Genomic DNA, 114,457 nt, shown 5'->3' with positions numbered 1-114,457 from the left:
AGCCGGAACGGCTCGTCGTGGGCTGCTGCACCAGCAAGACCCCAGGTGACCAGTGCGGCTGCTGCAGTCCAGAGCACACCAAGTCCGAGCAATGTCTCCATGTCACGACCTCCTGTCTCCAACGCTAGACAGGTACCCACAGTGGCCGAGACCACACATCGGTCGGATCGAGCTGGTCCGAACGGATCAGGTCGGCGGCCCGGCGACGGGACGTCGTCCCGCCGCTCCGGGCATCAGTCCCGACCGTAGATGTCGCGGGTGTAGACCTTGCCGGCCACGTCGTCGAGGACGTCGGTGTGGCGGTTCGCGATGATCACGTCGGCGCGCTTCTTGAACTCGTCCAGGTCGCGCACCACCTCGGAGTTGAAGAAGGTGTCCTCCTCCAGCTCCGGCTCGTAGACGATGACCGGGACGCCCTTGGCCTTGATCCGCTTCATCACGCCCTGGATCGAGGACATCCTGAAGTTGTCGGAGCCCGACTTCATCGTGAGCCGGTAGACGCCGACCACGCGCGGGCGGCGGTAGAGGATGTCGGCCGCGATGAAGTCCTTGCGGGTCGTGTTGGCATCGACGATGGCGCTGATCAGGTTCTGCGGGACGTGGCGGTAGTTGGCCTGCAGCTGCTTGGTGTCCTTGGGCAGGCAGTAGCCGCCGTACCCGAAGGACGGGTTGTTGTAGTGCGTACCGATCCGCGGGTCGAGCCCGACGCCCTCGATGATCTCCGGCGCCGACAGGTCGTGCATGGCAGCGTAGGTGTCGAGCTCGTTGAAGTACGCGACGCGTAGCGCGAGGTAGGTGTTGGCGAACAGCTTGATCGCCTCGGCCTCCGTGGCGCCGGTGAAGCGGATCGGGATGTCGGTGGCGAGGGCACCCTCGCGGAGGAGATCGGCGAACTGGCGGCCGGCGGCGGTGTCGGACCCGACGATGATCCGCGACGGGTGCAGGTTGTCGTGCAGGGCCCGGCCCTCCCGGAGGAACTCGGGACTGAAGATGATCGAGGAGCCGAGGTGGCGCTCACGCAGCTTGGCGGTGAACCCGACCGGCACCGTCGACTTGATCACCACCGTGGTCGACGGGTTGTGCGCGAGGGCCTCGGCCGTGACGAGCTCCACCGAGGAGGTGTCGAAGTAGTTGCTGACCGGGTCGTAGTCGGTCGGGGTCGCGACCACCACGAAGGACGCGTCGGCGTAGGCCTTCTCCTTCTCCAGGGTGGCCGTCAGGTTGAGGGGGCGCGAGGAGAGGTAGTCCTCGAGCTCGACATCGATGATCGGCGACTCGCGCCGGTTGATCGCATCGACGCGGTCGGCGTCCACGTCGAGCGCCCAGACCTCGTTGTTCTGGGCGAGGATGACAGCGTTCGACAGTCCGACGTAGCCGGTTCCCACCACAGCGATCTTCACGGTGTGACCCTACGGCCGGATCCGGTCCGACGTCCTGATCTTCGGCCGGGTCCACTGGATGTACGCGACAAGTTCATCCCTCCCACAGCGTCGCGATGGGCAGGCTCCACAGACGAGGCCCGTAGACGTGACCCGTCGCGGCCGTGTTGAGCACGATCCCGCCCCGGAAGCGGCCGCCCGCCCGAGTCCGGAGCGCGCGCAGGCCGTCGAACTGGTGCGGTCGCAGGCTGGCCGCGGTGCGGACCTCGATGCCGTACAACGTGTCGTCCGGGAGCTCGACGACCAGGTCGACGGCGAGCCCGTTGCGCTCGCGCAGGTGGCTGATCCGGTAGCCCGCGGCACTTTCCGCCTGCTGGCGGAGCAGCTCGGCCGCGACGAGGTTGCGCAACAGCGGCGACAGCAGTCGACGACCGCTGAACGCGACCAGGTCCGGCGCGGGGCAGCCCGCGAGGTGGCGCGCCACGGCGACGTCGGTGAAGACGACCCGGGGCCTCCCGATCGCTCGCCTCGCCACCGGGGAACGACACCCCGGCACGAGGGCCACGACGCCCAGCTGGACCAGCAGGTCGACGTACGGCGGCAGGGTGGTCGGGGGGACGCCGGCCGCTGCGCCCAGCCGGACCCGGTTGAACTCGGCACCGGGGGGATCGGCAAGTGCCCTCGCCAGCGCCCGGACCCGCACCGGGTCCAGCCGGCCGAACGACCGGGAGCGGCCGCCGAGCAGGTCGTCCAGCTCCTGTGGGACGCCCGGGCGCACCATCAGCTCGACGTAGTCGGCGATCTCCCGACCGGTCCGCTCGTCGCCGGGCACCATAGCCCGCGACCCGAGCCGGGTGATCAGGTCGAGGGGCATCCGGCCACTCTAGGCGACGAACTCGTCGATTTGTCTGTAGGGCTCGCTGGAATGTCCCGGTGCAAGGCGCGGCATGGCACGATGCCCGGGTGACACAGACCCAGAGCGACTACCGCCTGAGCCAGCTGGACCAGCTGGAGGCGGAGTCCATCCACATTTTCCGCGAGGTCGCGGCCGAGTTCGAGAAGCCGGTCCTGATGTTCTCGGGCGGCAAGGACTCCATCGTCATGCTCCGCCTGGCGGAGAAGGCGTTCTACCCCGCGAAGATCCCGTTCTCGATCCTGCAGGTCGACACCGGCCTCGACTTCCCCGAGGTCATGGAGACGCGCGACCGCTGGGTCGCCCGCCTCGGTGTCAACCTCGTGGTCGCGAGCATCGACGACGCGATCAAGAACGGGATCATCCCGGACGCCGCGAAGATCAGCCGCAACCGCCTGCAGATCCCGACGCTGCTCAACGCGATCGAGGAGAACGGCTTCACCGCCGCCTTCGGTGGCGGTCGCCGCGACGAGGAGAAGGCCCGAGCCAAGGAGCGCGTCTACTCCCACCGTGACGAGTTCGGCCAGTGGGACCCCAAGAACCAGCGCCCCGAGCTCTGGAGCCTCTACAACGGCCGCCTGCACGAGGGCGAGCACATGCGGATCTTCCCGATCTCGAACTGGACCGAGCTGGACGTCTGGGACTACATCGGCCGCGAGGGCATCGAGATCCCCGACATCTACTTCAGCCACCAGCGACGCGTCTTCGAGCGCGACGGGATGCTGATGAGCGAGACCCCGCTCAACCCGCTGCGCGACGGGGAGGTCGTGTCCGAACGGACCGTCCGCTTCCGCACCTGCGGTGACATCACCCTCACCGGCTGCGTGGAGAGCACCGCGTCCACGATCGACGAGATCATCGACGAGGTGGCCGTCGCCCGCAAGACCGAGCGCGGCGCCACCCGCGGTGACGACAGGTTCTCCGAGGCTGCCATGGAGGACCGCAAGAAGGAGGGCTACTTCTGATGGCCACCACTGACATGGATCTGCTCCGCTTCGCCACCGCCGGCTCCGTCGACGACGGCAAGTCGACCCTCATCGGTCGCCTGCTGCTCGACTCGAAGGCGATCTTCGAGGACCAGCTCGAGGCCGTCGAGGCCACCAGCGTCTCGAAGGGCTACGACTACACCGACCTGGCCCTGCTGACCGACGGTCTGCGCTCCGAGCGCGAGCAGGGCATCACGATCGACGTGGCGTACCGGTACTTCGCGACCCCGAGCCGCAAGTTCATCATCGCCGACACCCCGGGCCACGTGCAGTACACCCGCAACATGGTCACCGGCGCCTCGACCGCCGACCTCGGCCTGGTCCTGGTCGACGCCCGCCAGGGCCTCACCGAGCAGTCGCGCCGCCACGCGGTGATCCTGTCCCTGCTCCGGGTCCCGCACCTCGTCCTCGCCGTCAACAAGATGGACCTGGTCGACTTCGACCAGGAGGTCTTCGACAAGATCCACCGCGAGTTCACGCAGTTCGCCACCAAGCTGAACGTCCCGGACCTCGAGGTCATCCCGATCTCGGCGCTCCAGGGCGACAACGTGGTCAACCGCTCCGAGCACATGCCGTGGTACTCCGGCCCGACGCTGATGCACCACCTCGAGCACGTCCACGTCGCCTCCGACCGCGACCTGATCGATGCCCGCTTCCCGGTGCAGTTCGTCGTACGCCCCAAGTCCGACGAGTTCCACGACTACCGCGGGTACGCCGGCCAGGTCGCCGGCGGCATCCTCAAGCCCGGTGACGAGATCGTCGTCCTCCCGTCCGGGATGACCTCGAAGATCTCGAAGATCGACCTGTTCGACAAGGAGATCACCGAGGCCTTCCCGCCGATGAGCGTGACGGTCCACCTCGAGGACGACGTCGACGTCTCCCGCGGCGACATGATCGCCCGGGTCAACAACGCGCCGACCCCGAGCCAGGACATCGACGCGATGGTCTGCTGGATGACCAACACGCCGCTGCAGCCCCGGCAGAAGCTGGCGATCAAGCACACGACCCGCACGGGTCGCGCGCTGGTCAAGGACATCGCCTACCGCCTGGACGTGAACACGCTGCACCGCGACCAGGAGACCAAGGAGCTCGGCGTCAACGAGATCGGTCGGGTCACGCTGCGCACGACCGTCCCGCTGCTCGTGGACCCGTACTCCAAGAACCGGACCACCGGCTCGTTCATCCTGATCGACGAGGCGACCGGCGTGACCGTCGGCGCGGGCATGATCAACGGCTGACGCAGTCACCACCAGCCACGGGCGTCCTCCTCCGGGAGGGCGCCCGTGCTGCGTTCGGGGCCGGTCAGTCGAGCGCGAAGTGCGCCATTCTCTCCGCCGAAGTGCGTGGTTTTCTCCATCGAGGTGCGCGAGGTTTCGTCGCGGACGGGAACGTCAGGACACCTCGGTGGAGAAACCGGCGCACTTCGCGGGAGAAAACCACGCACTTCGCGGGGGACGGGATCAGCGCTGGGGGCGGAAGTGCAGTCCCACCTCGGGATCCACGAGGACCTCCTGGGCGGCAGGGATCCCGTCGACCACGAGCGGGGCGGCGACGTCGGTGTTGCGCTTCAGCACGGCCAGCGCGATCGGGCCGAGCTCGTGGTGGCGGGCCGAGGAGCCGACGAAGCCGACGGCGCGGCCACCGCCGTCGGGCAGCACCTCGGTGCCCGGCGCGGGCAGCCTGTTCTCGGATCCGTCCAGGTGCAGCAGGGTGAGTCGGCGCGGCGGACGTCCCAGGTTGTGCACGCGCGCGACGGTCTCCTGGCCGCGGTAGCACCCCTTGTCCATGTGGACGGCGCCCGCCCAGGCCGGCGCCTGGTCGATGGCCAGCCAGCCGACCTCGTTGGGGATGGTGCGGTCGTCGGTGTCGAGGCCCAGGCGCGGCTCGCCGCGTTCGATCCGCAGCGCCTCGAACGCCCACAGGCCGGCGGCCGGACCGGCAGCCTCGGCGTACGCCGTCAGCTGGTCCCGGGGCACGAGGTCGTACCTCGTCGGGCGCCAGGCAACCGCGAGGTCGGCGGTCACGTCGGTGATCTCGACGCGCATCATGAACTTCATCCGCTCGAGGAACCCGATCAGCGCGGCGGCGCGGCCGGGCTCGGTGTGGGCGGTGAACGCCTCGCCGTCGTCGACGCCGGTGAAGGCGTGCTCGACGTGTCCCTGCGGGCTCAGGATGAGCGCGGTGATCCAGCGGCCCGGCTCGAGGCCCTCGAAGAACTGGGTGGTCAGCGAGTGCAGCCACGACAGCCGGTCGGGGCCGGCGACGCGGAGCACGTCACGGTGGGAGAGGTCGACGAAGCCCTCGCCGGAGACGAGGGCGTACTGCTCACCGAACAGGCTGCCGTAGTGCGCGGCGACACCGGCGTCGATGCCGTCGCCTCCCACGGCGCCGGGCAGGGAGAGGAGCGGACTGGCAGGTGTGGCGGTCATGTGAGGTCCCGGTAGTGCTCGAGGAGGCGGGTGAGGGTTCCGAGCGCGGTCTGCATCTCCTCGATGTGGGCCGGGTCGAGGGTGCGGAGCATCTCCTTGATCTCCGTGCTCGAGACCCCCGAGGTACGAGGCAGGTAGCGCACTTCACAAACGTCGGCGAGGTCGTCGAACTTCCCGGTCCAGTCGTCGCCCATCACGAAGAGGTCGACGCCGTGCTCGACGATGTCGGCCCGCTTCTGCTCCCAGGACCCCTCGGGCACGACCAGGTCGACCCCGCGGATCGCCGCGACGATGGCCGCCCGGTCGTCGTACGACACGACGGACCGCTTGCCCTTGCCAGCGTTGAACTCGTCGGTGGAGACGCCCACGACCAGCCGGTCGCCCATCGCGGCGAGGCGCTCGATCAATCGGAGGTGACCGATGTGGAAGAGGTCGAAGGTGCCATAGGTCAGCACGGTGCGGCCCTGGGTCATCAGGACACTCCTTCGCAGTTGGCGCAGCGTCCGAAGACGGTGAGGTGGCCGAGGTCGGGGACGAAACCCTTCGCCCCCAGCACCTCGATGAACGGAGCCGCCTCGGCGGCAGCGACCGAGGTCACTGCGTGACAGGCGCGGCAGACGAGGTGGAAGTGCTCGTGGCCGCGCACCGAGTGGTACGTCGGGGCCCGGTCGGTGAGATGGGCATGCCGGACCAGGCCGAGCTCCTCCAGCACCTCGAGCGTGCGGTAGACCGTCGAGGCGTTGACGGTGCTGGCCGTCTCCTGCACCTTCGCCAGGACCTCGTCCGGCGTCGCGTGGCCGAGGCTGTCGACCGCCGCGAGGATCAGCTCGCGCTGCGGCGTGAGCCGGTAGCCCTTCTCCCGCAGGGCCGATCGCCAGTCGACGGCCTCGACCTCAGGGCCGTGGTCATGGTGGTGGCCATGGCCGTGGTCAGGGCCGTGGTCAGGGCCGTGGTGGTCGCCGGCAGGGGCACGGTCAGGCACGCTTGAGCCTCGCCCACAGGTGCGGTTGCAGGGCCTGGCCGGTCGCCGCCATGTCGAAGGCGTAGAGGAGGTCGCCCTCGACGTTGCCGTAGAGGCGCTTGCCGGCGGCGTACTCCTTGGCGGTCTCGGTGCGGGCGACGGCGTCGGTCGTCCACTCGAACTTCCCGCTGGCCGCCTCGCCGTGCCAGATCTCGGCGATCCCGGTGTTGTGGGTCAGCAGGATCTCGAACCTGCCGTCGCCGACCGCCCGGATGAAACCGGTCTCGATGGCGGCGTCGCGCACCTTCTCGCCCTCGTCGTCGATGATCCAGGCCCGTGCCATGTAGTGGAAGAACGGACGCCCGTCGTGGGTGAAGATCAGCTCCTGCCCGAACTGGAAGGGCTCGATCGTCGGGTAGTCACCGTGCCCGTTGCCGCGCCACGTGCCGAGCATCCAGGCGATCGGACCACAGTTGGGGTGCAGGTTGTCGGGGAGTTCGAAGGCCACGACCGATCATCCTAGTTCGGTGCGTAGGCTGCGGCACATGTCGCGTGCGCTGGTCGTGAAGATCACCTGCGGGCTCGACGAGCCCGAACGGTGCAACCAGGGCTTCACGGTGGCCGCCACGGCGGCTGCGTCGGGGGTCCAGGTGTCGCTCTGGCTGACCGGTGAGGCTGCCTGGCTGGCTGTTCCCGGGCGGGCAGAGGCGCTCGACCTCCCGCTCGCCACGCCGTTGACGGACCTGCTGGACACCGTGCTCGCCGCCGGCAGCGTCACGGTCTGCGCCCAGTGCGCGGCACGACGCTCACTGACCACCGAGGACCTGCTTCCCGGCGTACGGATCGCCGGCGCACCCGCGTTCGTCGAGGAAGTCGTCGCCGACGGGGTCCAGGCGCTCGTCTACTGACGCCCGGCATCTGGATCAGAAACTCCACCATCGTGGCCGCCGCAGAATAGGGTGTCCTCACGCTGCCACGCACCCCCTTCCTATGCCGTGGCGGCCGGAGGAATCGCTGTCGATGTCTGTCCTTGCATGCCCTGCCTGCGGTTCGCAGCAACTGAAGAACTACCGACCCTCGCGCAAGAGCGGGCGACGTAACTTCAAGTGCCGCTCCTGCGGACTGGTCGGTTGGTCGGATCGTGCCGACCTCGTCCTCCCCGACACCGTGAGCCTCGACGACATCAGTGTCGAGCAACGCGCTGCCTGGGTCGCCAGCAAGCGCGACACCGGCGCCGTCAAGGCGCAGGCGGAGGTCCTCGACCGTCTCGGCGCGCGGCTCAAGGGTTCGGCCGGTCGCCACCTGTACGACATCGGCACCGGCGACGCCCAGTTCCTCACCGTGGCCAGCGACCGTGGCTACGAGGTCCGCGGCAACGACCTGATCGAGGCCAACGTCCACCTCGCGGCCGCCAACGGTGTGACCGTCGACCTCGGCGACCTGTCCGTGCTCTCCGTGCCGCAGCACGACGCCGTCACCATGTGGTGCGTCCTGGCGCACGTCGAGGACACCGCCGGGATGATCAAGAGCTCGTTCGACCTGCTCAAGCCCGGTGGCACGCTGTTCCTCCAGACGCCGCGGCGGACCCGCATCGACACCGCCGCGATGGCCATGACGGCTGCCACCCGGGGCCGGATGTCGCGGTGGATCGACCGCCGGATCGCGCCGCACCACTGGCAGCTGCACACCGCGGAGAGCATCACCGCCGCCCTGAGCGCCGCCGGCTTCGTCGACGTCGAGGTCATCCCGGTGGTGCGGTACTCCCTGAAGTCGGGCACCTACCTCCAGTCGATGGGCGTGCCGGCCGGAGCCGCCCGCGCCGTCGGCGGCACCGTCGACCGCTTCATCGACCGCGGCTGGGCGCCCCGCATCGTGCTCGAGGCCTACGCCAGCAAGCCGGGCTCCCTCGCCTCGGCCGGCGCCGGTCCCGCGACGGACGGCGCCACCGCGGCCGGCTGATCGCATGCGCGCCGTCCTGCAGCGGGTGAGCTCGGCCTCGGTCGTCGTGGACGGCGCCGTCGTCGGCGCCATCGCCGCACCGGGCCTGCTGGTCTATCTCGGCGTCACCCACGACGACGGACCCACCGAGGTGGCGTGGATGGCCCGAAAGATCCGGGACCTGCGCATCCTCGACGGCGAACGCTCGCTCGCCGAGATCGACGGGCCCGCCCTGGTCGTCTCGCAGTTCACGCTCTACGGCGAGGCCCAGAAGGGGCGCCGCCCGACGTGGAGCGCGGCCGCACCGGGACCCGTGAGCGAACCGTTGTACGACGCCGTGTGCGATGCCCTCGCGCAGGCGGGCACCCACGTCGAGCGTGGCGTGTTCGGCGCCGACATGGCGGTCGCCTCGGTCAACGACGGCCCGTTCACCGTGCTGCTCGAGACGCCGTAGCGCCGAGCCGCCCTCGGCTCAGGCGGTGCGTCGGGTGAGCCGCAGGCCGAGCAGGTACATCTCGCAGCCCAGGCAGAACGCGAAGACCGCATTGAGGAAGGCCGCGACGACGGCGAAGCCGGCGAAGACCTGGCCGAGCACGACCGCGCCGGTCGCGAAGCCGATCGTGGCGACCACGGCGAAGACGAGGCCGACCGCCTGGGCGAAGCGCGGCGGCGTCGGGTCCTCGAGGTCGGCGGGCGGCGTGAGCCGCGGACGGATCACCGAGCGGAACAACAGACCGGTGGGCGTCCACTGGACTCCGAGGCCGGCTCCCACGGCGAAGAACAGGGCCTGCACGCCGGTGAGCACGGCGGCTGCCTCCGGGGAGGGACCGGACAGGAGGAGCGCGAGGACGAAGATCGCCAGGGTCACCGACGCGGTGAAGCGCGGGCCCCGCGGGTCGATCCCGGTCACGGCGGGTCGGTTCACTGCGGTGTCGGTCATGTCGTCTCCTGGGAGCTGGAGGGGAGCGCCGCGAGGACCTGCTCGCGGCGGGGAGCGCCGGCGGCGCGGGTGAGCTCGTTGCCGATGCCGTCGAGGATCAGCGTGGTCGGCGTACGACGGATGTCGAGCTCGCGCACCAGCGAGAGGTGTTCCTCGGCGTCGATCTCGACGTGGGCGACCCCGTCGGTCCGGGTCGCCACGTCGTCGAGCAGCACGCGGGTGGTGCGGCACGGCGCGCAGAACGCACTGGAGAACTGCACGAAGGTCGCCCGCTCGCCGAGTGCGGCACCGGGGACGGCTGAGGCGATGGCGTCCCAGACCGCCAGGTCAGCAGCGCGGTCGGCAGGATCCTCGGCGGTCGGGGTCGGCGCGAGGTCCACCTCTCGCATCGTCGGGGAGAAACGGCCGTCGACGCGCTGGCGGTACAGACCGAAGGCGAGCGCCGCCACCAGCGCAACACCCAGGATCACCAGACCCGTCATGACTCGTCCTCTCGTCCGTCCTGCAGTCCAACGCAAGCGGCGGCTCCCGGATTCCGGAAGCCGCCACTCGCGTTCGAGGCTTTCGCCCCCACCGTGAAAGGTCAGATCGAGATCAGGACCTCGGCGACCGAGCCGGTCTGCGCCTGGACGGCGCGGTCGACCGGGTCGGCCTTGGGTGCGAGGGTGCGCAGGGTCCACTGGCCGTCACCGGCGAAGAACCGGAAGTGACCGGTGGCCGAGGTGGGCACCTCAGCGGTGAACTCGCCGCCCTTGTCGAGCAGACGGACGTACGCACCGGAGACCGGCGTCGCGTCGTCGCCGGAGCCACGCACGACCTGGCCCTGGATGACGGCTTCCTTGGCGACGTTGACTCCTTCGAGGGAGAGACCGCCGACGGTGGCGCCGCACATCAGGCGTCACCGGGCTCGTCGCCGAGGGCCACCGGAACGCCCACGAGGGAGCCGTACTCGGTCCAGGAGCCGTCGTAGTTCTTGACGTTCTTCTTGCCGAGGAGCTCCTGGAGCACGAACCAGGTGAGCGAGGAGCGCTCACCGATGCGGCACAGGGCGATGGTGTCCTTGGTCTCGTCGAAGCCGACCTCGGCGTACAGCGCCTCCAGGTCGGCGTCGGACTTGAAGGTGCCGTCGTCGTTGGCGTTCTTGCTCCAGGGCACGTTGACCGAGGTCGGGACGTGGCCGGCGCGCTGGGCCTGTTCCTGCGGGAGGTGGGCCGGGGCGAGGAGGCGACCGGCGTACTCGTCGGGGCTGCGGACGTCGACCAGGTTCTGGGTGCCGATCGCGGCAACGACCTCGTCGCGGAACGCTCGGATGGCGGTGTCCTGCTCCTGGGCCACGTAGGTGGTCGCGGCGCGGGTCGGCAGCTCGTCGGTCAGCTCACGGCTGTCGAGCTCCCACTTCTTGCGGCCGCCGTCGAGCAGGGTGACGTCCTGGTGGCCGTAGAGCTTGAAGTACCAGAAGGCGTAGGCGGCGAACCAGTTGTTGTTGCCGCCGTAGAGCACGACCTTGTCGTCGTTGCTCACGCCGCGCTCGGACAGGAGCGCCTCGAACTGCGCCTTGTTGACGAAGTCGCGACGAACCGGGTCCTGCAGGTCCGTGGTCCAGTCGAGCTTGATGGCGCCCTTGATGTGGCCCTTGTCGTAGGCCGTGGTGTCCTCGTCGACCTCGATGAGGACGACGTTCGGGGTGTCCAGGTTGTCCTCGGCCCACTGGGCGGAGACGAGCGAGTTCTCGCGGCTCATGATGATTCCTTCGATGGTGGTTGCGTTGCGGCAGGAACGACGGTGCTGATGACGGCACACGCACGCACAGGACTGCGCCTGGCGCAGGAGCGCCTGGGAGGCGACGGGAGATCGGCAGAAGGCCGGTTGATCAAGAACCCGTCAGCAGGGTCGACACAGCGCCGAGCTGACGCGGCAGTTGTCCACCGCGCGCCGCTTGGTCAGCAGCAGAGTCGTCGACATGTGACCAGAGTAGGTGGCCTCCATCGGATCCCCGAAATCGAGATCTCATTCATTGAGACGCCTGCCCGAATAATGAGACACGCCGACCGGCGGGACCACCACGGTCCCGCCGGTCGACGTGTCAGGGCGTCGTCAGCGACGGCGCTTGCGGAAGGTGAAGGCTGCCGTGTCGGCCGTGAAGGCGGCGTCCCCGGCGTAGGTCGCCCGGACCTTGTGGGTCCCGGCGCGCAGCGTCCTCGTGGTCGAACAGGTCGCGCGACCCGACCGGATGGGGGCCACGCACAGGGTGCGACCCCCACTGGTGAAGACCACCGTGCCCCTCGCCCTGGTCGACAGCGTCGCGCGCAGGACCGCTGCCCGGCGAGCCGGCACGGTCGTGGACGCGGCCCACGCCTTCAGCCTCGGGTCGGTCTTGGCCTTGGGCCGCACGGTCAGCACGAACGTCTTCTGCGACGGCTGGTGCCCAGCGTCGCCGTCGTACGACGCCGTGACGACGTAGGAGCCCGGCGGCGGCAGGGTCCGCACCGAACAGGTGGCGCTGCCCCTGGCCACGCTCGCCTCGCACAGGACCTCCTCACCGCTGAGGAAACGGACCTTGCCCCCCGCGGCCGCCGGCGTGACCCCGGCGCGGAGCTTGAGCGTCGACCCGAACTGCGCCGTCGTGCTCGCGACCTGGACCGTGGTGGTGGCCCGGCTGTCGACGGGCTCGACGACGGTGACCACCCGGGGCGACACGACCTGGTTGCCGTTGGTGTCGGCGACGACGTAGGTGAGGGCGTAGCTGCCCGGCACCTCGACGTCGACCTGGCCGATCACCTCGATCCGCGCGCTGACGTCACCATCGGTGTTGTCCGTCGCCGTCACGCCGGCCAGTGGGTCGAAGCCCTCCCCCACCGTGATCCGGGTACTGGCGGGGAAGTCGATCGTCGGCGCCGTGCGGTCGGTCCCTGCGGCACTCGTCCGGAACACCGTGCCGAACTGGCGCACCGCGCCGATCCGCTCGCCACCCGTGGTGCGGCTCTCCGCAGTCCACGCGTAGACCTCGCCCTCGGCGAGACCTGCCCACTCGACCGTCGCGGGCCACCCGGAGCGTGCGGTCTCCTCGCCGATCACCGTGGTGGTCGGCGTGACGACGGTCAGCCCGTCGGTCGCGAACGACGTGGTGCGGGTGGTCAGGTCGACCGGCAGCACCAGGTTGTCCTCGGCGCCGTTGTAGCGCTTGCGGTCGTCGTACTCGGTCGCACCGAAGTCGTCGAAGTGCGGCGAGTAGGTGTCGATGCTGACCTCGGACCGCTCGACGTCGAACTGCAGGAGACGCAGCCAGCTGGCGCCGAACTGGAGCAGGTCGGTGCCCTTGTGGTCCACGACCCCGTCACCGTTCAGGTCGATGTTGCCGGCGCCGTCCACCTTGTCGGGCCACAGCTCGGAGGCCGGGACCTTGTAGAACTGGTAGTCGGCGAGCAGCTCGACGACGTTGTGGTGCACGGTCGCGCCGACACCGGTCTTGAGGTTGGTCCCCACACCGTGCTCGTGGCCCGCGAGGACCAGGAACACGTTGGGGTTGGCCTCGACCACCTCGTCGTAGAGCTTCGAGCCGTCGCCGGAGAACGTCGCGCCACGACCGTCCGCCGCACTCGACGGCGCGATGTAGGCGTGGGTCAGCAGGATGCCGTTGCGGTCGGGGTGGCGTTCGAAGACCTCGCTCGCCCAGTCCGCCTCGGCCTGGGTGACGCCGTACGACAGTCCGACCGCGATGAAGTCGAGCCCCCCTGCGGAGAACAGGACGTAGTTGTTCTGGTTGTCCTGACCGCGGGTGGTCGTCGCACCTTGGGCGTCGCTCGTCTCGTCCCAGGCGTGGTACGACGCACCGGCCGGCCACGACGCCGCGGCGTCGTAGTACCGCTCGGGGCCGTAGTACTGGTTGAACCGTGACGTCGGACCGGTCTCCTGACCGAGCTGGTTGTCGTGATTGCCCGCGATCACCTGGTTCACGATGCCCGCGTCGTCGAGCGTGGCCTGGGCGTTCGAGGTGAACTCGAACTCCCGGGTCACCTGGGCGTCCAGGCCCGGGTAGAGAAGGCCGCCGACCCCGTTGGTCGCGAGCGGGTTGTAGTAGTCGTTCTCGATGATGTCGCCGGTGTGACCTGCGTAGGCGATCTTGCGCGGGCCCGCCTGCTCGGCGATCCAGCGGGTGCTGGCGTTGTACGCCGCCGCCCAGATCGCGCGCTCCTCCTCGGCCATCACGTCGCTCGGCTCGGCAACGCCGTCCCAGTCGTCGTAGGTGCCGCCGGCAGCGCCCTCCGCGAGGTACTGCGTGTCGGTGAAGTGGGCGAGCGCGAAGTCGTAGTCGGCCGGGTCCTCGAAGCGGTCCTTGTCCGCGGCCGCCGACGCATCGCGCGGCGCGAGGTCGTCGGCGAACGGGTCGGTGCCCAGCACCAGCAGGTGCACGGTGCCGTCGTCGACCATCGGGGTGCGGACGGTCCCGTTCAGCACGGTCGCGCCCTCACGGACACCGCGTGCCGTGGCGAGCTCGACCCACTGCGACGTCGCAGTGCTCCATGCCCGCAGGCTGACCGACCGCTCGGGGTCGACGGTTCCCTTCCAGACGACCTGCTGGCCCTGGACGGCGGCGCCGACCTCGACGTCGAAGCGCTGGAACGGGAGGTCGCCGCTGGACGGGCTCCGCGTGGACGCCTCGTCGTCCGGGGTCTGGGGCCCCTCGAGGGTCTCCCCGTCGGCGTACTCGAACTCGAGGGAGGTGGGCGGAGCCGTCACCACACCCTGCACGCCTCCGTCGGCGATGTTCGCCGTGGCCTCGCGGAAGGTGGTGGTCACGTCGCTGCCGTCGGGGCTGGTGGCGATGGCGGAGAGCTGGACGACGCCCTTGCCCTCGCCCTGGTCGGTTCCCCCGCCGGTCGGGATCGCGTCCGAGGTGAAGGCGATCTCGAAGGAGATCTCCTTGCCGAACACGTCCGTGGCGGTCGCGGTCACCAGGTGGTCACCGGCGGCGAGTCCGGGGCCGACGAGCTGGCCGGGCGCGACGGGTTCGCCGTCGAGCCGGTAGGTCCAGCCGGTGGCGTTGTCCTCGTTGGCGACGACGACCTCGAGCTCGACCGGCTCGGAGAGGTGGGCGCCGGGTGCGGGGACCGACGAGGTCAACGACACCCCGGCGTCCGGGTGCTCGCCGAGGGCGTTGATGTCGAGGGCGCGCACCTCGTCCGCCGTGAGCGCACGGCTGTAGAGGCGGGCGTTCGCCAGCTTGGCCGCGGTGTAGAACTGCGCTCCCGCGTTGGGCGAGGAGTCGGCTCCGAGCGTCCAGGCGCGAGCGGTGGACGACGGCAGGGTCAGGGCGCCGGTCGCGGGCGTCGTCGCGGTGAGCTCACCGTTGACGTAGAGCTTGATGTTCGTGCCGTCCCAGGTGCCGACGACGTGGTACCACCGGTTGGCGACGATCTCCGAGCGGGCGGTCTTGTAACCGCCGCCGATGTGCGCCATGAGGCCGAACTTGTCCTCGTTGATGTAGATCGAGTAACCACCGCCCTCCTTGCCGGAGCAGACATCCGCCTCGGCACTCGGCGGGATCTGACCGAGGTAGCGGAAGGTGCACTCGATGGTCACCGCGCTGGAGATCTGGCCCCAGTGCGGCGTGAGCGGGTACCCGTAGGCGTCATTGCCGTCGAAGGTCACGACATCGCGGTCGAGCGCGTTGTCGCGCGCGATCGTCGGGCTGCCGAAGGTCTTCACGTCGAGGCCCCGGACGTGGTCGACCGGGGTGCCGTCGGCGAAGTCCACGTCGAGGACGTCTGCCGCGGGCACCGGAAGAGAGGTGTCCCACCTCGCTGCGAGCGCCTGGGCCTCCTCGCCGGTGACCGCGCGGCTGAAGACGGATGAGTGCGCGAACGTCGTCGGCGGGGCCATCTGGCCCACTCCCGTCGGGCTGGCGTCAGCACCGACGACGAAGCGCCGCGACGTGGCGGCCGGGAGCTGGAGGGCGCCCGAGGCTGCGGTGGTCTGGGCCAGGGCGCCGTTGACGTAGAGCCGCACCTGGCTGCCGTCCCAGGTGGCCACGACGTGGTACCACCGGTTGCCGTCGATCGGGGTCAGGGCGCTCTTGTAGCCACCACCGATGTGCGCCATGAAGCCGAGGTTGGCGCCGTTGACGTAGACCGAGATGCCACCGGCCTCCTTGTCGGAGCACAGGTCCTTCTCCCCCACGACCGGCATCGCGGTGTCGATGCGGAAGACGCACTCGACGCTGAGCCCGGAGGTGAGCTTGCTCCACTGGTCCTCGAACGGGAACGCGACGGCGTCGTCGACACCGTCGACGCTCATCGTCGGCCCCTGGTCGGCATCGGTGCCGTAGGCCGGCGCACCGTAGGTGGTCGGCGCGAGCGACTGCGCCGCGTCGACGGGCTGGCCGCCGGCGAAGTCGACGTCGAGGACGTCCGCGGCAGGAGCGCTGGCCGCGGGTGCGGCAGCCACGGGCCCGATCGTCAGCGGTACGTCGGGAAGAGTTGCCTGGGCGGGCGCGGCCATCAGGCCGCTCGCGGCCACGGTGAGGCCGAGCGCCGAGAAGGCGAGGCTACGGAGCCTGCGCCGGGTCGGTCGTGCGGGCACGACGTTCTCCTTCGGTGGTGGTGGTGGGGGGAGGTGGGGTCGTTCGGCGTCGACGACGGGCCAGGAACACACCCGCGACGACGAGAAGGAGGACGGCGGCCAGGACGCCGCCGATCTGGAGGGCGGCGCTCTCGCCCGCGCCGAGGGAGTCCCCGGTGGCGGCGCTGCCCGAGGTGCTGGGGGCCGCGGAGGCAGCTGAGCCGGGCGGTCCGGTGACGGGCAGGGCCCAGTCGTGGGCCGGGTCGTCGGCGGAGTAGACGGCGTGCTGGCCGCCGGGGCCGGTCGCCAGGGTCCGGTACGCCGGGTGGAGGTCTGTCAGCGTCGTCACCTCGATCGCCGCGGAGGCGACCGGAGCAGGACACGTGAACACCAGCTCGGCGCCCTCGGCGACCAGGTCCCCGACCTCCGCGACCGTGCCCCGGCACTGGTCCCCAGTGACCTCGACCTGCAGGTGGTCGAGCGCGTAGTCCGCCAGCGCGGTCGAGCCCGCGACGAGGGCGGCGTCCCCGGCGTCGTACGAGATGGCGCCGTCGAGCATCACCCGGTCCTCGGGCAACACCCCGAGGTGGATGCCGAGCAGCGTGAGGTCGTCGGCCGCACCGACCTTCCAGGTCAGGTGGACGAGGGCGGGGCCCGTGGGGTCCGTGGCGACCTCGACCGTCTGGGGGTCGCCGAACGGATGGGCCGCGATCATGCCGGCCCCACCAGCTGGCCGACGGCCATCGAGGTGAGCACGCACCCGATCACGGTGATGCTGGTCGCGGCCAGTACCGGCGCCACGCGGGTCGCGACGGAGAGCAGCGCTCGTGACTCCGCGGCGCGCACGACCAGACCGCGCCCGGCAAGGGCCAGCAGTCCCACCGCGAAGAGCACCGCGGCCAGGCCGACACCGAAGGTCATCACGAGCAGCAGCGCGAAACCGGACCGCCCGGTGAACAGCCCCGTGACGAGCACGAGGAAGGCCGCAGGCGAGGGGGTGAGCCCGCCCGACATCCCCAGCAGGACCAGCCCGGGGCGACTCGGCCGGTGACCGTGGCCATGGCCATGGCCGTGGCCATGACCGTGCCCGTGCCCGTGACCATGGCCATGCCCGTCACGGCCGGTGAGGTGGCGTCGGAAGAGCCACACGCCGATCGCGACGACCATCAGTCCGCCGACGAGCTGCAGCCCGCTGGTCAGGCTCTCCAGACGGACCAGGTCGGAGAGGGAGAAGAACGTCCACGCGACGGCGACCACCAGGACCGACACGGTGTGCATCGCCGCCACCGACAACCCCAGCCAGGCGGCATCGCGGACCGATCCGTCGGATCCCACCAGGTACGCCGCGGCCAGCGACTTCCCATGGCCGGGTCCGACCGCGTGCGCCGCGCCGGCGACGAACGCCAGGGCAAAGGCGGCAGGGACGAAACCGGGTGACTGGACGACACCGACCAGACGATCACCGAGCGAGGTCGCTCCGAGCACGCCTGCAGCCAGTGCCGCCGTGGAAGTGGCGGGCACGAACAACAACCCTCACGACACCGATCGACGTGACCACCGCCGATCGGCGGCCACCCGGCGACCGGCAGGTGAAGAAACGGACAACCCCGCCGGGTCACCTGATCCGGCAGGCGGTCCCGATCGTGGCGTTGGGGCTGCCCGCGAAGGCTCCCGGCGTCACCGAGAGCTTGGTGTCGCCCTCCTGCCCGGGTCCGCTGCGCATCACGAACTCGATCCGGTGCCGTGCCTGGGGCTCCAGCTCGATGCCCACCCGCGCGAGCTGTCGACCCGCCAGCGCCTCGATGACCGGGCGCGCGACGCGCTGGCCGTCGATGGAGAGCTCGACGATCTCGCCGGCGACCGGCGAGGTGACGTAGACGACGAGCAACTGGTCCCCCGGCTCGACGCGGAGACCCGGATAGCCCTTGCCGGTGATGGCGGGCGGCAGCGATCTCGCGTCACGCGGGGTGTCGCTGTGGAACTCGATGGACCCCGCCAGCTCCTGGCGGTCCTCCAGGCACGAGCGCGCGAAGACCTTGGCCGAGTACCGCAGGTAGTACTGCATCTTGGTCGGCCCGCCGTCGTTGATGTAGATGCCGACCTGCGGGTCGTTGCTCGCCTCGTCCGAGAACTCGCCCGCGATCTGGGTGCCGGCGATCTCCTCCTGGTTCTCGGGCTCGAAGCTGTGCATCCGGATCCGGCCCTCGGCCACCCCGGCGACCAGGCCGCGGATCGACTCGGCCGTGTCACCACGGCCGCCGGAGAAGGCGTTGAAGACAGCCTTGGCGACGGCTTGCTGGTAGTCGCTGTGGATCTCACGGTCGTCGGTGAGACGGTAGATCTCGTTCTCCACGGCCTGCACCACGGTGCCGGTGTTGACCGGCACGTAGCCGGGCACGTCGACCGGGCCGGTCCCCCGCATCAGATAGGACACCGCGACCGGATCGATGAAGAACATCCCGTCCAGCCGGCCGCCGATGGCCCGCTCCCAGCGCGCACGGATGATCTCGGCCGAGCGCTCGAAGTCCGGGGTCAGGGTGGCGTCGACGGCTGCGAGTCCGAGGATCCGCCCGAAGATCCGGTTCTCCTCGTCCGTCAGGGTGACCACGGGGTCGGTGTTCTTGGCGATGTCGGACATGTCGGTCTGCTCGACGATGTCGATCTTGCCGTCCTTCATCCGGACCAGGGACAGGGCTCCCGGGAGCCCGCCACCGCTGCGCAGCTCGGCATTGTTCTGCAGCACCATCAGGAAGTAGCGGGGACGGTCGGTGCCCATCATCCGGGGGATGATCCGGGCCGCACGGTACGTCGAGGAGAGCGTCGAGCGGGACTCGGTGACCAGCTTGCTGAGCTGGTCGTACTGACGGTGGACCGGACCGACGAAGCTGCTCGAGTCGACGTCCTCCAGGGCCGTCGCGGCGGCCTCGAAGGCCCTCTCGCTCTGGCGCGCGGGCTCGACCATGGCCTCGATCCGGTCAACCGGGAAGGCCCCGTCGACCGGCTGGAAGGACTCAGCCGTGACCATGTCGGCGGCGTCGATGATCGGCGGCAGCCCGTCGCGGCCGATGTCGGCGAGCACCGCGGACACGGCGGCGACCCCCTCGGCGTCGTCACCGAGGATCGGCACCGCCTCGAGCACCGACCAGGTGAGGCCGGAGGTCCGCGACTCGGCCGACTCCGCGGCCTCCTGGTAGTTCGCCATCGCGTCGCGGGCGCCGTCGGCGTCCGCACGGATCAGCGCGGCGCGCATCACTGCGGCCTGCTCGCGCAGGTCGGAGAGGTCGCGGGTGGTCGACCACAGCACGAAGGCCGACCAGACGACCCACAGGAGCGCCAGGCAACCGATGCCGCCGAGCACCACCAGCCGGGGCCGTTCGCGCCACAGTCGCTTGATCCTGCGAACCAGCCGGCGGCGCGGGGTGGAACGACGGCGGCGCCGCGCCGGGGTCTCCACCTCCGGCGTGGCCTCAGGCATCTGTGCCCCGAGCGATCCGGCGACACGCCCTGACCACCGCATACTTCGTGCTGTTGACTAGGATCACCTCACTTGTCCGTGGCACACGGTACCGACAGCAAGGGTTGGGTCTTGGACTTCAAGCAGTTTCTCGTCGTTCTGCGGCGTCGTTGGGTGAGCGTCCTGCTCCTCATCGCGCTCGCACTCGGCGTCGCCGCGGGCATCACCTTCACCCGGACGCCCATGTACGAGTCGAAGTCCCAGGTCTTCCTGAGCATCGACGTCCGCAACACCACCGATGCCTACGCCGCCTCGCTGTTCGCCTCCAACCGGGCCGCCTCCTACGCCAAGCTCGCCAAGAGCACGGCGCTGAGCGAGCGGGTGATCGAGCAGCTCAACCTCGACATGACCCCGGAGAAGCTGGCCGACCGCATCGATGCCGAGGTCGTCGAGCTGACCTCGCTGATCGAGATCAAGGTCAAGGACGAGAACGCCCGGGACGCGCAGAAGATCGGCGACGTCGTGACCGAGGAGTTCACGAAGTTCGTCCCCGGCCTCGAGACCGCCGGTGGCCAGTCCGAGTCCCAGATCAACGCGCAGATCACCGACGAGGCGTCCTACGAGCCCGACCAGGTCAGCCCGACCGTGCTGCTGAACATGATCGTCGCCGCGCTGATCGGCCTCGTCCTCGGCATCGGCCTGGCCGTGGCGCGCGAGCTCCTCGACCGCACGATCCGCACCGCGGACCACGTGGCCGAGCTCACCGACTCCCCGGTGCTCGCGAGCATCGGCTTCGACAACGACATCCGCTCGGCGCCACTGCTGACCGACCTCGGAGGGTTCGCCGCCCGCACCGAGGCGTTCCGGTTGCTGCGGACCAACCTCCAGTTCATCGACCTCGACCACCAGCCGCGCTGCCTGGTCATCACCAGCGCCGTCCCGGGCGAGGGCAAGACGATGACCTCGACCAACCTCGCGGTCGCGCTGGCCCAGACCGGCCGCAACACTCTGATCATCGACGCCGACCTCCGTCGGCCCCGGGTCGCGACGACACTCGGCCTCGACCCGGCGATCGGCCTGACCACCGCGCTGGTGGGCAAGACCGAGATCCACGACGCGATCCAGGTCCACGAGGCGAGCGGCCTGCACGTCCTCGCCAGCGGCGCGAAGCCGCCGAACCCGACCGAGATCCTGCAGTCGAAGATCACTCAGGACCTCATCCGGCGGCTGCGCTCGTCGTACGACATGGTCATCATCGACGCCCCGCCGCTGCTGCCCGTCGCCGACGCGTCGGTGCTGGCGAAGCTGGCCGACGGCGTGATCATCGTGGCCCGCCACGGCAAGACCACCAAGGACCAGGTCAACGAGGCGATCAACCGCCTCAACCAGGTCGGCGCCCGCCTGTACGGCGTCGTGGTCAACATGGTCGCCAAGCGCGCCATCGGCTCGTACTACTACTACTACTACGAGGAGTCGGGCCCCTCCGGCCGCGGCTCCGGCAAGTCCTCCTCGGGCAAGAGCGGACGTCGCCGGGCCTGAGACCCGGGCCTCCGGGCGGGTGAACCCGGGGCAGAAACGGCACTGTTACGCAGTGTCTTCCGGACTCTGCAAAAACAGTGGGGAACGACTGCTATCTTCGCCCGGTGACGACGATCGACGCAGACCTGCGAGAGCTCTACCTGGACCTGATGAAGCGCACCCTGACCGGTGCGCTGATGGAGGACAACGACTCCATCCTCGGGGGTGTCCGGACCCAGGGATCACCGTCCCGCAAGAAGCAGGCCGCCAACGCGGTCGGCAGCCTGGCCCAGAAGTACGGCTTCGAGATCTCCTACAAGAAGCCCTACGACCCGGCCCTGCGCGAGACCGGCAGCGACTGGCCGTCCCGCTCGGAGTCGATGATCGGTCTCAAGCGGATGCAGAACATCCAGGACTCGATCGCGGCGATCATCGAGGACGACGTCCCCGGCGACTTCATCGAGACCGGCGTGTGGCGCGGCGGCGCGTGCATCTTCATGCGCGCCAACCTGCGGGCCTGGGGCGACACCAAGCGCACCGTGTGGCTTGCTGACTCCTTCCAGGGACTGCCTGCCCCCAACGTCAAGGACTTCCCGGCCGACCAGGGCGACACCTTCTACCTGCAGACCGGCCTCTCCGTCGGCGAGGCCGCGGTCCGCCACAACTTCGAGCGCTACAACCTGCTCGACGACCAGGTGAAGTTCCTCGTCGGCTGGTTCAAGGACACCCTGCCGACCGCTCCGGCCGAGCAGTACGCTCTGATCCGCCTCGACGGCGACCTCTACGAGTCGACCATCCAGGCCCTCGACGCGCTGTACCCGAAGCTCTCCTCCGGCGGGTTCTGCATCATCGACGACTACGGCACCCTTCCCGACCAGGCCGGCCGCGCGGTGCACGACTACCGCAAGCAGCACGGCATCACCGAAGAGATCATCGACATCGACGGCAACGGCGCCTACTGGCGCAAGTCCTGACCGAAGGGATCGACGTGCCTGCCCTCCGCAGCACCTCCCACCTCTCCAAGCGAATCCGGCAGACGCCGGGCCTGTTCCGCAACTTCCCGACGGTCTTCTGGGACCTCGGGACGCAGCGGACCCGCTTCGCCCGCGACGAGATGACCCTGCGCCTGCGCAACGGGGTCCAGGTCACCATCCCCAACGCCGATGGTGCCCGCTACCCGATCTACGAGATCTTCGCCGACGACGCCTACGGCATGGCTGAGCTCACGACCGGGATCGACGGCGACGCCGCCGTGCTCGACATCGGTGGCCAGGTGGGCTGTTTCGCACTCGCTGCAGCCGGGGCCCTCCCCCGCGCCGCCGTGCACGTCTACGAGGCATCGCCGACCAGTGCGTCGTACGCCCAGCGCAACGTCGACGACAACGGTCTCAGCGACCGCGTCACCGTCCACGCTGCCGCACTCGCGGGCGAGGCCGGGGAGTTCTCCCTCATCGACAACGGCAACGCCAGCGTGCTCAACGGCATCACGGCGCCCGGTGGCCGCGAGGTCGTCGTGCCCGCGGTCGCCTTCGACGAGGCGGTGGCCCGGGTCCGGGCGACCGGTCGTGAGGTGCAGATCGTGAAGATGGACGTCGAGGGCGCGGAGTACGACGTCGTCCTGGCGAGCTCGCCGGACTCCTGGTCGGACGTGCGGACCGTCGCACTGGAGTACCACCCCGTCGCCGGTCACGACCTCGACGAGCTGATGGCCTTCCTCTCGCCGCTGGGCTTCGAGGTCTACCACCAGGAGGACGGCTCCGAGCCGGGCCTCGGGATGGTCTGGCTGCGACGGGCATGACCGGACCACGGCAGAGGAGTCCGCGATGAGTCGACTCCCCAGCCAGCTCCAGCCGTTGTGGCCGTTGGTCAAGCGCGGCCACCGCACCGGCGCGCTCGCGATCGGCGCGCTCACGCGACCCACGACCGCGCGCCTGCGCGACGGTGTCCGCACCGGACGTACGACGTCGCGCGAGACGGTGGCCGCTGATCCGTCGACCGCGACGATCCACCCGGTGCGACCGGCACTCACGCTGGACCGGCCGCTGGCGGCGGGCGCCCCGGCCGGTCTGAGGTTCCTGTCCGAGCGCCGCCGGGCGGTCATTCCCGAGACCTACGTCCTGGAGCTCGTCGGAGGTCGGCTGATCAGCCGGCACGGCGCGGTCGTCACGGCCGACGGCATCCTCGACCACGAGACCAGCCACTACTTCGGCATCGAGTCCTGGCGCGAGCACCCGGTGTTCTGGAACCCCTGGCCCTCGCGGCCCGAGGTCGTCGACGGCACCGTCGCCGTTCTCTCGGCGCGCGGCACCGGCCACAACTTCTACCACTTCGTGACCGACGAGCTCCCCCGCATCGGACTGCTGCGCGAGGCCTTCGGCGAGGTCGCGCCCGACGCGTGGGTGCTCGACCGGCACACGGGCTACCAGAAGCAGCTGCTGTCGATGCTGGGCGTCGAGCCCGAGCGCGTCATCACCCCGGCTCCCGGTCTGCACCTGCAGGCCAAGCGACTGCTCGTCCCCTCCCTGCCCAACGCGGTGATGGACGCCCCGCCGGAGTCCCAGCGGTGGCTGCGCAAGCACCTCCCTCCGGTGACCACCACCGGACTGCCCGAGAAGATCTACGTCACCCGGGGCACCACGCCGAACACCCGCCGCATGGTCGAGGAGGAGGCGGTGTGGGGAATGCTCGAGAAGCGCGGCTTCGCCCGCGTCGATCCCGGATCGCTCTCGGTCCAGGAGCAGATCGACCACTTCGCTGCGGCCCGGGTGATCGTGGCGCCGCACGGCGCAGCCCTGACCAACCTGGCCTTCTGCCGCGACGGCGTGCGGCTCCTCGAGCTGTTCGCCCCCGGTTACACGGTGCACTGCTACTGGGCGATGACCTCCAACATCACCGACTCGCGGTACCGCTACCTGGTCGCCCCCACGCCCGTTCGCACTGGCGACAACGAGCTGATGCAGGACATCGAGCTCGGCGCCACCGCGGTCAGCGACGCACTCGACGCGCTGCTCGCGGACTGACGCGGCGATCGCGACGATGACCTCGACCGCGCCATGACACCGAACGGACCGACGGTCCTGGTCACCGGTGCCGCCGGACAGGACGGCATCTACCTCGCCCGGCAGCTGCTCGCCGAGGGGTGTCGCGTGGTGGGGACGGTCTCCCCCGGTCGCAGCCGCGATCGACGCGTCCTCGTCCACCTCTCCGGGGTGGAGATCGTCGAGCACGACCTCGCCGACGCCGACGGCACCCGGGAGATCGTGCTCGCCCGACGCCCCCGGGAGATCTACAACCTCGCCGCCCAGAGCTCGGTCGCTCAGAGCTGGCAGGATCCCGAACGGACCGAGGCGGTCAACGCCGGAGCCGTGCACCGCCTGCTCGACGCTGCGACGGAGCTGACCCGGCAGGGCACGCCCGTCCGCTTCTTCCAGGCCTCCTCGGCCGAGGTCGGCGGCGCCGCCGGGGACAGCCCCTACGCGCAGTCCAAGGCCCGGGCCGAGGCCGCCGTCCACGCTGCCCGGGAGGACGGCATGCACGCCGTGTGTGCCCGGCTGCACGGCCACGAGAGCCCGATCCGCCCCCTGCGGTTCGTGACCCGCAAGATCACCCGTGGCGCCGCGGAGATCGCCCTCGGACGCCGCGAGACGCTCACCCTCGGCAATCTCGACGTCCACCGGGACTGGGGCTTCGCCGGGGAGTACGTCGACGCGTTCATCCGGCTGCTCCGGCACGACCGACCTGTCGACGTACCCCTCGGAACGGGACGCAGCCACAGCCTGGCCGAGCTGGTCGAGACCGCCTTCGACGCGGCCGGCGTCGCGGACCCGTGGTCACGGATCGAGCGGGATCCCGCCCTCCTTCGCCCGTCGGACTCGCCGTTGCTGCTCGCCGACCCGGAGCCGGCCGCGACGTTGATCGGGTGGCGGGCCACGACGTCCTTCGCCGACCTGATCGCCCGGATGGTCGAGGTCGACCTGCGCCGGTTGACCAGTGGCGTCGAGGAGTCCGTCGACCACCTCTGAACCGGCGTGGATCAGTCGGTGACCGCGGGGGGCGCGCCGATGCCCCAGTCGCCGGGGCGCGACATCATCAGGTAGGACTCGTCGAGCTGGCGCCACGGCTCGGCCGGGTTGCCGCGGTAGAGCATGTAGGGCTGGTCGAGGTCGCGCGGGACGACCGAGTTCGCGGACACGACGACCGCCGGGGCCAGGGTGACGCCGACCATGATCGTCGAGCCGTTGAGGACGAGTGCGTGGTGCTCGAAGCGCACCGGCGCCACCCGCCAGTTGTTGGCCTTGATGTCGATGCTGTGGGTCAGCACCACGCACCCGAAGCCGCCGAGCACCGCGTGGTGCTCGAGCTCGAAGGTGTCGGAGCAGTCGATCTCGTGCCCGACGGTGATCCCGGCGTAGTCGTGCAGGATCAGCGCGGAGCGGCGATCGGGGTGGTCGGGGTAGATCGGGAAGCCGGCCGGGAAGCCGCCGATGGTGTTGCGCCCGCCGATCGAGGCGGCCTCGCCGAGGACCAGCTCCTCCAGACCGCGGATGATGTTGCGCGGCCCGATCGAGGAGCGCGGCCCCATCCGGACGTGCTTCACCACGATCAGGCTCCGCCCCAGCCGCGCCGTCGGATGGATGTCCCAGCCGAGCACCCGGCGGGCCAGGACCATCCGGAGCCCGGAGGGGAGCCACGGCAGGAGGTGGCACACCAGTTTTCGCATCGTCACCCCAGAGATTCGGATCAAGCGATTCAGGATCCTAACGATCCTCGCCCTCCAGGAGTGACGCTGCCCAGCACCCGGAGCGACCTGCTCGCGCTGATTTGCCCCGTGACGGCGCAATGCCTGTGAAGATGGCGGCCGTGATCAAGATTCTGACCAACGCCCGGGCGTTGGTCCGCAACATCGTGTGGCTGGTACGCCCCCGACTCCCCTGGCCGATCGCCCGCCGGGTGCTGGCACGCCGTACCCGCTCCGCCCTGGAGTCGCCCTACCGTCAGGCAGTCGCCAAGGAACAGATGGCCGACCTGCTCGCCGACGTGGCGAGCGCTGACGAGATCGAGGCAGCCGCCCGCCGCTACATCGAGTTCTCCCTGCTCGAGGAGGAGCTGCGCTGGCACCCGCGTCGGTCGACCGACCTCCGGGTCGAGGGAGGCGAGCACCTGCTCGCGGCGCTCGCCGAGGGCCGCGGCGCGCTCCTCCACTTCGCCCACCACGGCCGCTACAGCGGCATGTTCGCCGCGGTCCGTCGGGCGACCGGCGTGAAGATCGGTGTCCTGGTGCGGCCCGGCGCGCTGGGCTGGAACGTCTCCCCGACGATCCGGCAGCACATGCTCGTGGCCCGTCGCGGCGGCTCCCTCATCTACGCCGGGAGCACGGAGGGTGGCAGCCTCACCGAACGCCTCGCCCGCGGCGAGGTCGTGGCAATGGCCTCCGATGCCCCCGGCAGCAGCACGGTCGACTTCGCCGGTCACACCGTGACGTGCTCCTCGGGTGCCGTGTGGACCGCCCGGGAGGCGAACACGCCCATCCTCGTCGTGGACACCCACCAGGACGGCAAGGACTCCGTCATCCGCATCTCGGCCCCCGTCCTCCCGGCCGACCACGAGGACCCGAAGGCGCTCCTGCAGCTCCTGGTGAGCCGGCACGAGGAGGCGATCCTGGCGTGGCCCGAGGCGACCTTCGCACCCACCCTGGCCTGGCCGCGGACCGAGCCGCGCTCGACCGTCCTCGACGTCTCTGCCGTGATCCCCAAGCCCTTCGTGAAGTCACTCGTCCACAACATCAAGTGGCTCGTGCACCCCCGTCTCCCCTGGCCGATCGCGCACCGCGCCCTGACCAAGCGGATCGACCAGGCCCTGGCGGCCGGGACGTACGACGCGATGGCGAGCGAACAGATGAGCCACCTCCTGGACAAGGTCGCCACCCCGGAGGAGATCGAGCAGGCCCGGGACCGCTACACCGAGTTCATGCTGAAGGAGGCCGAGCTCCGCTGGCACCCGCGCCGCGCGACCGACCAGCGGGTCGAGGGCATCGAGCACCTCCGCGCGGCCCAGGACCTCGGCCGCGGCGTCGTGGTGAGCTTCGTGCACCACGGCTACTACGCCGGGATGTTCGGCGCGATCAGGCGGGCCGGGATCAGGCACACCCTGATCGTCCGCGCGGGTGCGCTGGGCTGGAACGCCGGCCCCGGCCAGCGTCAGGACATCCGCGTGATGAAGCGGGGCGCCCGCCTGGTCGACGTCCGGGTGGGCACGGCCGGCATCGTCGAGCGGCTGGGCCGCGGCGAGGTGGTGATGATGGCCCTCGACGTCCCGGGGTCCAGTGTCGTCACCTTCGCCGGACGGGAGGTGCGGTGCACGTCGGGGACGGTGCACGCCGCACGCCCGGGCAACACACCGGTCGTGCTGGCCACCTGGAGCCACGGGGAGGACGGAGCCGTCGTACGGCTGGGTCCCGCCCTGTTCCCCGACGACTTCGAGACCCCCAAGGACATGCTCCAGCACCTCGTCGGCAAGCACGAGGAGGCCGTCCTCGGCTGGCCCGAGGCGGTCCTGATGCCGACCTACAACTGGGTCCACGCGTAACCACCCCGTCCGGCGCGGTCGCCTTCTCGCATCGCGACGCCCTGCTACCTCTAGGCTCACGACCCATGAAACGCGCACTGATCACGGGCATCACGGGACAGGACGGCTCCTACCTCGCCGAGCTTCTCCTGGACAAGGGCTACGAGGTCCACGGCCTGGTCCGTCGCGCGTCGACGCTCAACCGGAGCCGGATCGACCACCTGCACGGGACCGCCGACCTGCACCTGCACTACGGCGACCTGACCGACGGCGTGAGCCTCAGCAACCAGATCCGCGACATCGCTCCTCACGAGGTCTACAACCTCGGCGCGCAGAGCCACGTGAAGGTGTCCTTCGAGCTCCCGGAGTACACCGCCTCGACGGACGCCGTCGGGACCCTGCGCCTGCTGGAGGCGATCCGCGCGGCCCGCATCGAGTGCCGCTTCTACCAGGCGTCCACCTCGGAGATGTTCGGCGCGACACCCCCACCCCAGAGCGAGACGACGGCCTTCTACCCGCGCTCGCCCTACGGCGCCGCCAAGCTCTACTCGCACTGGGTGACGATCAACTACCGCGAGGCCTACGACCTGTTCGCGGTCTCGGGCATCCTGTTCAACCACGAGTCCCCCCGTCGCGGCGAGAGCTTCGTGACGCGCAAGATCACCCTCGGGGTCGCCTCCATCAAGCTCGGCATCGCCGACCACCTGGACCTCGGCAACCTCGACGCCGTGCGGGACTGGGGCTACGCCCCCGAGTACGTCGAGGGCATGTGGCGGATGCTGCAGCAGGACGAGCCGCAGGACTTCGTCCTGGCCACCGGCATCGGTACGACGGTCCGCGAGTTCTGCCGGGCAGCGTTCGCGCACGCCGGCCTCGACTGGGAGGACCACGTCCGCTACGACAAGTCCTACGAGCGGCCCACCGAGGTCGATGCGCTCGTCGGCGACGCGTCCAAGGCGCGTGAGGTGCTGGGCTGGGAGGCGCGCACCAACGCGACCGACCTGGCGGCGTTGATGGTCGACGCCGACATCGAGCAGCTCAGCCGCCTGGTCAGGAACCGGGCCGACTCCTGACCAGCGTCTCGAGGAAGGCGCCGGTCTGCGCAGCGCAGCGCTGCCAGGTGAACTCCTCGGCATGACGCTGCGCGGCGTCGAGCGCGTCGGGGCCGGCATCCAGCGCACGTCGTACGGCGACCGCGAGCGCCTCGGGCTGCCACGCGTCCATGACGCTGGCGTGTCCCCCGGCCACCTCGAGCATCGCCGGCTCCGGGCCGATGACGACCGGGATCCCCCGGACCATCGCCTCGACGACCGGCAGGCCGAAGCCCTCGAAGTCCGAGGACATCACCACCAGGCCCGCTGAGCCGACCAGCTCCTGGAACTGCTCGTCGGGGAGCCACCCCTCCACCCTGATCAGGTCGGCGACGCCGAGCTCCCGGGCACGCGCCTCCAGGACCTCCCGCTGCCCACCGCCGCCGAGCACGACGAGCTCGGGCAGCTCCCCACCGAGCCGGCGAGCGGCCGCCCAGCCGTCGATGACGAGGTCGGAGTTCTTGTTCGAGTGGTGGGCGAAGGTGACCGCGGGCCCGGTGCGCGGCCGGCCCGGCCAGGCGAGGGCGTGGTCGGCACCGTGGTGGGCCACGACGGACGGGCGACCGGCCAGCCGGGGATGCCGGGTGACCAGGTCGTTGCGGGTCCGCTCGGAGACACTCACGAAGCCGTCGGCCAGCTGGTAGGTCCGGCCGTACGACGCCTTGCGGATCAGCCGCCGTGACCTCGAGAACTGGTGGGGCAGGATCTCGTGGCGCAGGTCGTGCACCACCACACCGAGCGGGACCCCGGTGGCGAGCAGGCTGGTGACCGGATGGGTGGCCAGGACGACGTCGGCCTCGAAGGAGCGCACGAGCGAACGGGTGGCGCGGGTCTGCGCGAGGGGGCGGGCCAGGATGCCCGGTCGGCCGATGTCCAGCTGCACGGTGCGCAGGTCTCCGGTGTACAGGTCGTGGCTGCGATCGGCGAGGACGAGGAGCTCGTCCTCGGGCCGCACCAGCGGCCAGGCGTCGAGGAGATGCTCGACATAGGTCCGAATTCCACCGAATTTCGCCCCAAGGGCCTCAACGAGCACGCGCACGCGCACAGCGTGCCAGACTGCAGCCGTGGACAGCACGGAGAACGTGATCAACGCCCAGAACGAAGGGCATCTCGACAATCACGACTACGAAAAGGGGTCGCCGCACCTGCGGCATGCCCGCCTTCGCGGACAGGTCGAGGACCGCCTCCGCCAGTTGGTTGCGGACGCGATCGCCCGCACCGGTGGTTGCCGGGTCCTGGAGATCGGCGCCGGCCACGGCACCTTCACCCAGGTCCTCGTGGACGCCGGCGCGCAGGTGACCGTCACCGAGGCCAGCCGCGCGAGCGCGGACCACCTCAGCGAGACCTACGCCGACGACGACCGGGTCGAGGTCGTCTTCGACGAGACCGGTGACTCGGTCCTCTCCCGCGAGGAGTCGTGGGACCTCGCCGTCCTGATCAGCGTGGTCCACCACATCCCGGAGTACCTCCCCGCGCTCGAGGCCATCGCCGGACGCCTGGTCGAGGGCGGCGCCCTCTTCACGGTGCAGGACCCGCTGTACTACCCACGCCGCTCGCGCCTCTCGCACGTCGCGAGCCGCGGCACCTACTTCGCGTGGCGGGTCGGCCAGGGCAACCTGGCCCGTGGCCTGGGCAGCCGCTGGCGGCGCCTGCGTGGCGTGTACGACGACACCAACCCCTCGGACCTGATCGAGTACCACGTCGTGCGCCAGGGCTGTGACGAGGTCGCGATCGCCGAGTGCCTCGGCGCGCTCTTCGAGGACGTCGACGTGTTCACCTACTGGTCCACGCAGAGCCCGCTGTTCCAGCGGATGCTGGAGAACACCTCGCTGCGTTCGGACTTCGGCGTCGCAGCGACGCGGCGCCTCCCGGCCTGACGGATCGAGCTGGCCGCCCCGGCCTCAGCCGGCCGGCCCGCTCGGCCGACCCGGCTGGCCGCGACGCTCAGGCAGCTCCGCCTGCGCGGACCACGATCCCGACCGAGGTCAGGGTGTAGGGGCCGACGGCGAAGCGCAGCACCGGCTCCTCCTCCGAATAGGGGGGTACGTCGACGTACGCGTCGAGGATGCCGATCCCGGTGTGGAAGTCGAAGGCTGCCACCTCGTGCCCCTTGGCCTCCATCCGCTCCTTGAACGCGAGCAGGTCGCGGCGTCGGTAGACGACGGTGGGACCGGTCTCGAGGGTGTCGTCGTCGGAGTGGACGTTGAACTCCGTGGTGTGGACGGCGATGCCGCCGGGACGAAGGGTGTCGACGGAGCGCTCCACGAACTCCAGGCCCGCCTCCAGGGAGCCGAGGTGCTCGAAGGCGCACGCGGACCAGCAGAAGTCGTAGCCCTTCAGGTCGCTCGGGATGGCACGCATGTCGGTGGGCCGCCACTCGACGAGGCGACGGAACTCGTCGGGGTCGCACAGGTCGGGGTAGAGCAGGCCCTCGACGTTGGAGGCGTGCTGGTCCGAGCGGACCCAGCCGGTCGCCTCGCGGGACTCCCCGTCGAGGTCGGTGGCAGTGATCTCGGCACCCCGTGCGGCGAAGCCGGCCACGAGGCGCTCGCGCCCGACGCCGAAGCCCAGGCCGCGTCGACCCGGCTCGAGCTTGCCCGTCTCGGCCAGCATCTGGGCGATGTAGGCGAACTCCCAGGTCTTGCGGTGCGCCGTCGGGGGCACGCCGAGTGCCTCACACCAGGCGCCGAACCAGGGCTGCTCCATCTCCGCCTGCGTGCACAGGCGGGACTGGACGGAGTCGGGGAAGCGCGGATCCAGCACGGGGACGTGGTCGTCGACCGCGATGCCCAGCTGCTTCTCGACAGCGGCGAGCCGGAGCGCCAGCATGCGCTGGTTCTCCTTGATCTGCATGATGCCCCGGAACTCCGAGCGCTTCGTGCTCAGGTCCTCGCGCACCTGGTCCGGCAGGCCTTCGTACGCGCGACGAGCCCAGTTCCTGGCGACGTGCTTTGCACCCATGGCGGGTCCCCCTTCGATCACAAGTCCACCTCACATGACGCTGCCTTCGACGCCGAGGTCACATGGCGTAGCCGAGGCGCTCGATCAGGCCCGGTGCGACCCGCTCGATCGCGGCGTAGTGGACGTCCGAGAACACATCCTCGTGCCCTGACTGGTTCACACGGTAGTGGGACTCGCCGTCCTTGCGACGCGCGAGGTCCTTGCTCTGCAGGGTGCCGCGATCGACGTCGCGCAGCACCTGCTCGAGATCGGTGTCGGACAGCGTGACGCCGGTGTGGGCCAGCATCCCGAGCACGACCGGGCGCTGGTCCTTGGCGACGTCCTCGAGCTTGAAACGGGCGACCCGCTCGTCCTCGACGCCCACCCAGGTGTCCATGTCGCGGAAGAGCTGGGCCGCGGAGTCGATGATCGCGAGCAGCCCGTCCTCGTAGGAGGCCGTACGGATCCGCTCGCGCAGCTTCTCGACCTCGGGCAGGTGACCGACGCGGTGAGTCTTCACCGCGGACCAGTACCCCGACACGACCATGTCACGCGGGTCGCGCGAGAGGTAGACCAGACGCAGGGGGTGCGGCTTGGCGAGGGCCTCGAACTCGGGGTAGCTGAGGTAGACCCCGGGCACGAAGGTCCCCGCGGGGAACCCCTTGGCCGGAGGCGCGAGCTGGTAGTCCAGCTGCGGCAGGGTCATCAAACCGGTGTGGGCACGCACCAGCGGGTGGTCGAAGAGTGCCTTGAGCCACTGGCTGCCGGCCTTCTGCGGACCGGCGGCGAGGATGTTGCCGATCTCGGGCACCGCTCCGCGGCGCTCGAGCGAGCGTCCGCGCGCGCGTGCCATGCCGTGGACGGCGTACTTCGTGCCGTTGCGCAACGGCGCCCACTGGAGCCGGGCAGTCGCCCACTCGCGTACTGCACTCATCGTTCGCCGTTCCTGTCGATTCGATTGGCCGGACGTCGTTCAGCCCCACATGCCGCTGCCACGACCCACCACCTTCGAACGCACACCCGAGACGATGGCGGGGAATCGGTCCTTGATGTGCCCGAACTCCTCGGGCAGGGCCATCCGCGCGCTCTTGACGGCGTCGCCGGCCATCTCGCGGCTGACCGTGCTCCAGGCGCGATGCCGCCAGGCGTCGTACGCCTCGGCATGCTCGGGCAGGAACGGTGAGGGCGGCCGGTCGCCGGCCTTGGCCTGGACCCGCCACGCGCGGCGGAGGCGCCGGGTGATCCGGCGTCCACGGGTGTCGTGGTGATAGCGGTACGACGGAGCCGGGGGCAGGGCCTGCTCGTGCCGGATGACGGCGGCGGCGTACTCGCGGCACAGCCCGACGACCTCGGGGGTCTCGGCGGCGGCGTTCTCGCTCTCGAGCTCGCGGCGAGCGGAGAGCTCGTCGGGACGGCTCGTGTCGAAGGCGTGGAAGTGGAACAGGCGGAGCCGTTCGTCGGTGCTCGCGATGAGGAGCCCGTCCTCGTCCAGGCCGATCGGACGCTCGTGGAGGTTCAGCACCCCGACGTTGTAGCCGGCATGACGCAGGCTCCGGGCCTGGAACAGGTCCGCGCCGATGTCCATCCACTTCTGGTCGACGAACAGGCCGCTCAGGTAGTCGAACAGGCAGTCCCACTCCAGCCGCGCCCACCACCAGTCGAGCGCGGGCAGTGCACGGCGGTCGAAGCCGCAGAAGCCGAGGTTGAAGACACCGACGGTCAGCAGGTGTCCCTCGTTGACCGGCGCGTCGGCCGGCAGCGGGTGCAGGAAGTGGGGCGTCAGCACGATGCCGCCCGCACTCGCGCTCAGCTCTCCCGCGAGCTCCTCCATCGGCGAGCTCACCCAGGTGTCCGGGTCGAGGTAGAAGACCTGCTCGGCGTCGGCCAGGAGGCGACGGAACAGGAGCGGCTTGATCGCGGTCGCGAACTCGACGAGGTCGTAGTAGGTCGCCAGGGCCAGCACGTCCTCCCTGGCCAGGCCGAGGAAGTCGGTGCCGATGATCCGCACGCCGGGGAGGTCGGGCAGCTGGTGGTCCGCGCCGTGCTCCGCGTCGATCAGCAGCACGACGAGCTCGGCGTCGTGGTGACGCTGGACGCTCTCCGCGAGAGCGAGGGCCTTGGGGAGGTAGTTCGTGGCCAGGACGGTGCAGTAGGTCGTGGTGGGCATGTGGGGGTCCGTCCTCACCGCTCGGCGGAGGTGGCGCTCGGGGCGCGCGGCCCGAAGCGCTCACGGGCGTAGGCGATGAAGCGGTCGATGTCGTCGCTGACGATGTAGTCGAGGGAGTCGATCACGTCCTCCTTCGACCAGTCCCACCACTTGATCTCCTGGAGCGCCTCGATCTGCTCGGGGGTGGCGCGGTACCTGATGACCCGCGCCGGGTTGCCTCCGACGATGGCGTACGGCGGGACGTCCTTGGTGATGTTGGCGTTCGACCCGATCAGGGCACCGTCGCCGATCGTCACGCCGCTGCGCACGAAGACGCGCTGGTTGATGATCACGTCGTTGCCGATGACGGTGTCGGAGCCCGGCTCCGGGTTGCCGTCCTCACCGGCTCCCGGCAGGCCCCAGTTGATCCGGAAGGGGTACTGCGACACGTGGTTGATCGGGTGCTGGCCGCCCAGCATGATCAGCGCGGTCTCGGAGAGCGAGCAGTACTTCCCGATCGTCAGCTTCGACTCGTCGTGGTCGTAGATGTTGACGATGGGGACGCCGTACGTGTGCTCCCCGACCGTGATCCGTCCGGCCTTCACCAGTCGACGGAATTGGGGCAGGTTGCCGCCGATCAACGAGTCCAGAACTCGACGAATCGTGTACTTCAGCCAGCGGAGGAAGAGAGGCACGTGAACCTTCCAGGTCAGGGGGTCGAGCGGACAGTATCCCGGGAGACATGGGTGCGCAGGGCGGTCCACCAGATCGCTGCGGCCATCGCGTTTCCGGCGGCCACCCCCCAGCAGGCTCCCAGCGCGCCGTCCCAGACGGCGCCGACGATGCCGACGGCGAAGATGAGGACGGTGCTGATCAGGTCGATGCGGACGGTGGTGTTGATCGCCTTGCGTCCCAGGAGGTAGGACCGCGGTCCGACGATCAGCGCCAGGCACAGGATCTGCAGGCAGGCCGGCGCGAGCAGCTCCTTCGCCGCGTCCCAGGTGTCGGACAGGATCGCGCGGCCGACCCAGTCGGGCATCAGCAGGAGGATCGCGATGTTGACCAGGCCGACGACCAGGGCGACCGTCGAGGTACGACGCCGGTGTCGGCGCGCCGTCACCGCCTCCTGCTCGTTGGAGACCTCCGAGACCCCCGCGGCGACGGCGGCGGTCTGGAACGTCATGTAGGGGCGGATCAGGATCAGCACTCCCCGCACGGCACCGAGCGCGCGGGCGCCGGCCATCGCGGCGACGACGACCAGGAAGGCCATCGAGACGCCCTGCAGCGCGGTGAACGACAGCAGGAAGCGCCACGAGTAGGACCACCGCTCCCGCAGCCAGGTCGCTCCACCGCGGGTCGGCGGTCCGTGCTGCGCGAACACGAGCAGCGCGGCGGCCGAGCCGCTCCCGGCCCAGGCCAGCAGGAACCAGGTGAGGGTCGTGCGGTCGGTGACGATCACCGCGACCATCGCTGCGACGAGCAGGACGAGCCACACGGTGTCGAGGGTGAGCGAGCGCACCGGGCGTTGGGTGGCGAAGCCGAGGTAGCGGCCGAGGTCGTGGACGAGGAGGCCGGGCAGCCCGGCGGCGAGGATCAACAGCTCCCGGGCCAGTGGCAGGTCCACCGCGTGAAGGACGGCGGCGATGACGACCAGGACTGCTGACAGTCCGAGGGCGATCATCAGCACCGCGGCGACCGGTTGCCCCGGGCGTTCGCGGGCATCGTCGGGGTGCACCATCACCGGATCGCCGATCAGCGAGCGGGACACGCCCATGGCCGCGGCGACGATGACGAGGAGCAGTCCGAAGTAGCCGAACGCCTCGACCCCGAGCAGGTGGGCGGACAGCAACGCCACGCCGAGGTTCGACAGCCCCGACATGATCTGGTCGAGGGTGATGACACTGAGCCGTCGGCCCGCGCCCTCCGTGCTCACTCGTTCTCCTCTCGGCATCGACACCCCCGGGACATCGCCGACCCGACAACCCGGGATAGTAACGACAGTGGGGAGGCCGAGGTTCCGGCCCTCCGTCACGAAGATCGGTCCGGACGGGATCGTCCGAACTCAGGACCGCGTGACCCTGTTCATGTTGTACTCGTTGGGAGTACGACGTCGGGGGGCGTTGTCTACATTCGAAGCCGTACTTATGAGGAGATGACACGATGAACGCGCCCGTGGACGTCCTGGTCGCCGGTGGCGGCGGATTCATCGGAGGCCACCTGGTCGCCGATCTGCTTGCCCAGGGCAAGACCGTCCGCTCCGTCGACGTCAAGCCGATCGAGGAGTGGTACCAGGTCCACCCGGACGCGCAGAACAGCGTCGCCGACCTCTCCCTCCTGACCGATGCCGAGACCGCCACCGAAGGTGCCCGCGAGGTCTACATGCTCGCCGCCGACATGGGTGGCATGGGCTTCATCGAGAACAACAAGGCCCTGTGCATGCTGACGGTGCTGACCAGCACCCACATGCTCCAGGCGGCGCAGAAGTTCGACGTCGAGCGCTACTTCTACTCCTCGTCCGCCTGTGTGTACGCCGCGGACAAGCAGACCGACCCGTCGGTGACCGCCCTCAAGGAGTCCGACGCCTACCCGGCGATGCCGGAGGACGGCTACGGCTGGGAGAAGCTCTTCAGCGAGCGGATGGCGCGCCACTTCCGCGAGGACTACGACCTCACCACCCGGATGGCCCGCTACCACAACGTCTACGGGCCCGAGGGCACCTGGACGGGCGGTCGCGAGAAGGCTCCCGCTGCGGTGTGCCGCAAGATCGCCGAGGCGGTCATCTCCGGCAAGCACGAGCTCGAGATCTGGGGCGACGGCGAGCAGACCCGCTCCTTCATGTACATCGACGACTGCGTGAAGGGCTCGCAGATGATCCTCGCGAGCGATCACCTCGAGCCGATCAACCTCGGTTCGGCCGAGCTGGTCTCCATCAACCAGCTCTACACGATCGTCGAGGAGATCGCGGGCATCAAGTGCGAGCGGAAGTACGACCTCACCGCTCCGCAGGGCGTGCGCGGTCGCAACTCCGACAACACCGAGATCAACGAGGTCTTCGGCTGGGAGCCGTCGATCACCCTCGCCGACGGCCTGGCCAAGACCTATGCCTGGGTCTTCGACCAGGTCAAGCGTGCCCAGGGCTGAGGACCGCCGAGCAACTGTGCGCATTCTCGTCCACGACTACGCGGGCCACCCGTTCCAGGTCGAGCTGAGCCGCGAGCTGGCCCGGCGCGGCCACGAGGTGACCCATTCCTTCTGCCCCGGCTGGACCTCGGGCAAGGGACAACTGGTCGCCGAGCCCGGCGAGACGCTCGTGTTCGACCCCGTGGGTCCGACCGAGCCGATCGCCAAGGACCGCTTCGCCCGGCGGGTGCTCGTCGAGGCTCGGGTCGGCTGGGAGCTGCTGCGCCAGGTCCGTCGTACCCGTGCCCAGACCGCGATGCTGTCCAACGCACAGATCCCCACCCTGGTGGTGTTCGCGCTGGGCATGGCCCTGCTGCGCCGCCCGTGGGTGCTCTGGCACCAGGACGTCTACGCGATCGCGGTGAAGTCCTTCGCCGGCGACAAGCTCGGCCGCAAGTTCCGCGCCGTGGCCGGCGTCTTCGCCGTCGCCGAGCGATGGGTCTCACGCCGGTCCGCTGCCATCGTGGTCATCGCCCCCTCCTTCGTGCCTGTCCACGAGGAGTGGGGAACCGCCCACAAGACGACGGTGATCCCGAACTGGGCGCCGCTCGACGAGATCCGCCCGGTCGAGCGCAAGAACGACTGGGCCGCCGAGCACGAGCTGGACGACACCTCGACGCTGCTCTACTCGGGCACGCTGGGCCTCAAGCACAACCCGACCCTCCTCGTGGGCCTCGCGCGCCGCGTGATCGACGCCGGCCGGCCGATGCGCCTGGTCGTGGTCAACGAGGGCCCTGCCGTCGAGGTGATCCGCGCCGAGGCGGAGCGGCTCGACGTCCCGGTGACCCTCCTGCCCTTCCAGCCCTACGAGCGGCTCTCGGAGGTGCTCGGCACCGGCGACATCCTCGTGGTGCTCCTCGAGCAGCAGGCCGGTGCCTTCTCGGTGCCGTCCAAGACATTGTCCTACCTCTGCGCAGGACGCCCTGTCCTGGGCATGATGCCGTCGGAGAACCTCGCCTCGGCCCTGGTCAACCGCGCCGGCGGCCTCGTGGTCCCGCCCACCGAGGACTCGCTGGACCAGGCAGCCGCCTGGGCCGCCGAGATGTTGGGCAACGCCGAGACCCGCGACGAGCTCGGCGAGGCCTCCCGTGACCTGGCCGAGGAGGAGTTCGCCCTCACCGGCTGCGCCGACCGCTTCGAGACGATCCTCCGGGCAGCCAGCCGATGACGGCCACCGTCCTGATCGGGCCCCGCACGCGTCTGGGCCGCGAGGTGCTGCGCCGGACCAAGGGCACCGACGTCCTGGCGCTGGCCCGCCACGCCGAGGACGCTGCGCTGGTCAGCGCCCTGCCCGAGCTCGGGGCCGCCGCGGTGGCCGACGGTTCCTCGACGGACCTCCGTGCCTGCGTCGCCGGCCTCGGCACCGGCCCGGTCCGGGTCGTCGTGGCCGCCCTCGGCCCGGTCCACCCCGAGACGCCCCGCGCCGCCGTCGACGCACCGGCGGTGCTGCGTGACCTCGCCTTCGTCGAACAGGTGCTCGACGCGGGCCGACCCGTCCGGGTCGTCCTGGTCTCCACCGTGCTCGCCCTCGCCCCGGGCGAGGACCGTCGCTACTACGGCGGCTGGAAGGCGGTCGTCGAGCAGCAGCTCCAGCAACTCGTCGACGACCGTACGGCGGCGGGCGGCGACGCCTCGCTGTCCGTGGTGTACCCCGGGCGGCTGCTCGACGCGGCCGAGCGGAAGGGCCGCCTGAAGCTCCACACGAGCTATTCGACGCTGGCCCGGATCGTCCTGACGAAGCTCGACGGAGCCCCTTCGGGACGTCCCGTCGGAATCGACAGCAGATTTTGGTTGTTGGTGAACAGTATCTCTTTAGCACTCCGATCGTTGACGCCTTCAACGAGACGATCGATTCCGCCGCCCCCCAGCATTGGCGTGAACGGTCCTGGACATTCCGGGGAAAGTGGGTAGTCAATGCGAACGAAGCGCGCATTCGACCTGTTCGTCGCCATTGCGGCAGGCATCGTGTGGGTACCGGTGCTGCTCGGCTCGGCCCTCATGGTCCTCGTGATGTCCGGCCGGCCGGTGTTCTACCGGTCGAACCGGTGGGTCCGCACGGGCACGATGGTCCGCACCATCAAGTTCCGCACGATGGTGAAGAACGCCGACAAGCTCGTCAACCGGACCACCGTCCCGGTCGAGGGCGTCCGGTTCCTCAACATCCCGCCGGACTCGCCGCTCTACACCCGTCCCGGCCGGATCCTCGAGGCCCTCGGCCTCACCGAGATCCCGCAGCTGATCCACGTGCTGCGCGGCGAGATGAGCATCGTCGGCAACCGGCCGCTGCCCGACAACGTCATGAGCTGCCTGCGCGCCGAGTACTCCTACGCCGACGACCGGTTCCTGACCTCGGCCGGGCTCACCGGTCCGGTCCAGCTCGTCGGGCGTGACTCGCTCTCCGACTCCGAGCGCCTGCGGATCGAGGGCGCGTACTGCCACGCCGTCGTCCACGGCTACCGCCTCCGCCTGGACTTCACGGTCCTGCTGTCCACCGTGCTGATCGTGGCCCACATCAAGGCCCCGCTGGACTACCAGGGCGTCATGGACCTCATCGACCGCCACACGCGGCCGACCCGGGTTCGTCGCACCGGCGGCACGGTGTCGGTCGTCGAGGACGCGCTGACCCAGTCGGACGTCGCCTGACGCATCCGCTCGACGTACGACGACCAATGGCCGCCCCGAGGGGCGGCCGTTGTCGTTGGAGCGTGACCTCCAGGAGGCTCAGCGAGCCAGCCGGTGGCGGAAGTAGTCGATGGTCTCGCGCAGACCGTCCTCCAGGGCGACGGACGGCTCCCAGTCGAGCTCCTTGCGCGCCATGCTGATGTCGGGGCGACGCTGCCGCGGGTCGTCGGAGGGCAGCGGACGGTACTCGATCTTCGAGGTGCCGCCGACCAGCCGGATGACGGCCTCGGCCAGCTCCAGCATGGTGTTCTCGGTCGGGTTGCCGACGTTGACCGGACCGGTGAACTCGGGCGGGCTCTCCATCAGCCGCCACATGCCCTCGATCAGGTCGTCGACGTAGCAGAAGCTGCGGGTCTGCTGGCCGTCGCCGTAGATCGTGATCGGCTCGCCGCGCAGCGCCTGCACGATGAAGTTGCTGACCACGCGACCGTCGTCGGGATCCATCCGCGGACCGTAGGTGTTGAAGATCCGCATGACCTTGATCTCGAGGTCGTGCTGGCGCCAGTAGTCGAAGAAGAGCGTCTCGGCTGCCCGCTTGCCCTCGTCGTAGCAGCTGCGGATGCCGATCGGGTTGACCTTGCCCCAGTACTCCTCCACCTGCGGGTGGACCTCGGGGTCGCCGTACACCTCGCTGGTGCTGGCCTGGAGGATCCGGGCCCGGACCCGCTTGGCGAGCCCGAGCATGTTGATCGCGCCGTGCACGCTCGTCTTGGTCGTCTGGACCGGGTCACGCTGGTAGTGGATCGGCGACGCCGGGCAGGCGAGGTTGTAGATCCGGTCCACCTCGACGTACAGGGGGAACGTCACGTCGTGCCGCATCAGCTCGAAGTGGTGGTTGCCGAGCAGGCCGGCGATGTTGTCCTTGGTGCCCGTGTAGTAGTTGTCGACGCAGAGGACGTCGTGGCCCTCGGCGATCAGCCGGTCGCAGAGGTGGGAGCCGAGGAAACCGGCACCTCCAGTCACCAGAACGCGCATGTCAGGTCCTCGCCGTCGTCGTCGTGAGTGCGGCCGTCTCTTCGGCCGCCGGTTCCTTGTCGTCGTCCTCCGAGAGACTGCCCGCCCAGCAGATCGCAGCCAGGCACATCGGCACCCAGAGCGTGCGGTCGTACAGGCTGGGGATCAGCAGACCCCAGCCGAGGTAGGCCCAGATCGTGTAGCAGAGCCGGCGGTGCGGCGAGTCCCCGAAGAGCGGCCGGGCGAGTGCGAAGAGCACGAGGAGGAAGCCGACGAGACCGAAGATCCCGATCCCGACGGCCACCTCGAGCATGTTGTTGTGGATGTCGAAGAGGTCGATCAGGCCGTCGCCGAAGAACGGACTGGCCCAGAACCGGTCCCAGGCGGTCTCCAGACCGGCGGAACGGGCGGTGTCGGACCCCGACGACGTGCCGCCGCCGAGCAACCGGTCGATCGCTGAGGTGTTACCGGTGATGTCGAGCAGGAAGGGCGCAGCCGCGACCACGAGGGCGCCGCCGAGGGCGTACAGGAAGCCGGTGATCGCTGAACGCTCCACGATCGGGATCATCACGACCATCACCGCGACGACCAGCGTCGCACCACGGCTGCCGCTGAGCAGGACCGAGACCCCGACGACGCCCGCGGCACCCATGGTGATGGTGCGGGCCAGCCAGGTCCGGTGCTCGAAGAAGAGGTAGATCAGCAACGCGATGGCCATGATCCCGGCCTCGGCGAAGTAGTTGGGGTGGTTCGTCATGCCGAAATGACGGCCGCCGGTGATCTTGCCGGTCGCGATCCCGCCCGCCCAGCTGCCCAGGTGGCCGACGACGTAGGTCCAGGCCAGCAGCTGGATCACCCGAGGCGAGGGGCGCCACAGCAGCACCGCGACCGGCAGCGCGGTCATCACGACCAGCCAGAACGCCAGGGCGATGAAGCTCTCGAGCGATCGGTCGGACAGGACGGTGGCGATCATCCCGAAGGAGAACACGACGATGATGCCGATGACGTAGGGCAGCGGGACCCGCAGCTTGCCCTTGAACATGACGGGGAGCAGCAGGGCGAACCCGAGCACCAGGAGACCGTCGGTCGGCGTCACCGGGTCCGCCGCCGGGAGCAGGCCCTTGTACGACGGCGCGGTGGCGAAGGCGCCCATCAGCGTGATGACGCCGACGCGGGTCGCGCCCAGGGTGGCGAGCAGGGTGAGGTAGACCGCCACGCCGACCGCGGCGATCGACTCGATCACGCCTCCGGTCGTGGCCAGCAGCACCAGAGCGGCGGCGAGCAGCATCACGACCAGGGTCACGACCGCCGACGAACCGGGAGGCGCAGCGCCGCCGGTGACCCCTCTCGCGGGGCGCGCGGTGGTTTCGCTCGGCACTGCTCTCCTCTGCACGGACGGCCACAGCCGTCATCGAGGACGGCCCCGACGGAGTCTAGAGGGTCACCACTCCGGGTGTGTTCAACCTCCGGCGAATGGCGGAAGGAACTCGACGGTGTCACCCGGCTCGACCAGCACGGAGCCCGGGTCCGAGGAGGACACCGGGCGGTCGCCGATGACCACCGAGCAGACCTTGATCACGTCGGCGAGGCGGTCGCTCTCGGGGTGGCGCCGGACCAGGTCGGCACGCAGGTCGGCCAGCGTGACCGGCCCCGGGACGTCGACGTCCTCCTCGGCCACTCCGGCCGCAGATCTTGCGGCCGCCCAGTAGTGGACCCGGATGACCTGCATCTCATTCACCACCGGTTTCCTTCCCTGTTGCACCGTTGTTTCGGTATCCTTCCCTACAGGGAAACCGGCCGGGGCCCAGCGTTGCGTTTCGGTCTCGACACGGCGTTCGCCACGCGGCGCCAGTGAGGAGACCACGAGTGAGCACTCTTCTGCTCCTGACCAGCGCACTGCAGCCTTCGGCAGAGGTCCTGCCCGGGCTCGCCCTGCTGGGTCACCACGTCAAGATCCTCCCCGCGGAGGGCAGCGCCCTCCTGGAGGCGCCGGAGTCCGACCTCCTGCTCGTCGACGGTCGTCACGACCTGGCGAGCTCGCGCGACCTGTGCCGCCTGATCCGCACCACCGGGACCGACGTCCCCGTCATCCTCGTCGCCACCGAGGGCGGCCTCGCCGTCGTCAACCACGACTGGGGCATGGACGACGTCGTGCTCCACACGTGCGGCCCGGCCGAGCTCGAGGCGCGGATCAAGCTGGCGATCGGCCGGCTCGCCGCCGCCCGCGACGCAGCCGACCCCGAGGCGCACGTCATCCGCTCGGGCGAGGTCGTCGTCGACGACGCGACCTACACCGCGAAGGTCGGTGGCCGGGTCCTCGACCTCACCTTCAAGGAGTTCGAGCTCCTCAAGTTCCTCGCCCAGCACCCGGGTCGCGTGTTCAGCCGCCAGCAGCTGCTGCAGGAGGTGTGGGGCTACGACTACTTCGGAGGCACCCGCACCGTCGACGTCCACGTGCGCCGCCTGCGCGCCAAGCTCGGTCCCGAGAACGAGACGCTGATCGGAACCGTGCGCAACGTCGGCTACCGGTTCGTGCTGCCGTCCAAGGACGCCGCCGCCGAGGCCGACGCCGCGCGGGTCGGCGAGCGGAGCTCGCTCGACGCCTGAGGTCGCGCGGTCTCCCGGCGCGCGGGCGTCAGCGACCCTCGGTCTGCTCGCCCCGCTCGTCGAAGTGGTCGCTCGGGTGCATCAGGCGCAGGATCTCGGCCTGCAGGTCCGGGCCGAGCTCGCCCCACCCGTCCTTGTAGCCGTAGACGGACGCGAGCGAGCGGGCGTCGTAGTCGCCCCTGAAGATGTCGACGTCGCCGCAGGTGATCAGCGCGGGGTGCGCGACGCCGACCGCGGCGGAGACCCGGGTCAGCTCCTTGCGGAGGGTGCGCAGGTAGACGGCGCAGCGATCCGCCTTGGAGACCGGGTCGAGGCCGTGCACGAGCCAGGGGTTCTGGGTGGCGACGCCGGTCGGGCAGTGGTCGGTGTGGCACTTCTGCGCCTGGATGCACCCGATCGACATCATCACCTCGCGCGCCACGTTGATCATGTCGGCGCCCAGCGCGAACGCGACCACGGCGTTGTCGGGCAGGCCGAGCTTGGCCGAGCCGATGAACGTCACCTGGTCGGTCAGCCCCAGCTCGGCGAACGTGCCGTAGACCCGCGAGAAGCCCATCCGGTACGGCAGCGAGACCGAGTCGGCGAAGATCAACGGCGCCGCACCGGTGCCGCCCTCCCCGCCGTCCAGGGTGATGAAGTCGACGCCCCGCGCCCCCGGTGACATCAACCGGGCCAGCTCCTCCCAGAAGTCCATGGCGCCCACGGCTGACTTGATGCCGACGGGCAGACCGGTCTCCTCGGCCAGCATCTCGACGAAGTCGAGCATCGAGTCCACGTCGTGGAAGGCGGTGTGCCGCGAGGGCGAGGAGCAGTCCTTGCCCTCGGGAATGCCGCGGATCTCGGCGATCTCCCGCGTCACCTTCGGCGCCGGGAGCAGCCCACCCAGGCCCGGCTTGGCTCCCTGGCTGAGCTTGATCTCGAGGGCGCTGACCGGCGCGGAGGCGATCATCTCCTTGAGCCGGGGAAGCGAGAAGTTGCCGTGCTCGTCGCGGCAGCCGAAGTAGGCGGTGCCGATCTGGACGACGAGGTCGGCGCCGTTGCGGTGGTACGGCGAGATCGCACCCTCGCCGGTGTTGTGCAGGCAGCCCGCGGCGGCGGCTCCCTTGTTGATCGCGGTGATTGCGTTCGACGAGAGCGATCCGAAGCTCATCGCCGACACGTTGACGACCGACGCGGGCCGGAACGCCTTGCGCCGTCCGCGCGGCCCGCCGAGGATCTTGGCGCTCGGCAAGGTCCAGTTGTGGTCCTGGTCGCTCGGCAGCGTGTCCGCGAAGGTCCGCTGCTTGATGTAGGCGTGCCCCTGCGTGTGCTCGACGTCCAGGTCGGTCCCGAACCCGAAGTAGCTGTTCTGCTCCTTGCTGGAGGCGTAGATCCAGGTGCGCTGGTCACGGCTGAAGGGCCGCTCCTCGTCGTTGCCGGTGACGATGTACTGGCGCAGCTCGGGTCCGACCCTCTCGAGGAGGTACCTCGCGTGGCCCAGGACCGGGAAGTTCCTCTGGAGCGCGTGCTTCTTCTGGACGAGGTCACGCACGGCGACCGCCCCGAGGGCCGCAGCCGCCCCACCCACCGCGTGGCTGAGTTTCATGAGGCCAGTCCTACAGCGTCGTCGCGTCACGTGTAAACGGCGGGGCGGGGACTCCCGCTGGCCGCAGGGTGGGGGCGATGGCCCGGAGCGCCCGCGATAGCGTCGAGGCGTGTCCACCGCGGAGTTCCTGACCGGCGGCGATGCCCTCGAACGGATCGAGGACGTCGCCCGAGCGGCACGTGAGCACGACGGTGCCGACCCGCTCGACGAGGCCGTCCGGCTACGGCTGCGACACCACGGCCTCGACGACACCGACGCCTGGGTCACGGCGGACGGATTCGCCCTGCGCCGCGGCACCGACCTGGACGTCGTGGTCGCCCCGGCCGCACGGGGACGCGGTCTCGGAGGTCGGCTCGCGGCCCTGGCCGGCGCCGAGGCGGGCGAGCTCGCCGCCTGGTCCCACGGGGACCTCCCCGCGGCCCGGGCCATCGCTGCCCGTCTCGACTTCTCCCGCGCCCGGGAGCTGTGGGTGATGAGGCGCCCGACCGTGCAGCCGCTTCCCGCCACCGAGGTGCCGAACGGCGTACTCCTGCGCGACTTCGGGGAGGGCGACGCGGACGCGCTCCTCGAGGTCAACGCAGCTGCCTTCGCCCACCACCCCGAGCAGGGTGGCCTCGACGCCGTCGGTCTGGCCGAGCGCAGGGCCGAGCCGTGGTTCGACCCGGCGGGTCTGCTGATGGCCGTCGACAGTGACGGGGCACTCCTCGGTTTCCACTGGACCAAGCAGCACGACGCACACACCGGCGAGGTCTACGTGCTCGGCATCAGCCCGGCGGCGCAGGGGCGCGGTCTGGGCAAGGTGCTGACCATCGCCGGTCTCCACCACCTCGCCTCGCGCGGCGTCGCGGAGGTGCTGTTGTACGTCGAGGCCGACAACACCGCGGCGCGTCGGCTGTACGCCGGCCTCGGGTTCGGGCACGCTCCGCAGGACACCCACGTGCAGTACCGGCGTGCGGAGGTTCTGGAACAATCCCCGAAACCCGCCACGCCTGAGTAGATTTAGGTTTCATGAGCTCTGTCACCGACGACGAGCCGGAGTCCGAGGACTCCGGTCTCGACGAGTCGCGTCCTGGACGCGGCAAGGGGCGGAGGGGACGGCTCTGGCGTCGCGGGGACAAGGACCTCCCCGCCGTGGGCGAGCTCGACGCCGACGACGTGCAGGAGCTCCTGCGCCGCAGCCACACCGCCGGCGTCATCGCGACCGAGGAGTCCCACGAGCCGACGGCTGCCGCGACCCATGATCCGGACAGCGAGTCGTTGGCCGAGGACGACCCCGACAACATCGCGGCCCGGGTCGGCCACCGGGCCTCCGGCATCCCCGGTGTCGCCGAATCGCTGATCGACGACGGTGCGGACCTCGCCGAGGAGACGGAGGTCGACCCCGACGCTGCCGAGGAGACCGCTGACGAGTCGGCCGCCGATGAGGCCGTCAGCGAGATCGACAGCGAGGTCGAGGACGCTCCCGAGGACGCTCCCGAGGACTCCTCCGCGCCCGCGAGCGAGGACACCGGCCCCGACATCGAGGACCAGACCGGCCCCGGGGCCCCGGTCGAGGACCGACAGGCAGCGCCCACCCGCGACGAGCCGGCAGCCGACGAGCCGGCAGCCGACGACTGGGCTGCGGTCATCGACCGCGCCGTCGGGCACGACACCGCTCCCTCCGCACTGGCCGCCCGGATGGCCGAGCAACGCCTCCAGCGCGCAGCCGAACCGACCGGCGAGGCCACCGAGCGGCGCATCCCCGAGCCGATCGAGGAGCCGGACCAGGGCCCGATCGAGCCCGGCGACTGGTCCGCGATCATCTCCCGCGCCACCCGCCGTCCCCTGAGCGACCCGCTGAGCGACCCCCTCGGCTCCCCCGCCGGCGACGCCCCGGACGACGAGTCGGACCCGCTGACCTCCCAGACCTGGCTCATCGACGTGCCCGTCGAGACGGCCGACGACGTGACCGGCGTGCCAGCCGATGGGCCAGCTGACGTGGTCGAGGAGCAGTTCGTTCCCGACGAGATCGAGGACGAGACCGAGGACGAGCCGGTCCCGAGCGCGGAGACCGACCACGACGCCGAGCAGACTCCCGAACTCGAGCCTGCCCCGGAGGCGGCCCCGGAGCCCGTGCCGGAGCCTGCCTCCGAGGCCCGGCCCCAGCACCGCGCCACGGACGAGGAGGCCGGCCAGTGGGTGATCGCGGCCGCGGTCGACGGCGGATTCGCCGAACCGTTCCCGGCACCCGCGCCGAAGGGCCTCGCGCGCCTGCGCCGCCGCGGCTCGGCCAGCGCCGCGCCGAAGCCGGACGCCCGGCCGCTGGCTGACTTCGTCGAGCCGCCGCTGCTCGAGGAGCCCATCCCGAACATCGACCGGCCCCACGACGTACCCCGTCGGCCCTCCGAGGTCCTGGCCCATGCGCGGGCCGAGATCGAGGCCGAGCTCGCCCCGATCCTGGAGGCGGAGGCCGAGGCCGCCGCCGAGAGCGACGGCGAGGTTCCGGAGCCGTCCGCCAACGCCGAGGTCGTCGCCGCCCTGGCAGCGCGTCTTCGTCGGGACGCCGAGATGGCCGCCGCCGAGCAGGCCGCCGAGCGCCTCGTCGCCGAGGAGGCCGCCCAGCGGGCCAACGAGGCACGCGCCGAGGCGGACCGCCTGGCCCAGGCGCAGGCCGAGACCGCCGAGATCGCCCACCGCGCCCGCACGGAGGCCGAGGACCTGGCCCGTGCCGAGTTCGAGGCCCGCGAAGCGGCCGAACGGGCTGCCCGCGAGCGCGCCGAGCTGGCGGGCGCCGAGTCGGCTCGCCGCGAGGACGCCGAGCGCCACGCCGTCGAGCAGGCCGAGCACGCCGCTGCCGCGCACGCCGCACGCGAGGCCGCCGAGGAGCGGGCCCGCGAGCAGGCCGACCTGGCGGCTGCTGCCGCCACCGCACGCCACGAGGCCGAAGCCTCCGCCAGCAGCTACGCCGACGCCGCGCGCCAGGCCCACGAGGACCGCGCAGCCGCCGAGAACTACGCCCGGGTGATGGCGGAAGCCGCTGCCACCAGCGCTGCCGAGCACGCCGAGTTCGCCCGGCGGATGCTCGAGGAGCGCGAGGCCGCCGAGCGCACGTCCACCGAGATCGCCCAGGCCCGCGCGCTCGCCGAGGACGCCGCCCGCCAGCAGGCCGCCCTGGCACAGGACGCCCATCGCGCCGCCGAAGCAGCAGAGGAACGCGCTCGACTGCTCGCCGAGCAGGCTGCCGCGAGTGCCGAGGAGCACGGTGCACTGGCCCGCCAGGCCGTGGACGAGCGCGCCGCCGCCGAGCAGGCCGCCGCCGAGCACGCCCGACTCGCCCGCGAGGCCCACGAGGCACGCCAGGCCGCCGAGCACGCCGCCCTGGAGCAGGCCGACCTCGCCCGGATCGCGCTCGAGACCGCAGAAGCCGCCGAGCAGCGTGCCGAGGACGCCGCGTCGCGCGCCGAGGAGCAGGCTGTCGCGCGGGTCGCCGCCGACGAGTCCGCCGCCCAGCAGGCCCACCGTGCCGAGGAGGCGCACGAGGCCCGACGTCTGGCCGAGGTCGCCGCCCGCGAGCAGCTCGAGCTCGCCAGCGAGGCCCAGGCAGCAGCAGCGGCCGCCCACCGCTCCGCCGCAGCACTTGCCGAGGAGAAGAAGGCCGCCACCGAGGCGCTCGCGCTGGCTGCGGAGTTCGCTGCCGAGGCGACCCACGCACGTACCGAGGCCGAGGCCCGCGCCACCAGCGCGCTCGCCGAGCTGGAGAAGGCCGCCGAGACCCACACCGTGGCGCTGGACGCCCTCCACACCGACCTCGTCCAGGCCAGGGAGACCGCGCTCGAGCACGCCCGCGCCCGCGCCGAGGCCGAGGCCGCTGCGACCGAGCAGGCCAGGGCCCGCGCCGACGCCGAGGTCCGGGCAGCCGAGCAGGCCGAGGCCCGCGCCGCTGCGGAGTCCCGGGCAGCCGAGATGGCCCGTGAACGCGAGGACGCCCTCGCCGAGGCCGCCCAGGCCCGCGCCGACGCCGAGCTCCGCGCCGCCGAGCAGACCGTCGCCCGCGTCGCGGCCGAGTCCCGTGCCAGCGAGCTGGCCCGCGAACGCGAGGACGCGCTGGCTGAAGCCGCCGAGGCCCGCGCCGCGGCGGAGCTCACCGCCGCCGAGCAGGCCGAGGCCACGGTGGCCGCCCAGTCACTCGCCGGAGACCTCGCCCGCGAACGCGAGGACGCCCTCGCCCAGGCCGCCCAGGCCCGCGCCGAGGCGGAGACCCGCGCCGCCGAGCTGGCCGAGGCCCGCGCCGCGGCCGAGACCCGCGCCGAGGAGATGGCGCGCGAGCGCGAGGAAGCACTCGCCCAGGCCGCCCGGGCCCGCGCCGACGCCGAGACCCATGCTGCCGAGCTGGCCGAAGCCCGTGCCGCGGCCGAGACCCGCTCCGCAGAGCTGGCCCGCGAGCGCGAGGAAGCACTCGCCGAGGCCGCCCAGGCCCGCGCCGACGCCGAGACCCGCGCTGTCGAGCAGGCCGCCGCCACCGCCGCCGCGGCAGCCGCCGCCGAGGCCCGCGCCGCCGAGATGGCGCGCGAGCGCGAGGAAGCACTCGCCGAAGCCGCCCAGGCCCGCGCCGATGCCGAGGCTCGCGCCGCCGAGCAGGCCGACGCCAGCGCCCTGGCCACCGCCGCGGCGATCGCAACTGCCGAGGCACGTGCCGCCGACCTCGCCCGCGAACGCGAGGACGCGCTCGCCGAGGCCGCCCAGGCCCGCGCCGACGCCGAGACCCGCGCCACCGAGCAGGCCGACGCCAGTGCTGCCGCGACGGCAGCAGCCATCGCCGCCACCGAAGCCGCGGCCGAGGCACGTGCTGCCGAGCTCGCCCGCGAGCGCGAGGAAGCCCTCGCCGAGGCCGCCCGGGCCCGCGCCGACGCCGACGCCCTGGCTGCCGAGCAAGCAGCGGCGACCGCCGCCGCCGAGGAACGTGCCGCCGAGCTGGCCCGCGAGCGCGAGGAAGCCCTCGCCGAGGCCGCCCAGGCCCGCGCCGACGCCGAGGCAGCTGCCGAGGCCGGTCGCGTGCAGGCTCTTCTCGACCAGGCCGCCGCCGACCAGGCCGCCGCCGAACAAGCCGCCGCCGAGCTCGAAGCAGCCCAGCTCGAGGCAGCAGCGGGCGAGGAAGCGCACTACCTCCTCTCGTCCTCCGAGGACGACACTGATGACGCTGCCGAGGAGGAGCCGGTCGCGTCCGTCCCCGACTTCGAGCGTGCCCCGACCCTCGTGGAGCAGTGGCGGGCGACGTCGGCTCCCGTGGAGGACGCGAGCGACCACTCCGCCGACGAGGACGCCGCTGATGTCCCTGTCGCCGCCCCCCGGACGCCGACGACCGCAGCCAGCCTGCTCGAGCAGTGGGGTGCCTCGTCCGACGCGTCGAACGAGGTCGCCTCGGCGTTCGACGATCCGGTCGCGGAACCCGAGCCCGAGGTGGAGCCGGCCGTCGAGCCGGAGATCGAGCCGGCACCGGAGCCCGAGGTGGAGCCCGAGCCCGAGCCCGAGGTCGAGCCCGAGCCCGAGGTCGAGCCCGAGCCCGAGGTCGAGCCCGCACCGGAGCCCGAGGTCGAGCCCGAGCCCGAGCCCGTCCGGTCCGACACCTCGATCGCCGCTGCCGTGGTCGCGGCCGTGTCCGAGCCCAAGCGCGTCCCGTTCCACTCCAAGCGTGGCAACGACAGCCTGGCGCCGATCGCGATCCTGGTGGCGCTGGCCTGTGCCGCCGTGGTGGGCCGGATGGCCTGGAAGGGCACCGTCCAGGACGACATCGGCCTGAGCGCAACGCTCTCCGTCGTCACGGCCTTCCTGCTGATCTATGCGCTGCGGATGAGCAACACGTCCCGCACCGTCGCCATCGACGAGCACGGCATCATGAAGGTCACGGTGGGCGACTTCAACAGCCAGTTCGACCTGACCAGCCCCAACACCAAGATCGAGCAGACCGGGACCCCCGGGCACCGCAACTGGCAGATCAACATCCTGCGCCGGAGCATGTCCCCCGTCGCGATCGACAACCGGATGGTCGACTCCCACACCTTCCTGGAGGCGCTGCGGCAATGGCGACCGGACCTCTAGAGATCGACCCGGCGGTGGCCCTCCGGACCGAGCGCGACGCGCTCGTGCGTCGGTGTGCGGCCGCCGAGGCCCAGGTCGCGGACCTGACCGCCGATCTCGCCGAGGCCCACGCCCGCCTGGCCGCCTACCAGGCGGCCCAGGAAGCGCAGGACGCCGCCGACAGCGGTTCGCTCTCGTTCTTCGACGGAAGCACGACCTCCGTGGACCGGCTCACCGGTGACGGCAGCGACCCACGGGTGCTCTCGATGGTGCTCGGCTCGACCGCGGTGGTGGCCGGGATGGTCACCCTGCTCACCCTCCTGAACGGCAAGCTCGCGAGTCCGTTCGGCCTGATCATGATCGCGCTCACCATCGGCCTCGCATGGGGAGCGGCGAACGCCCGGGTCGTGCCCGTCGAGATCAGCGTCGTTCGCGGGATGGTCTACATCCAGCAGGGCGAGTCGTCCTACCGCTTCGACCTCCGCAAGCCGGAGACCGCCGTGGACCTGGTCGGACGACCCGGTGACGCCAACTGGACGGTCCACTTCGGGCGCCGTGGCCTCGACCCGTTCGTCGTCGACGCATCAATGGTCGATGCGGTGGAGTTCACGCGCCAGCTGCGCGAGCACCGCCCCGATCTCTGATCGACTGGCTGATCGACTGGAGCGAACGCCCCGTCCGGGTCGACCTCAGCCCAGCGCCGCCCGGAGCCGGCCGGCGATCTCCAGCACGGCGGCTCGACTGCTGCGGCCGGCGCCCACGATGTTGAGGAACCCGTGGATCTGGTCGACGTAGCGACGCATCTCGACCTCGTGCCCGGCATCTGCGAGCCGGCGCGCGTAGGCCTCCCCCTCGTCACGGAGCGGGTCGAACCCGGCCGTCACGACGTACGCCGGCGCCAGGCCTGACGGGAGGTCGACGTCGAGCAGGTTGACCCGCTCGTCGGCGCGTGCCTGGGCCGTCGGCAGGTAGATGTCGTTGAACATCTCCATCGACTCGGCCGTGAGGTACAGGCCCTCGCCGAACAGGCGCAGGCTGTCGGTCTGGCGGTCGGGGTCGGTGCACGGGTAGACGAGGAGCTGGAAGGCCAGCGGCACGCCCTCCCGGGCCGACGCGATGGCTGCCCACGCAGCGATGTTGCCTCCGGCCGAGTCGCCTGCGACGCCGATCCGTGCCGGGTCGGCGCCCAGTTCGTCGGCGTGCTCGACGACCCAGCGCACCGCCGCGACGGCGTCGTCGAAGCCCTGGGGGAACGCGGCCTCCGGACCGAGGCCGTAGTCGATGGCGAGGACGGGTACGCCGGAGGTCTCGGCCAGCACCCGGCAGGGGGCGTCGTGGGAGTCGAGATCGCCGTACAGGAACCCGCCACCGTGGAAGAAGACCAGCAGTCCCTGGGCGGACGAGGCCGGGCGCGCGCCGTGGGGCAGGTAGTGCCGGGCCGGCAGACCGGCGACGGTGAGCTCGCGGATGGCGCCGATCGGCTGGTCGCCGCCGACGATGCCGGCGTTGGTCCGCATCGCGGCGCGTCCCCGGTCGAGGTCGTCGGCCCCGAGCTCACCCTTGCGCGCGAGCTTCTGGAGCAACAGCATCAGCTGGAGGTCAGCAGCCAGCGTCTGACCGTCGAGGACGAGGGGCCGCCCACCGAGTCGGCGCTGGACTCGCTCGGGGAGGCCCAGCAGGGTCCGCAACAGGGTGGTCTCGGCCGACGTACGCAGGTTCACGACGGCCAACTTACTGGTGAGTAGGTGACATCGGGTAGGAGCGAGGTCACCTTCCGTTCACCCACAACTGCCACACTCGCGACATGTCCACCGAGCAGCACCCGTCCCTGGTTCAGAACGAGTCCGTCCCCGCTCTCGCGGTGGCGGCGGAGCCCTCCGACGACGGGACCGAGCTGGACCGCTACGCGCCTTCTCCCGAGCTCCTCGCGCACATCGAGTCGTTCGACAACCGCTTCGTGGACCGGGAGCTGTCCTGGCTGCGGTTCAACGAGCGGGTCCTCGAGCTCGCCGAGGACGAGAGCCTCCCGCTGCTCGAGCGCACCCGCTTCCTGGCGATCTTCACCAGCAACCTCGACGAGTTCTTCATGGTCCGGGTGGCCGGCCTCAAGCGCCGGATCGCGACCGGACTGGCTGTTCGGGCGGCGAGCGGACTGATGCCGCTCGAGGTGCTCCGGGCGATCTGGACCCGCGCCGACGAGCTGAGCCAGCGCCACGCCGCCACCTTCCAGATGCAGATCATTCCGGCGCTGCGCGACGAGGGCATCGAGATCGTGCGCTGGGCCGACCTGGAGCGCGACGAGCAGAAGTTCTGCAAGAAGCTCTTCAAGGAGCGGGTCTACCCGGTCCTCACGCCGCTGGCGGTCGACCCGGCCCACCCGTTCCCCTACATCTCGGGCCTCTCGCTCAACCTCGCCGTGCTCATCCGGAACCCGAAGGCCGGCAAGGAGCACTTCGCCCGGGTCAAGGTGCCCTCCAACTTCGAGCGCTTCGTCTCGCTCGGCAACGCCCGCTTCGTCCCGCTCGAGGACGTGATCGGAGCCCACCTCGGTCGCCTCTTCCCCGGGATGGAGGTGCTCGAGGTCCACACCTTCCGCGTGACGCGCAACGAGGACCTGGAGGTCGAGGAGGACGACGCCGAGAACCTCCTCGCCGCCCTCGAGAAGGAGCTGCTGCGCCGCAAGTTCGGCCCGCCCGTGCGCCTGGAGGTCGAGGAGTCCATCTCACCGTCGGTCCTGGAGCTGCTCACCTCCGAGCTGGACGTCCGCGAGGAGGAGGTGTTCCGGCTGCCCGGACCGCTCGACCTCCGCGGCCTCCACTCCATCGCCGACCAGCCGCGCGACGACCTGAAGTACCCCTCCTTCGTGCCAACCACGCACCCGTGGCTGGCGGAGGTTGAGTCAGCGGCACCCGTCGACGTGTTCAAGGCCATCCGCCGTCGCGACGTACTCGTGCACCACCCCTACGACTCGTTCGCGACCTCCGTGCAGCGCTTCATCGAGCAGGCTGCGGCCGACCCGCACGTGCTGGCGATCAAGCAGACGTTGTACCGGACCTCCGGCGACTCCCCCATCATCGACGCCCTGATCGACGCGGCCGAAGCCGGCAAGCAGGTCCTGGTGCTGGTCGAGATCAAGGCGCGTTTCGACGAGCAGGCCAACATCCGCTGGGCACGCAAGCTGGAGCAGGCGGGCTGCCACGTCGTGTACGGCCTGGTCGGCCTCAAGACCCACTGCAAGCTCGCGATGGTGGTGCGTGACGAGCCCGAGGGCATCCGCCGCTACACCCACATCGGGACGGGCAACTACAACCCGAAGACCTCCCGGATGTACGAGGACCTCGGCCTGCTCACGACCGACGTGACCATCGGCGAGGACGTCGCGCACCTGTTCAACAACCTCTCCGGCTGGTCCCGCAAGGCGACCTACGAGCAGCTCCTGGTGGCACCGGACTCGGTGCGCTCAGGCCTGGTCGACCAGATCCACGGCGAGATCGAGCACCACCGTGCGGGCCGGCCCGCCGGCATCAGGATCAAGGCCAACTCCATCGTCGACGAGCCCGTCATCGACGCGCTCTACCTCGCCTCCTGCGAGGGCGTGCCCGTCGAGCTGCTCGTGCGGGGCATCAGTGCCCTGCGCCCGGGCGTCCCGGGGCTCAGCGAGAACGTGAAGGTGCGCTCGGTGCTGGGCCGCTTCCTGGAGCACAGCCGGATCTTCTCCTTCGAGGGTGGCGGTGAGCCGGTCACGTGGATCGGCTCGGCCGACATGATGCACCGCAACCTCGACCGTCGCGTCGAGGTCCTGGTGCGCCTGCCCGACCAGAGCCGGGACGAGGTACGCCGTCTGCTGGACCTCGCCTTCGCCTCGACCACGCAGGCGTGGGAGCTCGGCAGCGATGCGCACTGGACGCGCAATTCCGGCGAGGAACACCTCCAGGAGACCCTCATCGAGCGCCAGCGAAGGCGTCGTCTGAACTCCTGATGTGCCAGGCACCTGGCACCTGACCTGCGACAACGCGTCACGAACCGGATCCGCCACGCGGAGAACGCGGACAGGGATTGCGTTCACCTCCTCGTGACCCCCTAGCATGAGTCCGTTCCTCTCCGCCTCAACGGGAGTCCATGTGGGTCTGCGTCTGCGTCCGGTCGATACCTCTTTCTACGACCTCTTCACCAAGTCGGCCCAGCACCTCGTTGCTGGCGCCGAGCTGTTGGCAGAGATGCTCTCCGATTCCTCGGACAAGGCTGATGTCGCCGAGCGCATGCGCGCGGCGGAACATGCTGCCGACGACACGACCCACGAGATCGTGAAGAAGGTCAACAGCGTCTTCGTCACGCCCTTCGACCGCGAGGACATCTACGCACTGGGCTCCGGCCTGGACGACGTGATGGACATGATGGACGAAGCGGTCGACCTGATCCTGCTGTACGAGGTCAAGACCCTGCCGCCCGAGCTCTCCGAGCAGGTCGAGGTCCTTCAGCGGTGCGCCGAGCTCACTGCGGCAGCGATGCCGCGGCTGCAGTCGATGCAGTCGCTCGACGACTACTGGATCGAGATCAACCGTCTCGAGAACACCGGCGACCGCAACCACCGTCGCACGCTGGCGAAGCTGTTCTCGGGCGAGTTCAAGACCATCGAGGTCCTCAAGCTGAAGGACATCGTGGAGTCCCTCGAAGGGGCCATCGACGCGTTCGAGAAGGTTGCGAACATCGTCGAGCAGATCGCCGTCAAGGAAGGCTGAGGGACCCCGGTCGTGACCCTCACCCTGGCGATCGTGATCGCCGTGGTCGTCATCGCGCTCGCGTTCGACTACACCAACGGCTTCCACGATGCGGCGAACGCGATCGCGACCTCGGTCTCGACCCGCGCGCTGACCCCGCGCATCGCGCTGACCCTCGCCGCCATCATGAACTTCATCGGCGCGCTGCTGGGTCAGGAGGTCGCGAAGACCGTCGCCGACGTCATCAAGATCGAGGACGACTCAGGTCAGCTCCTGGTCGACAACGCCCACGTCGGCCTGGTCATCGTGATGGCCGGCCTGCTCGGCGCGATCATCTGGAACCTCATCACCTGGTACTACGGCCTCCCGTCGTCGTCCTCGCACGCCCTCATCGGCGGCCTGGTCGGTGCCGCGATCGCCGGGGGCGTCTCGGTCAAGTGGGACACCATCGTGCAGAAGGTGCTGATCCCGATGGTGCTCTCGCCGCTGTTCGGCTTCTGCGCCGCCTTCATCGTGATGACCGCGATCCTGTGGATCTTCCGCAAGGCCAACCCGCACAAGGTCAACCGCGGCTTCCGCGGCATGCAGACCATCTCCGCCGCAGCCCTGGCCCTGGGCCACGGCCTGCAGGACGCCCAGAAGACGATGGGCGTGATCCTGCTGGCGCTGGTGATCGCCTACCCGCAGGACTACGACATCGAGACGCTGCCCCTGTGGGTCGTGCTCGCTGCGGCCGGTGCGATCTCGGCCGGCACCTATGCCGGTGGCTGGCGGATCATGCGCACCCTCGGTCGCAAGATCATCCACCTCGACCCGCCCCGTGGCTTCGCTGCCGAGTCGGTCGGCGCCGGTGTGCTCTACACGACGGCCTTCGTCTTCCACGCCCCGATCTCGACGACCCACACCATCACCTCGGCGGTGATGGGCGCGGGTGCCACCAAGCGGCTCTCGGCCGTGCGGTGGGGCATGGCCCGCACGATCCTGGCTGCGTGGATCTCCACGTTCCCCGCGGCTGCGCTCGCTGCCTGGGGTTGCTTCGAGATCCTCAAGCTCATCCTGCTCTGAGCCGTCTCACGCCCCGTCGACGGACAGGCTGTAGCCGCGACCGCGGATCCGGCGTACCACCGCGACGTCCCCCAGCCGTGAGCGCAACCGGGTCACGTGCATCGCGATCGAGTTGCCGCCGGGGCGTCGATCGTGGGTGCCCCACAACGCATCACCCAGATCGTCATCGCTGACCAGGCCGGGCGAGCTCAGCATCAGCGCGCGGAGCAGCTCGAACTCCTTCAGCGGGAGGTCGGAGATCCGTTCGCCGTTGACCCGCACCGTGAACGCGGTCGCGTCGAGCTCGATCGGGCCGACCTCGACCCGGGCGTGCTCGGAGACCGACCGCGGGCCGTGCGACATCACCTCCCAGAGGTTCTGGGCGGCGTACGGGCGCAGCACGACCGCCGAGGCACCGGCCAGCATCAACGAACCGACGCTGCCCAGGGCTGCACTGCTCGCGGCGCCGAGGTCGTTCAGGTCCTCCGCGCCCGCGATGACGTACGGCGTGCCGTGGCGCCTGATCAGCCCCACGAACTCGTCGGCAGGGATGCCCGGGGCTGCCGGCGTCACCAGGACGGCGTGCGGGTCGGTGCGCCCGAACTCGACGAGTCCGTCGAGGGTGGAACCCACCCAGGTCACGTGGACGCCGTGCCCTGCCATTGCCTCTGCGAGCGCGCCCTCGTCCGGTTCCGGGTCGACCACCAGGAGCTGGGCCCCGGTGGTCTCGGCCCAACGATGCAGATAGGCGCGCACGGACTGGCGACGGGCGTCCGAGCGCCCGTCCCACTTGCCCACGTCCTGCTCCGATCGATACGTCTGATCAGCCGAATCGACCGGAGATGTAGGCCTCGGTCGCCGGGTCGTCGGGGTTCGCGAACATCTTCTTCGTCGGGTTGAACTCGACCAGCCGTCCGGGCTCGCCGGTGGCCTTCAGGTTGAAGAAACCGGTGTCGTCGGACACGCGGGCGGCCTGCTGCATGTTGTGGGTGACGATGACGATCGTGTAGTCATTCTTCAGCTCGTGGATCAGGTCCTCGATGGCCGAGGTCGAGATCGGGTCGAGCGCGGAGCACGGCTCGTCCATCAGGAGCACCTGCGGCTCGACGGCGATCGCCCGGGCGATGCAGAGGCGCTGCTGCTGGCCACCGGACAGGCCCATGCCGGGCTTGTTGAGGCGATCCTTGACCTCGTTCCAGAGGTTGGCGCCGCGCAGCGACTTCTCGACGACCGCCTCGGCCTCGGACTTCTTCATCTTGCCCGAGTTGAGCTTGAGACCCGCGAGCACGTTGTCGAAGATCGACATCGTCGGGAACGGGTTGGGCCGCTGGAAGACCATGCCCACCTGGCGGCGCACGGCGACCGGGTCCACGCTCGACTCGTACAGGTCCTGGCCGTCGACGACGATCTTGCCCTCGACACGTGCGCCGGGGATGACCTCGTGCATGCGGTTCAGCGAGCGGAGGAAGGTCGACTTGCCGCAGCCCGAGGGGCCGATGAAGGCGGTGACCGCTCCCGCGCGGATCGTCATGTTGACGCCCTGCACGGCGAGGAAGTCGCTGTAGTAGATGTTGACGTCGGAGACGTCGATGCTCTTGGCCATTGCGTGTTCAGTTCCCTCTCAGAGCCCTGCGGGTCAATTTTTCTTGGGGGCGAAGATCTTGCCGACGATGCGGGCTACGAGGTTGAGCACCATCACGATGAGGATCAGGACGAAGGCGGCGCCCCAGGCGATCGCCTCGGCGGCTTCGTCGCCGCGGAGGTTCTGCCCGTAGATGAGCACCGGGAGGGTGGTCATCGCGCCGTCGAACAGGTTCATGTTGGTGCGGTCGGTGGCACCCGCGATGAGCAGCAGCGGCGCGGTCTCGCCGATGACGCGCGAGGTGGCGAGCGTGATGCCCGTCAGGATGCCGCCGAGCGAGGTGGGCACGACGATCTTGACGATCGTCTTCCACTTCGGCGTGCCGAGGGCGTACGCCGCCTCGCGCAGGTCGTCGGGAACCAGTCGCAGCATCTCCTCGGTGGCTCGTACGACGATCGGGATCATCAGCAGCGACAGTGCCACCGATCCACCGAACCCTGACACGTAGGCAGGTCCGAAGATCAGCGTGAACAGCGCGAACGCGAACAGACCGGCGACGATGGAGGGAATGCCGGTCATCACGTCGACGAGGAAGGTGATCGCCTTCGCGAGCTTGTTCTTCTTGCCGTACTCCACCAGGTAGATCGCGGCCATCACGCCGATCGGGACCGAGATCACCGCTGCCCCCAACGTGACCAGCAGGGTCCCGATGATCGCGTGGTAGATGCCGACCGGCTGGTCGATCTGGGTCTTGAAGAAGGAGTAGCTGAGGAAGGTGCCGTCGATCCGGCCGGCTCCCTTCGCGATCACCCGCCACAGCAGCGAGACCAGCGGCACGAGGGCGATGAAGAAGGTCGTCCAGATCAGGCTGGTCATCAACCGGTCGGTGGCACCACGACGGCCCTCGATGAAGAAGGACCACAGGGGCAACGCGACGAGGAAGACCAGTGCCCCGATGAGGACGGCGGGGACCAGGCCCGTGCCCAGCACGAGCAGCAGGAGACCGAGGGCGGCGGCGATGCCGGCGATGATCAGCGCAGCGAACTGCGGCAGCCGCGGCTGGATGAGGGAGATGTGAACCCGGTCGGGGCTCTCCTGGAGCATGGTCATCGTGCCATCCGCCTCTCGCTGCGGCCGATGATCCATCGGGCCACGAAGTTCACCAGGAAGGTCACCAGGAAGAGCACCAGTCCGGTGGCGACGAGCACGTTGAGCATGTCGGCGCTGCGCTCCTTGTACTTGAGAGCGATGTTGGCCGCGATCGAGGTCGGGCTGGATGTCGCGATGATGTTCCACGACAGGTCGAAGCCGACCGAGAGGACCATCGTCACCGCCATGGTCTCGCCGAGGGCGCGACCCAGGCCGAGCATGACCGCCGAGACCATGCCGGACTTCGCGTAGGGGAACACCGTCATCCGGATCATCTCCCACCGCGTGGCACCGAGAGCCAGAGCAGCCTCCTCGTGAAGGCGGGGCGTGCGGGAGAAGACTTCACGGGTGATCGCGGTGATGATCGGCAGGATCATGATCGCCAGCACGATGCCGGCGGTCAGGACCGAGCGGCCGGCGGGGTTCGGCTCACCGAAGAGCGCACCGAGGACCGGCCAGGAGCCGAAGGTGTCGTGCAGCCAGACGTGCATCGGCACGAGCTGCTTGGCCAGGAAGAACGCCCCCCAGAGTCCGTAGACGACCGAGGGCACAGCGGCGAGCAGGTCGATCACGTAGGCGACCGGCGTCGCGATCCAGCGCGGCGCGTAGTGGCTGATCACCAGCGCGATGCCGAAGGCCATCGGCACGGCGATGATCAGCGCGATGATCGAGGCGGTGAAGGTGCCGACGAGGAGCGGGAAGACGTAGCCCAGGAAGCTCTCGGCGTGCGGGCCGTAGACCTCCGACGGCTTGCTGAAGCCGCTGGCACCCTTGATCGCGAGGAAGACGAAGACGCCGGCCAGGGCGGCCAGGATCACGCACCCGGCGCCGAGCGCCAGGCCGTAGAAGATGCGGTCACCGACGCCACCGCGGACGCTCGCCCAGTCGGCGGGCTCGTCCTCGATCTCGGTGGTAGGGGCAGTCACTGTGTCACCTCGGGGTCAGGGGTTCTCGAAGGCTGTGCACGTGGGTCGGGGACCCACGGGTCGAGGGGTGGGAACGGGTTGGACCCCGTTCCCACCCCTCCCGTGGTCACTTCGCGGAGATGCCCGCGACGATCTCCTGGGCCTTGACGGCCGTGTCCTCGGCGAGCTTGGCCGAGCCTGCCTCCTTGGCCGACTCCTCCTGACCCTCGTCGGAGACGATGTACTCGAGGTAGCCCTTGACCAGGTCGGCCTCCTCCTGGTCCTCGTACGTCTCGCACGCGATCAGGTAGGACAGCAGGATGACCGGGTAGGCACCGGACTCGGTCGTGGTGCGGTCGACATCGACGGCGATGTCGGTCGCGTCGCGACCCTCGACGACCGGCGAGACGGCGACGGTCTTGGCCGCACCCTCCGGCGACGGGGCGACGAACTCCTCGCCGACCTTGACCGAGACGGTCTTCAGGTCGCCGGTCTGGCTGGCGTCGGCGTAGCCGATGGCACCCTCGGTGTCACCGATCTGCTTGACGACACCCGAGGTGCCCTCGGCGGAGAGGCCGCCGGAGACCGGGAACGCGTCCTCGGCCTCGTGGGGCCACTCGGCCTCGGCGGTCTTGCCGAGGTAGTCGGTGAAGTTCTTGGTGGTGCCGGAGTCGTCGGCACGGTGCACCGGAGCGATCTTGGTGGAGGGCAGCTCGACACCCTCGTTGAGCGCCGTGATGGCCGCGTCGTTCCACGTCGTGATCTCACCGGCGAAGATCTTCGCGAGGGTCGCGGAGTCGAGCTTCAGCTCGTCGACACCAGGCAGGTTGTAGGCGATGGCGATCGAGGAGATGTAGGCCGGGACCTCGATGACGTTGCCGTCGCAACGCTCCTTGGCGGCAGCGAGCTCCTCGTCCTTGATGTAGGAGTCGGAGCCGGCGAAGGAGAGCGCCTTGCTGATGAACTGGCTGCGACCATCGGTCGAGCCGAGCAGGGAGTAGTCGATGACCAGACCGTCGTTCTTGCCCTGGAAGGCGACCTTCCAGGCTTCCTGGGCCTTCTCCTGCGAGGTGGCGCCGCCACCCTTGAGGTTGCCGCTCAGGCCGCCGGCCTCGGCGTCGCCGCCGTCCTCGTTGGACGCGCCACAAGCGCTCATCAGCAGGGCGAGGGCCGCAATGCCGGGCACCGCTGCGCGGCGGATGGAGTTGACGTTCAAGGAACTGCCTCTCGATGTGAGGGGCTCGGCTTCAGCGCCCCTCGATTCGTACTCGGACACCGTGAACGTAGGCAGTGTCGGTAACGCAACCCACCGGCCGACCTGAACGGGCGGTGAACAGTGGCAGTCCGGGTGGCGGCAGTCGGTGTCCTGCGTTACACCACGGGTACCGACGACGCCGGAATCAGCGCAGGGACGGGCGCGGCTGGTGCCGCTCGACGGCCACCACGACGCCCTTGCGCATGTGCAGGACGAGCATCTCCGCGGGCTCCTGGGGCTGCTCGGAGGAGCGCGGATCGAGGCCGAGTGCGTCGTACACGAGCGGCAGCACGGGACGGTGGGTGCACACGACCGCGCCGGCATCGGCGTCCAGCAGGTCCTCGACGACCCCGGTGACGGCCCGGGCCGTCACGTGCTCCTCACTCAGGCGCGGCCGGAGGTCGAGCGTGAGGCCGACGGTCTCGGCGTACGGCTGGACCGTCTGGACGCACCGCAGGCTGGTCGAGGTGAGCACCGTGGTGACGTCGTAGGCGGCGAGGAGCGGGATCAGCCGGTCTGCCTCCAGCTCGCCCGGACGCAGGAGGGGTCGGGCCGCGTCCTCCCCGCGCCACGCGCTGCGGGAGCGGGCCCGCGCGTGCCGCAGGACGACCACCGCGCGGGTCCTGCGCCGTACCTTCAGCGCTTCGACGAGCGTCGCGCGGTCGTGGTCGTAGGTCAGTCGGGCCGGTGCGTCCTCGAAGGGCACCCAGGCGACGGCATCGATCTCGTCGTTGGGGAGGTACGACGACACGTCGTCGTCGCCGACGACACGGCCCGTCCAGTAGTGGACCGTCTTCATCCGGCGGGCGACCGGGTAGCGCTGGGAGGTCAGCGGCGGGCCCAGGCGCACGTGGACACCGGTCTCCTCGGCGACCTCGCGCACTGCGGCGGCGACTGCGTGCTCGCCGCGATCCAGCTTCCCCTTGGGGAACGACCAGTCGTCGTACTTGGGGCGGTGCACGAGGAGGACCTCACGACCGGGACGGAACGCGACCACGCCGGCGGCGAGAATGTCGGGCACACGCCTAGGGTAGGGGCCATCGCGTCGTCCCAGCGTCAGGAGAGCCCGTTGTCCCGAGCAGGCGGGCGCCTGACCCGGCGCCGCTCGATCATTCTCGTCGTGGCCGTGGCCCTGGTCGCGGGCGCAGGGATCGTGGCGTGGCGGATCGTGCGCGACGGCGACGACACCCGCCTCACCCGGGCGATGGCGCTCGCGCCGGAGTCGACCGTCCGGTTCAGCTGGACCGACTGGGCCGCCGTACGCGAGGAGCTCGGGGTGGACCTGTCGGGCACCTCACCCGCGTCCGACGTGGAGGACTTCCTGCTGGAGGCCTTCGACCGCGACCTCACCGCCTCGACCGCGCTCGACGAGTCCGCCGCGACCATCCACACCGAGCTCGGCTTCTCCCCCGCCACCATCGACTGGGAGCTGTTCGCCCAGGGCGAGGACGGCGCGGTCGTGATCATGGGCCTGCCCGAGGACGTCGACGTCCCCGCACTGGAGGACCAGCTGCGCACGGCCGGCTTCACCCAGCCCGACGAGCAGGACGGCGTCTGGCAGGGCGGGGTCGATCTCCTGGAGACCCTGAGCGGCCCGGTGACCCCCGAGCTCGCCGCCCTCCAGATCGACGCCGAGGCCGGCGTCCTCTACGGCAGCGACGACCCCCGCTACCTCGCCGAGCGGGCCGACGTCGCCCGCGACGACCTCGAGGACGGTGTGGCGGAGGCCGCGGCCGCCGCGGGTACGCCGCTGGCCGCATCCGCCTACACCGGCGAGCACACCTGCGCCGAGCTCTCCATGGCCGAGGCCGACCCCGCCGACCGGACCCGCGCCTCCGAGCTGATCGCGGAGGCCGGCGAGGTCCACCCGCTCACCGGCTTCGCGATCGCGGCGCAGCCGGGTGGCGACGTACGCGTCGCGCTCGCACTCGACTCCGAGGACCAGGCCCGCACCGACGCCGACAGCCGCTCCCGGCTCGCTGCCGGGCCGGCGCCCGGCCAGGGCGGCGCCTTCCCCGAGAAGTTCACCCTCGGCAAGGTCACCGCCGTCGGGAACGTGGTCACCATGGACCTCGCCCCCGTCGACGGCTGGTTGGTGCTCTCCGACTTCAACCACGGCCCGGTGCTGTTCGCGACCTGCTGAGCCCGCCCCACCCGGGTCAGCGGAAGCGACGCAACCGCAGGCTGTTGCTGACCACGAAGACGCTCGAGAACGCCATCGCCGCCCCGGCGAGCATCGGGTTGAGCAGCCCGGCCGCGGCCAGCGGGAGCGCCGCGACGTTGTAGGCGAACGCCCAGAACAAATTGCCCTTGATCGTGGCGAGCGTGCGCCGGGAGAGCCGGATGGCGTCGGCGGCGACCTGGAGGTCCCCCCGCACGAGCGTGAGGTCACTGGCCTCGATCGCCACGTCGGTCCCGGTGCCCATCGCCAGGCCGAGGTCGGCCTGGGCGAGCGCAGCGGCGTCGTTGACGCCGTCCCCGACCATCGCGACGACCTTGCCCTCGCCCTGCAGCCTCTTGACGACCTCGACCTTGTCGGACGGGAGCACGTCGGCGATCACGTCCGCCTCGTCGATCCCGACCTCGGCGGCGACGGTCCGGGCCACGGCGGCGTTGTCACCGGTGAGCAGGACCGGCCGCAGGCCGAGGGCGCGCAGCTGGGTGATCGCAGCGGCCGAGGTCGGCTTGATCGCGTCGGCGACCACGACGACTCCCCTCGCCTGTCCGTCCCAGCCGACAGCGACGGCGGTGCCACCCGTCGCCTGGGCCTTCTCGAGCGCCTCCTGGAGGGCCGGGGTCAGGCGCTGGGACCACTCGGCGAGCAGCTGCGGTCTCCCCACGAGCACGGCATGGCTCGCGTCGCCGTCCAGCAGGACACCCTGGACCCCGAGGCCCTCGAGGTTGGCGAAGTCCTCGACGACCGGGAGCGTGCCGTGCTGCTCGCGCGCCGCGGCGGCGATCGCCCGGGCGATGGGGTGCTCGGAGGAGTCCTCCAGCGCGCCGGCGTACAGAAGCACCTCGGCGGCGTCCTGGCCCTCGGCGGCGATCACCTCGCGCAGCGTCATGGTGCCGGTCGTGACCGTGCCGGTCTTGTCGAGGACGACGGTGTCGACCGCGCGGGTCGACTCGAGGACCTCGGGACCCTTGATCAGGATGCCGAGCTGCGCGCCACGTCCGGTGCCCACCATCAGTGCGGTCGGCGTGGCCAGGCCGAGGGCGCACGGGCAGGCGATGATCAGGACGGCGACCGCAGCGGTGAACGCCGCCGCGAGGCCGTTGCCGGTCCCGAGCCAGAACCCGAGGGTTCCGGTCGCGAGCAGGATGACGATCGGCACGAAGACGCCGGAGATCCGGTCGGCCAGGCGTTGCACCTCGGCCTTGCCGTTCTGGGCGTCCTCGACGAGCCGCGCCATCTGCGCGAGCTGGGTGTCGGCGCCGATCCGGGTGGCGCGCACGACGAGCCGGCCGCCCACGTTGACGCAGGACCCGACGACGGTGTCGCCGATCGCGACCTCGACGGGCACGGACTCCCCGGTCAGCATCGACGCGTCGACCGCGGACCTGCCGCGCTCGACGACACCGTCGGTGGCGATCTTCTCCCCGGGGCGTACGACGAAGAGGTCGCCCACCGCGAGCCGGTCGACCGGCACGGTCGTCTCGGTGACGCCGTCGGCTCCGAGGACGGCGACCTCCTTGGCGCCGAGCTCCAGGAGCGCGTTCAGCGCTGCACCGGCACGTCGCTTCGAGCGCTGTTCGAAGTAGCGCCCGGCGAGGATGAAGGTGGTGACACCGGCCGCGGCCTCGAGGTAGATGTTGCCGCTGCCGTCACTGCGCTCGATGGTGAGCTCGAACGGGTGGGTCATGCCGGGCTCCCCGGCCCTCCCCCAGAACAGTGCGTAGAGCGACCAGCCGAGCGCCGCGAGGGTGCCGAGCGAGATCAGCGTGTCCATGGTGGAGGTGCCGTGACGCAGGTTGGTCCAGGCAGCGCGGTGAAACGGCCACGCTCCCCACACGACGACCGGCGCGGCCAGGGTCAGCGACAACCACTGCCAGTTGGTGAACTGCAACGCCGGCACCATCGCCATCGCGATGACGGGCACCGACAGCACGACGGAGACCAGCAGGCGCTGGCGGAGCACGGCGGTCGGGTCGATCGCGTCGGCGGTGTCGACCCCGCCGGCGGCTGGCGGCCGGGGCAGGGCGGCTCCGTAGCCGGCCTGCTCGACGGCGGCGACCAGGTCCTCGGGGGTGACGCCCTCGGCGAAGCTCACCTTCGCCTTCTCGGTCGCGTAGTTCACCGTCGCGCTCACGCCGTCGAGCTTGTTGAGCTTGCGCTCGATCCGGTTGGCGCAGGAGGCGCAGGTCATCCCGGTCAGGGCCAGCTCCACCTGCTGCTGCGGGCTCGTGGGCTCCGCGTGGGTGGCGTCAGTGGGCGTGGCCATCGCTCTTCTCCTCTCCGCTCGGGGTCGGCTGTTCGGGGGTCTCGCCACCAGCGGTGACGGTGAAGGCCGCGGTGCGGACGACGCCGTCGTGCTGGAAGTCGAGGTACAGGTGATAGGTCCCCGCACTCGGCACGGCGGTGTGGAACACGACGTCCGGGCCGGGCTCCGTCGTACCGTCACCGGGCTCGCCGTCGGGGTGGACGTGCAGGTAGGCCAGGTCGCCGGAACGCAGCGCGACCAGGTGTCCGTAGGCGCCGAGGTAGGGCTGCAGGTCGGTGACGGGCACCCCGTCCTTGCTGACGCCCAGGGTCAGTTCCGCGTCGGCGCCGGGGCGGAGGTCGCCCGTGAGGGTCACGTCGTAGCCGTCGACACTCGCCGTGCGGTTCTCCAGCACCGCCGGGGCGGCGACCTGCTCGCCCCCGACCGCCAGGTCGGCGCCGAGGGTGAGCGCCTCGCCACCGGTCGCCTTGAAGTCGGCGAACACCCGCCACGCGCCCGGGGTCAGCGCCAGGTCGGTGGACCACACGCCGTCGCTGAGCGTCGGGTGGACGTGCTGGAAGCCGCTGAAGTCGCGTCGTACGACGATCAGGTGCAGCTTCTTCTCGTGCTGCACGTCGTACGCCGTGACCAGCTCCCCGTCGGGACCGGTGATGGTGAAGCTGACGGGCACCTCGGTGCCGGGCTCGGCGCGGTCGTCGACGAGGGCGAGGGTGTAGCCGTCCTGCGACACCATCAGGCCGCCCGGGATCTTCGCGGCCCGGGGCGCGGACTCGTCCGCCTCGTGGCTGGCGTCGTGGACGGTGTCGTGGGCGGCGGCGTCCGTGTCGACCGGACCGATCGCCCGGCCCAGGAGCAGGGCGATCCCGAACACGGCCGCAGCGGCGACGGCGAAGCCGGCCAGCCGCGTCGGGGTGTTCATGCGAGGTGGTAGCCGGCTTCCTCGACGGCGGCCTGGACGGCTGTCTCGTCGAGGGGCACGGCGCTCGTGATGGTGACGGCACCGGTGGGCAGGTCGACCGCGACGTCCTCGACGCCGGTGATCTCCTGCACCTCCTCGGTGACGGAGGCGACGCAGTGGCCGCAGGTCATGCCGGTGACGGTGAAGGTCTGGGTGCTGCTCATGGGAGGTTCCTCTCGCAGGGCGGTGGATTCAGTGGGGTCGCGACGATCAGGAGCGGACCAGGCGGGCGATGGCGTCGGAGGCCTCCTTGAGCTTGATCGCGGCCTCCTCACCTCCCTCCTGGGCGGCGTTCACGACGCAGTGCGCCATGTGCTCGTCGAGCAGGCCGAGGGCGACGGACTGGAGCGCCTTCGTCATTGCGGAGACCTGGGTGAGGATGTCGATGCAGTACTGCTCCTCCTCCACCATCCGCTGCAGTCCCCGCGCCTGGCCCTCGATGCGGCGCAGGCGCTTGAGGTAGTCGTCCTTGGTGCGGTTCGCGATGTAGCTGTGCTGGTGTCCGTCGCTCATACCTAAACCATACCCCCCTACCCTATGCAGATCAAGACAAGAAGAAACCGCCCGACCGGAACGGTGGGCGGCTTCAGGGGGCGTGATGAGGAACGGTCTCAGGTGGAGCGTCCGCCCACACCCAGGATGCGATCGATCTCGGCGAGCGGAAGACGCTCGTCGGATGCGCTGGCCGCGATGATCAGGTTGGTGGTCATCTCGACCTCGACGAGCAGGTCCCCGTCTTCCAGGGTCACGTCGAACTGGTCAGCCATCAGCCCTCCCTCGAGATGATTGCAGCACGGTCCTGTGACGCCATTGTCCCCCCAATGCGGGGCAGCAAACCCAAGAGTTCGGGAAAAATTCACAAGGCCCCGCCCGGGGGCGGGGCCTTGCATGAAGACTCGACATCTCCTCGTCAGGCCGCTGGAAGCAGCGAAGCCCGATCAGAGGGGACGGACGTTCTCCGCCTGGGGGCCCTTGGGGCCCTGGGTGACGTCGAACTCGACCTTCTGGTTGTCCTCCAGCGACTTGTAGCCGTTGGACTGGATGGCCGAGAAGTGAACGAAGACGTCGTCTCCGCCACCCTCCTGCTCGATGAAGCCGAAGCCCTTCTCGGCGCTGAACCACTTCACGGTGCCCTGAGCCATTGTGCTCGTTACTCCTTGTGTCGGGGCGAGAGCCGCCACCTCGGCGACCCGCAGCGGAGGCGATGACACGTCGCTCCGACCCGTGATGGGACACCACAAACCAGAAACGCCGTCGGCCACAGATCTCCGCAGGCGTTGAACCTTCCAGAACTGCATCCGCTGCAAACCCGACACTATCAAGCGGAGCGGACAACGGAAGGGGCCCGCCGCAACGTTCTCGCGATCTGCCATGAAGGTTCTGCTACGCACGCGTGACGGCGCTGCTAACAATCCCAGGAGTAGGCCGTGTCGGGCTCGAACCGACGACCCTCGGATTAAAAGTCCGGTGCTCTACCAACTGAGCTAACGGCCCGGGGGATCTGGGGTTTAATCGGGAGAACCCTCGGGATAACTCCCGTGTAGTTCCGGCCCCACCGCGCCCTGATCGGGCCCAAGTATGCCGCGTGCGTTGATCCACGGGGTCCGGGGCCTTCTCGATGACCTTGCGCCGGACTCGTTCTGTCGGCTGCTCGTGGGAGATTCGTCGGCTGGCCGGATGGTCCGTTCAGCAGGAGGTCTGCCATGTCGGCCCACGATGCACCGTCCGTCACTAGGGTTAAGGACGTGATCACGGGAGAGTTGAAGAGCAAGATCGACCGGGTGTGGGACGCGTTCTGGTCCGGCGGCATTTCCAACCCGCTCGAGGTGATCGAACAGATCACCTACCTGCTCTTCATCCGTCGCCTCGATGACCTGCAGATCCTGGCTGAGAAGAAGGCCCGCGTCACTGGAGGCGTGATCGAGGCCCCGGTGTTCCTCCCTGATCAACAACACCTTCGGTGGAGCCGCCTCAAGAACGACGGTCCCGACGTGATGCACCAGGTCATGGCTGACGAGGTCTTCCCGTTCCTGCGCACCGTCGGTGGCGACGAGTCGACATACAGCGACCACATGAAGGACGCCCGGTTCACGATTCCGACGTCGGCCTTGCTGAGCAAGGTTGTCGACATGCTCGATGACATCCCGATGGCCGACCGGGACACCAACGGAGACCTGTACGAGTACCTGCTGTCGAAGATCGCGGCAGCCGGGGTCAACGGCCAGTTCCGTACGCCGCGCCACATCATCGACTTGATGGTCCAGATGACGGCACCGACGCCCGGCGACGAGATCTGTGACCCGGCCTGCGGTACGGCGGGGTTTCTTGTCGCGGCCAGCGAGTACGTCCGCGACGCCCATCCGGCGACGCTCACCGATGCCACGCAGCGCTCGCACTTCCACAATTCAATGTTCCATGGCTACGACTTCGACTCCACCATGCTGCGCATCGGCAGCATGAACATGCTGCTCCATGGCATCGAGGCACCGGACATCCGGTACCGGGACTCCCTCTCCGAGGGTGCCAGTGACGACGCAGAAAAATACAGCCTGATCCTGGCCAATCCACCTTTTGCTGGGTCCCTCGACCACGAGGCGACGTCGAAGGACCTGCAGCGGGTGGTGAAGACCAGGAAGACCGAACTCCTCTTCCTCGCGCTCTTCCTCAAGCTGCTCAAGCCGGGCGGCCGGGCGGCAGTCATCGTGCCCGACGGCGTGTTGTTCGGTTCGTCCACTGCGCACAAGGCGTTGCGTCGGATCCTGGTTGAGGACCAGAAGCTCGACGCGGTGGTCAAACTCCCGTCCGGTGTCTTCCGTCCATACGCCGGTGTCTCCACCGCGATCTTGTTCTTCACCAAGACCAATTCCGGCGGTACGGATGACGTCTGGTTCTACGATGTCCAGGCGGATGGCTTCTCGCTAGACGACAAGCGCAACCCGGTCGAGGCCAACGACTTCGTCGACGTCCTAGCCCGGTGGCGGGACCGCGACGCCGAGAAGAATCGCGGACGCGCTGAACGGTCGTTCCTCGTCTCCAAGGCCGACATCATCGCGGAGGGCTACGACCTCTCGTTGAGTCGCTACAAGGAGATCGTCCGCGACGAGATCGAGCACCGCGCTCCGCTCGACATCATCGGCGACATCGAGGCCCTCGAGGACGAGATAGCCAAGGACCTCGCAGAACTTAAGGCAATGCTTTCGTGACAGCGACGCTCGCAGACGTATGCAAAATTACGATGGGCCAAGCTCCCACTGGGGACTCCTACAACGACCGAGGCGAGGGCCTGCCCCTAATCGCTGGCGCTGGGGACTTCAAGGGAGGGACGCTCTCGCCCAATAAGTTTACGACGAAGCCTGGAAAGGTCTCCAAGGCAGACGACATCGTCCTCAGCATCCGTGCTTCCATTGGAGCGAAGGTCTGGTCCGACGGCGAGTACTGTCTGGGCCGTGGCGTCGCGGCGCTACGACCGGGGCCCCAACTCGACAACCAGTATCTGTGGCATTGGCTTTCACGGTACGAGCGTGAACTGGCTTCAAAGGGACGTGGCGCGACCTTTCTCCAGGTAAACAAGACGGACATCGGCGAGATGCCAATCGAACTCCCCTCCCTCCCGGAGCAACGTCGCGTGGCCGCGATCCTTAACTACGCCGACGCCCTCCGAGGCAAGCGCATCCAAGTCTTGGCTCACCTCGACATACTTGGCCAGTCGATCTTCCAAGAGATGTTCGCCTTCGGCGATGGCTGGGCGTCGGTCCCCATCGGCGAACTCGGCCAGGTAACGACAGGTAAGACGCCTCCGACTGCAGCCGACGGGATGTTTGGTGGCCCCATCCCCTTCGTGACGCCAGGTGACCTGGGATCACGACAGGCTGTCGTCCGAAGCGTGACCAAAGCGGGCGCCGCCGCAAGTCGAGTGGTTCGGAGGGGCTCGACCTTCGTCTGCTGCATCGGTGCGACCATCGGCAAGGTCGGCGCTGCCACCGAACCTTCTGCGTTCAATCAGCAAATCAACGCGGTCGACTGGGGCGACCAGATCGATGATGCCTACGGCTTCGCGGCTTTGAAGATGTTGAAGCCGCTAATCATTGCGAGAGGTGCTTCCACCACCATGCCGCTATTGCCTAAGGGACAGTTCGTCAAGATTGAGGTGCCCGTGCCCCCCATCGATCTGCAGCGGGCATTCGCAGAGCGGGTCAGAGCGATTGCTGGACAGCGCGAACTTGTGTTCACCGCCTCCGAATCGGACGAGGCACTCTTCGCTTCGCTCCAGTCCCGCGCCTTCCGAGGGGAGTTGTGATCAGTGCCTGTTGAGATGAGGATGTGGCGCATCGACGGTGACGAGCCACGGCCGCTGAAGGCCACGGTGCTTCCGGCCGAGAAAGAACTCCACCAGTTCTTGCTGCGCGACCCGTCTCTGCTCGGCGTGCGCCTGCTGGTGATCGGCAGCGAGGTGGCGACGCCATACGGCAAGCGCCTCGACCTGTTGGCCATCGACACCGACGGCAACCTTCACGTCCTGGAACTCAAGCGCGACCGGACGCCGCGAGAGGTCGTCGCGCAGATTCTCGACTACGGCTCGTGGGTGTCGACGCTCTCGCGCGATGAAGTCATCGACATCGCCGACAAGCACCTCGACCAACCGTTCGAAGCGGCTTTCGAGGATGTCTTCGGCAGCGCTCCGCCCGACGAGCTCAACGGCGAGCTCCAGTTGACAGTCGTCGCTTCAGATCTCGACAACAGCTCCGAGCGCATCGTCAACTACCTGCGCAGTTTCGGTGTCCCGGTCAACGCGGTCTTCTTCTCCTACTTGGAGGACGAGAACCGCAAGTACCTCGCCCGGTCTTGGCTCGCGGCTTCCGACGAAGGCACTCCGGCGGCAACATCTTCGGCGAAGAAGGGCAAGCGGGCCGCGTGGAACGGGCTGGACTGGTACGTCTCGTATGGCGGTAACCGGCCCTGGCAGGACGCCCAGAAGTTTGGCTTCATCGCCGCCGGAGGCGGGAAGTTCTACTCGCAGACGATGAGGACCCTCCCCGAGGGTGCTCGCGTATGGGTCAACGTTCCCGGTACCGGCTACGTCGCTGTTGGCAAGACGCTCGCCCCCGCACGCCGGTGGGTAGAAGCCCTCGTCAAGGTCGGCGACGACTGGGTGAAGCTGTCTGAGCAGGATCTTGTCGGCACGCCGCACCCGCACTTCGATGACGCCGACGATGACATGGCTGAGTGGGTCGTTCCGGTTGAGTGGCTGGATGCCCATCCCGAGACAGAGGCCTACTGGCAGAAGGGCATGTTCGCTAGCCAGCACAGCGCCTGCAAACTGCGCCAGGAGTTCACCCTGGAACGCCTCGCCGACCACTTCGGCATCGAGAACAAGGGCGAGTGACCGGCCACCATGGGCAACTTCGACTTCGTCCGGCATGCATTGCCGTCATTGCACGACGACTGTGCCCGGGCCGAGTCCTACCTGGCGTCTGATCCCCGCTCGGCATGCTTCTACAGCCGTCGCGCGGTCGAGGAACTCGTCGGACACTTGTACGACGTCCTCGCGCTGCCGGTGCCATACCAGCCGGACCTGGCGGCTCGGATCAACGCCGCCGAGTTCAAGGCCCGGACCGGGAACGGGATCCGCCAGAAGCTGAACCTGATCCGCAAACTGGGCAACACCGCTGTCCACGAAGTTCGCCCGATCCCACCTCAGGTCGCGCTCCAGGTCCTCCGCGAACTGCACCACGTGGTGGTGTGGGCGACGTTCCACCACTCAGCCGACCCCGGTGCCGTACCGACGAAGGCCGCGTTCGACCCAGCCCTCGCGGCGAAGGCGGCGCCGCTGTCGCGTGATGACCTGGTGAAGCTCGCCGCGAAGTTCAAGGCACAGGACGAGGCTCTCGCGAAGGCGCTGGCAGACAAGTACGAACTCGCCGCCGCCAAGGACGCCGAGATCGCCCAACTGCGCGAACAGATCAAGGCCGCGCAGGCCGCGAAGACGACGGTCGATGACCACGAGTACTCCGAGGCCGACACCCGCGACCTGTTCATCGACGTCCTCCTCGGCGAAGCCGGCTGGGCGTTGGCCGAACCCCGCGACCGCGAGTTCGAAGTGACTGGGATGCCCAACAACCAGGGCACCGGGTTTGTCGACTACGTCCTGTGGGGCGAGGACGGACTGCCGTTGGCGGTGGTGGAGGCCAAGCGCACCACCCGCTCGGCCCAGGAGGGCCAGCAGCAAGCCAAGTTGTACGCCGATTGCCTTGAGCAGCAGTTCGGCCGCCGCCCGGTCATCTTTTACACGAATGGCTACGAGCACTGGCTGTGGGACGACGCCGCCGGGTACCCGCCGCGCGAGGTGCAGGGCTTCTACACCCGGGCCGAACTCGAGCTGCTCCTCCAGCGGCGCCACACCCGACTGTCGCTGGCCTCGGTCGGGATCGACACCGAGATCGCCGGGCGCCACTACCAGCAGCGTGCCATCCGGGCGATCGATGAGGCGTTCACGAAGAAGCAGCGCGAGACGCTGCTGGTGATGGCGACCGGGTCCGGGAAGACCCGCATGACGATCGCGCTCGTCGACCAGCTGATGAAGGCCAACTGGGCCAAGCGCGTGCTGTTTCTGGCCGACCGCACCGCGCTGGTCACCCAGGCCACCAATGCCTTCAAGGCCCACCTGCCCGCAGCCACGACCGTGAACCTGTTGACCGACAAGGTCGCCGATGGGCGGGTGTACGTCTCGACGTACCCGACGATGATGAACCTCATCGGCGACACCGACGGTGGCCTGGGCAAGTTCGGTCCCGGCTACTTCGACCTCATCGTGATCGACGAGGCCCACCGGTCGGTCTACCAGAAGTACGGCGCGATCTTCTCCTGGTTCGACTCCCTCCTCGTCGGGCTCACTGCCACACCCAAGGACGAGGTCGACCACAACACCTACCGCCTCTTCCACCTCGAGGACGGCGTACCCACCGACGCCTACACCCTCGACGAGGCAGTGAGCGAGGGCTTCCTCGTCCCACCGGTCGGAGTCTCGGTCGGCACCAAGTTCCTGCGCCACGGCATCAAGTACGCCGACCTGAGCGAGGACGAGAAGGACGAGTGGGACAGCCTCGACTGGGGCGAGGACGGCCCACCGGACGCGGTTGATTCAGAGGAACTCAACCGGTTCCTCTTCAACATCGACACGGTCGACAAGGTCCTGGCCACGGTGATGGACAAGGGCTACAAGGTCGCCGGAGGCGATCGACTGGCCAAGACCATCATCTTCGCCAAGAACCGCGACCACGCCCAGTTCATCGCTGACCGGTTCGACGCCCAGTACCCCGAAAAGGCCGGCCACTTCGCCCGCGTCATCACCCACGGCATGTCGTACGCCCAGTCCCTGATCGACGACTTCTCAGTCGCCGAGAAGGATCCGAACATCGCGATCAGCGTCGACATGCTCGACACCGGCATCGACGTCCCCGAAGTCGCCAACCTCGTGTTCTTCAAGATGGTCCGCTCGAAGTCGAAGTTCTGGCAGATGATCGGCCGCGGCACCCGACTGGCCCCGGACCTGTTCGGCCCCGGCGAGGACAAGAAGAACTTCCTGGTCTTCGACTTCTGCGGCAACCTCGAATACTTCAGCCAGGACCTCCCCGGCTCCGAGGGGTCGAACCAGAAGTCGCTCAACCAGCGCCTCTTCGAAACCCGCCTCGCCCTGGTCGCCGCCCTGGACCACGTCGACCAGGAACCCGAACTTCGCCACTCGACCGCCAACACGCTGCACGAGTACGTCGCGGGCATGAACCTCGAGAACTTCCTCGTCCGCCCCCACCGACGCTGGGTCGAGAAGTACGCCGACCAGAAGGCCTGGGGCTCCCTCACTCCCGAGGCAGCCGTGGAGGTCCTCGAACACCTCGCGGGCCTGCCCTCCACCGTCAAGGACGACGAAGAGACCGCCAAACGCTTCGACGTACTGGTCCTGCGGCGCCAACTCGCCCAGCTCGAGGGCGACGCCCTCACCGCTGAACGGATCCGCGCCACCATTCAGGACATCGCGCACGGCCTGCTCACCAAGACCGCCATCCCTTCGGTCGCGGCCCAAGCCGAACGCCTCGAAGAGGTCGCCAGCGATGAGTGGTGGGTCGATGTCACCCTGCCGATGCTGGAACTGGTCCGCCTTCGCCTCCGGGGCCTGGTCCAGTTCCTCGACAAGGCCCAGAAGACGACCGTCTACACCGACTTCAAGGACGAACTCGGCGAAGAGATCTACGTCGACCTGCCCGGTGCGACACCGGGCACCAACATGGAACGCTTCCGCGCCAAGGCCGCGGCGTACCTCAAGGACCACGAGGACCACGTCGCGCTGCACCGTCTGCGTCGTAACAAGCAACTCACCCCCGACGACCTCCAGGCGCTGGAGGAGATGCTGCTGGCCAGCGGTGCCGGAGCAAAGGTCGACATCGTCTGGGCCTCCGAGCAGTCCGGCGGCCTTGGACTGTTCATCCGCGGACTCGTCGGCCTGGACCGTGCCGCGGCCGCCGAAGCGTTCGGCGCCTACCTCGAGGAGGGGAAGGCCACTGCCGACCAGATCCGCTTCATCACGTTGATCATCGACGAGCTCGCCACCAACGGTGTGGTCGAACCGGGCCGGCTGTACGAGTCGCCCTACATCGACCACGCCCCGACCGGCCCTGACTTCGTCTTCCCTGAAGCCGACGTGGACGTCATCGTCGACATCCTCCGCGGCGTCAAGGGCCACGCCGTACCGACCGAGGTCGCCTGACGAGGAAGCGCGAACCGCACCTTGTCCTCGCGGGTGAGCGGATGAATCCCGTGGCCCGGTGGTTTGCACCTCCTTTCGTGGGCCCGGAGAGTTGGCGACCGTGTCGTCCTCAGCGCCGGGAGTTTCCTTTGGAGTTGTCAAAGTTCTTGTCCGCGGCCGCCATCGCGTTGGCTCCGGGTCGGCGGGGACGTCGCCATGGGTCCACCCGTGGCGATGGGTCAGGCCGGGATCGAGAAGGTCTCGCCGTCGGCGAGCAGGTCGTCGGCCGACGGCACCCGGTAACTGCCGATGGCCTGGATCATCCGTGCGTGGCTTTCTCGTCCGCTGATCATCAAAGCCATCTCGACGTCATCGGACTGAAGGGCGCTCGCGATGCGCCAGTGCGCGATGCTGCTTGCGGTGATGCCCACTTTGCAGAGTCCGATCTTGGCAAGGAACTTGTCGATGCTGCGCTGTGCGGACGCGGTCCGGGAGGCGGCCACTTGGCTGTCGCCGCGGTCCGACCAGGAAACGGTCCGGGAGGCCTTGTAGGAGAGGTGCTCGTCGACGGGCTTGTCGGCGTCGAGCCATGCCGCGTTGAAACGGCCGAGGATCATGGCAGCGAAGGGTTCGAGCGGAAGGTAGCGAGCGTCGATCGTGCTGTTGCCGACTGCGAAGACGTGCTCGGGGTCCAGCGGGCTGGTGAAGGGGTCTGCTGCACGAGGTGGTGACAGATCCTGCAACCGCATAGCGCATCGGCGTGTGGCGCGCCGCCCTTTGGCGGTTTCTGGGTGTCCCCAAAATCGCTGACGCGACGGTCATTTCCGGCGTCACTACGCTAGGCCCGCCTTCTCTGTGGAGGTTGGAATTGCCACATCGAGGACGCGTGGGGGTCCGCACCATGATCATGTTGAATTCGAAGCGACGCCGGCGGAAGCTCGTCGACGGCACCGCGACCACGATGGTTGCGCTCACGCTCACTTTCTCGGCCACGCAGGTGCCCGCCGCGTTTGCCAGCGATGCTGTCAAAGCAACCGCCCAAGCGAGTTCCGTCCCCGCAGCGGCCTCCGGCTCCGCGCTGACGGCCGCGAACCTGCCCGAGGTTCGGATGGTCTGCGCTGAGGGGCAAACGAACATCAACCTCGCCCCAGTCAACGAGCTCGCCGGCGCGCTGAAGGTGGATGTGCCTGTTGCTGAGCGCGTCGTGACGTGGCGACCGTTCCTGCAGGTCAGTGACCTATCCGTCGTTGAGGGGATCGGCCCGGGCAGATTGGCTGCGATCATCGCGAGCTCGAAGGCGTGCGCGACCCCGACCATGTTCCCGCCGCCGGCGCCGAATGTGTGCAATGCCAACGGGAAGATCGACCTTGCCGTTTCGCCGGTCGCCGACCTCGCTGCGCGGCTGAAGATCTCCAAGCCCGTAGCGCAGCGCCTGGTCGACGCCCGTCCGTACGCATCCTTGAGGCATGTCACCCCCGAACGAGTCGGAGGTGTCGGAAAGGGCACCCTGGAAGCGGTGATCGCCAAGTCGTGCCTCACCCCGGCCCCGATTCGATCCGCGGCCAGCAGTTGGCGCTGGACCTACCCGGGCCAGACCATCACGGTCTCCCGGGATCTGTACGGACTGACGGTCCCCGCCGGAGTCGTGGACGCTGCAAGCGGGGCATGGGCGTCGATCGAGCCGGGCGACCAGCCGACAAAGATGCCGGAGCCGTACATCCCGAACGCCGACATGCACATCTGGGGCCCGTGGGCCGACGGCGAACAGACAGTGACTGTCACCCTGCCGAGCAACCGTGCTGACTTCCCCGACGACGACTCCGACACCTACTACGACCCCTACATCCTGCACAGCTTCGCGGATACGTCGAACGGTCCGGGCGGCGAGAGCCTCACCGCGTCCCTCGTCGGCAACGGAACGCAGCTGTCAGCGCCGGTGCACTCGCTGAGCAACGTCGCCACCGCCTGGATCGGGAAGTCCTACACCTTGCTGTCAATGGGTGCCGAAGTGACCGGTGGCATCTTGTTTGGCGACCGGTTCTTCGCCCCAGCCTGCTCGACACCTTGGGCCCAGCGTGCCGGAACTTCAATCTTTGACCCTCCCAGCCCGCAGAAGACATGGGTCGACATCCACGACGCGTTCTTCAACCTGCCCGGCAACATCCGGCCAGTCAACGGGTTCTTGTTCAAGCACTGCGTCGGTGCCGGTGCGCCCGTCCCCCCGGCAACCCAGGGCAGCGGACAGGATGCAGCGCGCACCGTGGTCCGAAATAACAGTTCCACCATCGTGAGATGGCGGGAGAACGCCGGCGCGAACGCGTTCGAGGTCAAGCGCGTTCTGCCTGACACCGACCTCACCGCGTACGCCATCCGCGCCTTCGCCGGCGCTGGCGACAGCTCAGGTCTGATCACCTTTCCTGGAGACGACATCGCAATCGACGTTCGCCCCGGCACAACCGGTACCGCGGACCACCGAGGCGAAATGGGCTACACCTTCGCGAAATTTGGACTCGACTCCGCACTGAGCGAACTCAACGCCGTGTTCTCAAAGTTGAACATCGGAACCAACTCTGACCTGTTCCAGACCGTCATTGACGGCATCAGTTGTGCTCTCCCGGTGTTGGCAAGCGTCTCGGCGCCTGACGTGCCCACCGCTCTGGTTCGTTTCTCCAGTGAACTCCACGCCTGCCTCGAGGACTCCGTTATCACCATCCTGGACAGTGCCCTACGCATCGGTGTCGCCCAGGGCCGCTCAGTTGGTGAGCTCGACGATCTGCACAAGCGCCTCACGGCATTCCGTGACAAGGTTCGGTACTTGAAGTACGCCGGCATCATTCGCGTCGCAGCCGAAGGACTATCTACTGGATTCAATACCATCCAGTTCCGCGCCGATCACTACAGGCCCGCTCCGACGGTCGATGGCCGCGGCCGCACCGTCCAAGGGCACTGCATCGTACGAGCCGGTTCCGTGAATCCGGGAGTGGATGAGGCCTGCCAGGACGACTACTACAGCGACCTGTTCAAGCCCGTGACCGGGGGCGGCGGAGACACTGGACTTCCGGCCGGATACATCCTGCAGGACCCGAATGAGCACTCCTACTTCGTATCGACCGTCGACGGCACTATTCGTAGCATCCCGACACCGGGTGACTACGTGTGTATCGCCCAGGCCGGCTACCCAGTCCGCTTCAACACCTATCCCAAAGACCTCCTCGGGCTCACCCAAAGCGACGCCCCATTCACGTGCCCCTCAAACGCGACGGACTACATCGTCACCCGACAGAAGTTGGACGAGCTGATGTTCAACAACGACGGCTCCTCCGCCAACACACTTCGACTGCTGCGCGCGGCGGACGGAACGGTCTACATCTACATCGGTGATGGCGTCCTCGCGAACGTTCCCACCTCTGAGCAGTTCAACTGCTGGACCACCGGGACACACCGGTACATGGCGTTTGACTACATCGACCGGGCGTCCGATTTGGGCGGCCTCACCATCCGGAACGACTTGTTGGAGCATTGCATTCGCTGAGCTCCTTGGTTACAACGAGACCCGCCTGCCTGAGCCGGGAAGGTGGGTCTCGTTGTGCAAGGCTAGGTCTGTTCGAGCTCTGTGCAACTTGCCCGGCCCGCCCTCGATACGCCAGCCCGCGGGGCGGGAATCGCCGTGACGTGACATGGTTCGCGGTATGTCGAGCGAGACCCTGTTTGACTTCGGCGACCCAACGCCGCAAGGAGGGGACCTCCGAACTGCCGCCGGGCTTCAAGCGTTGATGACGTTGCGCGGGGTTGGTTCTGGTCGCGCCGTCAAGCTCGCGTCTGCCTTCGGCAGTTCTGAGGCCTTCAACGCCGCCTCGCCCGAAGCGCGCCGCAGGGCTGCTGGCACGGCGGTCGAAGGCACCGTGACCGTCGTCGACGTGATCTGGCCCGATACACAGATCGCTGTGGGCTACTTCGACGACACCTACCCGGTTGCCCTCCGTTCGATCAGCGACCCTCCTGCCGTCGTGACCATTCGAGGCAGCCTTCCTGCAACGCGGTCGGTGGCCGTGGTCGGCACGCGCACTCCGACGCCGTGGGGTGCGGAGATGGCGTCCGCGATCGCGCGCGACGCCGTCGAGGCAGGGCTGAGCGTCGTTTCGGGTCTAGCCCTTGGCGTGGACATCGCCGCGCATCGAGCCGCGGTGAAAGCGGGTGGCATCACGGTCGCAGTCCTCGGCAGTGGCCTGGATGCGATCTCGCCGCGACAACATCTCCGTGACGCCGAAGAGATCGTCTCCTCAGGGGGTTGTCTGGTCACCGAGCAGAGTCCGGGGACCACGGCATCTGCTCGAACGTTGGTGGCTCGAAACCGTCTCCAGACGGCATTGTCGCTCGGCACGGTCGTGGTGCAGTGCGGTGCTACATCGGGAACCATGTCAACTGCTGAGTACGCCTTGAAGCAGGGGCGCCAGCTGGCCGTACCTGTTCCTCCCGAGGCGGAGCGAAGCAGGCCAGAGTGTTCGGGCTCTGAGTCGTTGACTGGACGAGGCGTAAGACGGCTGGCGAACCGTGCTGATCTTCAGGAGTTTCTTGCCGGCCTGTGAACCAGGTGGTCAGCAGATGTTGTCGCTGTCGGCGTAGACGACCTCGCCGATGTAGGTGATGAAAGGCAGCGCGTTCCGGGCGGTGTCGTTTGTCGCGAAGCCTTCCATATCCGACTCGTACTCGGACTGCGAGCGCCCTTCGGCGATGTAGTCGCTGCAGACGTACTCGATGCCTTCCGCGATGGGACCGCGCGGTACCCCCGCCATGTCATACCGGGTGGCGTTGGATTCGATCAGGTCGATTGCCGCCTTCCGGTTGGGGGAGCTGTCGCGGACAGGGTCCTCCTGGGACTCGGTTTGATTGGTGTTGGGCGTTGAGACGGTCGACTGGTCGATGTATATCGCTACGGAGACCACCGCGAACACTCCGATCCCGATCCACTTCAGGCCGCGCTTGATCAGTCCGGGCCCAGCAGGCACGGGCGCCGGGACGACGGCGCTTGTGGACGTCTGGACCGGGGGCGACGGGGATCGCTGCGGCCGAGGGGTCGCGACCGGCGGGTCCGCGGTCCACCGCTGCGGGTCCTCTGGCCACCCTTGACGGTCGGGAGGCTCTTCTTCGTCGCTGTAGGCGCCTTGACCCTGTGGGTTTCCCACGCTGGTGGGCAGGGTGCGGTGCCGGCCGATGCTCTGGCGACACTCCGGGCAGAACTCGCCGGTCGCCATGCGTCGCTGGACCCGATCCCAGTATTCCCCTGACCCCCAATCGCGCGCGGCGTGTCGGCCGATGACGACGATGGAGACGTGGCTTGCGCCAGCTGACAGTAGAGTGCGTGCTGCGCTGAACGACGTCGCGCCAGTGGTGAAGGTGTCATCCAGCAGGAGGACATGGCCCTGGACTGAGCGGCACCCAAACCGGTTGGGGTCAGCGGTGTGAGTGGCCTTGTCGTAGTCGTTGACTTCCAGAAGTGACATGATGAGGTTCCTCTGGCCCCATGTCGTGTTCGCGAAGAGGTCGCGGACACTATCGGACCCAGATTGCCTCCCTGGAACGAAAGTGACCGCGTGATACCGGGGGAAGTGAGTTGCTATTCGCGGAAGGCGATCGTTGATCGCATCCTGCAGGTCATCGGTTGCTGTGGCGCGCACAGCAACAGTGTCTGCCCGTTTGTATCGCCACAGAGCGTTCGCCAAGGCACCACCCTTGACCGCCAGACCAAGCGGGTAGAGCGACATGTCGTCGAGGTCGAGTCCGAGGGCACGGGTGTTCTTCCGGCAGCTGTGGCAAAGATTGGCATCGCCGCTGTCGGCGCAGCAGAGGTCGCAGACTCCGTCCACGTCTCGGTGGGGGACCGGGTCGATGAGCACGACACGAGCATCTCAGCCGATAACGTCTGACGGGTCCGTTTCGCCGACCTGAAAGCAACGTACGACTTGTGGAGCGAACCACCCACCCGTGCGCCGGTGTCATCGCGTCGAGGGGCCCAGGTAGCTGCGCCAGCACGTCTCAGTTCAGGTCGGAAAGGATCTCGGCACAACCTTCGATGATCTCGCTGTCGGAGACATTGCGGATGAATCCGAAGTACAGACAATGCTGGGTCTGGCTGATGGTCTCGTTCTCAAGCGCACCGTCGACGTCGGCGATGAGGTCGTCCTCTTCGGCTCCGAAGAGAAGCTCCTGTTTGATTTGTGCACGACTACGCACGTTGGCGGGACGGTTGATCTCATTCCGCAACTCGGTCTCGAGCTTGGAGGGCGTGTCGTTCTTGTGCAGCTTTGAGACGGTGACCTGCTCTTCTTTAGTGGTGGTCAACTGGATGAGGGTGAGCTTGCCGAACACCGCCTCGCCCGCAGCCCTGTCCTTGGTCGCAGGCGTGAGTCGAATGTCGTGCGCTTGTCCATTGCACAGCGTCCAGGCCGCCTGAGTCATCGCACTCCTGTCGACGACGTCGCATGCCTTGGAGTACTCCTGCTTCATCAGTCGTACGCACTCGCGCCCGGTAATTTTCGAGCAATAGTTCTCGTTGTTGGCGTAGACCGTGGCTAGCGCTGCACTGGCCTCGGCCGCGATCGTCCCTGTCACCTCGGCATCCTTGTCGCACTCGCCCACGAATCCCAGATAGCAGACCGCTTCGTGTGTCCTCGCTGGTTTGGGCTCGACGGTCAAGGTCCGTGTCACATCGAGCAGCGCGTACTTGGTCAGAAGGCCGTAGTAGCCGAGGGAACTGACGTAGTCGTCCGGACCGCTGTCCGCGTTCCGCATCTCGTCAATCATCTTGCCGTAGCCGTCGCAGTAGTCCTGCGCCTCAGCTGCGAGCTTCACGCCTTGACAGGCCGCGGCGTGTGACTTGACGTACACCTTGACGCAGGCGTTCCAGTCCTGTCCGATCGAGCATGGGGGAGTGAGGTCATCCAGAACCTCGTACTCCCCGGTCTCATGCTCGGCGGTGCTGTAGACCGCGGGCTGAGCCGGCGCGTCGACTGCAGTCCATCGGTCGGCCGTCGCGACCGCCACGACCAGCAGCACGACTGCGCTGAGACCGATGCCGCTCACGACCATCACCCAGATTGGGAAACGTCGCTTCGTGGTGGGCGTTTCGGGTATCCAGGTCGTCGCGCCAGCAAGCGCTTCGGAGTCGGCCACGACAGGTGAGGTTAATGCCTTCAGCGCGCCTTCGGACCCGTTCCAAAATCCTTGCACTTAGCCCTGCAGCACGCCCGGTGGAGCAAGCGCCGCCAGGGCCCCGCGGCTCTGCCGCGCTACCGGCCCCTCGTCTCGACCGGTTCCAGGTGGTAGAGGCACTTCTCTTCGTCGTACTCGCCGAGGATGGCGGTCACGTGCAGTTCGGTCGCGAGCCCGATTTCGTCGGGGGCGTTCTTCCCGGTCACGTTGAGTTCGCCGAAGTTGACGTTGGTGAATCGGAAGTTCGGTCCGATCGCGGTCGTTTCGCTGTAGTCGCCGACCGAGATCAGGATGTCCCACCGGGTGTCGTAGCTTTCGTGGTTCTGGATGGCGCCGACGTTCCCGTTGAACGCGATCGTGTTGCCTTCGTACTTCTTCGCGAACCGGGTGATCTTGGCGCTGCAGTCGTCCTTGGTCGCCAGCAGTGCTTTGAGGTCCTTGTTGTTCTTGGCCGTGAGGATGGCCGGTAGCGCTGGTTCGGTCGGTTTGGCCGGTTCTGTCGATGACGGTGGGTCAGTGGGCTCGGCCGACTCGGTGACCTCGGCCTGGGTGGGTTCGTCGGAGGGGGTGTTGTTGTCGGCGACTTCGGAGGCCTTGTCCTGGTCCGGTTCGTCGTCCTGGGTGAGCGCTACGGCGCCGAGCGCGACGGCGCAGACGACGAAGAGGGCAGCGAGCCCCGCGAGGATCGGGATGAGCGGCAACTTCTTCCCGACTTTGCGGAAGTGCAGTTCTGTCCGCAGGGTGCCCTTGTCCTGGGAGACGAGTTCCCAGCCGTCGGCTTCCCACTTCTTGATGGCCTTGCCCTCGGTGCCGCGCAGCGCCTTCACGCTCATGGTGTCGTAGTGCACCGCTTCGAACGGTGCAGGTGCCGTAGTAGGTGTGGGCGTCGGGCCCGGCGGAGGAGGCGGAGGTGCGGCGTTGCCCGGGGGAGGCGGCGGAGGAGGAGTGGCGCCGGGCGGTGGAACCTGCTCCCCGGAGGGTGGCGGGGGCGGGAGGTCGCTCATTCGGCGGAGTCTAGATAGAGCCAGCGACTCAACCGAGCGTAATGGAGAAGTCGGTTGCGCTCCGGCCATCGAGCCGGACATTCCGAGAAGCGCCCATCGGCGTTCCCGCGGAACCGCACTTCACCAAGGCGTTTGTCCACAACCTGCAGGTCGGAGCTAAACCACAGACCCCCCAACGGCCCGGGGGAACTCTAGTTGCCCGGCGCCGCAGCGGTGCAGTCGGCACACAGCCCGACCAGCTCGACGGTGTGCGCGACGTCGGTGAAGCCGTGCTCGTCGGCCACGCTGTGCGCCCACTTCTCGACCGCGGAACCGGTGATCTCGACCGTGCGCCCGCACGAGCGGCAGACCAGGTGGTGGTGGTGCGACTCGCTGCAGCGTCGGTACGACGCCTCGCCGGCGGGACCGTGACGCACGTCCACCTCGCCGGAGTCGGCCATCGCCTGCAGTGTCCGGTAGACGGTCGCGAGACCGACCTTGTCACCGCTCTGACGCAGGGCGTCGTGGATCTCCTGGGCGCTCTGGAAGTCGACGGCTGACCGGAGGGCCGCGTTGATCGCGAGCCGCTGCCGGGTCGGGCGCAGCGCCGTGGGGCGCTCGTCGGTGTCGGTCACCGTGACCTCCGCTGGTTGGGAATCGATCTCAATTTACCCGCCTTCCGGCCCCGGGCCGACCATGGCCCGTTCGGAGCAGGTCGCATGGCCCGTCCTGACCAGGGTCGGGAGTCCTTCGAACCGGGGACGGCACCCTGCCGCGCGGAGTATTCTCGAGGGTGGCGAGGGGAAGGGAGGACTCTGTCATGGGGAGCAATGACGAGTTCGGTCCGGACACGGAGACCATCCGTGCCTGGTTGAACAAGCGCGCCACCTACGCGAAGGACGCCCGGGTCATCGGGGCACCTCGCGGCGGGTCGGCGACTGCTCCGGCGACGGCGGCTCCCGCTGCCCGTACGACGTCGCTCCCCTCGGCGTCGCCGTCCTCCCCCTCCCCCGTCGAGGACAGCGCACCGGCCGACACCCCCGCGCGCTCGAGCGTGCCGCGTCCCGACACCAACGACGCCGGTCGCTCGGTGCTCGCCGCCCTCGGCAACGACGAGCCCGCACCGGCTGCACCGGCTGCACCGGCCGCACGGACCAGCTCGAACGCCACAGCTGCCGGGCGCTCCGTCGTCGAGGCCCTGCGCGCGGACCCGCCGCCGAGCGAGACGCGCTCGCGAGCACGGACACCGCGCAGCGAGCCGACCCCACCGACCCGTCGCCCTGCGCCCGCCCCCGAGCCGCCGTCGCGGGCACCGGTGGCCCGCACCGAGAACGGCGTGCGGATCAGCGCCCCGGCTTCGCGCTCGACGTACGAGGCATCGAACCGACCGCCGCCCGAGGTCGTGACACGTCCGCAGGTCCAGCGCGGACGCTGGACCGAGCCCGAGGAGAACCTCACCGCGAGCCAGGCCAGCACCGACGTGGACTTCCCGGTCCGCGGGGGCGTGCGCCGCGCGCTCTCACTCGTCCTGCTCGCCTCGCTCGCGGCGACCGGCGTGATGTCCTACGTCGCCTCGCAGGACCGCGCGCCCAGCTCGATCGGGATCGCCGGCGTCCTGGGTTTCCTCACCCTCACCGTGTGGGCCGTGCGCGCCGGGTGCGTGACCACGGAGCTCTCGCTGCGACGCGGTCAGCTCACCATCAAGCGGGCCGGGCGCTCCGAGGTCGTCGACATCGGCAGCCCGCACACCCCTGTCGCGATCGTCGGCGAGCCGGGCCACCGCCGCTGGACGGTCCTGCTCGAGCGCCCGGGCCTCCCGCTGATCGTCGTCAACGCCAGCATCGTCGACCCGCACTGGTTCACCAGCGCGATCTACCGGCTCCGCCCGGAGCTGCGTCCCGGTTACGACGGCGCCGACGACTACGCCGACAGCGTCAGCTGATCCAGTAGCGGCGCTTGCCGGAGCGGACGTCCTCCTGGACGCCGCCGTTCGCCTCGATCGTGCGTCGCGAGGGTTCGTTGTCCTCGTCGCAGGTCACCAGCACCCGGTCGATCCCGAGCCCGGCAGCCTCGCGCAGCGCCAGGCCGAGCGCCGCCGACGCGTGGCCCCGGCGTCGCGCCGAGGGCCGCACCGAGTAGCCGATGTGGCCACCCTCCTCGAGCAGGAAGTCGTTGAGCGTGTGGCGCAGGTTCAAGAACCCGATCACCTCGTCGTCGGGCCCACCGTCGCCTGCGGTGATCCAGAAGTACGACGATGCAACGCGCGTGCCGTCGAGGTCACCGGGCGCGGTCACCTCGGTCATGGCGACGAAGTCGGCGCACCCCGCCTCGGTCGCGACGGGATCGCCGGAGAGGTTCCAGTGGCCCGAGCCGTGCATCTCCTCAGTGCCGCCGAAGTCCTCGACCATCGCCACCCAGCTCGGCCACCGGGCGACATCGGGATCCACGAGAGCAGTCATGGCCCCCATGGTGCCCGAGCCCGGGTGGGAGTTGCCCTCCAATAAAACGAGAACCTGTTCTACTCTGGCCACCATGAACTGGCACCTCCCCACCGATCTCCCCTCCGACGAGGCCGCCGTCGTCGAACGGGAGGCGCAGGTGTGGCGGCCGCTGGCGGACGCGGCCCGCGAGCTCGTGGACCTGTGCGTCATGTCGGACGTCGAGGAGGACGAGGTACGCGCGGCGCACGCCGACGTCGAGACCGCCGTGGCGCGGCTGCGCAAGGTCCGCCGTACCCAGACCCTCGGCCAGGAGCACCTGACCGGTGGCCGGCGACGGCCGTGGGGCAACCCCGTGATCGGGTTGCGCAATCCCATCGCCCCGCCGCTGGCGGTCCGCAGTGACCCGAGCGGCCGCGCCGAGACCGACTTCCACTGCGGTGCGCCGTACGAGGGACCGCCCGGACTGGTCCACGGCGGCGTGGTCTCACTGCTGCTCGACCAGGTGCTCGGGCACGCGGTCGGCGCAGCCGGACGGCCCGGCATGACCGGGACGCTGACGATCGTCTACCGCCAGGGCACCCCGCTGGGTGACTTGCGGATCGAGGCGTGGATCGACCGCGAGGAAGGCATCAAGACGTGGGCGAAGGCCCACGTCATCGGCCCCAACGGCGTCACCGCCGAGGCCGAGGGCGTGTTCATCCTGCCCCGAGCAGTCCGGGAGCAGCAGACTTCCTGACGTGTCCTGCCGCTTCGATCAGACCTTGACGCCGCGCTTGTTCTCGTCGCTGAGCCGGGCCTCTTCGGCCGCCTGCGCCTCGAGCTCCTCACGGCGCCGCTCGGCGTCGTGCTCACCCGGCTCGGAGACCAGGTCGGTCGCGCCGCGCGCGAGGCGCTGGAGCGCGACCCGGGCGAAGATCTGCTGCTCGGTCGAGGTGCGCTCCGAGCGGCCGGTGCCGATGAAGGACACAGCCCAGCGGAGCACGGCAGTCAGGCGGTTCTTGAAGCCGGTGAGGTAGACGAGGTGCACGACGAGCCACATCAGCCAGGCGACGACGCCGGTGATCCGCAGCTTGCCGACCATCGCGACCGCGCGGAAGCGGCTGATGATGGCCATCGAGCCCTTGTCGAAGTAGCGGAACGGCGGCTGCGAGGGCTTGCCCTCGAGGCGTCCCTCGATCTCCTTGGCGGCGTACTTCGCGCCCTGGATCGCGACCTGCGCGACACCGGGGAGGTTGTCGAGCGAGATCATGTCGCCGACCACGAACACCTCGGGGTAGCCCGGGAGGGTGAGGTCGGGGTTGACCGAGATCCGGCCGGCGCGGTCGAGGGGGGCGCCGGTCTGCTCGGCGAGCTGCTTGCCGAGCGGGTTGGCCTGCACACCGGCGGCCCAGACCTTCGCGACGGCCTCGACGCGCTGCGAGCTGCCGTCCTTGTACTTCACGACGAGACCACGCTCGTCGACCTCGGACACCAGCGCACCGAGCATGACCTCGACGCCGAGCTTCTCGAGCTTCTCCTGGGTCCACTTGCCGAGCTTGGCGCCGAACGGCGGCAGCACCTGCGGCGCGGCGTCGACGAGGATGACGCGGGCCTGGCGGGTGCTGATCGCACGGAAGTCGCGGGTCAGCGTGCGGTGGGCGAGCTCGGCGATCTGGCCGGCCATCTCCACACCGGTCGGACCGGCACCCACGACCACGAAGGTCAGCAGGTGGTCGACGTTCTCACCACGGGCGGCGCCGAGCTCGGCCATCTCGAAGGCGCCGAAGATCCGGCCGCGCAGCTCGAGGGCGTCATCGATGCTCTTCATGCCCGGAGCGAACTCCGCGAAGTGGTCGTTGCCGAAGTACGACTGCCCGGCGCCGGCAGCGACGATGAGGGAGTCGTACGGCGTCACGAGCTCGCGTCCCAGCACGTGGGAGGTGATCAGGCGGTTGTCCAGGTCGATCCCGGTGACCTGGCCGAGCAGGACCTGGGCGTTCTTCTGGTTCGCGAGGACCTCACGCGTCGGCGGGGCGATCTCGCCCTCCGAGAGGATCCCGGTCGCCACTTGGTAGAGCAGCGGCTGGAAGAGGTGGTGGGTCGTCTTCGCGATCATCGTCACGTCGACGTCGGCCCGGCGCAGGGCCTTGGTCCCGAACAGACCACCGAAGCCCGAGCCGATGACGACCACCTGGTGTCGGTCGGAGCGGGGGACGATCGCACGATCGGACGGATCCGGCTGGATGTCGCCTGCTGCCATGACTTCCTCCTGGCCCATGATGGGCGGTGTCGAGTGACGCTACGCGTCATTCTTCCGCCTCCAGCCCGCCGCCCCCAAGCCGCCGCTGCGGTCTGGTCGGTCACATTCGGTCCGCGACCCGCCCGACCGTCACCAAATCGGCCCTGATCGGTTGGTTTAGTTGCAAGTTCAAGGGGGTATCGGATCCGGGATCAGGCCTCACCGAACGACCGACCACCTGACCAGCTCCGCCTCGGGCACGAGACGTGAAAGGCTCACCGTGCAGGACCGGCAGACCCTGGAATTGGCCCCTGGGCCGCGCAGCGTGCACGACGCACGCCGCTGGGTCGTCCGCACCTGCCACGAGCTGGGACGCGCGGACCTCGCCGACTGTGCCGAGCTGGCCGCCTCCGAGCTGGTCACCAACGCCGTCCTGCACGGCGAGGCCCCGATCCACCTGCAGCTGCACGGCACGGCCGAGCACCCCCGGTTCGAAGTCCACGACAGCTCCACGATCGCGCCGCAGCCCGCGACCCAGGCGGGCGGTTTCGACCTGGACGCCTTCGACCTCGAGACCTTCGACTCACTCGACGAGGAGCAGCTGCTCGCTCTCACCACCGTCGGCCGCGGTCTCGACATCGTCTCGCGGGCCTCGATCGCCTGGGGCGCCGAGATCGACGTCGACGGCAAGGCGGTCTGGTTCGAGCCGGCCACCGAGCTCTCCGAGATCGCCGGCGCGCCGTACCAGCTCACCCACAGCAGCAACCCGTTCGCACAGGACCACACGCGGGTCGGCGAGGTGGCGGTCCAGGTCAACGGCGTCCCGGTGGTGGCCTTCGGCCGCTTCCAGCGCCACTACCGCGACCTGCGCCGCGAGATCCGGCTGCTCGCGCTCGCCCACGAGGACGACTACCCGTTGGCCCGGGTGCTCTCGGACCACTTCGACGCGCTCGAGCGGCCGCTGCGCTCCAACATGGGCCGCGAGCAGGTCGACGACGCAGCCGGCGCCGGCCACCACTCGGTCGACCTGCGGCTGCGGATGCCGCGCGAGACCGCTCGGCTGATCGGCGGTCTGATCGACCTCCTCGACGCATCCGACGAGTTCAGTCGGGCCCAACGGCTGCTGACCGCGCCCCGCACCCCCGACCAGCGCGCGTTCCAGATCTGGTTCCTCGGCGAGTTCCGCCGGCAGTCGGCCGGCGCACCGCCGGTTGCGTGGCAGGGCAGTGCCGGCTCCGGCGCGCCCTCGCGCGCGCTGTAGTCCTCCCCGGCGTGACACCCTGTCCGCCGTGACCCCCTCGCCCCGGCTCCTGGCCGCCGTCGCCGCGGGCGGTGCCGTCGGCGCCGTGCTGAGGTACGCCGCCGGGGAGGCCGTCACCGACGGCACCGGCTTCGCCTGGACGACCTTCGCGATCAACGTCAGCGGCGCCACCCTGCTCGCCGGCCTCCTGCTCCTCCCGCTGGCCCGGCGCTCGCCTGTCTGGGCAGCCGGGCTCGGCCCTGGTCTGCTGGGTGGCTTCACCACCTTCTCCGCGACCTCTGAGCAGGCCCGCGCTCTGCTCGACGACGGGCGCACCGGACTCGCAGCGGCCTACGTCCTCGGCACGCTGGCCGCCTGCCTGCTCGCGGTCAACCTGGTCGGCGCGCTCGCCCCACGCATGGGCGAGGAGGCTGAGCAGTGAGCGTCCTGCTGGTCGCCCTCGGCGGCGCCCTCGGCTCGGTCCTGCGCTACTCGCTCAGCCACCGGTACGACGGCCGCTGGCACCTCGGCACCCTCTCGGCCAACACCGTGGCCAGCCTGCTGCTGGGCGCCTGCGTCGGCTGGTCCCTGGACGGCGTCGCGCTCGCCCTCGTCGGCACCGGCCTGTGCGGCGGCCTGTCGACGTACTCCTCGCTCGCCGTCCAGACCCGCGACCTCGGCCCGCGGAGAGGCACGGCGTACGCGATCGCGACGATCCTGCTCGGCCTCGCGGCCTGCGCCCTGGGCTTCCACCTCACCGCCTCGGCACGGTAGTCCCGGGTCAAAAGCACCGGAAGTCGGCGTGTCGCGGTGCTTTTGACCCGGGACTATCGCAGGCGGAGCGATCAGGTCAGGCGTAGCCGAGTTCGTGGAGGCGGTCGTCGTCGATGCCGAAGTGGTGGGCGACCTCGTGGACCACGGTGATCCGGATCTCCTCGGCCAGGTCCTCGGCGTCCTCGCACATGTCGAGGAGCGGGCCACGGAAGAGGAAGATCCGGTCGGGCAGCTGGGGCATCAGCCCTCCGTCGCGCTCGGTGAGCGCGACGCCGTCGTACAACCCGAGCAGGTCGTCGGGCTCGCCCTCCGGCGGCTCGTCCTCGACCAGGACGACCACGTTGCTCACCAGCCGCGCGAGCGCCTCGGGGATCTGGTCCAGGGCGGTGTCGACGAGCGCGTCGAAGTCCTCGGGGCTCATCTCGACCGGCACGCCCGCCATTCTTGCCGACGGGGGAAGTGGCGGTGACAGGATGCAGCCATGTCTGAGAACCCTCCCGGCCCGTACGAGCCCTTCCCGGGCGCGCCTGCCTACGGCTCCGACCCCTACGCCAAGCAGCCCCCGCCCGACCCCAGCCCGTACGGCGCCCCCAACCCGTACGGCGCACCGAACCCGTACGGCGGTCCCGGGTACGGCGCTCCCGGCTACGGCCAGGTCTCGCCCTACTCCCCCGAGGCACACCTCGGTCTGCCGCCGGGCGTCCTCATCGCCTCGCAGGGGCGCCGGGTCGGCGCCTACTTCCTCACCATCCCGCTGGTCTTCGTCACGCTCGGCATCGGCTACATCGTCTGGGGCCTGATCGTGTGGGGCAAGGGGACCAGCCCGGCACTGCAGGTGCTCGGCATGAAGGCGTGGAAGGAAGACCGTCGGGCACGCGCCGAGTGGGGCGACATGGCCCTGCGCAACATCGTCGACTACCTGATCTCGTTCATCACCTGCGGCATCTCGAGCATCGTGTCGTTCGTGCTGTTCCTCAGCGACGAGCCGCGGCACCGCACCCTCGCCGACCGGATCGGCGGCACGGTGATCGTCCACGACCCGAACAACCAGCTCGGCTGAGGCGCCCCCAGCGACGACCACCAAAACGAGGAGAACCGCTCCGGGATCCGGAGCGGTTCTCTTCTTCTGCGACCCTGACGAGACTCGAACTCGCGACCTCCGCCGTGACAGGGCGGCGCGCTAACCAACTGCGCTACAGGGCCAGGTTTGCTCCCACCGATCGAACTGGTGAAGCGGATGGAACTCTAACCCATGGGCCTCCGCTGCTCCCAATCGGGACCGATTCAGCCACACCGGCGCACCCCCAACCGGATTCGAACCGGCGTACCCGCCGTGAAAGGGCGGTGTCCTGGGCCGCTAGACGATGGGGGCCCACTGCAGCGGGACGGACCTGCCACAGCGTGGTCAGCATAGTGGGCAGGGCACCCGGTACGCCCATCGACGCCACACTCCGGATCCCGCAGGGTGCCGCCGCTTTCGTGCCACGGCCCGGGCTCCGGTAAGGTGTGCGACTGCCCGGCCAGGTAGCTCAGTTGGTACGAGCGACCGACTGAAAATCGGTAGGTCGGCGGTTCGACCCCGCCCCTGGCCACGCGCAGTCGAAGGGCCCCACCAGCAGGTGGGGCCCTTCGTGCGTCCCGTGGACCGCCCGGCAGGATGGGCGGGTGACCTCCCTCGCCGCCCCGTTCCCCCTGCTGCACGGCTCCGAGCTGGCCAACCGCTTCGCGCTGGCGCCGCTGACCAACGTGCAGAGCAACCCCGACGGAACGCTGTCCGACGACGAGTACGCGTGGCTCGTCGCCCGGGGACGCGGTGGCTTCGGCCTCACCACCACGTGCGCCGCCTTCGTCTCTCCCGCCGGCCAGGCGTGGGCCGGCCAGCTCGGCGCGAGCGGGGACGAGCACTTGCCCGGACTGCGTCGCCTGGCCGAGGGCCTACGGGCGACGGGCACGCGCTCCTCGGTCCAGCTGCACCACGGCGGACGTCGGGCCGACCCAGCCGTGAGCGGCGTGCCGACCCAGTGCCCGTGGGACGAGCCCGAGCGCGGCGCGGTCGCACTGACGACCTCCGGCGTCGAGCAGGTCGTCGAGGACTTCGTCGCCGCCGCGGTCCGCGTCGAGCGGGCCGGCTTCGACGGTGTCGAGCTGCACGGCGCCCACGGCTACCTGCTCGGACAGTTCCTCGACGCACGCCACAACCAGCGCGAGGACAGGTACGGCGGCTCCCTCGACAACCGGGTGCGGGTCCTGCTCGAGGCCCTGGCCGCGATCCGTTCCGCGACCGGACCCGACTTCCAGCTCGGCCTGCGGCTCACCCCGGAGGGCAACGGCATCAGCCTGCCCGAGGGCCGCGAGATCGCCCGGCAGGTGCTCGCCTCCGGCCACCTTGACCGCCTCGACATGTCGCTGTGGGACGTGTTCATGCAGCCGCGCGGCGAGGGCCACGGCGGCCTGCTGATCGAGCACTTCACCGATCTTCCGCGCCACGGCGCAGCACTGTCGGTCGCCGGCCGGGTGCTGTCGGCCGAGGACGCCCGGTGGTGCCTGGCGAAGGGCGCCGACCTGGTGACCGTCGGCACCGGCGCGATCCTGCACCACGACTTCGCGGCACGCGCGCTCGCCGACCCGACCTTCGAGGCACGGGCACGTCCGGTGAGTCGGGCCACGCTGGCCGACGAGCACGTCGGCACTGCGTTCATCGACTACCTCGCGGCCGGCTGGAAGGACCTGGTGGCCTGAGCCGTCAGGCGTCGCGGACGCAGCGGAAGCCGAGGTGCCCGGTGCTGCTGTCCATCGCCTGGCCCTGCCGGGCACTGGCCCGGTAGCGGCGGCAGTACGACGACGCGCACAGGTGGGAGCCGCCCTTGGTGACACCGCGCGACTCCTCGGCGGACACGGTCGGTGCGCAGCAGCTGGCGACGACCTGGAGCGGCGCCGGACCGTGGTCGTCGGTCCAGGAGGAGGCCGTCCACTCCCAGACGTTGCCGATCATGTCGACCAGGCCGTGGCCGTTGGGCCGGAAGGTCCCGACCGGCGTGGTGCCCGCACCTGACGGGCTCTCGTGGCGCCACGGGAAGTCACCGCGGAACGTGTTGGCCATCGGCCGCCCGCGGGGCTCGAGCTCCTCTCCCCACGGGTACGTCGACGTCGTACCCCCGCGCGCGGCGTGCTCCCACTCGGCCTCGCTCGCCAGCCGCTTGCCGGCCCACGCGGCGTAGGCCTCGGCGTCGCTGCGCGCGACGTGGACGACCGGGTGCTTGTCGCGGCCGGAGAGGTCCGTGCCGGGACCGCCGGGGTGGCGCCAGTCGGCACCGGGCAGCCACGACCACCAGCGCCGCCAGTCATCGAGCGGCACCGGCCCCGGAGGTGGGGTGAAGACCAGCGAGCCGGGCACGAGGTCCTCGGCCCGCTCGCCGGGCGCGGGCCGGGGTCCCTGCTCGGCGAGAGTGAGATGGCCGGTGTCCGCCACGAACCTGCGGAACTCCGCAACGGTCACGGGGTGCTCGTCGACCCAGAGGTCGGCGACCTCGACCGCGCGCACCGGGCGCTCCTCGGGGTAGTGCTCCTCGCTGCCGATCTGCGTGCGCCCGCCGCGGACGAGCAGTCCGCGAGCGGTCCGCTTCGTCGCCTCCTGTCCCACCTGGACACCTCTCCCTCACCGGAACCAAAGACTCTAGTATTTCGACAATCTTAGTTGCCTACGCCTGAGCGGTGAGGTCGCGCGGCCACCACGGTGGCACCAGGCGCACGTAGACGTCGAGGACCTCCTCGACCGAGACGCCGGGGCGCTGCAGCCACGCCGCGATCACACCGACGGTGCCGTCGGCGATGAACTGCGCAGCAGCGTCGGCGACGAAGTCGTGCGGCTGCCCCGGGACGTCGACCGTCACGCCGGAGCCGGCACCAGCCTGCAACAGCCGTCCGCTCTCACGGAAGTGGCGCCCGAGCATGGCGCGCAGCCCGTGGTCCGCGCCGCCCTCGGCCAGGCCGGCGCGGTAGATCCCGTCGTGGCGCGCGACGTGCTCGAGCACGCCCCGGGTCACCGCTGTCACGGCCCGGTCCACCTCGTCGGGGCCGGCCCCCGCCTCGGGGAGGCCCCGGCGGAGCTCGTCGAGCTCGGCGCCGAGTGCCGCCCGCAGCAGCTCCTCGACCGAGCCTGCGTGGTCGTAGACGGTCGAGCGGTGCACCCCGGCCTCGGCCGCCACCGCGGTGATCGAGATGTCCGCGACGGCCCGCTCGGAGGCCAGCCGCAGCACCGCCTCGTGGAGAGCGGCACGACTGCGCTGCTGGCGGGGGTCCATCCGCGGAATGTTATCCGACAGATGTCGGTTATGGTTTCTAACCGACATCTGTCGGATAGATCCCAGGGGTTGCGAGGCGCAGCCCGGAACCGGAGGAAGACATGGCCACCTACGACGTAGCAGGACGCTCCGCGATCGTCACCGGAGCAGGCTCCGGCATCGGGCGCGCCGTCGCCGAGCTGCTGGCCGCGAACGGCGCCGCCGTGCTGGTCGCCGACATCGACGAGACCGCTGCCGCGACGGTCGTCGAGGCGATCACCACCGCCGGCGGCACGGCCGCCGCCTTCGTCGGCGACGTCGGCGACCCCGAGGTCGCGACCGCGATGGTCACCGCCGCCGAGGCCCTCGCGCCGCTGCGGATCGCCGTCAACAACGCCGGCATCGGTGGCGCCGACGCGCCGATCGGCGAGTACCCCGTCGACTCCTGGCGCAGGGTCATCGACATCAACCTCAATGCCGTCTTCTACGGCGTACGGGCCCAGGTCGCCGCCATCGCGGCCAACGGTGGCGGCGCCATCGTCAACATGGGATCCGTGCTCGGCTCGGTCGGCATCGCCGGCTCGTCGGCGTACGTCACCTCCAAGCACGCACTGGTCGGCCTGACCAAGAACGCCGCGCTCGAGCACAGTGGCCAGGGCGTGCGGGTCACCGCCGTCGGCCCCGGCTTCATCACCACGCCGCTGCTCGAGGCCAACCTCGACGCCGAGACCCAGCAGGCACTCGCCGAGAAGCACGCCACCGGCCGGCTCGGCACGTCCGAGGAGGTCGCCGCACTGGTCGCCTTCCTCGCATCCGACGCCGCCACCTTCATCACCGGCAGCTACCACCTCGTGGACGGCGGCTACGCCGCCTCCTGATCCTCAGAGGCTGCGCATCTCCCCGAGCACCGCGTCGCGGTCCTCGGGGAGCACGAAGCCGGCGGCGATCGCAGCGTCGGCGGCTGCGGCGTACGCCGTCGCGTAGTCCTCGTGGGAGCGCCATCGGCCGCGGAGCACCTCGGCCGGCAGGGCCAGGGTGCGCCCGAACAGCCCACAGATCACCGACGCCCCCGGAGCGTCGCCCGCCAGGACCTCGACGGCGGCGTCGACCACGGGCGTCCGCACGCCGCCGCGCACGTTGCCGACCTCGTCGCGCACGAAGGCGCCGTCGCGGATCTCGAGCGGCTTCGCCGACGGCGCTGCGGGGCCACCACCCGCCCACGCGACGAGGTGACGCAGGGCGGCCCGCACGACGTAGACCTGCTGGCCCCGGTTGACCGGGTCCGCGCAGCCCAGGAACGCCTCGAAGTCACCGATCTGGAACAGGTCGGCATGGGCCGCACCGGCGACCTCCCAGACCCGCAGCAACGGCCCGTCGGGCTGGCGGGCCGCGACGTAGTTCATCCGGCCGAGCAGGTCCCCCTCGGTCTCGAGCACGACCACCGGCACGTCGAGGTCGTCGCGGATCGGCGTCGGGACACCGGAGGCACGAGCTGCCACCAGGTCGATCCCGCAGCCGGCCTCCCCCGCCGGCGCCGCGACGTCGCCGCGGCTGTGGATCAGGAAGCCGTCGAAGAAGGACTCCTGCTGGTGGACCTCGTTGACGTACGTCGTGAGGAGGTACGCCGACTGCGACTCCCCGATCGCGAGGACCTGTCCAGCCCCCACCAGCGCCGCCACCGCCCGCGCGGCGTGGGTGAAGACGTCGTGGGCAAAGGCGTCCCCGGGGTGCGCGAGCGCGCCGTAGCGCTCCGGGTCGAGGCCCTTGAGCCCCTGCGCCGCGGCGCCCTCCACGGCGACCAGCGCGGCACCACCTTCCACGCCGTTGAACTGCGCGGACACGCCGGCCCAGGCGTGCCCCTGCCGGACCAGCTCGTCGGCGAGATAGGTCCAGTCGGGCGCCGCGTCCGACCCGGAGCTCACGTTGAGCCACTCGACGACGAGGGTGCCGCTGAACGGTGCCGACTCCGGTCGCCGGACCACCACGCGGGTCGTGAAGGGCACGGGCGAGGTGCCGCTGGCGGCGTACTCGACCTCGGACCAGCCGGCCGCCGCGAGGTCGGGACCGGGCCGGGCAGAGACCAGCGCGATGCCGTTGCCGCCGGCGAGGGGCGTGAGGGTGACGGGCATGGCGCGGAACCTACCGCCCCGAGGCGAAGTCCGGCATGGGATCCTCAGGCCGTGCTGCCCCGCATGAAGATCACGGCCCGCCACCGTCCGGTCGCCGTCGTCGGATCGGCGGCCATCACCGAGTCGTACGTCGCGACATCGGGTCCGCAGTCGAGCACGGGGACCATCCCGCTGCTGGCGCCCTTCGGCGCCGTGGAGATCGCCCTCGCACCACAGCGCCCTGACGGAGCCACCCGCGCCTGGCTGCTGGGACCCGACGGGACCGAGCTCGCGGTCGAGCTCACCGACGGCCGGGTCTCGTTGTCGATCACCACTCCCGCGGGCACGGAGCGACGCCGGAGCCGACGCCGGGGGCGACCGCGGTGCGCACCGACGCGGCTCGCGCTCTCACTGACCGGGACCCACGTCGCCGCGCTGACCTGCGAGGACGGCGCCTGGGTGGTCCGCGGCAGGGTCGACCTCGCGGACGGCTCGCTGCCGGGCGCGCCGGACGTGCGCGACGCCGACTGGCTCGCGGGACTGAGCGCCGGCTGGGCCTCGGGCCGCGGCACGGTGTCCGGCTGGACGGCCGGCTCGTTCGGCCAGCTCGGGCTGCGCGACACCCGGCTGGTGTCGCACGCCGACGGATCGGCGTACCGACTCCCGGACGGCTCGGTGTTGTTCTCGGCGACCAGCGCGGGACCAGGCTTCTTCGGCACGGCGCACACCTCCCTGTGGGAACTCGACGTACAAGGGGAGGTACGGCACCGTGCCGCGCTGTACTTCCAACGACCGGACGCGCCGGGAGGCTACGGCGACCACGCCACGCACGTCGTGCGCGACGGCGAGCGCTGGCTCGTCGCGACCAGCACCTGGTCGGACTTCCCGTCGGCCAGGCGCGAGCGCGAACACGCCACGGTCGCGATCACCTTGGCCGAGACGAAGGCCGACATCACCCGCGGGGAGCACCTGCTCGGGACCCGCACCCTCGACCTGCCCACCGACGGCCCCAGCGTCGGCGTCTGGGACCCGCACCTGGCGCGCGAGGAGGACGGCTCCTGGCTGGTCGGCTACGTCAGCGCGCGCCGGTTCTTCGACTTCCACCCGCTGCTCGCCCGCGGGCCGTCGCTGGAGGAGCTCACCCTGCTGGGCGCTGCCACGGACCGTCGCGCGAGCGAGGGGACGACCCTGCTGCGCACCGACGCAGGCTGGCGGGTGCTGGCCAGCGACGGGCGCGACAACACCCGCAGGGTCCGCGAACGGTTCCCGGTCTTCGACCTCGCCATGCGCGAGATCGAAACCCTCGAGGCGCCGTACCCGACCAACATCCCGTGGCCGAGCGTCATCGCGCCCAACCCGGCAGTGCCGGGAGACGAGTGGCGGATGGTGACGTTCGACGGTACGCCGTCAGGTGGTGCGCTCGCGGGCTACGGCACCCACGGCGACGTGATCGTCATGGGTGAGTGCCGGGACTGACTCACGAGGAGTCGGGCGTCAGTCCTTGCGCTCGGAGTAGTCCGACCACTTCTCCAGCACTTCCGGGTCGACCTCCTCTTCACGGTCAACCGGCTCGCCATGGAGCTCGCGCGCCAAGGCGCCAAGATCCGTGTCGTGGTTGCGGTACTTCAGGTCGCGAGCGACCTTCGTCTGCTTGGCTTTCGCACGGCCGCGGCCCATAGGGTCCAGCCCCCTCGCACACTTGGCCGGGAACCCTCCGGGCCCCGGACTGCTGAATCAGAGTCTCGTGGGAACAACGTTACATGCCCGATGGCTGTTCCCCCACACCAGCCCTCCCGAAACGCGGGTCGGGAGATGCAGGTCACCAGCCGGCGTGCTGTCCGACCAGCTCGACGGAGCCCTCGAGCTCGGGGTCGACGCCGACCTCGCCGGCCACCCAGGCCGACACGCCGAAGTCGCCCAGCCGGGCGATCGCGGCGTCGACGGAGTCAGGTGCGACGAGGGCGACCATGCCGACGCCACAGTTGAGGGTGGCCTCAAGATCGGCCTGCGGGACCTCCCCGAGCGTGCGCACGACGTCGAAGACGGCGCCGGGGGTCCAGGTCGAGCGGTCGAGGGTCGCCTTGAGCTCGGGCGGCATCACCCGGGCCAGGTTGTTCGCGAGGCCGCCACCGGTGACGTGGGCCATCGCGTGCGTCTCGGTCTCGCGGGCGATCGCCAGCGACGGCTTCGTGTAGAGCCGGGTCGGCTCGAGCAGCTCCTCGCCGAGGGTGCGGCCGAACTCCTCGACGTGACGGTCCACGCTCCACCCGGCCTGGGTGAAGAACACGTGGCGCGCCAGGGAGTAGCCGTTGGAGTGCAGGCCGCTGGCCGCCATGGCGATCACGACGTCGCCGGGGCGCACCCGGCCGGGGCCGAGCAGCGCGCCCGCCTCGACCACGCCGGTCGTGGCGCCCGCGACGTCGTACTCGTCGGGCGCGAGCAGGCCCGGGTGCTCCGCGGTCTCGCCGCCCACGAGGGCGCAGCCGGCCTCCAGGCACGCCTCGGCGATGCCCTTGACGATCGCCGCGATGCGCTCCGGGACGACCTTGCCGGTGGCGATGTAGTCGGTCATGAACAGCGGCTCGGCACCGCAGACGACGAGGTCGTCCACGACCATGCCGACCAGGTCGAAGCCGATCGTGTCGTGCTTGTCCATCATCTGCGCGACGGCGACCTTCGTGCCGACACCGTCGGTGGAGGTCGCGAGCAGGGGGCGCTTGTACGACAGCAGTGCCGAGGCGTCGAAGAGGCCGGCGAACCCGCCGAGCCCACCCAGCATCTCGGGGCGACGCGCCTTCTCGATCCATTCCTTCATCAGGTCGATGGCGCGGTCAGCGGCCTCGATGTCGACCCCGGCGCGGGCGTAGGCGTTGTCGTTGCTCATGGTTCTCCGTCAGGGATTGTTGAAGACGGGCAGTGCCTCGCCGTGGGTGCTCGGCTCGAGCGTGGCCTCGAGGAGGTGCTTGCCGAGCAGGCTCTCGTCGGGCAGCTCGATGGGGTACTTCCCGGTGAAGCACGCGGTGCAGAGGGTCGGCTCCGGCTGGCGGGTGGCCTCGATCATGCCCTCGAGCGAGATGTAGCCGACGCTGTCGGCACCGACGCTGGCGGCGATCTCGTCGGGGGTCAGGCCGTTGGCGATCAGCTCGGCGCGCGTGGCGAAGTCGATGCCGTAGAAGCAGGGCCACTTCACCGGCGGGCTGGAGATCCTCACGTGGACCTCGGCCGCGCCGGCCTCGCGGAGCATCCGGACCTGGGCACGCTGGGTGTTGCCACGCACGATCGAGTCGTCGACCACGACGATCCGCTTGCCGCGGATCATGTGCTCCAGCGCGTTCAGCTTGAGCCGGATGCCGAGCTGGCGCAGGGTCTGGCTGGGCTGGATGAAGGTACGTCCGACATAGGCGTTCTTGACGAAGCCCTGGCCGAACGGGATGCCGCTCTCCAGTGCGTAGCCGGCAGCGGCAGGCGTGCCCGACTCCGGGACCGGGATCACCAGGTCGGCGTCGACAGGGAACTCGCGGGCCAGCTGGCGGCCCATCTCGACCCGTGCCTCGTGCACGCTGCGGCCGGCGATGGTGGCGTCGGGACGGGCGAGGTAGACGTACTCGAACACGCAGCCCTTGCGGCGCGGCTCGGCGAACTTGTGGGAGCGCAGGCCGTCCTCGTCGATGACGAGCAGCTCGCCGGGCTCGACCTCGCGCACGACACTCGCGCCGATCGTGGCCAGCGCCGCGTCCTCGCTCGCCACGACCCAGCCGCGGTCGAGCCGGCCGAGCATGAGCGGGCGGATGCCCTCGGGGTCGCGGGCGGCGTACAGGGTGTTCTCGTTCATGAAGACGAACGAGAAGGCGCCCCGGACCTGCGGGAGGAGCTCGAGCGCGCGGGTCTCGAGCGACTGGTCGGGGTGGTGCGCCAGCAGCGCGGTGACCAGGCTGGTGTCGTTGGTGGCGGCCTCGAGGTTGCGCGCGTGGATGTCCAGCTCGCCCTCGTCGCTCGGCAGCGCCGAGACCATGTCGGCGAGCTCGGCGGTGTTGATCAGGTTGCCGTTGTGGCCGAGCGCGATCGAGCCGTGCTCGGTCGGACGGAAGGTCGGCTGCGCGTTCTGCCAGGTGCTCGCACCGGTGGTGGAGTAGCGGCAGTGACCGACGGCCAGGTGGCCGCGGAACGACGCGAGGGTGTTCTCGTCGAAGACCTGGGAAACGAGTCCCATGTCCTTGTAGACCAGGATCTGTCGCCCGTTGCTGACCGAGATGCCCGCGGACTCCTGCCCGCGGTGCTGCAACGAGTAGAGACCGAAGTAGGTCAGCTTGGCGACATCTTCACCCGGGGCCCATACGCCGAAGACTCCGCACACGTCGTGAAGCCTACCGGCGATCGGCTCGTGAGCTCAGTTCGCGAGGCTCCGGCGAGACGTGCGTTCCACCACTGCGGCAGCGACCTGCGCTGCCTGCGCGCGGATCTCGGGGATCGCGGTCGACTCCCACAGCGTGCCCTTGCGCGGCGGGCCGACGACGTAGGCGCCGTCGACCACCCGGCCGTCGGCACCGCGCAGGCGTCCGTCGTCGGTCGCGTCGAGGCCGAGCGCGAGCGGGTCCGGGCCGGCGGCGCCCCTCGCGAGCAACGAACGCAGCAGCGGGTCCTGGCTCTCCCGGACGTCGGCGAGGGGGCCGGTGCAGTTCACGATCGCGTCGACGTCGTACACCCCTGCGGGGTCGGTGGTGACCTGACACCGCTGCCCGCGGTCCACGACGTCGGCGAGGGTGCCGGCACGGATCGCGAGGCGACCCTCGTAGCGGTAGCGCTGCAGGCGCAGCGCGACGTCCGGCGCCATCCGGTGCCGGCGGACCTCCCACTCACGGGCGTGCACCTGGAGGAAGCGGACCCGCTCCGCGTGCGGAAGGCGTCGCCACAGGTCCTGGGTCGCCGGGCGGAGGCCGTCGACGACGGCCCGCCAGCCGACCCCGCGCTCGGCGGCGGCCCGGCACTCATCGGCCACCGCCTCGGCCAGCCCGTCGGCGCTCAGCGGACCCTCGGGAACCTTCGTCACCCACGCCGTGTGCGCCTGGCCGACGTGCGGCTTGGGGAGCCGGCCGCGACGGCTGAGCATGGTGACCTTCCGCTCGGCGCTGTCCTCGAGCAGGGTGATGACGGTGTCGACGGCGGTCAGGCCGGTGCCGACGACGACCACGGACGCATCGGCCGGCAGGGCCCGGAGCCGGCTCAGCTCCCACGGGTTCGCGACGTGCCACGGTGCGTCCGGCAGGTCCTGACCCTCGACCCGGAGGGGCCGGGGTGGCTGGTTGCCGTGACAGAGCACGACCGCCGCCGCCGTGGAGCGGGAGCGCTCGGTGACGATCTCGAAGCCGTTCGCGGTCGCGACGATGTCCTGGACCCGGCCGGCCCGGACCCGGAGCCGGTCGTCAGCGACGTCGGCCAGACGGTCCTGGAGGTAGATCGCGAAGTCCGCCCTCGGCAGGAAGCCCTGCGGGTCGCTGCTGCGGCCGGTGCGCAGGGCCCAGTCGAGCAGGTCGGAGGGCGAGTCGGGGAAGGCGCTCATGTGCCGGGCGCGCACGTTGAGCAGGTGGCGCTGGTCGTTGGTGCCGTACGCGATGCCGCGACCGACGATGCCGCTCGCCTCGTGGATGACCACCTCGAGCGAGGGATCGTCGGAGCGCACCAGCAGGTTGATCGCCGTCAGCACCCCGCTCGCACCGCCGCCGATGACAGCCACGCGCTGGCTGGTCGCGGTCGGTCCGGAGGTGCTGAGAGGGGTGTCGGTGGCGGTCACCCGACTAACTCTACTGAATCAGTCTACTTTTGTCCCGCGGGGCCCCGTCAGCCCGCGAGGTTGCGGAGCAGCAGTGTCTCGGCGAGCAGGACCTTCTCGAACTCGGCCAGGTGCAGGCCCTCGTTCGGGCCGTGGGCGCGGGTGTCGGGGTCCTCCACGCCGGTGACGAGCACGGACGCCTGCGGGAACGTCTCGAGGAACTCGGCGATGAACGGGATCGAGCCACCGACGCCCATGTCGACCGGGGCGGTGCCGTCCCAGGCCTCCTGGAACGCCGACCGGGCGGCGTCGTACGCCGGACCGGTCGCATCGATCTGGGTGGCCTCACCGGTGTCGACGACCGTGGTGGTCAGGGTGGCACCCCAGGCGACGTTGGCCTCGAGATGGCGCTGCAGGCAGGCGAGCGCGTTGGCGGTGGTGTCCCCGGGCGCGATGCGCAGGGAGATCTTGGCGCGCGCAGCGGGGACCAGGGTGTTGGACGCGCCGTCGACCTTGGGGGCGTCCAGTCCGGTGATGCTGAGCGCCGGCTTGGTCCACAGCCGCTCGACCGCCGAGCCCTCGCCGATCCACTCGATGCCGGCCGCGGCACCGGACTCGGCGCGGAGCCGGTCCTCGGGGTAGTCGACGTCGGCCGCAGGACCGGAGTGCAGGCCCTCGATGGCGACGTTGCCGCGGTCGTCGTGGAGGGTCGAGATGAGGCGCGACAGGGTGATCAGGGCGTCCGGGACCAGACCGCCCCACATGCCGGAGTGCACGGCGTGGGTGAGGGTGCGGACCTCGACGTCGACGCGGACCAGTCCGCGAAGCGAGGTGGTCAGGGCAGGCACGCCGATGTCCCAGTTGCCGGAGTCGGCGATCACGATGACGTCGGCGGCCAGGCGGTCCTGATAGGTCTCGAGAAGTGCGGGGAGGGTGTCGGAACCGACCTCCTCCTCCCCCTCGATGAACACCTTCACCGACACCGGGAGCTCGTCGCCGAACGCGCGCAGGGCGGCCACGTGCGTGACGATGCCGGCCTTGTCGTCGGCCGCGCCGCGGGCGTAGAGACGGCCGTCGCGCTCGGTCGGCTCCCACGGCGGGCTGTCCCACTCGGCGTGGTCGTTCTCGGGCTGGACGTCGTGGTGGGCGTAGAGCAGCACGGTGGGCGCACCCTCGGGACCTGCGCGGTGGCCGATCACGGCCGGCGGGGCGCCGTCGAAGGCACGCACGATCTCGACGTCCACGCCCTCGGCCGCGAACAGGTCCGCGGTGGCACGGGCACTCAGCTCGACCTGGTCGAGACGGGCAGGGTCAGCGCTGACCGACGGGATGCGGACGAGCGCCTCGAGGTCCGATCGGACACCCGGGAGGAGCTCGGCGAGACGCGTACGCAGGTCAGAGGTGGAGACAGGTCCGGTCATGGGAGCCAACCTATGTGACCCGACCAGCGCTACTCCAACGGCAGGTACGCCGTCAGGTCGGTGCGCTCGCCGCTGGCGTGGACCTGGCCGCTTCCCACCGCGGCGGACCACTCCAGCGCACCCGACGCGAGCGCGATCCAGGTGGCCGCGACCATCTCGACGACGGCCGGAGGAGTACCCCGCGTGTGGCGTACTCCCTCGATGACCTGGACGGCGGCGTACGGCGGCACCCGGACCTCCACCGAGCGGCCGGGAGCGCGGGTCTCGAGGACCGCGAGGTAGTGCTTGGTGAGCAGGCGCAGGTCGGCGCGCTGGGGCTCGTCGGCCCCGTCGGCAGCTGCCGCGACCCGGGCCAGGGCAGCGGCCACCTCCGCGGGATCCGCGGGGCGCAGGCGAGCGGGCATCAGCCCTCCTCCGCCGGCAGGTCGGGGTAGGGCTGGATGAGCTGGAAGACCGAGTAGGTCTCGCGGCCGGCGTCGATGCCGCCCTCGCGACCGACGGCACGGTAGCGCTCGATGACCTCGGTCAGGTCCTCCATCAGCTGCTCGGCCTCGTCGGGGCTCATCAGCACCGACCACTCCGAGACGCTCTTGCGGTCGGTGTGGCCGTCCTCGTGCGCGAGCGCCCGCTCGACGAGGTGGCGGCCCCACTCGACGGTGTTGCGCTTGAAGACGGCGAACGCCGCGCGGCCGCCCGGCTGGGCGAGCATGTCGGAGGTGCGGAACCGGATCCCGTCGGCGTCGACCAGGCGCCACATCCGGTCGCGGCGGTCGCGCCCGCCGTCGGGGTCCTCCTCCACGAGGCCGTACTTCGCGAGCTGGCGCAGGTGGAAGCTCGCCTGGTTGGCGGGCACCTCGATGCGGCGGGCGACGTCGGCCGCACGCAAAGACCCGGCGGCGGAGAGCTCGTGCAGGACCCGGTTGCGGGTGGGGTGGGCGATCGCGCGCAGGATCCGCGGGTCGTCGTACATGACCATGGCGACAGCGTAGCGACATGCGCACCACAAGTTGCGCAACACATCTTGCGCATTGATTGTTGCGCACCATATGGTGCGGACATGCCCTCCTTCCGCTCACTCGCCCGGAACCGCGACTTCACCGCGCTCTGGGTCGGCGCCACGGTGTCCGAGCTCGGCTCGCGCGTCACGACCTTCGCGATGCCCCTGGTCGCCTACTCGATGACCGGATCGGCCCTGTGGGCCGCTGCGGCCGAAGCGGTCTTCCTGCTCGGGATGGTCGCGATGCTGCTGCCGGCCGGGGTCCTGGCCGACCGCTGGCACCGGCTGCGCCTGATGCGCTTCTCCCTCGGCGCCGGCGTGGTCCTCTACGGGACGCTCGTGGTCGCCGGCATCACCGGCACGCTGACCATGGCGCACCTGCTCCTCGTCGCGCTGACCACTGGCGTCGCGACCGGGCTCTTCAGCCCGGCGGAGTACTCCGCCATCCGCAGCATCGTCAGTCGCGAGGAGCTGCCAACCGCGCTGAGCCAGCAGCAGGCCCGCCAGCACGTCGCGGCCCTGCTCGGCGGTCCGCTCGGCGGAGCGCTCTTCACCCTCGCCCGATGGGCACCCTTCGCCGCCGACGTCATCACCTACGCCGTGGGCTGGCTCCTGCTCGGCAGGGTCCGGGCCGACCTCTCCCCGCGTCCCGGCACCGGCACCTCCCGGCCGCTGCGGGACCTCGGGGAAGGTCTGCGCTTCCTCTGGGCGCGACCGTTCCTGCGCGTCCTGCTGGTGTGGTCGCCCGCGGCGAACCTCGCGGTCAACGCACTCTTCTTCGTCTCGCTCCTGCGACTGATCGAGGCCGGCTTCCCCGCGTGGCAGATCGGCCTGGTCGAGGCCGCGATCGGCGGCTTCGGGATCCTCGGCGCCCTGGCCGCGCCGTGGCTGATCGACCGCTTCGCGACCGGCCGCCTCACCGTCCTCGTGGCGTGGAGCTTCGTCCCGCTCTCCCTGCCCCTCGCACTGTGGAACCACCCCTGGGCGATGGCCCTCGCCGCGTCGGCGGGCATGTTCCTCAACCCGGCGGGCAACGCGGGCATCGGCTCGTACCGGATGGCGATCACCCCGCCCGAGCTGATCGGACGGGTCCAGTCGACGATGCAGTTCACCTCGATGCTCTCGATGCCGCTGGCGCCCGCACTCGCAGGCCTCCTGCTGTCCGTGCTGGGCGGCGGCCAGGCCGTGCTCGTCCTGTCGGCGATCACCGCCGTGGTCGCCCTGATCCCCACCCTCTCCCGGTCCGTGCGGACGGTCCCGCGGCCCGCCGAGTGGCCGCGCATCCCGGAACCGGCTCCGGCCGTCGCGATCTGACTGTCACAATGGCGCTCATGCGCCTCCGCCGACCCGCTGCAGCCGTCCTCGGCCTGCTCGCCGTCATGCCCGCCCTCGCCGCCTGCGGTGGCGACGACGGCGTGACCGTCGGCGACATCATCGGAGCCCGCCAGGACGACCAGTTCATCCAGGACGGGCAGAAGTCGAGCATCGCGCTCCCCATCGGTCGCCTCGAGGTCAGCATGGGCGAGGCGAGCACCGAGCTCGACGCCAACGACACCCGCCAGCTCGAGCCGGTCACCGCACCCGAGAACAGTGCGTTCGTGCCGATCACCTGGCAGTACGACGCCGGCACGTTCGGCGACTACGCCGACTACCTCGACACCGACACCCGCCCGGTCATCGACCTGGTCGCCGACGGCGCGAAGTACCGCCTGCCCTCCCCCGAGTCGACCGGCGAGGGCGCCGAGTCCTTCTACGTCCTGGTCACCGGGGACCTTGCGGACGCGAAGGAGGCAACCCTCTCCGTCGAGTTCGACGACGTCATCCAGACCGTCGACCTGGCCACCGGGGACCGCGAGGCCGGACTGGCCGCCCCGCTCTACGAGCTCAAGCCCCGCAAGGAGCGCACCGCCTCCTGCACCAACCAGGCCGAGTTCGACCTCCCCAAGCTGGCCCGCCTGGGCGACTTCTCCTGCAACATCACCCGCAGCGCCGACATCCCGTACGCCGGCGGCGCCTGGGCCCCCGAGGGCACCGCATGGCGGGTCGTCACGATCAGCACCGTGGCCCGTCGCTACGACGTGATCGCCGCCGACCTCCGTTCCGGCGCGATCTACGTGGCGTCCGCCGTCGAGTCGACCTTCCGGCTGGGCAAGGAGAAGCCCACGAAGGTGATCGAGGACCGTGAGTTCTCAGCGTGCCCCGACCCCGAGCGGGGTGGCTGCACCTCGGTCTACCACCTGATCTTCGAGGCCGACGAGGACACGTCCGAGCGGCTCCGGGTCGACCAGGGCTACGAGCTCACCCTGAGCTCCCTGTGGGGTGGCGGCGAGGGCAAGCGCACCGTCGAGATCGAGGGCACGATCAGCGTCAAGCTGCGCTGATCGACCACCGTGGCGCTCGGTCAGGAACCGAGCGCAGCGGGCAGGGTCGCGCTCCAGGCCGTGCGCAGCTCGGTCAGGTCGAGGTCGAACTGACCCTCGACCGCGAGGCTGTCGCCGCCGGTGACACCGATCTCGGTGAGCGGCACGCCGTGGCGCTCGGCCAGCGTGCGGAGCTCGGCGAGCGCGGCAGTCGGGACGGTCACGATCGCGCGGGCCGTGGACTCGGCGAACAGGCCGAGGAACGCGTCGCCCTCGAGGCTGACGGTCGCACCGATCCCGCTGACCATGGCCGCCTCCGCGAGGGACTGGGCCAGACCGCCGTCGGACAGGTCGTGGGCGCTCGTCGCGACGCCGACCAGGTCCTTGAGGAGCCGCGCGAGGTCACGCTCGGCGCCCAGGTCGACCGCCGGAGGGAGACCGCCGAGGTGGCCGTGGACGACGTTCGCCCACTCCGAGCCGGACAGCTCCTCGCGGGTGGTGCCGAGCAGGACGACCTGCTCACCGGCCGCCTGGAAGACCGACGGGGTACGGCGACGCACGTCCTCGATCACACCGAGGACGGCCACCACCGGCGTCGGCAGGATGGCCGTCTCGCCGGTCTGGTTGTAGAGGCTGACGTTGCCGCCGGTGACCGGGATGCCGAGCTCGAGGCAGGCGTCCTTCAGGCCACGGCAGGCCTCGGCGAACTGCCACATCACGTCGGAGTCCTCGGGCGAGCCGAAGTTGAGGCAGTCGCTGACCGCGAGCGGCAGGGCGCCGCCGGTGGCGACGTTGCGGTAGGCCTCGGCCAACGCGAGCTGCGCGCCGGCGTACGGGTCGAGCTTGGCGAAGCGACCGTTGCAGTCGGTGGCGAGGGAGACGCCCAGGTGGGTCTCCTCGTCGACGCGGACCATGCCGCTGTCGGACGGCTGCGACAGGACGGTGTTGCCCTGGACGTAGCGGTCGTACTGGTCGGTGATCCACGACTTGTCGCAGAGGTTGGGGCTGGCGACCAGCTGCAGGAGCGTGGCGCGGAGCTCGGCGCCGGTGGTGGGCCGGGCGAGCTTCTCGGCGCCGTCGGCCTGCAGGGCGTCCTGCCACTGCGGTCGGGCGAAGGGCCGCTCGTAGACGGGGCCGTCGTGGGCGACGGTGCGCGGCGGGACGTCGACGACGGTCTCGCCGTGCCAGTCGATGAGCAGGCGGCCGGTCTCGGTGACCTCGCCGATGACCGCGGCCTCGACGTCCCACTTGGTGGTGATCGCGAGGAACGCGTCGATGTCGGCGGGCTCAACGACCGCCATCATCCGCTCCTGGCTCTCGCTCATGAGGATCTCCTCCGGCGAGAGGGTCGAGTCGCGCAGCGGCACCTTGTCGAGGTGGACGTGCATGCCACCGTCACCGGCCGACGCGAGCTCGGAGGTCGCGCAGGACAGACCGGCACCGCCGAGGTCCTGGATGCCGGCGACGACGCCGGCCCGGAACAGCTCGAGGGTGCACTCGATGAGCAGCTTCTCCATGAAGGGGTCGCCGACCTGGACGCTCGGGCGCTTGGCCGGACCGTCCTCGTCGAACGTCTCCGAGGCGAGCACCGAGACGCCGCCGATGCCGTCGCCACCCGTGCGGGCGCCGTACAGGACGACGAGGTTGCCCTCGCCGGACGCCTTGGCGAGGTGCAGGTCCTCGTGGCGCATCACGCCGACGCAGAGCGCGTTGACGAGCGGGTTGCCGAGGTAGGTCTCGTCGAAGACGGCCTCGCCGCCGATGTTGGGCAGACCCAGGCAGTTGCCGTAGCCACCGACGCCGGCCACGATCCCGGGCAGCACACGGTGGGTGTCGTCGGCGTCGAGCGGGCCGAAGCGCAGCGGGTCCATCACCGCGACCGGGCGGGCGCCCATCGCGATGATGTCGCGGACGATGCCGCCGATGCCGGTCGCGGCGCCCTGGTAGGGCTCGACGTACGACGGGTGGTTGTGGCTCTCGACCTTGAAGCTGACGGCGTAGCCCTGGCCGATGTCGAGGACGCCGGCGTTCTCGCCGATGCCGGCGAGCATCGGGCCGATGGGCGTCACCTGGGGGATCTCGCCGAACTGCTTGAGGTGGACCTTGGAGGACTTGTAGGAGCAGTGCTCGCTCCACATGACGGAGTACATCGCGAGCTCGGCGCCGGTGGGTCGACGGCCGAGGATCTGCTTGATCCGGTCGTACTCGTCGCTCTTCAGACCGAGCTCGGACCACGGCTGGTCGCGACCGGGATCGGCGGCCGCAACGGCCACGGTGTCGAGCGTCGTACGGGTCGGTCCAGAAGCAGTGTCGGCCACGGGTCAAATCTATCGGCCTCAGCGCCCGGGCCCTCCGCCCGCTCCCCCATGAGATGGGTCACCGGGCTCGGCCCGGCGAATTACAGGCCTGTAGTTCACGCCGATGCCTGTTACTTGTGTGACTGTTGAGGTTATCGTGACGTGGCTCCCGACGGCTCGACCCCTACTTCCCCTGGAGTTACCCGCCATGCCAGCCCGGTTCACCTTCCTCTGCGCGTTGCTCGCCGCCGTGCTCGGCCTCGCCCTGCTCGCGCCCCTGCGCAGCGACGACGACCGGCCGGCCGCCGACCTGGCCGCAGCGAGCACCAACAAGCCGACCCCGGGCAACTTCTCGGGCTACGGGTTCGACCAGTGCCTGACGCCGACCCAGGCCAAGATGGACGCCTGGATGGAGCACTCGCCGTTCATGTCGGTGGGCATCTACATCTCGGGCAACTCCCGTGCCTGCCGCAGCCAGCCGAACCTCACGCCCGCCTGGGTCACCCAGCAGCTGGCCCGCGGCTGGCGGCTGCTGCCCATCACGCTCGGCCCCCAGGCCAGTTGCTCCGCGCGCTACCCGAAGTACAAGGACGACCCGACGATCAACCCGGACCCGACCGACGGCTACGCCAAGGCCGTCGCGCAGGGACGCCTCGAGGCCGACCGAGCGGTCGCCGCCGCCACGAAGCTCGGCATCGTTCCCAAGAGCACCCTGTTCTACGACCTCGAAGCCTTCGACATCGGGAACTCGCGCTGCAAGAACTCCGCCATCCGCTTCGTGCACGCCTGGACCCAGCGCCTCCACCAGCGCGGCTACCTGTCCGGCTTCTACTCCAGCGCCGGCTCGGGCATCAAGATGCTCGACGACCTCCGCCGCAACAACAGCGCCGGCTTCCTGCTGCCCGACACGCTGTGGATCGCTCGCTGGGACGGCAAGCCCGGCGTGGCCGTCTCGACGCAGTACCTCGCGTCCAGCGCCTGGATGCCGGGCCGTCGGGTCAAGCAGTACCAGGGCGGGCACAACGAGACCTGGGGCGGCGTGACGATCAACATCGACCGCAACTACCTCGACCTCGGCCCCGGCCGGGTCCCGCAGCTGGACGAGCGCTGCCGCGGCTACAAGATCGACCTCGCCCGCTACGGCGCCCTGCGCGCGCCCAGCGCGACGTACACCCCCTCGATCGCGCAGACCCGTGCCCTGCAGTGCCTGCTGGCCGTGCGCGGCTTCCACCGCGGCGAGATCACCGGCGTCTTCGACGCCGCGACACTGGCGGCCACGACCCGCTGGCAGAACGTCCGCGGCTATCCCCGCAGCGCCACGTGGAGCGTGCGCGACTGGATGATCCTGCTCTCGATCGGCAGCCGTCCGGTCCTCAAGCCCGGGTCGACGGGTGTCTACGTGCGCCGCGCGCAGCGCGCACTGCAGGCCGCGATGCCGTCGGTGAAGATCCAGGTCAACGGCGTGTACGACGGCGCGATGTCCGGCTACGTCAAGACCTACCGGTCGCGGGTCGGCCTGCCCTCCGGCAGTGTCCTGAACACCGACACCTGGGTGCGGATCCAGGCCGGTCGACACTGACCGGCCGGATCCGGCGGGTCAGGCGAAGCTCGCCTCGACCAGCGAGGTGAAGAAGCCGAGGCCGTCGAGGCCGCTGCCGGTGAGCTCCTCGACCGCGTGCTCGGGGTGCGGCATCAGCCCGACCACGTTGCCGCGCTCGTTGGTGATCCCGGCGATCTCGTTCATCGAACCGTTGGGGTTCATCTCGAGGTAGCGCGCCACGACCTGGCCCTCGCCCTCGAGCCGCTCCAGGGTCGGCGCGTCGGCGACGAAGCCGCCCTCGCCGTTCTTCAGCACGATGCGGATCTCCTGGCCGGCGTCGTACGCCGAGGTCCAGGGAGTGCGGTTGTTCTCGATGCGCAGCAGCTGGTCACGGCACACGAACTTGCGGTGATCGTTGCGGATCAGCGCACCGGGCAGCAGGTGGGACTCGCAGAGGATCTGGAAGCCGTTGCAGATGCCGAGCACCGGCATGCCGGCGCCTGCCGCCTCGACGACCTTGTCCATGACCGGGGCGAAGCGCGAGATGGCACCGCAGCGGAGGTAGTCGCCGTACGAGAAGCCGCCGGGCAGGATGACGGCGTCGACACCCTTGAGGTCGGCGTCACCGTGCCACAGGGCCACGGCCTCGTTGCCGCCGATGCGGACCGCGCGCTGCGCGTCCACGTCGTCGAGCGAGCCCGGGAAGGTGACGACCCCGACCTTCACGCGGAGGCCTCGACCGTGACGGCGTAGTCCTCGATGACCGGGTTCGAGAGCAGCGTCTCGGCCATCTTGTTCACCTCGGCGAGGACGGCGTCGGTGACGTCACCCTCGATCTCGATCTCGAAGCGCTTTCCCTGACGGACCTCGCTCACGCCGGCGAAGCCGAGGCGGGGCAGAGCGCCCAGCACCGCCTTCCCCTGCGGGTCGAGGATCTCGGGCTTCGGCATGACAGCTACGACGACTCGGGCCACGGCCGTGAGTCTAGTGGTGGTGGAGCCGCGCACCGATTCCGCGGCCAGCCGACGGACGCGGGGCACACTGGGAGCATGAGCAATCCCACTCGCCCGCCCCTGGGCGCCGGCTCGCCCCTCAAGCTGGAGTTCCCCCAGTCCCTCGCGGTGTACGACGACTACGCCGCCGCGCAGCGCACCGTCGACTTCCTCGCCGACGAGAAGTTCCCCGTCGAGCAGTGCATGATCGTCGGCACCGACCTCAAGCGGATCGAGCGGATCACCGGTCGCCTCACCACCGGTCGCGTCGCTGCCGGAGGGGTCATGTCCGGGATCTGGCTCGGCCTGTTCATCGGACTGGTCTTCAGCATCTTCACCGACGAGAACACCCTCGCGGTGATCGGCTCGACCATGCTGCTCGGCGCCGGCTTCGGCGTGATCATGGCCCTGGTCGGCTACGCGATGTCCCGCGGCCAGCGCGACTTCTCCTCCGTCAGCGCCGTCGTCGCGACCCGCTACGAGGTGCTCGTCGAGCACAAGGGCGCCGCGCAGGCCCGGGAGCTCCTCGCGAAGCTCCCCGGCGCACTGCCCGACCCGTTCGCCGGCTGACCGCCGCCTCGTCGTTGGTCGAGGAGGCCGCCCGCGGCCGTCTCGAGACCCGGTGACGGCCCGTTGGTCGAGGAGGCCGCCCGCGGCCGTCTCGAGACCTGGTGACGGCCCGTTGGTCGAGGAGGCCGCCCGCGGCCGTCTCGAGACTGTGAGGCTTGGCATGCAGCCTTGGTGGTGATGGGCTGTGGTCGGTGACCACGGGCGTGACTNCGTTGGTCGAGGAGGCCGCCCGCGGCCGTCTCGAGACTGTGAGGCTTGGCATGCAGCCTTGGTGGTGATGGGCTGTGGTCGGTGACCACGGGCGTGACTCATCTCGAGACTGGCTTCGTGCCTTGCAGCGGACTTGTCCGCTCGGGGTTGCCGGCCCCGGCCCGGGTGGAGCGACTGGCCTGATCAGGAGCTTGACCGACCGGCGTTCACGCGCCTGTCGTGTCTCATCACAGTCCTGCCGAGTCTCCGCCCGGACCGGATTCCGCATCCACTTCCGGCAAGGAGAGACGCAATGCCCAGTCTGACCGATCCCTGCGATCTACGCGAGGTCATCGACATCGTGATCGGTGTCGACACCCACGTCGCAACGCACTCAGCAGCCCTGATCGATGCCCGCACCGGCGGGGTGCTCGAGGAGATCACCATCGAGGCCACCGCCGAGGGCTACGCCGAGCTGGTCGAGTTCGCCGATGCTCACGCTGTGTTGCGGATGTGGGCCATCGAGGGCACCAGCAGCCACGGCGCTGGCCTGGCGCGCCACCTGCTCGAAGGCGAGGAAGTCGTGATCGAGCTCGACCGCCCCGAACGGGCCAAGCGCCGCAACGGCGCGAAGTCGGACCCCCTCGACGCGATCCGCGCCGCCCGGGAAGCCTTGGCACGTCCCCGCCTCGGCACACCCCGCACAGGCCCCGAACGCCAAGCCCTCTCGGTGTTGCTGGCCGCACGACGCTCCGCAGTCCAGGCCGCAGGCGATGCTCAACGACAACTGTTCAGCCTGGTCATGACCGCACCCGAGGCGATCCGTGCCCGGTTCCGTGACGCCAACGGCACCGGGCTGGTCAAGATCGCAGCCGCGCTGCGCAGGCGTGCCACAGCTGACCTGGAGACCACCACGACCATCACAGTCCTGCGGACCCTGGCCCGCAGGATTCAAACCCTCACCGCGGAGGCCACCAGCCACGAGAAGGCCATCGCGAACATCGTGCGTGGCTGGCGTCCGGACCTGCTCGAACAACGCGGTGTCGGCCCGATCACCGCAGCCGTGGTCCTGTGCGCGTGGTCGCACCCCGGACGGATCCATTCCGAAGCAGCGTTCGCGATGCTCGCCGGCGTCGCACCCATCGCGGCAAACAGCGGGCAGACCACCACCCGSTACCGGCTCAATCGCTACGGCGACCGACAACTCAACCGCGCCCTGCACACCATCGCGCTCTCACGGATCCGCTACGAAGACCGCTCCCGCGCCTACATCGAACGCCGCACCACCCAAGGCAAGACCATCCGCGAAGCACGACGCTGCCTCAAGCGCTACATCGCTCGCGACCTCTACCGACAACTCGAAAACCCCACCCCGACCACTTGACGAACCATAGGAGCGTCC

The 114,457-nt window shown here is 69.7% G+C and carries 105 protein-coding genes and 4 tRNA genes; 46 read left to right on the top strand and 63 right to left on the bottom strand.

Annotated elements, in window-relative coordinates:
• Positions 1–233: 233 nt before the first annotated feature.
• On the bottom strand, positions 234–1,400 hold the full coding sequence (locus ASE01_RS06970; protein ID WP_056749471.1) for a nucleotide sugar dehydrogenase: 1,167 nt from the start codon (positions 1,398–1,400) through the stop codon (positions 234–236).
• Positions 1,401–1,473: 73 nt separating this feature from the next.
• Complete coding sequence (locus ASE01_RS06965; protein WP_056749470.1) at positions 1,474–2,253, bottom strand: DUF4143 domain-containing protein; 780 nt, start codon at positions 2,251–2,253, stop codon at positions 1,474–1,476.
• An 89-nt stretch (positions 2,254–2,342) separates the two neighbouring features.
• Between ASE01_RS06965 and cysD the strand changes: the two genes are divergently transcribed.
• Together cysD and ASE01_RS06955 are read left to right on the top strand one after the other, a co-directional pair.
• Positions 2,343–3,257 (top strand): sulfate adenylyltransferase subunit CysD, encoded by a 915-nt coding sequence (gene cysD, locus ASE01_RS06960; RefSeq protein ID WP_056749469.1) that lies wholly within the window; start codon positions 2,343–2,345, stop codon positions 3,255–3,257.
• Positions 3,257–4,516 carry a sulfate adenylyltransferase subunit 1 gene (locus ASE01_RS06955; protein WP_157537147.1) on the top strand — a complete coding sequence of 420 codons (1,260 nt, stop codon included), beginning with the start codon at positions 3,257–3,259 and terminating at the stop codon, positions 4,514–4,516. Before cysD ends, ASE01_RS06955 begins: the two co-directional genes overlap by 1 nt.
• A gap of 222 nt (positions 4,517–4,738) precedes the next feature.
• On the opposite strand, the gene ASE01_RS06950 is transcribed toward ASE01_RS06955, so the two are convergent.
• From ASE01_RS06950 to ASE01_RS06935, 4 genes are all read right to left on the bottom strand, one after another.
• A complete protein-coding gene (locus tag ASE01_RS06950) occupies positions 4,739–5,707 on the bottom strand; it encodes a YgfZ/GcvT domain-containing protein (protein ID WP_056749468.1) in 969 nt (322 codons plus the stop codon).
• Positions 5,704–6,180: an adenylyltransferase/cytidyltransferase family protein gene (locus ASE01_RS06945; protein ID WP_056749467.1), complete on the bottom strand. Its 477-nt coding sequence runs from the start codon at positions 6,178–6,180 to the stop codon at positions 5,704–5,706. The genes ASE01_RS06950 and ASE01_RS06945 overlap by 4 nt, the downstream gene beginning before the upstream one ends.
• The gene (locus tag ASE01_RS06940) at positions 6,180–6,572 is read right to left on the bottom strand and encodes a Fur family transcriptional regulator (protein WP_056750057.1); all 393 of its coding nucleotides are present in this window, start codon (positions 6,570–6,572) and stop codon (positions 6,180–6,182) included. Before ASE01_RS06940 ends, ASE01_RS06945 begins: the two co-directional genes overlap by 1 nt.
• Positions 6,573–6,681: 109 nt before the next feature.
• A complete protein-coding gene (locus ASE01_RS06935) occupies positions 6,682–7,176 on the bottom strand; it encodes an FABP family protein (protein ID WP_056749466.1) in 495 nt (164 codons plus the stop codon).
• Between the two features lie 37 nt (positions 7,177–7,213).
• On the opposite strand from ASE01_RS06935, the gene ASE01_RS06930 reads away from it, so the two are divergent.
• The 3 genes from ASE01_RS06930 to dtd all read left to right on the top strand — a co-directional run bounded on the left by ASE01_RS06930 (position 7,214) and on the right by dtd (position 9,060).
• Positions 7,214–7,576, top strand: a complete 363-nt coding sequence (locus ASE01_RS06930; protein WP_056749465.1) for a DsrE family protein — start codon at positions 7,214–7,216, stop codon at positions 7,574–7,576.
• Positions 7,577–7,688: 112 nt separating this feature from the next.
• Positions 7,689–8,627 (top strand): class I SAM-dependent methyltransferase, encoded by a 939-nt coding sequence (locus ASE01_RS06925; protein WP_056749464.1) that lies wholly within the window; start codon positions 7,689–7,691, stop codon positions 8,625–8,627.
• A gap of 4 nt (positions 8,628–8,631) precedes the next feature.
• On the top strand, positions 8,632–9,060 hold the full coding sequence (gene dtd, locus ASE01_RS06920; protein WP_056749463.1) for a D-aminoacyl-tRNA deacylase: 429 nt from the start codon (positions 8,632–8,634) through the stop codon (positions 9,058–9,060).
• A gap of 18 nt (positions 9,061–9,078) precedes the next feature.
• Here the strand turns inward: dtd and ASE01_RS06915 are convergent, their stop codons facing one another.
• The 9 genes from ASE01_RS06915 to ASE01_RS06880 form a co-directional block, all read right to left on the bottom strand.
• Entirely contained in the window at positions 9,079–9,546 is a 468-nt protein-coding gene (locus ASE01_RS06915; RefSeq protein ID WP_056749462.1) for a DUF4395 domain-containing protein, read from the bottom strand.
• Complete coding sequence (locus ASE01_RS06910) at positions 9,543–10,028, bottom strand: thioredoxin family protein (RefSeq protein WP_056749461.1); 486 nt, start codon at positions 10,026–10,028, stop codon at positions 9,543–9,545. Before ASE01_RS06910 ends, ASE01_RS06915 begins: the two co-directional genes overlap by 4 nt.
• A 101-nt stretch (positions 10,029–10,129) precedes the next feature.
• On the bottom strand, positions 10,130–10,438 hold the full coding sequence (locus ASE01_RS06905) for a DUF1416 domain-containing protein (protein WP_056749460.1): 309 nt from the start codon (positions 10,436–10,438) through the stop codon (positions 10,130–10,132).
• Entirely contained in the window at positions 10,438–11,286 is an 849-nt protein-coding gene (locus ASE01_RS06900; protein ID WP_056749459.1) for a sulfurtransferase, read from the bottom strand. Before ASE01_RS06900 ends, ASE01_RS06905 begins: the two co-directional genes overlap by 1 nt.
• Before the next feature lie 141 nt (positions 11,287–11,427).
• Positions 11,428–11,508, bottom strand: coding sequence for a putative leader peptide (locus tag ASE01_RS25560; protein WP_372449664.1), 81 nt, complete (start codon positions 11,506–11,508; stop codon positions 11,428–11,430).
• 132 nt (positions 11,509–11,640) lie between these two features.
• Positions 11,641–16,125 (bottom strand): LamG-like jellyroll fold domain-containing protein, encoded by a 4,485-nt coding sequence (locus ASE01_RS06895; protein ID WP_056749458.1) that lies wholly within the window; start codon positions 16,123–16,125, stop codon positions 11,641–11,643.
• Complete coding sequence (locus ASE01_RS06890) at positions 16,091–16,819, bottom strand: hypothetical protein (protein WP_056749457.1); 729 nt, start codon at positions 16,817–16,819, stop codon at positions 16,091–16,093. Before ASE01_RS06890 ends, ASE01_RS06895 begins: the two co-directional genes overlap by 35 nt.
• On the bottom strand, positions 16,816–17,625 hold the full coding sequence (locus ASE01_RS06885; RefSeq protein WP_056749456.1) for a cobalt transporter: 810 nt from the start codon (positions 17,623–17,625) through the stop codon (positions 16,816–16,818). The genes ASE01_RS06890 and ASE01_RS06885 overlap by 4 nt, the downstream gene beginning before the upstream one ends.
• Positions 17,626–17,719: 94 nt before the next feature.
• The gene (locus tag ASE01_RS06880) at positions 17,720–19,579 is read right to left on the bottom strand and encodes a DUF4012 domain-containing protein (protein WP_157537146.1); all 1,860 of its coding nucleotides are present in this window, start codon (positions 19,577–19,579) and stop codon (positions 17,720–17,722) included.
• A 111-nt stretch (positions 19,580–19,690) separates the two neighbouring features.
• Between ASE01_RS06880 and ASE01_RS06875 the strand changes: the two genes are divergently transcribed.
• The 5 genes from ASE01_RS06875 to ASE01_RS06855 all read left to right on the top strand — a co-directional run bounded on the left by ASE01_RS06875 (position 19,691) and on the right by ASE01_RS06855 (position 25,098).
• Positions 19,691–21,097, top strand: coding sequence for a polysaccharide biosynthesis tyrosine autokinase (locus ASE01_RS06875; protein ID WP_162260278.1), 1,407 nt, complete (start codon positions 19,691–19,693; stop codon positions 21,095–21,097).
• Between the two features lie 104 nt (positions 21,098–21,201).
• Positions 21,202–22,050 (top strand): TylF/MycF/NovP-related O-methyltransferase, encoded by an 849-nt coding sequence (locus tag ASE01_RS06870; protein WP_056749453.1) that lies wholly within the window; start codon positions 21,202–21,204, stop codon positions 22,048–22,050.
• Between the two features lie 14 nt (positions 22,051–22,064).
• A complete protein-coding gene (locus ASE01_RS06865) occupies positions 22,065–22,874 on the top strand; it encodes an FkbM family methyltransferase (protein ID WP_056749452.1) in 810 nt (269 codons plus the stop codon).
• A 25-nt stretch (positions 22,875–22,899) separates the two neighbouring features.
• Positions 22,900–24,096 (top strand): glycosyltransferase family 61 protein, encoded by a 1,197-nt coding sequence (locus tag ASE01_RS06860; protein WP_056749451.1) that lies wholly within the window; start codon positions 22,900–22,902, stop codon positions 24,094–24,096.
• A gap of 33 nt (positions 24,097–24,129) precedes the next feature.
• Positions 24,130–25,098: a GDP-mannose 4,6-dehydratase gene (locus ASE01_RS06855; protein ID WP_056749450.1), complete on the top strand. Its 969-nt coding sequence runs from the start codon at positions 24,130–24,132 to the stop codon at positions 25,096–25,098.
• 11 nt (positions 25,099–25,109) lie between these two features.
• On the opposite strand, the gene ASE01_RS06850 is transcribed toward ASE01_RS06855, so the two are convergent.
• On the bottom strand, positions 25,110–25,796 hold the full coding sequence (locus ASE01_RS06850) for a hypothetical protein (protein ID WP_162260277.1): 687 nt from the start codon (positions 25,794–25,796) through the stop codon (positions 25,110–25,112).
• A 140-nt stretch (positions 25,797–25,936) separates the two neighbouring features.
• Here ASE01_RS06850 and ASE01_RS06845 point away from each other — a divergent pair, with 140 nt between their 5' ends.
• A complete protein-coding gene (locus ASE01_RS06845) occupies positions 25,937–27,661 on the top strand; it encodes a hypothetical protein (RefSeq protein ID WP_157537144.1) in 1,725 nt (574 codons plus the stop codon).
• 65 nt (positions 27,662–27,726) lie between these two features.
• Positions 27,727–28,713 carry a GDP-mannose 4,6-dehydratase gene (gene gmd, locus ASE01_RS06840; protein WP_056749447.1) on the top strand — a complete coding sequence of 329 codons (987 nt, stop codon included), beginning with the start codon at positions 27,727–27,729 and terminating at the stop codon, positions 28,711–28,713.
• On the opposite strand, the gene ASE01_RS06835 is transcribed toward gmd, so the two are convergent.
• A complete protein-coding gene (locus ASE01_RS06835) occupies positions 28,691–29,770 on the bottom strand; it encodes a glycosyltransferase family 4 protein (RefSeq protein ID WP_162260276.1) in 1,080 nt (359 codons plus the stop codon). The genes gmd and ASE01_RS06835 overlap by 23 nt on opposite strands.
• Positions 29,771–29,795: 25 nt before the next feature.
• Here ASE01_RS06835 and ASE01_RS06830 point away from each other — a divergent pair, with 25 nt between their 5' ends.
• Positions 29,796–30,608, top strand: a complete 813-nt coding sequence (locus tag ASE01_RS06830) for a class I SAM-dependent methyltransferase (RefSeq protein ID WP_200958773.1) — start codon at positions 29,796–29,798, stop codon at positions 30,606–30,608.
• Between the two features lie 67 nt (positions 30,609–30,675).
• Here ASE01_RS06830 and ASE01_RS06825 read toward each other — a convergent pair whose 3' ends face one another.
• The 5 genes from ASE01_RS06825 to ASE01_RS24335 are packed head-to-tail and all read right to left on the bottom strand — an operon-like array spanning position 30,676 to position 35,750.
• Entirely contained in the window at positions 30,676–31,692 is a 1,017-nt protein-coding gene (locus tag ASE01_RS06825) for a class I SAM-dependent methyltransferase (RefSeq protein ID WP_056749445.1), read from the bottom strand.
• A gap of 58 nt (positions 31,693–31,750) precedes the next feature.
• The gene (locus ASE01_RS06820) at positions 31,751–32,605 is read right to left on the bottom strand and encodes a sulfotransferase domain-containing protein (RefSeq protein WP_056749444.1); all 855 of its coding nucleotides are present in this window, start codon (positions 32,603–32,605) and stop codon (positions 31,751–31,753) included.
• A gap of 39 nt (positions 32,606–32,644) precedes the next feature.
• Positions 32,645–33,838 (bottom strand): hypothetical protein, encoded by a 1,194-nt coding sequence (locus ASE01_RS06815; protein WP_056749443.1) that lies wholly within the window; start codon positions 33,836–33,838, stop codon positions 32,645–32,647.
• A 14-nt stretch (positions 33,839–33,852) separates the two neighbouring features.
• On the bottom strand, positions 33,853–34,512 hold the full coding sequence (locus ASE01_RS25495; RefSeq protein WP_056749442.1) for a CatB-related O-acetyltransferase: 660 nt from the start codon (positions 34,510–34,512) through the stop codon (positions 33,853–33,855).
• Between the two features lie 14 nt (positions 34,513–34,526).
• On the bottom strand, positions 34,527–35,750 hold the full coding sequence (locus ASE01_RS24335; protein WP_056749441.1) for a hypothetical protein: 1,224 nt from the start codon (positions 35,748–35,750) through the stop codon (positions 34,527–34,529).
• Between the two features lie 227 nt (positions 35,751–35,977).
• Here ASE01_RS24335 and ASE01_RS06800 point away from each other — a divergent pair, with 227 nt between their 5' ends.
• Genes ASE01_RS06800 through ASE01_RS06785 form a run of 4 tightly spaced genes read left to right on the top strand, consistent with a single transcriptional unit; the run spans position 35,978 to position 39,640 of the window.
• The gene (locus ASE01_RS06800) at positions 35,978–36,958 is read left to right on the top strand and encodes an NAD-dependent epimerase/dehydratase family protein (RefSeq protein ID WP_056749440.1); all 981 of its coding nucleotides are present in this window, start codon (positions 35,978–35,980) and stop codon (positions 36,956–36,958) included.
• A 16-nt stretch (positions 36,959–36,974) separates the two neighbouring features.
• Complete coding sequence (locus ASE01_RS06795) at positions 36,975–38,165, top strand: glycosyltransferase family 4 protein (protein ID WP_056749439.1); 1,191 nt, start codon at positions 36,975–36,977, stop codon at positions 38,163–38,165.
• Positions 38,162–38,908, top strand: a complete 747-nt coding sequence (locus tag ASE01_RS06790) for a hypothetical protein (RefSeq protein WP_056749438.1) — start codon at positions 38,162–38,164, stop codon at positions 38,906–38,908. The genes ASE01_RS06795 and ASE01_RS06790 overlap by 4 nt, the downstream gene beginning before the upstream one ends.
• Positions 38,909–38,911: 3 nt before the next feature.
• Positions 38,912–39,640, top strand: a complete 729-nt coding sequence (locus ASE01_RS06785; RefSeq protein WP_056749437.1) for a sugar transferase — start codon at positions 38,912–38,914, stop codon at positions 39,638–39,640.
• 78 nt (positions 39,641–39,718) lie between these two features.
• Here the strand turns inward: ASE01_RS06785 and ASE01_RS06780 are convergent, their stop codons facing one another.
• The 3 genes from ASE01_RS06780 to ASE01_RS06770 form a co-directional block, all read right to left on the bottom strand.
• Positions 39,719–40,654, bottom strand: a complete 936-nt coding sequence (locus tag ASE01_RS06780; protein ID WP_056749436.1) for a UDP-glucuronic acid decarboxylase family protein — start codon at positions 40,652–40,654, stop codon at positions 39,719–39,721.
• A gap of 1 nt (position 40,655) precedes the next feature.
• The gene (locus tag ASE01_RS06775) at positions 40,656–42,011 is read right to left on the bottom strand and encodes an O-antigen ligase family protein (RefSeq protein ID WP_157537143.1); all 1,356 of its coding nucleotides are present in this window, start codon (positions 42,009–42,011) and stop codon (positions 40,656–40,658) included.
• Between the two features lie 81 nt (positions 42,012–42,092).
• Positions 42,093–42,362, bottom strand: a complete 270-nt coding sequence (locus tag ASE01_RS06770) for a MoaD/ThiS family protein (protein ID WP_056750045.1) — start codon at positions 42,360–42,362, stop codon at positions 42,093–42,095.
• A 137-nt stretch (positions 42,363–42,499) separates the two neighbouring features.
• Here ASE01_RS06770 and ASE01_RS06765 point away from each other — a divergent pair, with 137 nt between their 5' ends.
• Positions 42,500–43,240: a response regulator transcription factor gene (locus ASE01_RS06765; RefSeq protein WP_056749434.1), complete on the top strand. Its 741-nt coding sequence runs from the start codon at positions 42,500–42,502 to the stop codon at positions 43,238–43,240.
• 28 nt (positions 43,241–43,268) lie between these two features.
• Here the strand turns inward: ASE01_RS06765 and ASE01_RS06760 are convergent, their stop codons facing one another.
• Positions 43,269–44,825: an FMN-binding glutamate synthase family protein gene (locus ASE01_RS06760; RefSeq protein ID WP_056749433.1), complete on the bottom strand. Its 1,557-nt coding sequence runs from the start codon at positions 44,823–44,825 to the stop codon at positions 43,269–43,271.
• Between the two features lie 109 nt (positions 44,826–44,934).
• Here ASE01_RS06760 and mshD point away from each other — a divergent pair, with 109 nt between their 5' ends.
• From mshD to ASE01_RS06745, 3 genes are read left to right on the top strand one after another with little or no spacing between them, the layout of a single operon-like run.
• The gene (mshD, locus tag ASE01_RS06755) at positions 44,935–45,822 is read left to right on the top strand and encodes a mycothiol synthase (RefSeq protein ID WP_056749432.1); all 888 of its coding nucleotides are present in this window, start codon (positions 44,935–44,937) and stop codon (positions 45,820–45,822) included.
• Between the two features lie 11 nt (positions 45,823–45,833).
• Entirely contained in the window at positions 45,834–50,900 is a 5,067-nt protein-coding gene (locus ASE01_RS24330; protein WP_056749431.1) for a hypothetical protein, read from the top strand.
• Entirely contained in the window at positions 50,882–51,523 is a 642-nt protein-coding gene (locus tag ASE01_RS06745) for a hypothetical protein (protein ID WP_056749430.1), read from the top strand. The genes ASE01_RS24330 and ASE01_RS06745 overlap by 19 nt, the downstream gene beginning before the upstream one ends.
• Positions 51,524–51,568: 45 nt before the next feature.
• On the opposite strand, the gene ASE01_RS06740 is transcribed toward ASE01_RS06745, so the two are convergent.
• Complete coding sequence (locus tag ASE01_RS06740) at positions 51,569–52,600, bottom strand: alpha/beta hydrolase (RefSeq protein WP_235535898.1); 1,032 nt, start codon at positions 52,598–52,600, stop codon at positions 51,569–51,571.
• Between the two features lie 83 nt (positions 52,601–52,683).
• On the opposite strand from ASE01_RS06740, the gene ASE01_RS06735 reads away from it, so the two are divergent.
• The 3 genes from ASE01_RS06735 to ASE01_RS06725 all read left to right on the top strand — a co-directional run bounded on the left by ASE01_RS06735 (position 52,684) and on the right by ASE01_RS06725 (position 56,662).
• A complete protein-coding gene (locus tag ASE01_RS06735; RefSeq protein ID WP_056749428.1) occupies positions 52,684–54,858 on the top strand; it encodes an RNA degradosome polyphosphate kinase in 2,175 nt (724 codons plus the stop codon).
• Positions 54,859–55,000: 142 nt separating this feature from the next.
• A complete protein-coding gene (locus ASE01_RS06730; RefSeq protein ID WP_157537142.1) occupies positions 55,001–55,618 on the top strand; it encodes a DUF47 domain-containing protein in 618 nt (205 codons plus the stop codon).
• A 12-nt stretch (positions 55,619–55,630) separates the two neighbouring features.
• Entirely contained in the window at positions 55,631–56,662 is a 1,032-nt protein-coding gene (locus ASE01_RS06725) for an inorganic phosphate transporter (RefSeq protein ID WP_056749426.1), read from the top strand.
• Positions 56,663–56,668: 6 nt separating this feature from the next.
• Here ASE01_RS06725 and ASE01_RS06720 read toward each other — a convergent pair whose 3' ends face one another.
• From ASE01_RS06720 to ASE01_RS06695, 6 genes are all read right to left on the bottom strand, one after another.
• The gene (locus ASE01_RS06720; protein WP_056749425.1) at positions 56,669–57,439 is read right to left on the bottom strand and encodes a winged-helix domain-containing protein; all 771 of its coding nucleotides are present in this window, start codon (positions 57,437–57,439) and stop codon (positions 56,669–56,671) included.
• Positions 57,440–57,464: 25 nt separating this feature from the next.
• A complete protein-coding gene (gene pstB, locus ASE01_RS06715) occupies positions 57,465–58,244 on the bottom strand; it encodes a phosphate ABC transporter ATP-binding protein PstB (protein WP_056749424.1) in 780 nt (259 codons plus the stop codon).
• Positions 58,245–58,277: 33 nt separating this feature from the next.
• Entirely contained in the window at positions 58,278–59,333 is a 1,056-nt protein-coding gene (gene pstA, locus ASE01_RS06710; RefSeq protein WP_056749423.1) for a phosphate ABC transporter permease PstA, read from the bottom strand.
• On the bottom strand, positions 59,330–60,298 hold the full coding sequence (gene pstC, locus ASE01_RS06705) for a phosphate ABC transporter permease subunit PstC (RefSeq protein ID WP_056749422.1): 969 nt from the start codon (positions 60,296–60,298) through the stop codon (positions 59,330–59,332). The genes pstA and pstC overlap by 4 nt, the downstream gene beginning before the upstream one ends.
• A gap of 106 nt (positions 60,299–60,404) precedes the next feature.
• Entirely contained in the window at positions 60,405–61,493 is a 1,089-nt protein-coding gene (gene pstS / locus ASE01_RS06700) for a phosphate ABC transporter substrate-binding protein PstS (RefSeq protein WP_056749421.1), read from the bottom strand.
• A gap of 184 nt (positions 61,494–61,677) precedes the next feature.
• On the bottom strand, positions 61,678–62,553 hold the full coding sequence (locus ASE01_RS06695; RefSeq protein ID WP_056749420.1) for an NUDIX hydrolase: 876 nt from the start codon (positions 62,551–62,553) through the stop codon (positions 61,678–61,680).
• Between the two features lie 48 nt (positions 62,554–62,601).
• On the opposite strand from ASE01_RS06695, the gene ASE01_RS06690 reads away from it, so the two are divergent.
• Positions 62,602–63,675 (top strand): hypothetical protein, encoded by a 1,074-nt coding sequence (locus ASE01_RS06690; RefSeq protein ID WP_157537141.1) that lies wholly within the window; start codon positions 62,602–62,604, stop codon positions 63,673–63,675.
• 16 nt (positions 63,676–63,691) lie between these two features.
• On the opposite strand, the gene ASE01_RS06685 is transcribed toward ASE01_RS06690, so the two are convergent.
• The 7 genes from ASE01_RS06685 to ASE01_RS06660 form a co-directional block, all read right to left on the bottom strand.
• Positions 63,692–65,974, bottom strand: coding sequence for a heavy metal translocating P-type ATPase (locus ASE01_RS06685; RefSeq protein ID WP_056749418.1), 2,283 nt, complete (start codon positions 65,972–65,974; stop codon positions 63,692–63,694).
• Positions 65,958–66,893, bottom strand: coding sequence for a hypothetical protein (locus tag ASE01_RS06680; protein WP_056749417.1), 936 nt, complete (start codon positions 66,891–66,893; stop codon positions 65,958–65,960). The genes ASE01_RS06685 and ASE01_RS06680 overlap by 17 nt, the downstream gene beginning before the upstream one ends.
• Positions 66,890–67,096 (bottom strand): heavy-metal-associated domain-containing protein, encoded by a 207-nt coding sequence (locus tag ASE01_RS06675; protein ID WP_056749416.1) that lies wholly within the window; start codon positions 67,094–67,096, stop codon positions 66,890–66,892. Before ASE01_RS06675 ends, ASE01_RS06680 begins: the two co-directional genes overlap by 4 nt.
• Before the next feature lie 46 nt (positions 67,097–67,142).
• On the bottom strand, positions 67,143–67,445 hold the full coding sequence (locus ASE01_RS06670; RefSeq protein WP_056749415.1) for a metal-sensitive transcriptional regulator: 303 nt from the start codon (positions 67,443–67,445) through the stop codon (positions 67,143–67,145).
• Positions 67,446–67,543: 98 nt separating this feature from the next.
• On the bottom strand, positions 67,544–67,699 hold the full coding sequence (locus ASE01_RS24940) for a hypothetical protein (RefSeq protein WP_200958772.1): 156 nt from the start codon (positions 67,697–67,699) through the stop codon (positions 67,544–67,546).
• A gap of 171 nt (positions 67,700–67,870) precedes the next feature.
• The gene (locus ASE01_RS06665) at positions 67,871–68,074 is read right to left on the bottom strand and encodes a cold-shock protein (protein WP_056749414.1); all 204 of its coding nucleotides are present in this window, start codon (positions 68,072–68,074) and stop codon (positions 67,871–67,873) included.
• Between the two features lie 279 nt (positions 68,075–68,353).
• Positions 68,354–68,426, bottom strand: a tRNA-Lys gene (locus ASE01_RS06660).
• 251 nt (positions 68,427–68,677) lie between these two features.
• On the opposite strand from ASE01_RS06660, the gene ASE01_RS06655 reads away from it, so the two are divergent.
• Genes ASE01_RS06655 through ASE01_RS06640 form a run of 4 tightly spaced genes read left to right on the top strand, consistent with a single transcriptional unit; the run spans position 68,678 to position 75,690 of the window.
• Entirely contained in the window at positions 68,678–70,135 is a 1,458-nt protein-coding gene (locus ASE01_RS06655; protein WP_056749413.1) for a type I restriction-modification system subunit M, read from the top strand.
• Complete coding sequence (locus tag ASE01_RS23920; protein ID WP_082605873.1) at positions 70,132–71,229, top strand: restriction endonuclease subunit S; 1,098 nt, start codon at positions 70,132–70,134, stop codon at positions 71,227–71,229. Before ASE01_RS06655 ends, ASE01_RS23920 begins: the two co-directional genes overlap by 4 nt.
• A gap of 21 nt (positions 71,230–71,250) precedes the next feature.
• Positions 71,251–72,315 (top strand): hypothetical protein, encoded by a 1,065-nt coding sequence (locus tag ASE01_RS06645; RefSeq protein WP_235535897.1) that lies wholly within the window; start codon positions 71,251–71,253, stop codon positions 72,313–72,315.
• Between the two features lie 9 nt (positions 72,316–72,324).
• Positions 72,325–75,690, top strand: a complete 3,366-nt coding sequence (locus tag ASE01_RS06640) for a DEAD/DEAH box helicase family protein (protein ID WP_056749410.1) — start codon at positions 72,325–72,327, stop codon at positions 75,688–75,690.
• A gap of 218 nt (positions 75,691–75,908) precedes the next feature.
• Here ASE01_RS06640 and ASE01_RS06635 read toward each other — a convergent pair whose 3' ends face one another.
• Positions 75,909–76,418 carry a hypothetical protein gene (locus ASE01_RS06635; RefSeq protein ID WP_056749409.1) on the bottom strand — a complete coding sequence of 170 codons (510 nt, stop codon included), beginning with the start codon at positions 76,416–76,418 and terminating at the stop codon, positions 75,909–75,911.
• A 137-nt stretch (positions 76,419–76,555) separates the two neighbouring features.
• Here ASE01_RS06635 and ASE01_RS06630 point away from each other — a divergent pair, with 137 nt between their 5' ends.
• Complete coding sequence (locus ASE01_RS06630) at positions 76,556–79,201, top strand: hypothetical protein (RefSeq protein ID WP_056749408.1); 2,646 nt, start codon at positions 76,556–76,558, stop codon at positions 79,199–79,201.
• Between the two features lie 157 nt (positions 79,202–79,358).
• Positions 79,359–80,255, top strand: a complete 897-nt coding sequence (locus ASE01_RS23915; protein WP_162260275.1) for a DNA-processing protein DprA — start codon at positions 79,359–79,361, stop codon at positions 80,253–80,255.
• Positions 80,256–80,264: 9 nt separating this feature from the next.
• On the opposite strand, the gene ASE01_RS06625 is transcribed toward ASE01_RS23915, so the two are convergent.
• The 4 genes from ASE01_RS06625 to ASE01_RS06610 all read right to left on the bottom strand — a co-directional run bounded on the left by ASE01_RS06625 (position 80,265) and on the right by ASE01_RS06610 (position 84,496).
• Positions 80,265–81,563 (bottom strand): ComF family protein, encoded by a 1,299-nt coding sequence (locus ASE01_RS06625; RefSeq protein WP_157537139.1) that lies wholly within the window; start codon positions 81,561–81,563, stop codon positions 80,265–80,267.
• A gap of 139 nt (positions 81,564–81,702) precedes the next feature.
• Positions 81,703–82,839 carry a hypothetical protein gene (locus ASE01_RS06620; protein ID WP_157537138.1) on the bottom strand — a complete coding sequence of 379 codons (1,137 nt, stop codon included), beginning with the start codon at positions 82,837–82,839 and terminating at the stop codon, positions 81,703–81,705.
• A gap of 116 nt (positions 82,840–82,955) precedes the next feature.
• Positions 82,956–83,726: a DUF4839 domain-containing protein gene (locus ASE01_RS06615; RefSeq protein WP_056749405.1), complete on the bottom strand. Its 771-nt coding sequence runs from the start codon at positions 83,724–83,726 to the stop codon at positions 82,956–82,958.
• Positions 83,727–84,073: 347 nt separating this feature from the next.
• Entirely contained in the window at positions 84,074–84,496 is a 423-nt protein-coding gene (locus tag ASE01_RS06610) for a Fur family transcriptional regulator (protein WP_056749404.1), read from the bottom strand.
• Between the two features lie 185 nt (positions 84,497–84,681).
• Here ASE01_RS06610 and ASE01_RS06605 point away from each other — a divergent pair, with 185 nt between their 5' ends.
• Positions 84,682–85,803: a hypothetical protein gene (locus ASE01_RS06605; RefSeq protein WP_056749403.1), complete on the top strand. Its 1,122-nt coding sequence runs from the start codon at positions 84,682–84,684 to the stop codon at positions 85,801–85,803.
• Here the strand turns inward: ASE01_RS06605 and ASE01_RS23905 are convergent.
• The gene (locus ASE01_RS23905; protein ID WP_082605940.1) at positions 85,796–86,320 is read right to left on the bottom strand and encodes a GNAT family N-acetyltransferase; all 525 of its coding nucleotides are present in this window, start codon (positions 86,318–86,320) and stop codon (positions 85,796–85,798) included. The two genes, ASE01_RS06605 and ASE01_RS23905, sit on opposite strands and share 8 nt — an antisense overlap.
• Positions 86,321–86,393: 73 nt before the next feature.
• On the opposite strand from ASE01_RS23905, the gene ASE01_RS06595 reads away from it, so the two are divergent.
• Entirely contained in the window at positions 86,394–87,038 is a 645-nt protein-coding gene (locus tag ASE01_RS06595) for a PaaI family thioesterase (protein ID WP_056749402.1), read from the top strand.
• Between the two features lie 18 nt (positions 87,039–87,056).
• On the opposite strand, the gene ASE01_RS06590 is transcribed toward ASE01_RS06595, so the two are convergent.
• Positions 87,057–88,541: an NAD(P)/FAD-dependent oxidoreductase gene (locus tag ASE01_RS06590; protein ID WP_056749401.1), complete on the bottom strand. Its 1,485-nt coding sequence runs from the start codon at positions 88,539–88,541 to the stop codon at positions 87,057–87,059.
• A 304-nt stretch (positions 88,542–88,845) separates the two neighbouring features.
• Here ASE01_RS06590 and ASE01_RS06585 point away from each other — a divergent pair, with 304 nt between their 5' ends.
• Genes ASE01_RS06585 through ASE01_RS06575 form a run of 3 tightly spaced genes read left to right on the top strand, consistent with a single transcriptional unit; the run spans position 88,846 to position 90,534 of the window.
• Positions 88,846–89,781 (top strand): ATP-binding protein, encoded by a 936-nt coding sequence (locus tag ASE01_RS06585; protein ID WP_235535895.1) that lies wholly within the window; start codon positions 88,846–88,848, stop codon positions 89,779–89,781.
• 28 nt (positions 89,782–89,809) lie between these two features.
• Entirely contained in the window at positions 89,810–90,202 is a 393-nt protein-coding gene (locus tag ASE01_RS06580) for a fluoride efflux transporter FluC (protein ID WP_056749399.1), read from the top strand.
• Positions 90,199–90,534, top strand: coding sequence for a fluoride efflux transporter FluC (locus tag ASE01_RS06575; protein ID WP_056749398.1), 336 nt, complete (start codon positions 90,199–90,201; stop codon positions 90,532–90,534). Before ASE01_RS06580 ends, ASE01_RS06575 begins: the two co-directional genes overlap by 4 nt.
• 76 nt (positions 90,535–90,610) lie before the next feature.
• Here the strand turns inward: ASE01_RS06575 and ASE01_RS06570 are convergent, their stop codons facing one another.
• Positions 90,611–90,976, bottom strand: coding sequence for a metallopeptidase family protein (locus tag ASE01_RS06570; protein ID WP_200958771.1), 366 nt, complete (start codon positions 90,974–90,976; stop codon positions 90,611–90,613).
• A 39-nt stretch (positions 90,977–91,015) separates the two neighbouring features.
• On the opposite strand from ASE01_RS06570, the gene ASE01_RS06565 reads away from it, so the two are divergent.
• Positions 91,016–91,594: an RDD family protein gene (locus ASE01_RS06565; protein WP_056749397.1), complete on the top strand. Its 579-nt coding sequence runs from the start codon at positions 91,016–91,018 to the stop codon at positions 91,592–91,594.
• A 69-nt stretch (positions 91,595–91,663) separates the two neighbouring features.
• Here the strand turns inward: ASE01_RS06565 and ASE01_RS06560 are convergent.
• Positions 91,664–91,737 (bottom strand) — tRNA-Asp (locus ASE01_RS06560).
• Between the two features lie 96 nt (positions 91,738–91,833).
• Positions 91,834–91,906 (bottom strand) — tRNA-Glu (locus tag ASE01_RS06555).
• A 146-nt stretch (positions 91,907–92,052) separates the two neighbouring features.
• On the opposite strand from ASE01_RS06555, the gene ASE01_RS06550 reads away from it, so the two are divergent.
• Positions 92,053–92,126: transfer RNA gene (locus ASE01_RS06550), tRNA-Phe, on the top strand.
• Positions 92,127–92,199: 73 nt separating this feature from the next.
• Positions 92,200–93,273, top strand: coding sequence for an NADH:flavin oxidoreductase (locus tag ASE01_RS06545; protein WP_056749396.1), 1,074 nt, complete (start codon positions 92,200–92,202; stop codon positions 93,271–93,273).
• Positions 93,274–93,277: 4 nt separating this feature from the next.
• Here ASE01_RS06545 and ASE01_RS06540 read toward each other — a convergent pair whose 3' ends face one another.
• On the bottom strand, positions 93,278–94,174 hold the full coding sequence (locus tag ASE01_RS06540; protein ID WP_056749395.1) for a formylglycine-generating enzyme family protein: 897 nt from the start codon (positions 94,172–94,174) through the stop codon (positions 93,278–93,280).
• 58 nt (positions 94,175–94,232) lie between these two features.
• Positions 94,233–94,835 (bottom strand): TetR/AcrR family transcriptional regulator, encoded by a 603-nt coding sequence (locus ASE01_RS06535; protein WP_056749394.1) that lies wholly within the window; start codon positions 94,833–94,835, stop codon positions 94,233–94,235.
• A gap of 101 nt (positions 94,836–94,936) precedes the next feature.
• On the opposite strand from ASE01_RS06535, the gene ASE01_RS06530 reads away from it, so the two are divergent.
• Positions 94,937–95,692 carry an SDR family NAD(P)-dependent oxidoreductase gene (locus tag ASE01_RS06530; protein WP_056749393.1) on the top strand — a complete coding sequence of 252 codons (756 nt, stop codon included), beginning with the start codon at positions 94,937–94,939 and terminating at the stop codon, positions 95,690–95,692.
• Positions 95,693–95,695: 3 nt separating this feature from the next.
• Here the strand turns inward: ASE01_RS06530 and ASE01_RS06525 are convergent, their stop codons facing one another.
• Positions 95,696–96,943: an alpha/beta hydrolase domain-containing protein gene (locus ASE01_RS06525; protein WP_056749392.1), complete on the bottom strand. Its 1,248-nt coding sequence runs from the start codon at positions 96,941–96,943 to the stop codon at positions 95,696–95,698.
• A 51-nt stretch (positions 96,944–96,994) separates the two neighbouring features.
• Between ASE01_RS06525 and ASE01_RS06520 the strand changes: the two genes are divergently transcribed.
• The gene (locus ASE01_RS06520) at positions 96,995–98,398 is read left to right on the top strand and encodes a hypothetical protein (RefSeq protein ID WP_235535894.1); all 1,404 of its coding nucleotides are present in this window, start codon (positions 96,995–96,997) and stop codon (positions 98,396–98,398) included.
• An 18-nt stretch (positions 98,399–98,416) separates the two neighbouring features.
• Here the strand turns inward: ASE01_RS06520 and ASE01_RS06515 are convergent, their stop codons facing one another.
• From ASE01_RS06515 to ASE01_RS06485, 7 genes are all read right to left on the bottom strand, one after another.
• Positions 98,417–98,599, bottom strand: a complete 183-nt coding sequence (locus ASE01_RS06515; RefSeq protein ID WP_056749390.1) for a DUF3073 domain-containing protein — start codon at positions 98,597–98,599, stop codon at positions 98,417–98,419.
• Between the two features lie 142 nt (positions 98,600–98,741).
• Positions 98,742–99,806: a phosphoribosylformylglycinamidine cyclo-ligase gene (gene purM / locus ASE01_RS06510; RefSeq protein ID WP_056749389.1), complete on the bottom strand. Its 1,065-nt coding sequence runs from the start codon at positions 99,804–99,806 to the stop codon at positions 98,742–98,744.
• Between the two features lie 9 nt (positions 99,807–99,815).
• Positions 99,816–101,297 carry an amidophosphoribosyltransferase gene (gene purF / locus ASE01_RS06505; protein ID WP_056749388.1) on the bottom strand — a complete coding sequence of 494 codons (1,482 nt, stop codon included), beginning with the start codon at positions 101,295–101,297 and terminating at the stop codon, positions 99,816–99,818.
• A gap of 12 nt (positions 101,298–101,309) precedes the next feature.
• A complete protein-coding gene (locus ASE01_RS06500; RefSeq protein WP_056749387.1) occupies positions 101,310–102,710 on the bottom strand; it encodes an FAD/NAD(P)-binding protein in 1,401 nt (466 codons plus the stop codon).
• 47 nt (positions 102,711–102,757) lie between these two features.
• Positions 102,758–104,110 carry a dipeptidase gene (locus tag ASE01_RS06495; protein WP_056749386.1) on the bottom strand — a complete coding sequence of 451 codons (1,353 nt, stop codon included), beginning with the start codon at positions 104,108–104,110 and terminating at the stop codon, positions 102,758–102,760.
• A 29-nt stretch (positions 104,111–104,139) separates the two neighbouring features.
• Positions 104,140–104,514, bottom strand: a complete 375-nt coding sequence (locus ASE01_RS06490) for a sterol carrier family protein (RefSeq protein WP_056749385.1) — start codon at positions 104,512–104,514, stop codon at positions 104,140–104,142.
• The gene (locus tag ASE01_RS06485; protein ID WP_056749384.1) at positions 104,514–105,086 is read right to left on the bottom strand and encodes a helix-turn-helix domain-containing protein; all 573 of its coding nucleotides are present in this window, start codon (positions 105,084–105,086) and stop codon (positions 104,514–104,516) included. Before ASE01_RS06485 ends, ASE01_RS06490 begins: the two co-directional genes overlap by 1 nt.
• A gap of 81 nt (positions 105,087–105,167) precedes the next feature.
• On the opposite strand from ASE01_RS06485, the gene ASE01_RS06480 reads away from it, so the two are divergent.
• Both ASE01_RS06480 and ASE01_RS06475 read left to right on the top strand, forming a co-directional pair.
• Positions 105,168–106,421: an MFS transporter gene (locus ASE01_RS06480; RefSeq protein WP_056749383.1), complete on the top strand. Its 1,254-nt coding sequence runs from the start codon at positions 105,168–105,170 to the stop codon at positions 106,419–106,421.
• A 17-nt stretch (positions 106,422–106,438) separates the two neighbouring features.
• Positions 106,439–107,488, top strand: a complete 1,050-nt coding sequence (locus tag ASE01_RS06475) for a hypothetical protein (protein ID WP_157537137.1) — start codon at positions 106,439–106,441, stop codon at positions 107,486–107,488.
• A gap of 20 nt (positions 107,489–107,508) precedes the next feature.
• Here the strand turns inward: ASE01_RS06475 and purL are convergent, their stop codons facing one another.
• Positions 107,509–109,785 carry a phosphoribosylformylglycinamidine synthase subunit PurL gene (gene purL, locus ASE01_RS06470; protein ID WP_056749381.1) on the bottom strand — a complete coding sequence of 759 codons (2,277 nt, stop codon included), beginning with the start codon at positions 109,783–109,785 and terminating at the stop codon, positions 107,509–107,511.
• Between the two features lie 187 nt (positions 109,786–109,972).
• On the opposite strand from purL, the gene ASE01_RS06465 reads away from it, so the two are divergent.
• Positions 109,973–111,343 (top strand): DUF1906 domain-containing protein, encoded by a 1,371-nt coding sequence (locus ASE01_RS06465; protein WP_056749380.1) that lies wholly within the window; start codon positions 109,973–109,975, stop codon positions 111,341–111,343.
• Positions 111,344–111,361: 18 nt separating this feature from the next.
• Here ASE01_RS06465 and purQ read toward each other — a convergent pair whose 3' ends face one another.
• Both purQ and purS read right to left on the bottom strand, forming a co-directional pair.
• Positions 111,362–112,030 carry a phosphoribosylformylglycinamidine synthase subunit PurQ gene (purQ, locus tag ASE01_RS06460; RefSeq protein ID WP_056749379.1) on the bottom strand — a complete coding sequence of 223 codons (669 nt, stop codon included), beginning with the start codon at positions 112,028–112,030 and terminating at the stop codon, positions 111,362–111,364.
• The gene (gene purS / locus ASE01_RS06455; RefSeq protein ID WP_056749378.1) at positions 112,027–112,278 is read right to left on the bottom strand and encodes a phosphoribosylformylglycinamidine synthase subunit PurS; all 252 of its coding nucleotides are present in this window, start codon (positions 112,276–112,278) and stop codon (positions 112,027–112,029) included. The genes purQ and purS overlap by 4 nt, the downstream gene beginning before the upstream one ends.
• Before the next feature lie 75 nt (positions 112,279–112,353).
• Here purS and ASE01_RS06450 point away from each other — a divergent pair, with 75 nt between their 5' ends.
• Complete coding sequence (locus tag ASE01_RS06450) at positions 112,354–112,866, top strand: general stress protein (protein ID WP_056749377.1); 513 nt, start codon at positions 112,354–112,356, stop codon at positions 112,864–112,866.
• Between the two features lie 502 nt (positions 112,867–113,368).
• Complete coding sequence (locus ASE01_RS06445) at positions 113,369–114,439, top strand: IS110 family transposase (protein ID WP_056749376.1); 1,071 nt, start codon at positions 113,369–113,371, stop codon at positions 114,437–114,439.
• Positions 114,440–114,457 lie beyond the last annotated feature (18 nt).

Source organism: Nocardioides sp. Root190, from assembly GCF_001428565.1.
Taxonomy (GTDB): domain Bacteria; phylum Actinomycetota; class Actinomycetes; order Propionibacteriales; family Nocardioidaceae; genus Nocardioides.
The sequence above is the reverse complement of the archived record's forward strand: the minus strand, read 5'-3'. Positions and strand labels throughout refer to the sequence as shown.

What these genes read in the sequence shown, in the direction of transcription:
- ASE01_RS06965 (WP_056749470.1), bottom strand. Translation starts at nt 2,253, where the DNA reads ATGCCCCTCGACCTGATCACCCGGCTCGGGTCGCGGGCTATGGTGCCC.
- ASE01_RS06955 (WP_157537147.1), top strand. Translation starts at nt 3,257, where the DNA reads ATGGCCACCACTGACATGGATCTGCTCCGCTTCGCCACCGCCGGCTCC.
- ASE01_RS06950 (WP_056749468.1), bottom strand. Translation starts at nt 5,707, where the DNA reads ATGACCGCCACACCTGCCAGTCCGCTCCTCTCCCTGCCCGGCGCCGTG.
- ASE01_RS06945 (WP_056749467.1), bottom strand. Translation starts at nt 6,180, where the DNA reads ATGACCCAGGGCCGCACCGTGCTGACCTATGGCACCTTCGACCTCTTC.
- ASE01_RS06930 (WP_056749465.1), top strand. Translation starts at nt 7,214, where the DNA reads ATGTCGCGTGCGCTGGTCGTGAAGATCACCTGCGGGCTCGACGAGCCC.
- ASE01_RS06925 (WP_056749464.1), top strand. Translation starts at nt 7,689, where the DNA reads ATGTCTGTCCTTGCATGCCCTGCCTGCGGTTCGCAGCAACTGAAGAAC.
- dtd (WP_056749463.1), top strand. Translation starts at nt 8,632, where the DNA reads ATGCGCGCCGTCCTGCAGCGGGTGAGCTCGGCCTCGGTCGTCGTGGAC.
- ASE01_RS06915 (WP_056749462.1), bottom strand. Translation starts at nt 9,546, where the DNA reads ATGACCGACACCGCAGTGAACCGACCCGCCGTGACCGGGATCGACCCG.
- ASE01_RS06910 (WP_056749461.1), bottom strand. Translation starts at nt 10,028, where the DNA reads ATGACGGGTCTGGTGATCCTGGGTGTTGCGCTGGTGGCGGCGCTCGCC.
- ASE01_RS06905 (WP_056749460.1), bottom strand. Translation starts at nt 10,438, where the DNA reads ATGTGCGGCGCCACCGTCGGCGGTCTCTCCCTCGAAGGAGTCAACGTC.
- ASE01_RS06900 (WP_056749459.1), bottom strand. Translation starts at nt 11,286, where the DNA reads ATGAGCCGCGAGAACTCGCTCGTCTCCGCCCAGTGGGCCGAGGACAAC.
- ASE01_RS25560 (WP_372449664.1), bottom strand. Translation starts at nt 11,508, where the DNA reads ATGTCGACGACTCTGCTGCTGACCAAGCGGCGCGCGGTGGACAACTGC.
- ASE01_RS06890 (WP_056749457.1), bottom strand. Translation starts at nt 16,819, where the DNA reads ATGATCGCGGCCCATCCGTTCGGCGACCCCCAGACGGTCGAGGTCGCC.
- ASE01_RS06880 (WP_157537146.1), bottom strand. Translation starts at nt 19,579, where the DNA reads ATGCCTGAGGCCACGCCGGAGGTGGAGACCCCGGCGCGGCGCCGCCGT.
- ASE01_RS06860 (WP_056749451.1), top strand. Translation starts at nt 22,900, where the DNA reads ATGAGTCGACTCCCCAGCCAGCTCCAGCCGTTGTGGCCGTTGGTCAAG.
- ASE01_RS06855 (WP_056749450.1), top strand. Translation starts at nt 24,130, where the DNA reads ATGACACCGAACGGACCGACGGTCCTGGTCACCGGTGCCGCCGGACAG.
- ASE01_RS06850 (WP_162260277.1), bottom strand. Translation starts at nt 25,796, where the DNA reads ATGCGAAAACTGGTGTGCCACCTCCTGCCGTGGCTCCCCTCCGGGCTC.
- gmd (WP_056749447.1), top strand. Translation starts at nt 27,727, where the DNA reads ATGAAACGCGCACTGATCACGGGCATCACGGGACAGGACGGCTCCTAC.
- ASE01_RS06825 (WP_056749445.1), bottom strand. Translation starts at nt 31,692, where the DNA reads ATGGGTGCAAAGCACGTCGCCAGGAACTGGGCTCGTCGCGCGTACGAA.
- ASE01_RS06820 (WP_056749444.1), bottom strand. Translation starts at nt 32,605, where the DNA reads ATGAGTGCAGTACGCGAGTGGGCGACTGCCCGGCTCCAGTGGGCGCCG.
- ASE01_RS06815 (WP_056749443.1), bottom strand. Translation starts at nt 33,838, where the DNA reads ATGCCCACCACGACCTACTGCACCGTCCTGGCCACGAACTACCTCCCC.
- ASE01_RS06800 (WP_056749440.1), top strand. Translation starts at nt 35,978, where the DNA reads ATGAACGCGCCCGTGGACGTCCTGGTCGCCGGTGGCGGCGGATTCATC.
- ASE01_RS06790 (WP_056749438.1), top strand. Translation starts at nt 38,162, where the DNA reads ATGACGGCCACCGTCCTGATCGGGCCCCGCACGCGTCTGGGCCGCGAG.
- ASE01_RS06785 (WP_056749437.1), top strand. Translation starts at nt 38,912, where the DNA reads ATGCGAACGAAGCGCGCATTCGACCTGTTCGTCGCCATTGCGGCAGGC.
- ASE01_RS06780 (WP_056749436.1), bottom strand. Translation starts at nt 40,654, where the DNA reads ATGCGCGTTCTGGTGACTGGAGGTGCCGGTTTCCTCGGCTCCCACCTC.
- ASE01_RS06770 (WP_056750045.1), bottom strand. Translation starts at nt 42,362, where the DNA reads ATGCAGGTCATCCGGGTCCACTACTGGGCGGCCGCAAGATCTGCGGCC.
- ASE01_RS06760 (WP_056749433.1), bottom strand. Translation starts at nt 44,825, where the DNA reads ATGAAACTCAGCCACGCGGTGGGTGGGGCGGCTGCGGCCCTCGGGGCG.
- ASE01_RS24330 (WP_056749431.1), top strand. Translation starts at nt 45,834, where the DNA reads ATGAGCTCTGTCACCGACGACGAGCCGGAGTCCGAGGACTCCGGTCTC.
- ASE01_RS06745 (WP_056749430.1), top strand. Translation starts at nt 50,882, where the DNA reads ATGGCGACCGGACCTCTAGAGATCGACCCGGCGGTGGCCCTCCGGACC.
- ASE01_RS06735 (WP_056749428.1), top strand. Translation starts at nt 52,684, where the DNA reads ATGTCCACCGAGCAGCACCCGTCCCTGGTTCAGAACGAGTCCGTCCCC.
- pstB (WP_056749424.1), bottom strand. Translation starts at nt 58,244, where the DNA reads ATGGCCAAGAGCATCGACGTCTCCGACGTCAACATCTACTACAGCGAC.
- pstA (WP_056749423.1), bottom strand. Translation starts at nt 59,333, where the DNA reads ATGACCATGCTCCAGGAGAGCCCCGACCGGGTTCACATCTCCCTCATC.
- ASE01_RS06685 (WP_056749418.1), bottom strand. Translation starts at nt 65,974, where the DNA reads ATGGCCACGCCCACTGACGCCACCCACGCGGAGCCCACGAGCCCGCAG.
- ASE01_RS06680 (WP_056749417.1), bottom strand. Translation starts at nt 66,893, where the DNA reads ATGAACACCCCGACGCGGCTGGCCGGCTTCGCCGTCGCCGCTGCGGCC.
- ASE01_RS06675 (WP_056749416.1), bottom strand. Translation starts at nt 67,096, where the DNA reads ATGAGCAGCACCCAGACCTTCACCGTCACCGGCATGACCTGCGGCCAC.
- ASE01_RS06670 (WP_056749415.1), bottom strand. Translation starts at nt 67,445, where the DNA reads ATGAGCGACGGACACCAGCACAGCTACATCGCGAACCGCACCAAGGAC.
- ASE01_RS24940 (WP_200958772.1), bottom strand. Translation starts at nt 67,699, where the DNA reads ATGGCTGACCAGTTCGACGTGACCCTGGAAGACGGGGACCTGCTCGTC.
- ASE01_RS06665 (WP_056749414.1), bottom strand. Translation starts at nt 68,074, where the DNA reads ATGGCTCAGGGCACCGTGAAGTGGTTCAGCGCCGAGAAGGGCTTCGGC.
- ASE01_RS06645 (WP_235535897.1), top strand. Translation starts at nt 71,251, where the DNA reads ATGTGGCGCATCGACGGTGACGAGCCACGGCCGCTGAAGGCCACGGTG.
- ASE01_RS06640 (WP_056749410.1), top strand. Translation starts at nt 72,325, where the DNA reads ATGGGCAACTTCGACTTCGTCCGGCATGCATTGCCGTCATTGCACGAC.
- ASE01_RS06635 (WP_056749409.1), bottom strand. Translation starts at nt 76,418, where the DNA reads ATGCGGTTGCAGGATCTGTCACCACCTCGTGCAGCAGACCCCTTCACC.
- ASE01_RS23915 (WP_162260275.1), top strand. Translation starts at nt 79,359, where the DNA reads ATGTCGAGCGAGACCCTGTTTGACTTCGGCGACCCAACGCCGCAAGGA.
- ASE01_RS06605 (WP_056749403.1), top strand. Translation starts at nt 84,682, where the DNA reads ATGGGGAGCAATGACGAGTTCGGTCCGGACACGGAGACCATCCGTGCC.
- ASE01_RS23905 (WP_082605940.1), bottom strand. Translation starts at nt 86,320, where the DNA reads ATGACTGCTCTCGTGGATCCCGATGTCGCCCGGTGGCCGAGCTGGGTG.
- ASE01_RS06595 (WP_056749402.1), top strand. Translation starts at nt 86,394, where the DNA reads ATGAACTGGCACCTCCCCACCGATCTCCCCTCCGACGAGGCCGCCGTC.
- ASE01_RS06590 (WP_056749401.1), bottom strand. Translation starts at nt 88,541, where the DNA reads ATGGCAGCAGGCGACATCCAGCCGGATCCGTCCGATCGTGCGATCGTC.
- ASE01_RS06570 (WP_200958771.1), bottom strand. Translation starts at nt 90,976, where the DNA reads ATGGCGGGCGTGCCGGTCGAGATGAGCCCCGAGGACTTCGACGCGCTC.
- ASE01_RS06565 (WP_056749397.1), top strand. Translation starts at nt 91,016, where the DNA reads ATGTCTGAGAACCCTCCCGGCCCGTACGAGCCCTTCCCGGGCGCGCCT.
- ASE01_RS06535 (WP_056749394.1), bottom strand. Translation starts at nt 94,835, where the DNA reads ATGGACCCCCGCCAGCAGCGCAGTCGTGCCGCTCTCCACGAGGCGGTG.
- ASE01_RS06530 (WP_056749393.1), top strand. Translation starts at nt 94,937, where the DNA reads ATGGCCACCTACGACGTAGCAGGACGCTCCGCGATCGTCACCGGAGCA.
- ASE01_RS06525 (WP_056749392.1), bottom strand. Translation starts at nt 96,943, where the DNA reads ATGCCCGTCACCCTCACGCCCCTCGCCGGCGGCAACGGCATCGCGCTG.
- ASE01_RS06515 (WP_056749390.1), bottom strand. Translation starts at nt 98,599, where the DNA reads ATGGGCCGCGGCCGTGCGAAAGCCAAGCAGACGAAGGTCGCTCGCGAC.
- purM (WP_056749389.1), bottom strand. Translation starts at nt 99,806, where the DNA reads ATGAGCAACGACAACGCCTACGCCCGCGCCGGGGTCGACATCGAGGCC.
- ASE01_RS06495 (WP_056749386.1), bottom strand. Translation starts at nt 104,110, where the DNA reads ATGACCGGACCTGTCTCCACCTCTGACCTGCGTACGCGTCTCGCCGAG.
- ASE01_RS06490 (WP_056749385.1), bottom strand. Translation starts at nt 104,514, where the DNA reads ATGCCCGCTCGCCTGCGCCCCGCGGATCCCGCGGAGGTGGCCGCTGCC.
- ASE01_RS06485 (WP_056749384.1), bottom strand. Translation starts at nt 105,086, where the DNA reads ATGGTCATGTACGACGACCCGCGGATCCTGCGCGCGATCGCCCACCCC.
- ASE01_RS06480 (WP_056749383.1), top strand. Translation starts at nt 105,168, where the DNA reads ATGCCCTCCTTCCGCTCACTCGCCCGGAACCGCGACTTCACCGCGCTC.
- ASE01_RS06475 (WP_157537137.1), top strand. Translation starts at nt 106,439, where the DNA reads ATGCGCCTCCGCCGACCCGCTGCAGCCGTCCTCGGCCTGCTCGCCGTC.
- ASE01_RS06465 (WP_056749380.1), top strand. Translation starts at nt 109,973, where the DNA reads ATGCCAGCCCGGTTCACCTTCCTCTGCGCGTTGCTCGCCGCCGTGCTC.
- ASE01_RS06450 (WP_056749377.1), top strand. Translation starts at nt 112,354, where the DNA reads ATGAGCAATCCCACTCGCCCGCCCCTGGGCGCCGGCTCGCCCCTCAAG.